The following is a 115,343-nucleotide window of genomic DNA, read 5'->3' on the forward strand; positions in this document are numbered from 1 at the left end:
GGGCGGTATGGCCATGGTTTTCCACCGTAGCGGTCAAGATCACGTCCACGTCCGCCTGGCCAATGGCCGGCCGCGTCACCTTGCCCCGCAGCGTGTTGACCTTGATCACGCCTTCGTTATTGCTGCTCCAGGTGACATCCGTATCCCGGTCAGGGCCCCAGTCCAGCTGCAGGTCATAGGTGATCTTTTGCGGATCTACCGCCTCCTGCGTTCCCATATCCAGTATTTTGAACTGCTCGTTCAGCCAGTCTACGGTATCCTGCACGGCCTGCTGCGCCGCCTCGTCCTCTGCCTGGGTATAGGCCGGCACCGTCAAGTCAAATACCACCTGCTTCGGTTGGGCTGTCCCCGGCGCGCCCGCCCAGGCATTGATCGAGACCGTAGCGGTCAGCTTTACTTTCGCATCCGGCTGGCCGTAGTTGGGGCGGGTCACGGAGGCATGGTTCCCGGTGATCTTAATCGCGCCGTCTTCCGGTTCGGCTTTCCACTTAATATCCGTGGAGTACGAGTCGCCGTAAGAGGATAGTTGAAGGTCGGTCAGAATATGGTCCTGATCCACGTTGTCCTTTTTGATATCGTCAAAACTGAGGGCAGCTGCGTCCTCGTCCACCAGCTCCTGCGCCGTCTTCTGGTGCGGCGGCACCTGAACCGATACCGTGTAGGGGAAATTTGCCCCCGCCACCGCGATATTGATGTCAATATCCGCCTTCACCCGGCTATCGCCATAGGTGATCGCACCGTCCGCGGCGATTTGGCTGTGCTTTGAAGCATCGGTCAGCGTCAGCGTTGCGCCAGGCTGGATCGCATCCGCCAGGGTCTGCATCGTCGTTACAATATTGGTATCCGTACCCTCTGTTACGCGTAAGTAGCTATAAGAACCGGTCTTAAGCCCGGCACGGATCTGGTCGGCCGCGGCCTGCGCCTCTTCTTGGGTGTAAGGGGGCACGGTAATGGTAAAGCGCCGCGTGTCGCTCTGGCCCCCCAGCGACAGGGTAGCCTCAAGGGTCACGGTTTCGGCCGCCTGTCCCACGTCCGGCCGCACGACTTTGCCGGTATCCGAGATTACCGCGGGCTTATCGCTGCGCCAGGTAATAGCCGTCCGGCCGCTCTCCCCGCTTTCCGGCAATGTCAGCGCCCCGGTCGCCTCATCGGGCAGGGTCAGGGCCGCCTTATCCTGGGCGATCACCTGCCGTGCCGCATCCGCGTCCACCGGCGTCACCGTTACCGTGGCATAGGGGCGGGCAATATCATATTTACCATAGACCGAGTTATACCGCGAGGCGGAGATCACATAGGTTCCCGCCGCGTCAAAGGTCAGGGTAGCCTGTCCATTCACATCGGTCCGCTTTCCGCTGTCCGTCAGTGCAAACCCGCCATTGGCATCCTGCGCATCGCACAGGATGGAGGCCCCAGCTATCGGGCTTAAGTCCCCAGCGGTAAAATCATAGATCGACTTGCCCTCCAGCGTCACGGTCAGGGGTTGGCCTACCTGGCAGGTCAGCGCCTGCTGGGTAAAGCGGGTGTGGTAGGTATTGACGCTGCCCCATACCCCTCCCCACACGCCGTAGACCACGATCTGATCCCCAGGCTGCACGGGATAATCCGCAAGCGTATATCCATTTATCCCATCGGGCTTGATGGGCGTTTTGCCATTGACCGTGAACATCCAGTAGGTCTGCTCCTGCCCATCCGCAGAGCCGGTGGAACCTAAAATGGTATTGAGGTTGCCGCCGCTTTGGCCGATCACCGTATCGATCGTATCGGCGTCCACGCCATAATCGTCAAAGGCGTATTGCCCTAAAAAGTGCATCGGCGTCACATATCCGGGGTCCTCAATGTCGTCAAACCCGTAATCCGCCAGCGTCTTTTGTCCATCCACGGTATATTCCGTGGGGGTAAGCAGGGTCGCCTCCGCATACTCAATGCGCAGCGTAGCCGTTACGCTGCCGCTTTGCGCCCCCGCAACGGTGGTAAAAGAACTGGTGATGACCAGCGCCAGCGTCAACACCCATAGCAGTAATTTATTCGCCCGTCTCATAAACTCCCTCTCTTTCTAATGGCACGAAACAAAAATCCCCGTCCAAAATGTGGACGGGGGTGGCTTTTTTGCGCATAGCACAACCAAAAGCAGTCCCCCTCTCCGAAAGACGTCTTGCTTTACGCCAAAGGCAGGTCTTCCGACTCTGAGTTCATCTGGGTCCCTCGGGGCGCCTTCCCAGCCCATTAGGCCAGTGGCCGCGCGGCAATGCGCGCGTTGCCCGTCCATCCCTCAATACGGCAGCGGGAGCTGTACCGGATTCGCACCGGTTTCCCTATTAATCCCTTTTTTCTTCAAAAAGCGAACCTTTAAGCGTTTCAATTATTCAGTTTCAGCACCAGTATAGCATGGTTTGGGCCCTGTCACAATGCCCATGCCGATAAAAAAGCCCGCAGGCCAGGCCTGCGGGCTTTTTTTGATCCTTTTATTCCTGTTTTAGCTCATAAGTCACCGGCAAGTCGTATCCCTGGCGCGAGAGGATGTCGATCAGCATCACCCCACCCGCGTCAACTGCCGAGGGCACGAACTCATAGGCCACCGTATCACACAGCTTGGTGTTTTTGGCCTCGTCCACATCGTACACATACAGCGCGCAGGGGTAAGCCTCGTCGCCGCTGTTATCGGCCAGGTAATAGAGCTTCGTGCCGTCGCTGGACCACTTGTAATCCAGCACCAGCAGCCCCTCTACAATGGTCTTGATATTGCCGTCCCGCAGGTCCATCAGGCGGATATCCACCGCGCCCGTGCTCTCCTCGGCCAGCATATCGCTCACTGCCATCAGCGTACCGTCGCCGTTGATCCGCATGGTGACCCCCGAGGTCAATACCTGGCGTCTGCCGTCGCCTGGGTTCATCTTATAGATGGTATTGCTCTCAGGGTCCGAGAAGTACAGCATGCCGCCCCTGTAATAAACCGGCCCGTCGCCGCCCGGCAGCTCCTCCAGCGCGGAGGCGCGCTCGCCCTTGGGCTTGCTAAAGTCGATCTGCTTGAGCTGGTAATGCCCGCTGGTCTCCCCGCCGATATCGCTCATGCCGTAGATACGGGTGGAGCTGTCGTCCCAGGCAAAGTCCGAGGCGATCAGGCCAAAACCCTCTTCCGAGCAGTTGGTCAGCTCCTGCGATTCCATATCATAAACGTACAGCACATTCATCTCGTCCATCATATCCACAAAGGCCACTTTTTTCCCATCCGGGGACAGGTTGGCCTGCAAGATGGAGGTAAAGCCCGCGTCGATCAGGCGCGTCTGCTCGCCATTTTGCTCGATCCACAGCTCATCGCACAGGGTCAGCTGCCCGTTTTTCAGGCTGGTCCGCTCGCGGGGCTTGGCGTACAGGCTGATAGCGCCGTCGCCGCTTTGGTACAAAAGCCGGCCACGCGCGGCGATGACGGAGGCCTTTACCGCATCTCCCTCGCTGCGCACCACGCTGCGCTCATTCAAGCGCGCTAGCTCCGCCTCGGTATTATAAGTGGGCAGCCCGCCCGCGCCGATCTCCACGGCTTCCACCGTCGTTCCGGCAAGGGTCTGACTCAGTTCTGTGGCCGCGCTCTGAGCCTGCGCCATTGTCGCATAAGACTGGCTGAGCAATACCCGGTTTTCATAATCCGCGCAGATCGTGGGGTTCAACCCGTATTTCGCCATGGTTTCCTGGCCAATATCGTTGCCATATCCGTCTACCGATACGTGATAGCTGGTGGTCTGGGGCACTTCGTCCGCAGCGCGCAGGCGAATGATGATCTGATCCTTCTTTTCCTGCACGCGGAAGGCCATGCCCTGAGACAGGTTGAACACCATGGTCCGTTCCTGCTCGTAGACCGGGCGGTTCAGGATCATGCTTTGCACTAGCGCCCCCGCCTCGCCGGAGATGGACTGGCTGTTGTAAATATAGTTCACCCCGTCAAATTCCACACATAGCCGGTCCGGATCCTGCAGATAGGAAACCACGTAATCCGGCACGCCGCGCACCTCGGTGACCTCCTCGTTATACAGGTCGCCGCCCTTGACAAAGAAGAAGGTGATCACCGTATCTTCCCCATCCTGGGTCACGTCCACGCTGCTCAGGGTGGTATCCCGCGTCCCGCGTCCGCCCTGAAACTGCTGGTCATACCGGTAATATCCGCTCACGGCGGACTGGGGCGGATCGTTGGGTTTGGATGGCATCATCCCTCCGATCAGGATCCAGGCGACCGCCGCCAGCAGTAATACGATCGCCCCGCCGATGGAAGCCATCGTGATAATCTGCTTTTTGGTAAATTTTTTGCGATGTTTAGGATGCATTCTTACCTCCCACAAGTCTTTTCCTGGGATTTAACGGGCGCGCAGCGCCAGCGCCGCCCGGTTGAACTCGTCAAGCAGGGCGGGCATGTCCACATGCGGGATGCGCCCATCCTCCATCAGGATGCGGCCCTCCACCATCGTCATCTTCACATCCGCGCTATGGCCCGCGTAGACGACGTGGTTGACCATTTCTCCCCGAGGGTAATACCACGGGCCCTGCGTATCCACTAAAATCAGGTCCGCCTTCTTGCCCACTTCCAGTGAGCCGGTCTCGTCCTCCAGGCCCAGCGCCCTGGCCCCGTCGATGGTGGCCATGCGCAGCGCCTTTTTCGCGGGGATCGCCTTGGGGTCTCCCGAGAACCCCTTGTGCATCAGGGCGCAAAGCGCCATCTCTTCCCACATATCCAGGTTATTGTTGCTGGATGCGCCATCCGTGCCCAAAGCCACGTTTATGCCCCCGCGCAACAGCGCCGGCACCGGGGCAAAGCCGCTGGCCAGCTTCATATTGCTGCCCGGGTTGTGCGCCACATGCGCGCCCCGCGCGGCGAGGGTCTCCAGATCCCCGCTGTCGATAGCCACGCAATGGGCCAAAACCGTCTTATCCGTAATCAGGCCCAGCTTGTCAAAATACCGGATGGGCGATAGTCCGTCGTGGCGCTCCATGCACTCGCGCACTTCCTTGGCCGTTTCGCTGGCGTGCACGTGGACGCCCACGCCCAGTTCCTGCGCCGCATCCCTGCAGGCCAGCAGAAATTCCTCCGAGCAGGTGTACTCCGCGTGCGGCGAGATCATGGTGGTGATCCGCCCCTGGGCCGCGCCCTGGAAGCGCTGGCAGATCTCCTTCGCCTTTGCGATCTTTTGCATATTGCCGCCATCCCCCGCCATACCCTGGCAAAGCACCGCGCGCAGGCCGCTTTTTTCCACCGCCACAGCGATGGTATCGGCAAAGTCGTACATATCTAAAAAGCAGGTGGTGCCGCTAAGCAGCATTTCTGCCGCGCCTACCATTGCCCCTAAGTATACATCTTCCGCCGTTAGTTTGTCCTCCAGCGGAATGATATTGCCAAAGAGCCAATCCTGCAAATTCAAATCGTTGGCATAGCCGCGAAACAGGGTCATGGGCAGATGCGTGTGGGCATTGACAAAGCCCGGCATCAGCAGGTTGCCCTTCGCGTCGATGGTGCGTCCGGGCGAATAGTCCTGCGGCGCGCCCTCCGCCCCGCCGATATAGGCGATGCGGCCATCTTTCACGCAGAGCGTTGCGTCGCTTAATTCCCGGTCCTCCCCGTCCACCGTCAGGATGGCCGCGTGGTCAAAACGGATATCCATATTAAGCCTCCCAGCCCGAGATGTATTCCTGCTGCTCCGGGGATAGCGCGTCGATCCCGCAGCCTAGGGCCTGCAGTTTCAGCTGCGCCACATACCGGTCGATCTCCTGGGGCACCTCGTACACCCGCCTCTCCTTGAGCGCGTCATGGTGCTGGGCCACATAGCGGGCGCAAAGCGCCTGCAGGGCAAAGCTCATATCCATGATCTCTGCCGGGTGCCCGTCCCCTGCCGCCAGGTTGACCAGACGCCCCTCGGCCAGCAGGTTCAAAACCCGCCCGTCGGGCGTGCGGAAGCCTTCGATGCCGGGTTTGCGGGCAAAGCCCTCCCCACATAGCGCGCGCAGATCCCCCTTGTTGATCTCCACGTCAAAATGTCCGGCGTTGGCCAGCAGCACGCCGCTTTTCATCACTTCCATATGCTCCCGGCGTATCACGTCCCGGCAGCCGGTAACGGTGATGAATATGTCGCCGATCTTGGCCGCCTCGGCCATGGGCATCACCTCGTATCCGTCCATCACCGCTTCGATTGCCTTGACCGGGTCTACCTCGGTAATGACTACCCGCGCCCCCAGCCCCTTGGCCTTAAAGGATACGCCTTTACCGCACCAGCCATAGCCCGCCACCACCACGGTCTTGCCCGCGACGATGAGGTTGGTGGTGCGCATGATGCCATCCCACACCGATTGGCCGGTGCCGTAGCGGTTATCAAAAAAGTGCTTGCACTGCGCATCGTTTACCGAGATCATGGGGAAGGCCAAAAGCCCCTCCCGCACGCGGGCCTTTAAGCGCATCACGCCCGTGGTGGTCTCCTCGCAGCCGCCCCAGATGCCGCCCTGCAGTTCCTTGCGCGCACCGTGCAGCAGGTGCACAAAATCGCCCCCGTCGTCCACGATGACCTGCGGCCGGATGTCCAGCGCGGCGTTTAGGTGCCCCCAATACTCCTGCTCGCTGGCCCCGTGCCAAGCAAATACCTCTACCCCGCTTTGCGCCAGCGCCGCGGCCACATCGTCCTGCGTGGAGAGGGGGTTGCAGCCCGTAGCGGCCACCTGCGCCCCGCCCGCAGCCAGCACCTGGCAAAGATAGGCCGTTTTGGCCTCCATATGGACGGATACCGCTATGCGCATCCCCTTAAAGGGCTGCTCTTTTTCAAACGTTTCCCGGATCGCGCCCAGAAGCGGCATATAGTCCTTGACCCAATCGATCTTGGCCTGTCCGCTGGGGGCGAGCGCCGCGTCCCGAATCATACTCATTTCGTTTCTCCCTTTACCTTTCGCTTAAAGTACAAAAACTGGTATCCTTTAATTGTACATGAAAGGGCGGCCAACTGCAAGGAGCCCTCTATTTCGCAATATCCCCCACGCCGTTGAGGATGTAGCGCGGCCGGTAGGGGAAGCGCTCCATGCTCTGGCGGCTGGTCACGCCGCTGAGCACCAGCACCGTCTCCATATTGGATTCGATGCCCGCTACGATATCGGTATCCATCCGGTCCCCGATGATGGCCGTCTGCGAGCGGGAAACGCCCAGCCGGTCCCGGGCGATGCGCATCATCAGCGGGTTGGGCTTGCCGATGTAATAGGCCGTGCGCCCCGTGGCCAGCTCGATAGGCGCCATCAGCGCCCGGCAGGCCGGGATAATGCCGTTTTCAGAGGGGCCCGTCAAATCCGTATTGGTGCCGATCAGCTTGGCCCCGCCAAACACCAGCTGCACCGCCTTTTCGATCTTTTCATAGCCATAAGAGCGCGTTTCGCCCACCACCACGTAATCGGGATTCACATCGTTCATCGAAAGGCCGGCCTCGTACAGGGCGTTGATCAGCCCCGCCTCGCCGATGGCGTACACCGTCCCGCCCGGGCACTGCTGCGCCAGAAATGCGGCCGTGGCCAGGGCGCTGGTGTAAAAGTGGCTCTCATCCACCTCCAGCCCCATGCGGCCCAGCTTTTGCTGCAATTCTCTGGGGGCGCGCTCGGAGCTATTGGTCAAAAAGATAAACTGCTTGTGGTTCTCCTCCAGCCAGCTGATGAACTCGTGCACGCCGGGCAGCAGATTATTTCCATGGTAGATTACGCCGTCCATGTCACAAATAAAGGCCTGTTTTTGTTTCAATTCTGTTAAATCCATCATTTTTTCCTCCAAGTAATACAAATTTCAGCCCTGTAATATCATGCGCGGTCAAATGGTTACGATGAAATGCCTCGCCCGCGCTCGGAGTGGCGCGTATGAATACCCAGACCTGCAGCTCTATCGCACGGTTTGCCCTCGTATCCGTCATTCAGAGCGAGGGCCCCAGCCCGAGCGAAGAATCTCAAGCGTTACCGCTTGACAATGCTTTTCCCACGCCGCTAAGCAAAAGCTTAGCCTAGTGCTTTTCGGGCGATCCTTCGCCCGCGGTATGGGAGTTGGCATCTTTTCCGCGCGGACAATCAAAGCCAAGCATCTGCCTCTTGGGGCCGGGCATTTAATCCCTTGACGGCGTATTGCCCAGGCATCACGCCGCCATCGGCATAAATCGCGATAGGGCGTTGGGCCAGCGGGGCATCTGCTTTTTCCATTTGCTTGAGCGCCTGTACCGTCTGCACCGGCAGGCGCAGCGCCACGCAGGCGCAATCCCTGTGGGCGGCCAGCCGCGCGGCAGCGGCGCAGGCCCGCTCCAGCAGCCAGGCGTGCGCGTCGATCTGGCCCGTGCCGCTGCAAGCCGGGCATTCCTGCCCCAGCGCCTCATCCAGGCCATAGCCCAGCCGCTGGCGGCGCAGTTCCACCAGCCCCAGCCGGGTAAAGCCCAGCACCTGCACCCGGTTCCGGTCCGGCGCAAAGGCCTCCCGCAGCACGGCAAGCACTTGCTCCCGCGCAGGTTCCCGAGCCATATCGATAAAGTCGATCACCGCCATGCCGCCCATATCCCGCAGCCGCAGTTGGCGGGCCGCCTCAGCGGCCGCCTCCAGATTGGTCCGCAGGATCGTATCCTCAAAATCGCCCTTTCCGGTAAACTTGCCGGTATTGACATCGATCACCGTCATGGCCTGGGTGCGCTCGATCAGCAAAAATCCGCCGCTTTTAAGCCATACCCGGCGATGCTGCAGCTCCCGCAGGGGCTTGTCCAGCCCCCGGGCCTCCAGCAGGCTGCCCGGCTCGTCAAAGCGCTGCACCTGCGGCCAGCATTCCGGCAACAAGCGGCGGATAAACGCCAGCGCTGCCGCAAGGCCGCCGCCCTGCCCCTGCACCGTCAAGTGCGCGACATCTTCCATATGGTCCCGCACCACCCGCAGGGGCAGCGCATTTTCCCCGCCCAGCAGGCCGGGCATATGGCGCTCTGCCTGCCCGGCCAAAATCTCGTTCCACTGTGCCAGCAGCGCCTCGCACTCGCGGCGCAGCTGTGCCTCGGTGCAGTCCGCAGCCGCCGTCCGCACGATGGCCCCCATCCCTTCTGGCAGCATACCGCGCACCAGGGCTTTGAGCGCTTCGCGCCGCTCATCCCCGCCAATACGGCGGGAAACCCCCACCGCGTCCTCCATGGGCGTGAGCACCAGCGCCACGCCCGGGAGGGTGATCCGCTCGGTCAGCCGCAGACCCTTATCCCCGCCGGGGCAGCTTTCCACCTGCACCAGCACCCACTGGCCGGCGCGCAAGCGCTTTTGTATCGGCGTGCGCACATGCCCCGCCAGCTGCTGGACATGTAAAAAAGCCTTTTGCGGCAGGCCGATGTCCACAAAGGCCGCCTGCAACCCGCTCAGCACGTTTTCCACGCGGCCGCTATAGATCTCCCCAACGCGTCCGGCGGTTTTGCTGTGCTCTGCATAGACCGCAGCCAGCTTCCCTTCCTCTAAAACCACCGCCCGGGTCAAAAAACGGCCCTGTTCGATCAGGATCTCCCTCATGCTTCCTCCAACGCCAGCAGGCTGACAGGCTGATTCGCCCGGCAGGCCCAAAGCGCCAGGCGGTTGACGGGATAATCCTCAATGCGGTACGGCACGCCAGCCTGCGCGCACAGGGCCTGCATCACGGTCTCGGGCTTTAGATTGGCGGCAGAGCCGGTCTTAAGCCGCATATTCAGGGCCCTTTGCTCCGCATTAAATTGAAGGCTGACCACCATCGGCCGGATATCCAGCTCCTTTTCGCCCTTCTTGGTCTCCCGCCAGGCCATCACCTGCTCCCGCGCCAAAAGCGCCTGGGCTTGCACCGCCCAATCCACGGGGCTTCCCTTGGGCAGCTCCACGCAATAATCGGACAGGGCGACCTGCGCCATCAGCGCCGGATAAGAATCCTCCACCTTGGCGCCGCCCAGTATCTCCAACCCCGCGGGCGCGGCGGCGCGCAGCGCCGCTACAAAGGCCTGGGCATCCCATGCCTCGCTGCCCTCGGCCAGCCCCACATCCATATACTCATCATCGCTTGTGTTGCCCACCGCCACCGCGGAGGCAAAACTAAGCACCATGTGCGGGTTAAAGCCCGCCGAATAGGCCACCGGCACCCCGCTACGGCGCAGCGCCCGCTGCATGGCCCGCATCAGGTCCAGGTGGCCGATATAGCGCACTTTCTCGCCCTTGGCAAAGCGCACAATCATCCTCATTTTACCGCACCTCCGCACACCTTTTGTAACCCGCAGCCGTGGCAGCCGCCCCGGCAGTCCGGCGTGGTCTGCGCGGCGAGGGCCCTTTCCCGCTCGCGCTTAAAAAAGTCATCGTTCACCCCGCAGGAGAGGTGGGCCCAGGGCATCACCTCGTCCAAAGCGCGCGGCCTTGCAGCATAAAAGTTTACGTTAACGCCGCAGGCCTCAAAGGCCTGCATCCACCCCTCGTAGTTGAACTGATCCGACCAGCCGTCAAAGATGCAGCCCAGGCGGTAGGCCTTCTCCAGGGCGTCGGCCAGCCTGCGGTCTCCCCGGGCGAATACGGCCTCCAGCACGCTGAGCCGCGAATCGTGCCAGCTGAACTCCACCCCGCGTATGGGGCGCAGGGCGTCTTTCAGCAGGGCGCGCTTGCGGTCAAACTCCGCCATGGTATTTTGCCCTTCCCACTGGAAGGGGGTAAAGGGCTTGGGCACAAAGTTGGATACGCTGACCGTTACCCGCAGTCCCTTGGCCCGTTTCTCCTTGGGGACGGCGTAATAGGCGTTTTTCACCTTTTGCGCCAGCTCTACAATGCCCATCAGGTCCTCATCGGTCTCGGTGGGCAGCCCGCACATGAAATACAGCTTGACCGCGTTCCACCCGCCGTTAAAAGCCTTTTCCACCGTGCCCATCAGGTCCTGCTCGGTGATGTTTTTGTTGATCACGTCCCGCAGCCGCTGGGTTCCGGCCTCGGGTGCAAAGGTCAACCCGCTCTTGCGCACCTTTTGGATCTCCTGCATAAACTGCTCCTCAAAGGAGTCCAGCCGCAGCGAGGGCAGCGAGAGGGAGACCCGCTTGTCCGCAAAGGCGTCGTTCAATTCTTTAGCAAGCTCCGGCAGGCGGGAATAATCCCCCGTGCTCAGCGAAGTCAGGGAGATCTCCTCATAGCCCGTGGAAGCCTCCAGCGCGCAGGCCTGCTCGGTCAATACCTCGGGGCTCTTCTCGCGCACCGGGCGGTAGATCATCCCCGCCTGGCAAAAGCGGCAGCCCCGGGTGCAGCCCCGGAAAACCTCCAGCATAATCCGGTCGTGCACCGGCTCAAGATAGGGGACGATCCCCTTTTCCGGAAAGGGCGCAGCATCCAGATCGGTCAAAAAGCGCTTTTCGATCTTCGGGGGAATACCAGCCTCCCTGGGGGTGATGCTGCGGATGCGCCCATCCGCCTCATATTCCACGGCATAAAACGCCGGCACATACACCCCTGCAAGCCCGGCCGCCTGGCGCAAAAACGCGCCGCGCGCCTGCCCTGAAGCCTTCCAGGCCTCATAAACGTCCAACAGCTCGTCCAGCACTTCTTCCCCCTCGCCCAACACCACAATATCCGCAAAGGGGGCGATGGGCTCCGGGTTATAAGCGCAGGGCCCGCCCAGAACCACAAAGGGGGCGCCCTCCCCCCGGTCGCAAGCGCGCAGCGGGATGCCGCCCAGATCCAACATCAGCAATACGTTGGTATAGCTCAGCTCATACTGCAGGGAAAACCCTACCATATCAAATTCGCCAAGCGGCGTGCCGGTCTCCAACGTGCAAAGCGGGATATGGTTTTCCCGCATCTTTTGCAGCATGTCCACCCAGGGCGCAAAGGCCCGCTCGCAATAGGCGCTCTCCCGCCGGTTGATAGCGTCGTACAATATCCGCATCCCCAGGTGGGACATACCCACCTCGTACGTATCCGGAAAGCAAAAGGCAAAACGCGTCTTGATCCCCTCCAGGGGTTTGACGACCTCGTTCAGTTCCCCGCCGGTATACCGGCCGGGCCGCGATACCTGCGGCAAAATTTCAGACAATTCTTTTTGCAAAGCGCTGCCCCTATCTATCGTAATTTTGCTTTAAAAGCACCTTAAGATTATCACGTTTGGGGCCTGCGGGTCAATTCTTGGCGTACATCTGGTAGATCCGCGCCACGGCGATATGCCCCATCCCCTCGGATAGCGCAAGGCCGATCTCCCGCTCTCCCAGCACGCCTCGCGCAGCGTTTTGCCGGTCTAAAATCAATATTTGGTAATAGCGGCTGGGCGCCATGCGATTGAGCACGTCCTGCAAAGGGGTATCTCCCCGGACGGCAATGGTCTGTACCGGCAGAAAGCCCTGTTGCTGCAGCGCCAGTTCCTTATAATTCATATCCCGCATCCAAAGATATGGCGTGGCCTTCCCCTCGGCTAGCGCACATAAAAAGATATAGGGCGCGGCCAGCAGGTAGCTTAAGCCCGCAGCCTGCCCGCCTTGAAGCAGCACGATCCCCATGGCCCCCAATCCAAGGGAGAGCACCTTGCCCAGGCTGACCACCAGGTGGGTGGCCTTTTTCAGCCCCAGCGCCCGGGCGAGCAGGGCGCGCATGGCCCGGCCGCCATCCAGCGGCATGGCGGGGATCAGGTTGATAAAGGCGATAGACAGGTTCACATTAGCCAAAAACTGCAGCTGAGGGCCGTAGTTTTTCAGCCCATAAAAGAGGGCCACGCAAGAGAAAGCCAGCGCCAGGCTGCAAACCGGCCCTGCCAGGGCAATGGTGGCCTCCGCCTGCGGACGCACCGGCAGGTTGGCCTCCAGCCGCGCCACACCGCCCATGGGCATCAGCTCGATCTCCGCTACCCGGCAATGGAAGGCCAGCGCCACCGCCACGTGGCTAAGCTCGTGCAGCGTCAGCATGGTAAACAGCGCCAGCACAAACCCGCCCTGCCCCAGCAAAACGGTGGGGATCAGCCAGAGGATAAAAAAGGGGCTTATCAGCAAGTCGATATTGCCGATACGCCCCAGCCGGATCTTGCCTCGTTTCAGCATGGTTATACCCCGCCCGCGTCCTGCGTCTTCTCCGTATCGTCGATATGGGGCAGCGGGTCAAAGGCGCGGCCCTGATAGCGCAATTCAAAGTGCAGCACGGCCTGCTCCCCTGTCTTTGCAATGGTGGCGATCTTCTGGTGCTGGGTCACCGCGTCCCCCTCTTTAACGGCGATATCTGTGAGCTGGTAATACACGGTCTCCAGCTCGTCGCCATGGTCGATCTTGACGTATGCGCCCCGGGTGGCGTCCTGCCCCAGCTCCGTCACCGTACCATCGGCAGCGGCCAGCACATCCCCGGTATCCTGCCCCGCGATGTCCAGCCCCTCGTTGCGCCCCTCAATAAAGCGCGCCGTGATCTTTCCCGCCGCAGGCGCGGCCAGGGTGGGCACATCCTCGGGCAGGGCTGCGCTCTCCATCCCCGAGAATACCGAAACGGCATCCGGGAAGATATTCTCCACAAACCGCAGCTGGCCAATGGTCTCATCCAGTTTGAGCGGTGCCTCAATGGTCTGCTTAAAGGTGCTCATGGCCTGGCGGCTCCAGGGCTGGTCGATGGCTTTGGCCACCAGCACCACCAGCACCACAGCCGCGCATACGCCCACCTTGATCATGATCTTATTGAGCTGGCGGTCCTCCTCGCTCTTTTCGCCGCCCCGCGGGCTGCCGCGCCGGGCGGATACCGCCGTTACCCGGCCACGCGCCGGCCCTTTTTTCCCCTTGCGGCCGCTAGAGCGGGTATAGCCCCGATAATCCCGCCGCTGTGCGCCGTAATACCCGCTCACCCCCGTGTACTGCATCCGCGGCCGTTCTATCTCCGGGGCTGGCTGGGCCTGCGGCTCCCGGGGTTCCGCGCCCTCTTCCGGCGCCTCGTCTACCCTGGCGGGCGCCAACCAGTCCGGCAGTGCGCCGTCCTCTACCGTGATCCCCCGCATGGCGATGGCCTTGGGCGGCGCCTCGCCGGGCCCCGCCCCCTCATCGATCGTCATTTCCTGCGGGTCTCCCGTGCGCTCTAAAAAGCGGTCGATCTCGCTTTGCACGTCCTCCCCCTCCGGGCTGGGATCGCTCTGTAATGGATATACCTCAAAAGCGGTGGTGTTCAACCGCGTCAGGTTGCCCTTCCCCTCTTGCATATGCTCTTCCTCCTTATTACCTGGGTTCACTTCATCCTATGTGAGCCCAGGGGGGAACATGCAAAAGAAAAGGCCGTTGGTCCCCGTAAAGAGAACAAACGGCCTGCAGCCTTGCGTTATGGTTTTGTATGCCCCTAAAGCTGGGTAAAGGGCGATTCCATGGGCGGATTCACCAGCTCCCGCCAATCCAGGTCCCCCCGCTCCAGCGCCATGAGCATGGCCTCGGCCGAGGCCATATTGGTAGCCAGCGGGATATCGTGCACGTCGCACAGCCGCAAAAGGGCCGAAACATCCGGCTCGTGGGGCTGGGCCGTCAACGGGTCGCGCAGAAAGATAATCAGATCCAGCCGGTTATAGGCCACCAGCGAACCGATCTGTTGGTCGCCCCCCATAGGGCCGGATAAAAAGCAGTGCACCGGAAGGCCGGTCGCCTCGGATACCAGGCTGCCCGTGGTGCCTGTGGCGCAAAGCGCGTGCTTTTTAAGGATGTCACAATAGGCGATGGCGAAATTCACCATGTCAGGCTTCTTCTTGTCGTGCGCTATCAATGCGATGTTCATGGTTCTCCCCCCCAATTTCAGGCGGCCGGTTTCGCCGCAGCCAAACATTCATCACTAACCCTAATAATATCATAATTGAAAACACACTGGAACCCCCATAACTCATTAAAGGTAAAGGAATTCCGGTTATGGGCATCACGCCCAGGGTCATTCCAATGTTTTCAAAGATGTGGAAGAACAGCATGGACACCACGCCCACCACGATCAGCGAACAAAAACGGTCCTGCAATTTATAGGCCATGTAGATCAGGCGGAAGATCAGCAAAAAGTAAAGCCCCAGCAGCACCATGGCCCCCACAAAACCAAAGGTCTCGCATACCACCGAAAAGATAAAGTCCGTATGCTTTTCCGGCACGTAATTGAGCTGGCTCATCGCCCCGGTGTTGAACATCCCCTTGCCAAACATCTGCCCTGAGCCGATGGCGATCTTGGACTGGGTCACGTGATAGGCGCTGGAGCCGGTATCCGAGGCAAGCCCCAGGTAGACCAGCACCCGCTGCTTTTGCACATCGTTTAAAATGAACATCCATAGCACCGGCACCGCCGCAATGCCGCTGCCGGCGATAATGGCGATCAGCCGACCCCGCAGCCCGCCCAGGAACATCATCCCCGCAAAGATCGACAGGAACACCAGCGCCGTACCAAAGTCCGGCTGGGCCAGGATCAGGGCAAACGGCAGCAGAAAATAGCCCAGTATGGGCAGCAGCTGTTTAAAGGAGTGGATCCCACCGTCGCAGGCGGCGATCTTTTTGGCTAAAAAGATAATGATGGCGATCTTGGCGATCTCGGAAGGTTGGAACATCCGACTGCCCAGCTTGAACCAGGATACCGCGCCCCGGCTGGCTGTAGAGAAGATAAACAGCGCCGCTAGCAGCGCCACGTTGGCCCAATAGATCCAATCGGCAAAGCGCTTATACACCTTATAGTCGATGGTCATGGTCAAGATCAGCAGCACAAAGCCCAATACGAACCATAGCAGTTGCAGCCGCACGTAGTAGACGTTCATCATCTTAAGCCACTCCCAAAAGTTCACCCCGTCCGGCGGGATGGTGGGCGTGGCCGTAGCGCTGGCAATGCCGATGAGGCTGTAGATCCCCAGCGCCACGATGAGCAGCGGCAGCATCCAATCGATATTTCTGTACCAGGCCCTGTTGGGCCGTTTGGGCAACTTAAATCTCAATGTTCCTTATCTCCTTCAGATCATACGCTTTTTGCAGCAGGCGCATTGGCCCCCGCCAAATGGAGCTTTAACACCGGCACGCTGGCCTGCAGCGTGCTCATCACAAGCTCGCCGTCCCGGTCCCGCTTAAGCTCCAGGCGGAACTGTTCTTCGTCCACATCCATGTACTTTTGCAGCGCGGCCACCACGTCCATCCGCACAGAGCCCAAAAAGGCCTCTGAATTATCGCAGCGGTCCTGCGCGACCACGGCCATCAGCCGCTCGCGCGCCACATTGCCGCTTTTTTTGTCGCGCCGCAGGAATGCAAATAAATTCATAAGCGCGCCCCCTATCTCGCCTGGCGCAGCCGCCCGGGCCAGAAACGCCGCCAGCCCTGGGGGCCTTCCAGGTTCATCATGGGGACCTGCGCCCCGCCGATGCGCCGCACGATATTGCGGTAAGCCTGCCCGGCAGGGGCGTGCTTGTCCAGCACCACCGGCTGGCCCATATTGGTCGAGCGGATGATCTGCTCGTCATCCGGCACCAGCCCCAAAAGCGGCACGCCCAGCACGTCCAGCACGTCGTCCGCGCGCATCATCTCGCCCCGGCGCACCATCTCCGGGCGGATGCGGTTGATCACCAGCTCCTGCGAGGTAATACCGTTGGCGTTAAGCAGGCCGATGATCCGGTCCGCATCCCGGATAGAGGATACCTCCGGCATGGTCACCACCACGGCCTTGTCCGCCCCGGCGATGGCGTTGTAAAACCCCTGTTCGATGCCCGCCGGGCAATCGATCAGCACATAATCGTTCTGTTCGCGCAGCGCCTCGATCACCTTTTTCATCTGCTCCGGGGTGACGGCGGTCTTGTCCCGGGTCTGCGCCGCGGGCAGCAGCTGCAGGTTTTGAAAGCGCCTGTCCCGGATCAGCGCCTGCTCCAGTTTGCAGGTTTGATCCACCACATCCACCAGGTCGAAGATAATGCGGTTTTCAAGTCCCATCACCACATCCAGGTTCCGAAGGCCGATATCCGTGTCCACCAAAGCGACGCTGTGGCCTTCCCGCGCCAGGCCGGTGCCGATATTGGCCACCGCAGTCGTCTTGCCTACGCCGCCCTTGCCCGACGTCACCACCAGTACTTTCCCCATTTGAAGTTCCCCCTTCATCTCTTGTCTTTTGTCTTATCTCTTTATATCTATCTAATCCGTTAAGGGTTCGATCACGATCTTTCCGGCCAATAGCCTGGCCTTTTCCGGATAGCCGGCTTTTTCCAACCCCTCCTCTGGCGGCAGGTTGACCACCTTGGCGATGGCCAGCAGCGTAGGCTGCAGGCTCAGCGCGGCGATCACCGCGCGCTCATCTCCGGCATAACCCGCATGGGCCTTGCCGCGCAGCGCGCCCATGACCACGATGCTGCCATCGGCGATCAGCTCCGCCCCCGGGTTTACATCCCCTACGATCACCACATGCCCGCTGGCCCGTATGCGCTGGCCGCTGCGGATCAATCCGTGGATAAACTGGGTCTTGTCGGTAGGCACCGGCAAAATTTTGATGCCGCTATTCCCCGGGGAATCCGCCATCTGCGCCGCGCTTGGCCCGGGTTCCTCCGTCTTGTCCGCCGGCGGGGGCTGCTGGCTTGTCGGCTCCTCCTGGCATGCAGCTTCTTTTTCATCCTCAAAGGATAGGGATAAAATGCCAAACTCCCGATACATCCAGGCCGCCAGCCTTTCCCTTTGGGCCTCGTCCATTGCCGCGCCGCACAGGGCCACGCCCTGGCCGCCCTTATAAAAGGCGGGGTGGCGGGCCATGCGCGCCTTGATGGCCTGGCGTATCTCCTCAAACCCGGCTTCCCTGGCCACTGTGATGCGCAGCACTTCGCCCCGCCCCTGCCAGGAATGGATGATCTCGTCCATCGCCGCCTCCTTACTGCCCCATGCTGCCCGGCGTGGGCAAATTCTCTTCAGACTGGGCCTCTTTACTCTCCATGTAATAGGTGACGATCTCCTTCATCGTATAAGAACTCAGCGCACCCGATAGGCCGTTGGGGATAAATACCACCACGGCGATCTCCGGTTCGTCATAGGGCGCAAAGCCGACGAACCAGGAGTTGTTCTCAATATCCAGCGTAGAGACCTGCGCCGTACCGGTCTTGCCGCCGATCTGGTCGCGGTACTTATAGCCATCAAAGTATTTTGCCGCAGTACCCTGATCCTCGGGCGAGACCACCTCTCTCATTCCCTCTTTAATCGCTTCCAGATACTGCGCGGGGATCTCCAGATCCTCCACCAGCTTAGGCTGCATCTCTTCTACCGTGCGTCCCTCGCTGTCCTCGATCCGCTTGATCAGCGAGGCGTCATACACCTTGCCGCCGTTTACCAGCGCGGAAACATACCGCACCACCGCAATAGGGGTCAGCGTGGTCATACTCTGGCCGATGCCCGCCACAATGGTCTGGTTGGGCGTCCACTGCAGCTCCGTCATCAGGTTGAGCAGTTCCAGATCCATGCTGTTGGCGCGGATCACTCCCTCCGGGAAATGCAGATTATCCCGCAGCATGGTCTTGATCTGGGAGACCTGGTTGTCCGCCTTGGTGGCTACCAGGTCCATCATACTCTTCAAATTGGCCTGAAGGTTGTTTTCCTCCAGTTCGATGCCGTTTTCCTCGGCGATATTGGTGACAAAAGCCTTGATCTGCCGGTTGACCAGAATGGGGATGGAGCTTTGCTGCTCGTCCAGCGGCTTTGAAGCGTCGTACAATACCGTCTGGTTGGCGACCTGACCTGTGGCCTCGCCGGGCAGCTCGATATTGGTCTTGCTGGTCAGCCCCAGCTTGTCCGCCCACTTATTGATCCCGTCGATCTCCAGACGGGAGGCCGTTTCAAAGAAGTAATAGTTGCACGAGTCCCTCAGGGCCGTGGTAATGTTCTCGTTCTGGTGCTGGCTGAAGTTAGGCTTGACCCAGCAGGCCGGCGCCTTACCGGTAACGGTGTATTTATCGTAGGGGCCCAAGTCGTCCATGGTCTCGGTCAGGGTGATCTTGCCCTCCATCAGGCCGGCCAGGCCGGTCACCATCTTAAAAATAGAACCCGGCGTGCTCTTGGCGTTGATGGCTTTGTTGAAAAGCGGGTTGCCCGTCTGCTCCTGCAGGGCCTTATAGTCCTCCGAGCTGATGCCGCCGATAAACGCGTTCGGGTCATAAGAGGGGTAATTGGCCAGGGCTAGGACGCGTCCGGTGGACACCTCCATTACAATAGCCGTGCCCATTTCTGCGTATTGCAGCGGCGAGCCGCGTTGGGCCACTACCTCGTCGTATTTCGTGGGATTGGCCTCGTATTTGGCCTTTTGCTGGGCCACGACCTCCTCGATATTGGCCTTAAGCGCATCCTCCACCTTTTTCTGCAGGGCGGCGTCGATGGTCAGCACCACATTGTTGCCATCGGTGGGCGCTTCATAATCCAGCTCCCGGGTGACCTTGCCCTGGCTGTTGACCTCCACAACCCGCTGGCCCTGGTGCTCTGCACTGCTGCCGGTCAGGTAGGTCTCCATGCTGGATTCTACCCCCGTGATGCCCACCTGGTCCTCGGTGCCGTATTTCTGTTCGGCATATTGCTCTAGCAAAGTATCGGTGATCTTGCCCGTGTAGCCCAATACGTTGCCCGCCATCTCCCCGCGGGGGTAGACCCGTACCGTGCTCTCGCTGGTGGAGATACCCTCCAGCTCGATGGCGCGCGCCTCTATCTGTGAGACCGTTGCTAGGTTCACGTTGGAGGCGATCTTCACCGGTACATAGCTTAGGTAACTAGTCAGCTGCGCTTCCTGCCAGATGGAGAGCAGCTTGCGCGCCTCCTCATAGGGCATCTCTTCCGGGATCTGGTAGCGCTGGCGCAGGTAGGTGTAGATCTCCTCCGCCGTCTTTTTTGAATCGGGTATATACATGTTGCTGCGCCAGTTTTTCTCGCGCTTTTGCGCGGCCTCCTCGGAAATATCCCCCCACTGGAAGGCAAAGCCCGCCTCTGGCGTATACTGTATGGCAAAGGTATCGATCACTTCATATCCGTTTTGCTCGATAATATCGATGGCCGCCATCAGCGAATTGGTATAGGCCAGGTTATCCGCCGCCTTGTTGCGGGTGGGGTCGCGCATAAACTCTACATCATAGCTCTTTTGGTTATAGGCCAAAGGCAGCCCGTTGGTATCTAAAATCTTGCCGCGCTCCCCCTTCAGGGTGATGGTGCGCTGCTTGCCGCTCTGGGATTGGGCGTAGTACGCCTCCCCCTGACGCAGTTGCAGGTCCGCCATGGAGCCGCCCAGCACGCAGAATAACAGCGCCAGGGCCACAGCAAAGATTGTAAAACGTATTTTCGCATTCATCGTATTCGCGTTTCAAGCCTCCTTAAACCCAAGTATGCGCGTCAGCCGCGCTTGCGGCCATAAAACCGCGTGGCCTGCCAGGTATGCTTTTTATGGGTGCGCATCTTTTTAAACCAAAAGATCGTAAACCAGGCCAGGCTGACGGCTGCATGGTACAGCGTGCCCGGCAGAACAGCCTGGGTAAAGACCCGCGCCATGGGTACGCCTACGCCCGAAAAATAAGCCACCACCAATGTGAATACCTGGCGCAGGAAATAGCACAGCACACTGACCCCCGCGGCTTTCAGGATGGCCGTAAACCCGCCTTCCATCCGGTTATGAAACCCACCGGCGAGAATCGCCACCGCCGTATAAAGCAGCGCATAAGGCCCGATGGACCCGGCCAGCAGCGCGTCCAGCATCAGCCCGCCTACCGCACCGCACACCACCGCCTCAAACCAGCCATACTGCAGTGCGATAAATACGGTCACCAGCAAAAACGCATCCGGCTGTGCGCCTGATATTTGCAGCTGTGGAAACAGCATCGCCTGCAGGGCGATGCCCAGCAGCGTCAGGCAGATCAGTTTAACGTATCTCAAATCCCAAGGTCCTCCAACATCAGGCTATTCGTCGATGGTGATCCCCGCGGACTCCGGCCGGGTGAGCACCACCAGTACGTCTTCCGCCCGGCTGATATCCGCACTGGGTTTGACCAGCGCGTATCGCTCGTCCCCCTCCGTGCGGGCTACCTCTACCACCTCGCCGACCACCAGGCCCCGGGGCAGCAGTCCATCCAGTTGGGTGGTCACGATGCGGTCGCCCGGCACCAGGTCGCTGTCGTCCTGCAAGTACAGCAGCCTGCAATAGCTCTCCTCGCTGCCCAGCAGCATCTGCCCTTTCAGCACGCCGTTATCCCGGGTGCGCTCCACCATCACGCTCAGGGCGCTGCGCCCATCCAGTATGGTCAACACCTGCGAATGGGTATCGCTTACCGAGATCACGCGCCCCAGCAACCCATCGCCCGTGATCACCGCCATGTTCTTTTCCACGCCATCCTGGCTGCCCCGGTTGATCACCACCGTAGCGTACCAGCTCTCCGGCGATTTAGCGATAATGCTGGCCTGCATAAACTCCATATCATCAATGCTATCGGCCGCCCGCTCCAGACCGCGCAGGCGCTGGTTCTCCTGTTTAAGCTCCTCAAGCTGCTGGCGCAGGGTAGCGATCTCGTCGTTTTCAGCCTTCATCCTCTGGTTCTCCCGCAGCAGGGTATTGTTCTCATCCATCATGGTGAACCAGTCCCGCACCTGGCCTTCCACATAGGCGTAGGCCTCCTGCAGCGGGGCGATCGTCCGCCCCACCACCTGGCCGATGGGGCCGTTACGTATCCCAGGCACCGCCATTGCGCCGATCAGGGCCACGATGATGCCCGCCGTGACCAGCCAGGGCCATTTTTTGCGTTTGCGCACAGGCCCGTTTGCTCTAGTTTTTCTCTGCCGCATAGCGCCCTCCCCGCTCGGCCCCGCACGCTTTGGCCCAGTCCTTCAACCAATCCCGCAGCAGCGCCAGCGGCAGCCCTACGACATTGTCATAATTTCCTTCAATTTGGGCGATATAGGGCGATCCCAGCCCCTGGATGCCATACGCCCCCGCCTTATCCTTGCACCACGGTTCACCGCCGGTGTCGGTTTTCCATCTTCCTTTCTCATCCATCCATCCGGCTGCCATCATTTCTTCTTTATACCGTATTGGGTAGTCAGACTTATCCATCGGCTCGCCCGTAGCCACGTAAGATGCGATCTCGTCCTGCGTCATCGGGGCAAAACACACCTTTGTGCAGGCAGCGCCCGTCTTTTTCCAACCCGTAGCCGTATCGATCAGGCACATGCCGGTGTAAACCTCGTGCGCCCGCCCCTGCAGGTGTAAAAGCATCTGCGCGGCCTCTTGGGTATCGCGCGGCTTACCCAGCACCTGATCCCCTAATACGACGATGGTATCCGCGCCCAGCACCAGCGCGCCCTTTTCCACCCGGGCGGCGATGTCAAACGCCTTGTCCGCCGCCAGCTTTGCGGCACCCTGCCCTGCGGGCAGCGAGGCGTCGATATTCCCTTCCGCATCGCTTGGCAGCACCTCAAATTCGGGCACCAAACGTCCCAGCAGCTCCCTGCGTCGCGGCGAGGCCGAAGCCAGCACCCAGCGCCTATCTAAATGCTCTTGCATTGACCAATCAAACCCCTTTGATGATGAGCCGTATACAGCCGGCCCCTATGTATATTCCATAATACGGATTATTATACCATAAACTGCTAGGTTAAGGTATTGCGCATTTTGTCTTGTTTTGTCAACCAGGCATCCCGTGCGATATTCGCCGTAACGCCCAAGCCGCGGCACATTGAAAGGGGCCGGCTATGTTTAGCCGGCCCCGAGTTTGGCGGTTTGCCGCCAAAAATTTACGAAAAGTTTTCTTTTATCCCCACTAGACCAGTTCGATGGCCTTTTTGGGGCATTTGCTTACGCAAACGCCGCACCCCTTGCACTCAGAGGGGATGACCACATGCTTTTGCTTGACCTCGCCCTCGATGGCGCCAAAGGCGCAGTTGCGCTTGCAGATGGTGCAGCCGATGCACTTATCCGCATCGATCCTGGCCTGCCTGCGCTTTTCAAGGTTCGCGCTGATGGCGTGCGTGGGGCATACCTCGCGGCAGACCATGCAGCTGGTGCACTTGGCGTAATCGATCACCGGCAGGTTGTTTTCAATATGGATGGCATCAAACTTACAGTTTTTCTCGCATTTGCCGCAGGCGATGCAGCCGATCACGCAGTTTTCCCGCACCGCACGGCCCTTTTCGATGGCCCTGCAGGCCACCATGGTCAGCTTGGAGGCGGGGATCAGCTGGATGATGTCCTTCGGGCAGGCCGCAACACAGTTGCCGCAGGCCACGCACTTTTCTTCATCCACCTGGGCGATCCCGCCCTCGCCAATATGGATCGCGTCAAAGGGGCAGGCCTTTACACAGCTGCCCAGCCCCAAACATCCGTATTTGCAGGCCTTGTCGCCCCCGGAGACCAGCGCCGCAGCGTTACATTCGGCCAAGCCTTCATATAAATACTTCTTTTTCGCCTTGTCAAAGGTACCCTGGCAGGCCACGCGGGCCACCATCCGTTCGGTCTCTTCCACCTCAACGCCCATCACCTGGGAGATGATCTGCGCCACCTTTGAGCCGCCCACCGGGCAGCCGTTTACCGGCGCCCTGCCCTCGGCCACAGCCGCGGCATACGCATCGCAGCCGGCAAAGCCGCACCCGCCGCAGTTCGCCCCAGGCAGGCTCTCGCGGATCTGCTCAGCCGCCGGGTTGACCTCAACGGCAAACTTTTTGGAGGCGACCGCCAGCCCAGCGCCAAACAACAAGCCCAGCGCGCCCAAAACCAGCGCCGGCATCAAAATTTCCATTACCATAAAGCCGCGCCTCCTTACTTAATCAGTCCCTGGAAGCCCAGGAAAGCGATCGACATCAGCCCCGCCGTCACCAGCGCTACGGGGAAACCCTGAAAGGGCTTGGGGATGGCGGAAAGCTCCAGCCGCTCCCGGATGCCCGCAAACAGCACGATGGCCAGCGTAAACCCGAGGGCCCCGCCCACGCCGTTAATCAGCGTCTCAAACAGGTTATACCCTTCGGTAATGTTGATGATAGCCACGCCCAGCACCGCACAGTTGGTGGTGATCAGCGGCAGGTATACCCCCAGGGATTTATACAGCGTGGGGCTGACCTTTTGGATCACCATCTCCACCAGCTGCACCAGCGCCGCAATAACCAGGATAAAGGCAATGGTCTGCATGTATTCGATCTGGGCCGGAACCAGGATGCAGTACTGCACCAGGTAAGTGATCACCGAGGCCATAGCCATAACAAAGGTAACCGCCAGGCCCATGCCCACCGCCGTTTCCACCTTTTTGGAGACCCCCAGGAAGGGGCAGCACCCCAAAAAGCGGGAGAGCACAAAGTTCTGTACCAGAATGGAGCTTAGCAGCATCAGGAATATTTTCGCAACATAATCCATCGCTTACACACGCTCCTTTCTCTGCTCGAGCTTGGCGGTGATCTTATTGATCAGCGCCAGGATCAGCCCCAGGGTGATAAACCCGCCCGGAGCCAGGATCATGATCAGCTCCGGCTCGTAGCCCGCGCCCATGATCGTCAGCCCAAACAGGGTGCCGTTGCCGATGAGCTCGCGGATCGAGGCCACCAGCGTCAGCGCCAGGGTAAACCCAAGGCCAATGCCCAAACCATCCAAAATCGAATCCACCGGCGTATTCTTTGAGGCAAAGGCCTCCGCCCGGGCCAGGATGATGCAGTTGACCACGATCAACGGGATAAAGATGCCCAGCGCCTCATAAAGGCTGGGGATAAACGCCTTCATCACCATCTCTACGATGGATACGAACGTGGCGATGATCACCACATAGGCCGGAATACGCACCTTGGAAGGGATAAAATCCTTGAGCAGGGCGACCACAAAGTTTGAGCAGATCAATACAAAGGTGGCCGCCAAGCCCATGCCCACGCCGTTTACCGCCGCCGTGGTCACCGCCAGCGTGGGGCACATGCCCAGCACCAGGCGGAAGGTGGGGTTCTCGTTAAAGATTCCGTTGAGGAGGATTTTTTTTGCCTTGCCCATTTATTTCCCCTCCTTGCTCAAAAACTGCTGGTAAAAGCTCATCGCATCGTTCACGCCCGTGGCAACGGCCCTGGAGGTGATGGTCGCCCCGGTCAGCGCCTGGATCTCATTGTCGCCGCTGGCCGATTTGCTGACCTCCAGCGGGAACTGATCCTTATCCACAAACAGGTTTCTAAACTCCTCCTTCGTGGCGTTGGCGCCCAGGCCCGGGGTCTCGCTGTTGGTCCCTACGGTCAGCCCGGTCACCTTCCCTTCAAAGGATATGCCCACCGTCAGCTCTATCTCGCCGCCATAGCCCTTGGGGGCGATCTTAAAGGTATAGCCCATCTGTTCATCACCCTGATAAGCGGCGTAGATTTCCAGGGGCTTTAGCGTTTCAATCTGCGCGCCCCCCATTGCCTCGTCCACATCCACCGGTTCAAACCGGTCGCACGCCTCAAACACCGCCTGGCGCGCCTTGTCGTTTTTCTCCCGGTCCTGCTGGGCGATGGGATCCTTTGTCACATAATTGGTCACGCCCAGCGCCAGCGCCGCCACCAAAGTGATCGCCAGCAGCCGCCAGGCCAGTTTCCAGATATCACGCACGTTTGGCCACCTCCCCGAAGATATGCGGCCGCGTATATTTATCGATCAGCGGCGCCGCCACGTTCATCAGCAGGATTGCAAAGGATACCCCTTCCGGGTAGCCTCCCCATAGCCGGATCACTGCCGTAAGCAAGCCGCATCCCAGGGCGTAGATGATCTGCCCCTTGGGCGTGACCGGCGAGGAAGCGTAATCCGTAGCCATGAAAAATGCGCCCAGGATCAGGCCGCCCCCGAAGATCTGATAGAGCACAGGGCCGGTAAACCAGCCCTCCGGCCAGAAAATCCAGGTAAAGATCGCGGTCGTGGCAATATAGATGATGGGAATGCGCCAGGAGATCACCCGCCGGCAAAGCAGGTAGACCGCGCCGATCAAAAGGGCCAGGGCGGAGGTCTCTCCAAGGCACCCGGGGATGTTGCCGATAAACATATCCCATACCGAAGGCAGCGCGCCCTCGGCGCCCTTTAAGATGGCCAGCGGCGTAGCGCCGGTAAACGCGTCCACCGACATAAAGGCCGTCGGCGTCCAGGTCGTCATATGCGCCGTGCGGGAGACCAGCAAAAACGCGCGCCCCGCCAGCGCCGGGTTCATAAAGTTATGGCCCAGCCCGCCAAAGAGCTGCTTGACGATGCCGATGGCAAAGACCGACCCGATCACCGCCATCCACAGCGGCGCGCCCGAGGGCAGGTTGAACGCCAGCAGGATGCCGGTCACCACCGCGCTCCAGTCGTTCACCGTCACCTTTTTGCCGGATAGTTTCTGGATCAGCGCCTCCGTGCCTACGGCACTTAGGACCGATACGATGATCAGCGCCAGCGCGTTCCAGCCAAAAAACCAGCAGGCCGCGACCATTGCCGGCATCAGGGCGATGACCACGTCAAACATCACCCCGGAGATCGACGCGCAATCCCGCACATGGGGTGAAGAAGTTGCCCGTAAAAGATTCATGCTATCCTCTCCCCCCTTCCGCTTTTTTGCGGTTTGCGATGATCTGCCGCTTGGCCGTGCGGATGGCCTGTACCAAATAGCGCTTGGAGGGGCATACATAGCTGCAGCTGCCGCACTCCATGCAGTCCAGCGCATGGTAGCTTTCGCACATGTCGATATTGCCCGCCTGCTGATAAGCGCTGAGCATCAGCGGCATCAAATGGATGGGGCAGGCCTCCACACACCGCCCGCAGCGGATACAGGGGCCTTCCTCGCCGTCCGTCTTTTCCTCCGGCAGCACCAGGATACCCGAGGTGCCCTTGACCACCGGCACCCCCAGGTCGTACTGGGCGATACCCATCATCGGCCCGCCGGAGATCACCTTGCCCGGCTCGCCGGTAAAACCGCCGCAGTGCTCGATCAAAAACTCAAACGAGGTGCCGATGCGGCAAGAGAGGTTGCGCGGCTCCTTCACCCCGTAGCCCGTGATGGAGACCACCCGCTCCACCAGCGGCATCCCGTCTGAAAGCATCCGCCCAATAGCGCCGGCGCTGCCCACGTTCTGCACCACAACGCCCGCCTCCATCGGCAGCCCGCCCGAGGGCACTTCGCGCCCCAAGATAGCGCTGATCAGCTGCTTTTCGCCGCCCTGGGGGTATTTGACCTTCAGCGGGGTCACCTCCACGCCCGGCACGTCCCGCACCGCTTTTTGCATGGTATCGATGGCGTCGGGCTTGTTGACCTCGATGCCGATATAGGCCCGCGTGACTTGCAACGCCTTCATCAGCGCGCGCACGCCCAGCACCACTTCCATAGGCCGCTCCACCATCAGCCGGTGGTCCGCCGTCAAAAACGGCTCGCACTCCGCGCCGTTGATCAGCAGCGTATCCACATGCTTGCCCTCGGGCACCTTCAGCTTCACATGGGTGGGAAAGGCCGCGCCCCCCATCCCGACGATGCCCGCCTCCATGATGCGCTGGCAGATCTGCTCAGGCTCCAGCTCGTCCAGGCTGACAGGCCCGGGAAGGCCCGGCCAACGGGTATCCAGCCCGTCGTTTTCAATCACTACGCACATCGCCTTGGCCCCACTGGCGCAGGGCCTGGGCTCGATAGCCGCCACCCGTCCCGATACGCTGGCGTGTACCGGCACGCTGACAAAACCGCCCGCCTCGCCGATCTTCTGCCCCATGGCCACAACATCCCCCACCTGCACGCAGACCTTGGCCGGCGCGCCGATGTTCTGCGCCATCGGGATCACCACCACGCCTGGGACCGGCGCCGCCTCGATGGGCTTGTGGTCCGTCAGGTTTTTACCGTGGTGCTGATGATGTAGCGGATGGATGCCGCCGCGAAAGGTCTTCGCCGCAATCCCCATTTTAAATCCCTCCAAGCAATCTTTAAAAACCGCTTTCTCTCACTAAAGCACGAGATTTATTATAACATACTACAAAATCCGTCACAATTGCCAATTGCATATAAAGATGCTATAAAGTTCCTTTTTATACGCTCATCCTATGGTATATACCGGCGGTTTATTCGATGACGACGCCCTTTGTCAGGATAATATTGGCATACAGGGCCCCCTCCCCCGTAGAGATGACGGCATACGCATCCCGTGCCCGGGCGTAAAAATCAAAGCGCTCCACCTGCTCAAAAGCGGCCTCGCCCTCCCGCCTGGCGATGATCTGCTGGTACTCTTTCCAGATCGGCGCGTCCTCCCCGTCCGCCGTGGCCATAACGGCCACCGGCTTTTCCACATAGGTGTCTAGCGGGAAAAAGGTCATGATGGCGTCCAGCAGCTCCGCCGCGCCGTGCCCGTCGCAGCGCACCAGGCGCTTGGCGCAGGCCGCAGCTGGAAAGTTGCCATCCCCGATCACCAGCGTATCCCCATGTCCCATCTCCATCATGATCTTGAGCAGGTCTGGATTCAAGATCGAAGGTATCCCCTTTAACATTACATGCCACCCTTTCTATTTCTCCGCGCCCTTGCCGTTCAAAATCTTGCGGACGCTTTCCCATTCTTCTTTTAAAATGCCATAAGCATACGTATCCTGCCAAATGGGCTTTTGTTTCTCATCTACGCGAAAATAGACGTTTTGCAAAAGTAACCCTTCCCGGCGCATGCCCAGTCGCTCCAATAACCGCCAAGACGCCGTATTTTCCGGATTGCAAAAGGCCTGGATGCGATGCGCGTTTAAATGCTCAAAAGCGTACTGTATAAGCGCTCCTGCGCTCTCCGTGGCATATCCCTGCCCCCAGGTTGCGCGGTTAAACACATAACCCAGTTCCCAGGTCTCAAAATCGCCCAAGGCTAAATACAGGTTCCCGATCAAGCGCCCCTCTTTCAGACAGACCGCCCAAAAGCGCTGATCTTGCGCCCGGCGTTCTGCCTCAGCTGCAGCCTCTTCCCATGAAAAAGGCGGGTAGGGTTCAAAATGTACCACCTGCGGGTCGCTTAAATAGGCATAAAGCGCCTCTTTGTCTTCTTTTCGGAAGCGGCGCAGTACACAGCGCGCCGTCTCAAGCATCATCTAAGTCTCCTTTTCCTTTGCTACCCTTCTAACCCCAAAATCCCCATCGCCTCGTCGATATGGGTAATGCGGCAGTCGGCAGCGGAGATGTCCTGCTCGCCCGAGTGAGGGTTATAAAAACCAATGCAGTGCATGCCCGCGGCCTTGGCCGCCGTCACGCCGTTGTAGGAATCCTCGATCACCCAACATCCCTCGAGCTTGCAGCCCAGGCGCTGGGCGGCCAGCAAAAAGATATCCGGCGCGGGTTTGGAAGCGGGCACCTCGTCGCCGGTTGCGATCAGCGTAAAATACTCCCGCAGCGCCAGTTTGTCCAGCACCTTGTCGATGATCGACAAACTGGATGAGGAGGCTACCGCCATGGGGATCCCCTTTGCCTTAAGCGCACGCACCAGCGGCAGGATGCCCGCGATAGGCACTGCCAGGGGCGAAGTATCCATTAGCTTAAAAAGCGCCTCCAGCTGGTAGGCCCGCACCTTTTCCTGCTCCCAGGCGATGGGATAAAGCTCCCGCAGCCGCTGCCACACCTCCGCGTTGCCCCGGCCCGTGGTCCATCCCAATGCCTGCGGCGTAAGCTCTACCCCGCTGGAAGCCTTGATCGCCTCGATCAGCGCCTGCATTTGCAGCGGCTCGCTGTCGATGATGACGCCGTCCATGTCGAAAATAACCGCCTCTACCATTTTCAAACCCCTATCTGTCTAATTTTGTCGAAATTTATCGCATTGTAATGCGTTACTAAAAAAATCAACCGCCTGCCATTCAGCGCGGTGCCGCAGGCCCTGGGAAAAATCTTTTGTATAGCCTCTAAAGCGCGCTTCACCTAGCGGTTCGCAAAACATACGCCAAGCAGTTTTCAGGGATTTCCCGCTGCTCTCAGAATGCTATAAGGCGCGCGCATGCCCCTGCCCGCGCCTTGCGCCGTGTGGTAATCACTCCCCTAGCATCTTTTGCAGGCGCATATAGTCCTCCTGCGCCAGTTCCACTTCCATGACAAAGCCCTGCTCCTGCGCTTCGTCCTTGAGAACCCGCCCCTGCCGGTGTAAAAAGGCGTGCACATCGCCCTTTGTGTAGGGCAGCAGCCCTTCCCAAAGCTTATAGCGGCTGCGCAGCGCCGCGTCGATCTTTTGCAGCAGCAGGTCGATCCCCATATCGGTTTTTGCGGAGATGGCCGCATCCACCGGTTCGCGCAGGTCCAGTTCCCGGCGCAGTTCGGCCTTGTTGACCACGGTCAGCGTCGGCCGGCCCATCGCCCCCAGCTCCCGCAGCACCTGGCCGACGACCTCGTAGTGCTTTTGCGCCTCTCCGCTCGCCCCGTCCACCACGTGTATTAGCAGGTCCGCCTTGCGCACCTCCTCCAGCGTTGAACGGAACGCATCCACCAGGTCGTGGGGCAGTTTATCGATAAAACCTACGGTATCCACCAGCAGCGCCTCCCGGCCGCTGGGTAACTCGATCCGCCGGGAAAGCGGGTCCAGCGTTGCAAACAGCTTATCCTCCACAAAGGCTTCGCTGCCGGAAAGACGGTTTAGCAGCGTGGATTTACCCGCATTGGTGTATCCCACCAGCGCCACCACCGGCACGCTGTTCTGTTCGCGCCGCGCCCGGCGCAGTTCCCGCTGCCGGGCCACCTTTTCGATCTCCTGCTCCAGCTCGAAGATCCTGCGGCGGATGCGCCGCCGGTCCACTTCCAGCTTGGTCTCGCCCGGGCCTCGGGTACCGATGCCGCCGCCCAGCCGCGAGAGCACCTGGCCCATGCCCATCAGCCGGGGCAGCAGGTATTTCATCTGCGCCAGTTCCACCTGCAGCTTGCCCTCCCGGGAATTGGCACGCTGGGCAAATATATCCAATATCAGCCCCGTCCGGTCGATCACCTTTACACCCCAGGCCTGCTCCAGATTGCGGGTCTGCGCGCCGGTCAATTCTTCGTCAAAGATCACGATATCGATCTTCAGCGCCTGGATCTGCAACGCCAGTTCGCTGACTTTGCCGGAGCCCAAAAAGGTGGCGCTGTCCGGCGTCTCCCGGTTTTGTACCGCCGCGGCGATCACCTTTGCGCCCGCCGTATCCGCCAGGCGCGCCAGCTCTTCTAAAGGCTGCCCGCCGTTTCCGGCCTCCAGGCCCACCAGCAGCGCCCGCTCCGCCTCATCGGCTACCGCTCCGGTCTGGCGCTCCTGTTCCAGGCGGCGCTCCGCCTCGCCGATCAGCTCCAAAAGCTCGCCATGGGGCAGGTGATGCGCCCGCAGCGGCCCTTCCATCATGCACTTGTCCTTGCCCGCAAGGTAGGCCACGCACATCGTCAGCGGTACGTCCTCCCGGTCCGGCACGGCCAAGGCGGCCATGGCGTCCAGGCGCAGGCTCTGCAGGCTGCTTAAGTCCACCGCAGAAAGGTGCGGGTCTCCGCCCGGATGGGTATGGATGCAGCGCACCCCGCTAAGGCGCTGCTCCCCCCGGCGGGTCTGCAGCTGCGGCAGAGTCACCCTGTCGTTATCGCCCAGCGAAATATCGGCAACCATCCCCCGACGGGTAATAAAGACCGACACCTCCCGGTTCAGCTTCCGGGTCACTTCCGCCATTTTATCCACGATTTCCCGGGGAATAAACAGATCCCGCCGGGGTTCCAGTTCATATAAAGCTTCCAGTTCGTCCAGGATGCTTTGGCGCACCCCGCTAATGTTACCAGCGATCATAAATGTTTTTCAATTCCGTCCTTTTAAAAAAATAGTATATCCGGCGCGCGCACCGTGCCCGTGCGGGTGTAAGCGTCCGCAAAGCCGAAGGGCTGGCCGTTCATATCCCGGAAATTCGCCCGCTGCGCCTCCTCCAGCGTTTTAAAGCGCACCTCCATACGGCAGGGCGAAGGGCAGGTCAGCGTCTTCATCTCCGCCAGGCGCGCATATGCGCGCTGCACGCCTTTATAGATTGCCTCACAAGCCCGCTTTGGATGCAGGCTGACGGCACGATGGAAAGCCATGGCTTTTTTGGTGGCCACGCTTTCGATCCAGGGCATCCATTCTTCGGCCTGGCGCACGCCCGCCTCGTCGCTGGAAACGAAGATCACCGGCACGCCTACCTGTCCGGCCAGCATCGCGTCGATCTGCATCTCCCCCACCAGCCGCCCATCAATCGTCACGGCCTGGTAAAGCGTGGAAGCATACGTATGGGCGATGGCGGCCGCAGGGGTAGAATCCATGGCATGATAGCCGACCAGCAGCACCCCGTCATAGCTTTCGTCCAGCATGGGCCAGCGCCCCGCCACGCAAACGCCAAGGGCGATATCGCACCGCTCGTCAATGGCATCGTAGTCTAGGTTCACGCCTTCGCCGTGGTTGTCCCAGATCACCACCTGATCCGCGCCCGCGTCAAACAGCGCCCGGGCGGCAGCATTGGCCTCCCGCACCGCCTGTTTGCAGGCAAACGCATAATTGGGTGAAGTGCTCAGCGTATCGCCCACCGTGCTGACGGCACAGGCAACGCCCTCCAAATCCACCGCGATCATAAATTTCATTGTTGCTCCCCCGCTTTCTTTTCTCTTTTATATGAATAAAGGCCTGCACAAGGCAAGCCTGTTATTCTGGTCTGTTTACGCCTGCATATCGCCCACCGAATAGGCGATGTTGGTGCCGTGGTCGGCCACGCGCTCCAGGTTGGTGATCACATCCATAAACAGCATGCCGCTTTGCGGGGTGCAAAGGGACTTATTCAGCCGCTGAATGTGGCGCTCTTTCAATTCATCCTCTTCTTCGTCGATGATCTCCTCGATATGGGCCACCTGGCTGGTCAGCGTCGTATCGTGGTCGTTAAAAATTCTAAGGGCGATGCGCAGCAGCTCCTGCACGTGGTTGTTCATGGTTTCCAGCTCGTCCAGCGCGGCGTCGGATATCTTGATATCCCCTTCGATACGGCTGGTGGCATACTCGGTCAGGTTCTCGGCGTGGTCGCCGATACGCTCCAAGTCATTAATGGTATGGAACAGGATACCGTTGAGCTTCATATCCGCTTCCGGCAGGTCCAGCTGGTTGGCCTTGACCAGATAGTGGGTGATCTCATGATTTAAATAGTTGATCACCTGCTCGTGCTGCTGCACGTAATTGACCTGTTCGGCGTTCTTGTGCAAGAACGCGTCCATGGCGCGATTGATGTTGTCCACCGCCAGATCCGCCATGCGGTTGACCTCTTTGAGGATCTGGGGCACCACCAGCGCCGGCGTGGTCAAGATACGGTCGTCCAGGTATTTGAGCCGGCGCTCTTCCATCTGCGGGTCTTCGCCCGGGACGATCTTCATGGAGAGTTTGACCAGCAGGTTGCTCATGGGCAGGAAGATGATCACGCCCAGCACGTTAAACAGCGTATGCGCGTTGGCGATCTGGCGGGAAACATCTCCCGGAGAGAGCGCCTGTATCCCGTCGATAATCGCCGGGAAGCACTGGATCAGCGCAAATACGATGACGCTGGAGAATACGTTGAACATCAGATGGATGATCGCGGCGCGGTGCGCGGTCTTGCTGGTGCCCACGCTGGCCAGCATGGCCGTTACACAGGTGCCGATATTCTGCCCCAGAATGATCAGATAGGCCGCGTCCAGGTCGATCAGCCCCTGCATGGCCAGCGCCTGCAAGATACCAACGGAGGCGGAAGAACTCTGGATGATGGCCGTAAAAGCGATACCGGCCAAAATGCCCAGCACCGGGTTTTTAAAGGCCACCAGCATATTTACAAATTCCGGCACATCCTTGAGCGGCTCCATGGAAGTGCTCATCATATCCAGACCGATAAACAGGATGCCGAAGCCGGCGATCACTTCGCCGATGTGCCTAGTAAAGTTCTTTTTGGTGAACATCACGATGGCCACGCCCGCGAAGATCGCTACCGGCGCCAGCGCCGTCAGTTTAAAAGCGATAATCTGGCCGGTAACCGTGGTACCGATGTTCGCGCCCAGGATCACGCCCGTGGCTTGGAACAGGTTCATCAGCCCCGCGTTAACAAAGCCAACGGTCATGACCGTTGTCGCGCTGGAACTTTGGATCAGCATGGTGAACACCATACCTACCAGCATGCCCAAGAAACGGTTGGTCGTCAATACGTTGAGCATGTTGCGCAGGCGGTTCCCCGCCGCGCGCTCCAGGCCGTCGGACATCATCTTCATGCCGTACAGGAAGAGGCCGAGGCCCCCGGCGAGCGTAGCGATATTCCAAAAATCCATCGTTTTCCTCCCGTGTATCGCTTTTTTAAATTTTTCTACACATCTCTAGCCAAAATCCATTGTAAAGGATTTTTAATGCAAAATCAATTTAAAATGACGCTTTAACGGGCAAATTTACCAAGATTCGACAGTCCTGAGAAATGATTTTGTCGCATCGCCTCGTAAACGACGATGGCTACGGAGTTGGACAGATTGAGCGAGCGCGCCGCCTCCACCATGGGGATGCGGATACAATCCTCCAGATGCTGGCACAAAAGCGCCTCGGGAAGCCCTCGGGTCTCCTTGCCGAAAACCAGAAAGTCTCCGTCCCGATACTGCACATCCGCATAGGTCTGGGGGGATTTGGTGCTGGCGTAATAAAGCTGTTGCGGCCGGCAGGAAGCTACCAGCTCCTCCAGGCTCTCCCAACGGTGCACCTGGGTCAGAGGCCAGTAATCCAGCCCCGCGCGTTTCAGATAACGGTCCTCCAGCGAGAAGCCCAGCTTGCCTACCAGGTGCAGCTCGCTGCCCGTAGCCGCGCAGGTGCGGGCGATATTGCCGGTATTCTGCGGGATCTCCGGCTCCACCAAGACGATATGAAATGCCATTTTTTATACTCCCATCTCTTCTAAAACCTAAGGCTGTAAATACATCATCTGCCCGGCCACGATAGCGGCACCCGCCAGCAGAACCATGCCCGCGATCACCGCGATGCGGCGGGCTTTTGGCACGCGCTCACCGTATAAGCCCAGGGCCAATGCGGCCAGAAAGCCGCCCAGCAGGCCGCCGATATGCGCAAAGTTATCGATGCCGGTGCGGATAAACCCATAGAACAGGTTAAAGCCGATGATCAGTAGCACCTGCATGCCGAACATCGCGTTAAAGGCGATCTTATCCTTTTTACGGAAGTACAGCAGCGCGCCGAACAACCCGAAGATCGCCCCGGATGCGCCTACTGCAAGATAGGGCGAAAACACGTAGCTGCACAGGTTGCCGAACACCCCTGCGATCAGATAGATCGCAAGATACTTCGCCCGTCCATACATCGCCTCAAGCACCCTGCCCCATACCACCAGCGCATACAGGTTGAAAGCCAGATGATCCAGCCCGCCGTGCAAAAAAACCGGCGAAAGCAGCCGCCAATATTCCCCCGCCGCGATCCACGCGTTCACCTTAGCCCCCATCAGGGCCAAAATAAAGGTGTTGCTGTCCGCCCCCAGGAGCATCTCCAGCAGGTAGACGGCGGCACAGATCGCGGCCAGGGTATATGTAACGACCGGCTTGCGCCGGGAAACCGCCGGCCGGGCCGGTGTGTTTACTTCATCCATACCCAATAAAATCCTTATCGATTATTTTACTTTAAAAGCGGCGCTACAAAGCCCTCAATGCGGCGCAGCGCCTCTTTGAGCTGCTCCATGGAGGTGGCATAGCTGCAGCGGATAAAGCCCTCGCCCTGGGCGCCAAAGGCGCTGCCCGGTACCGCGGCCACCTTTTTCTCCCGCAGCAGGCGCTCGCAAAATTCGTCGCTGCTCAGTCCCATCCCTTTGATGGAGGGGAACGCGTAGAAGGCGCCCTCCGGCTCATAACAGGGCAGGCCCATATCGTTAAAACCGTTGACCACTACGCGCCGGCGCAGGTCGTAGGCGTCGTGCATGCGCTTAACGTCCGCATAATCCGTGGCGCGGCCCTGCTTTAAGGCCTCTACCCCGGCCGCCTGGGCCATGGTGCTGGCGCAAAGGATGGAGTACTGGTGGATCTTGCACATGGCTGCCACCAGGTCCCGGTGCCCGCAAAGGTAGCCCAGACGCCACCCGGTCATGGCAAAGGCCTTTGAAAAGCCGTTGATCACGATGGTACGCTCATACATGGAGGGAAGCTGCGCAATGCTGACGTGCTTGCCCGAATAGGTCAGCTCCGCATAGATCTCATCGGAGATCACGGCGATATTCGTCCCTTCCAGCGCGCCGGCCAGCGCCTCCAAACTTTGCCGGTCCATGATCCCGCCGGTGGGGTTGGAGGGGAAGGGCAGGATCAGCGCTTTGGTCCGCTGGGTGATCCGGGGCAGGATCAGCTCCGGCGTGAGCTTAAAGCCGTTATCCGCACTCATGGGGATAGATACCGGCACGGCGTTGGCAAAGACCACGCCCGGGGCATAGGATACATAACCCGGATCCGGGATCAATACCTCGTCCCCCGGGTCCAGCAGGGCGCGCAGCGCAAGGTCTATGGCCTCGCTGGCGCCAATGGTCACCAGTATCTGGTCGGCCGGGTCGTACGCCAGGTCAAAGCGCCCCTCCAGATACCGTGCGATCTCCCTGCGCAGCTCCAGCGTGCCCCAGTTGGAGGTATAGCCCGTCATCCCCTTTTCCAGCGAGCGCATGCCCGCCTGGCGGATATTCCAGGGGGTGACAAAGTCCGGCTCGCCCACGCCCAGAGAGATGGCGTCCTTCATCTCGGCGACGATATCAAAAAACTTACGGATGCCGCTTTTGGGCACCGTAGCCATCCGCTTTGCGATCAAATCGTTCGGATTCACGGGGAGACCACCAGCCTTTGATCGTCCATCTCCGGCTCCATCGCCACATCCTCCACCTTATACTTTTTCAGCACAAAGTGCGTCGCGGTGGAAAGCACCCCTTCCATGGTGGCCAAGCGCTCGTTTACAAACTGCGCCACCTCCCGGAGAGACTTGCCCTCCACCTGCACCAGCAGGTCGTATCCGCCGGAGACCAGGTAGAGCGAGCGCACCTCCGGATAGTGATAAATACGCTCGGCCAGCGTATCAAAACCCACCCCGTCGTGCAGCGTGACCTTGATCTCGATCAGCGCATCCACGCGGTTGCTGTCAAACTTCTCCCAGTTGATCAGCGTTGAATATTTAACGATGATGCCCTCTTTTTCCATGCGCGCAATGGCGCTGCGCACCTGCTCGGGCTCATGGTGCAAAAGTTTGGCGATCTCCTCGGCCGTCATGCGGGAATCGTTGGCCAACAGGGCCAGGATATCGCTGTTCATCTGTTCCGTCGTCATCTATCAATCACCCTTTCTTGATGCTGTTTGGCTAAACGCTTTTTGCTATTCTAGCACTTCCCATTCCCCCGCGTCAAACCTCCATGCCGGGGACCTGGTCAGCCTGCAGGCCAAAGGCGGCGCGCAGCCGGTCAAGCGAGGGGACGTACCCCAAAAGCCCGTTCACCTTTCCCTTAATGGTATAAGCGCCAAGGTCCGCCGGGATATACACCGTTTCCCCCACTTCCAGATCCATCTCGCCCTCTTCAAAGCAGAGCTTGCCAGTTCCTTCCAACAGGGTCAGGGCGTAAAAGCGCGTTCCGTCAGTCTCCATCTCCAGCGCGCTCTCCACTTCCAGCTTCTCCAGCGCAAAGGCCTTGCAGGCCGCAAGCAGCGTGCGGGTGGCGCCTTCCGTCTGGAGCGTGGGCCCGCCCGCCCCTACACGAGGTGCGGCGCCGGTTTTGACCGATTGCAGCGCCTGGGAGATATGCAGCTCACGCGTGCTCCCGTCCGGATTTTTACGGTCCCAATCATATACCCGGTAGACCGTATCCGAGCTTTGCTGGATCTCATATACCAAAATCCCTTCGCCCAGCGCATGCACTAATCCTGCCGGTACGAACAACACGTCGCCTGGCTTAACGGGAATCCATTCCAATACGTCCTGCACCTGTCCCCGCTCGATGGCCCGGCGGAAATCCTCTGCCCCGGTGCCGGGCTTTAGCCCGTAGACCAGCTGCGCATCCGGCTTGCAGTCTACTACATACCACGCCTCGGTCTTAGCCGCGCCGCCCAGCGCTCTGGCCGCCGCCTCGTCCGGATGCACCTGCACCGAAAGCTTGCCCTGGGCATCCAGAAACTTCACCAACAGCGGCAATTCCACGCCCTTTTGGGCTGCCTCGCTGCCCACTGCTTTTTTGCCAAACCGGGTGAGCACCGTCCCCAGGCGCATGCCGGTAAACTCCCCCTCGCTGACCCGTGAGGGGCCCTGCTCCAGCGTGGACAGCTCCCAGCTCTCGCCGATCTTTTCCCCCTCAGGCAGGGGTTTGTTCAGTTTTTCGCGCAGCGCCTGGCCGCCCCAGGGCGCCGCCTTTAACGACGCTGCCACTTTTAACGGTCGATTCATCATTAGCCTCCTGCAAATCCCCTATTCGATGGAAAACGGGCTATACGGTTAAGTACGATAGCCCGTTTAAATGCTCTATTGGTCTGTCAGCCCCCGGCCCGCTACTCCTGCCCCTCGCCAGCAGGTTGCTCCGGCGTCGGGTCCGGTTCAGGGTCGGTCGATGGCGTCGGCTGGGCCGGTGTACTGGGAGAGGGCTCGGCTGACTGCGAAGGCGTAGGCGTTGCCGCAGGGGCGTTGGGCCCCACGCGGTACTCGCCCTGTACGGCCGGATACCGGTCCGTATGCAGCAGCACGGTATCGACCTTATTGCCGTCCTTATCGTAGTACACCTTGTAGCCCTTGGCGATGGTGCCCGTGCGGCGCTGGATGACCTGTACGCGCTCGCCGGGTTTAAGCGAATTATCAACCGTCGTCTTATCGGCCGGCGGATCGATCGAGCCCACCACTTCGCCCACGGTCTTAATGGTTACGCCATCGGCCAGCGGCGCGCCGTAAATGTAAATGGTCAACTGCTGGTTGGCAAAACTGTAGGCCAGGTAGACCGGCGTATCCTTGTTGTTCTTAAATTTAAAGTCCGCCCCGCCGTAGTTTACGGTGGCATCCAGCCCAGCCGGTACGTATGTGGATTTGATCGAATGGTGATACCGCTCGGTCACCTCCAGGTCCGCCATTAATACGGCGTTATACAGGGTACTGGAGACCTGGCAGACGCCGCCGCCCGGCTCATCTACAAACTGGTTGCCATTTTTAATGGCCGGCGCAGCCTTGTAGCCCTTGGCGGTAGACCGCTCGCCCGTCGAATTATTAAAGGAAAACTCCTCGCCCGGCTGCAGCACGCGCCCCTGGAAAGAATCGCAGGCCAGGCGGATATTGGTGTTGCGGTTGCTGTTAGAGGTCGTCGTGGTCTGGTATTTGCTGACCAGCTGCGTCTGCTCTTTCAGCTGGGCCACGGTCACCGCGGGCTGTACATCCTGCAGCGTCACTGCAATGCTGCCCTCTTTTTGCTCCTGGCTCAGCATGGTCTTGAGCTGAGAAGCGATCTCCTCCCGGTTGGGCTCCTTGCCTGGGGTGCCTTCCTGGTACTCAAACTTCACTTCCTGATCCGGGTGGAAGGCCGTCACCTTGGCATCCTGCGCCGCAACGCCGATGCCGTTTAAGGCCTCGTCCAGCATTGCGTCCAGCTGCGCCTCATCGCTCAGTTCCATCGGCACGGTAATGTCGTACCCCTTGGCCAGCTCCTCGATCTTTTGCAGGCGCGCTTCCCGCTCCCCATCCTTGCCCAGGGAGACCGCCTCGTCCAGGGCCGAGGCCGTATCAAAGGTCAGCCCCGCCTTGGTAAAGTCTAAGGCTATATCCTGCCCGTCATGGTTGAGCTTGATCGCAATATCCGCCAATGTCTGGGTGTTGGCCTGATCGACCTTGGCCTGCGCTTCCTCGCGGGTCAGCCCGCCCACGTCCACGCCGTTGATGTGGATGCCCGGGTAAATCGTCGTCTGGGCCAGCAGCTCATCCTGGCGCGCCGCCTGCTGGCTGCTCCACCAGGCATAAACGCCCACCGCAGCGGCGATCACCACCACCGCAGCGACGATAATCGCAATCAACCTGGCGTTTGACTTTTTCTTTTTTGGCGGCTGGCCGCCGGCTTTGGGGCGCACCTCAAAAAGCTCGGGCTCTTCCCGGCTCTCTGCGCGCTGGGCCGGCCTGCGGGCCTGCTGCTCGGGCTGCTCAAATACCTCTTCTGGCAACACGCCGCCCACATCGTCCCCATCTTGCTGCGCATAGTCCCCGCCTGCAGGGATATCCGTCTCCTGCTCCGGCTGCGCAGCGTAGGGCTCTCCGGCCGGATTCAATATCCGGTCTTCCTCATTTCTATCACGGTTCATTAATGGTACTCCTCCCCGTAAACCTCAATTCCCACACTAGATATGCCTATCATACCCTATTGGTATAATTCGGTAAACCAAGGACAGACAAATTTAACCAAAACGTAAAAACTTTTTACACCCTGCTTACAAATGCGTCCCGCACTTACGCCTGCTCGTCCAACTGGTTCATAAAATAGGAAAGGGCATAAAGGCTATCGCTTAAGCTTACGTTCTCCACTACCACGTTATTCGGCGCCGCCACATCGATAGGGGCAAAATTCCAAATAGCGCGCACGCCGCACGCGGTCAGCCGGTCGGCCGTTTGCTGGGCAAATTCCCCCGGCGTGGCTACCACCGCGATATTTACCTTTTCCGCCGCAAGGTAGCTCTCTAACTCTTGAATATCGCTGACCTGCAGGCGCCCCACCGTCTTTCCGATCAGGCGCGGGTTATTATCAAAGATGGCATGCACATAAAATCCCTCCCGCGGGAACCCTTCGTAGCATGCCAGCGCCTGGCCGATATTGCCCGCGCCGATAATGATCATATGCTTTTGCTGGCCCAGCTCCAAAATATCGGCGATCGCGCTTTTCAGCCCCTTGACCGAGTACCCGTAGCCCTGTTGGCCAAAACCGCCAAAGCAGTTCAGGTCGTGCCGGATCTGCGAGGCCGTAAGGCTCATCAGCCGGCTGAGCTGGCCGGAGGATATCCGCAGCACCCCCTCCCGCTCCAGCTGCGAAAGCTGGCGGTAATAGCGCGGCAGGCGGCGGATTACGGCGTCTGAAACCCTTTGCTTTTCCATATATACCACCTAAATTGATAAACTTTTAACATATTTTACAATTATAGCATCTCAATTCTGCTTCGGCAAGTCTACCGCGTCTTGATATTTGCAAATAGCGGGCGCTTTCGGTACAATAATAGAGATTGTCTTATAGTAGGGATCGGGGAGGTTCTATGATTCTATTATCCGCACAAAATATAGATAAGGCCTTTGGCGCGCAGGCGATATTAAAGGGCACCTCTCTGGTGGTGCAGGACCGCCAGATCATCGGCCTGGTCGGCCCCAACGGCGCGGGTAAATCGACGCTGCTGCGCATTTTGGCGGGCGAATCTCAGGCTGATAGCGGTGAAATCTTTTATAAAAAGGAGCTGCGCCTGGGCTACCTGCCCCAAAACAGCGTTCCGCCCCAGGGGGGCACGGTCTGGTCCATTCTGGAGAGCGTGTTTGACCCGGTAAAGGAAATGGAAGGACGCCTGCGCGCTATGGAGCAGCAGATGGGGGCGCTGCACGGGGACGAAAAGGCTTTTGCGCAGTTGAGCGAGCAGTATAACGCACTGCTCCAGCGTTTTGAGCAAGCCGATGGTTACCGCTACCCCAGCCTGATCCAGGGGGTGCTCATCGGCCTGGGGTTCGATCCGGAGCGGTTTGACCAAAACGCCGCTACCCTTTCCGGCGGCCAGCTCACGCGTCTGGCGCTGGCGCGCGTGCTTTTGCAAAAATATGAGCTTCTGATTTTGGATGAGCCCACCAACCATCTGGACCTGGCGGCTACGACCTGGCTGGAGGATTATCTAAAGGGCTACGGCGGCGCGCTTTTGATCGTCTCGCACGACCGCTACCTGTTGGACGCCCTATGTACCGGCATTGCCGAAATGCAAAATGGCGCTATCCGCCAATACGAGGGCAACTATAGCCAATATGCGGCCAAGAGCGAAGCGCTGCATCGCCAGCAGGAAAAGGAATATGAAATGCAGCAGCGCGAGATCGCCCGCCAGAAGGCGATCATCGAGCGCTACCGCCAGTTTAACCGCGAAAAAAGCATCCGCGCGGCCGAAAGCCGGGAGCGGCTGCTCAACCGTATCGAATTGATCGAAAAGCCCACCAATGACGATGAGATCCACTTCTCCTTCGACATCCGCAAAAAGCCGGGCAACGATATTTTGCTGGCGGAGGGCTTGGCCAAGGGCTTTGGTCATCCTCTGTTCAGCGATGTCAACCTCCACATCCGCTCTGGAGACCGGATCGCCCTGATCGGCCCCAACGGCGCCGGGAAATCTACGCTGTTTAAGATCCTCATCGGGCAATTACAGCCGGATCAGGGCCATTTCCGTTTGGGATCCGGCGTGGAGATCGGCTATTACGACCAGCAGCAGGCGGACCTGAACCTGCAAAAGACCGCGATCGAGGAGATATGGGACACTTTCCCCAAGCTTAACGAAACGCAGATTCGCAACGCGCTGGCTGCCTTTCTCTTTCGGGGGGACGAGGTCTTCCAAACTATCGATACCCTCTCCGGCGGCGAGCGCGCCCGCTTGGCCCTGCTCAAGCTGATGTTGCATAAGGACAACTTTCTGCTGCTGGACGAGCCTACCAACCATCTGGATATGGCCTCCCGCGAGGTGTTGGAGCAGGCCCTGCTGGATTATCCCGGTACGATCCTGGCCGTTTCGCACGACCGGTACTTTGTCAATCATATCGCCACCAAGGTCTGGGCGCTGGAAGAGGGCGGCCTTCGGGAAACGCTGGGCAACTATCAGGACTATCTGGCGCAAAAGGCCAAGGAGACACAGCCGCAGCTGGAACAGGCCCCTGCCATCACCAAGACCGAACAGCAGAATCAGCGCCGCCGGGAGCGGGCTGAGCGGGAGGCGCGCAAAAAGCGGCAGGCGGCTATCCGGGAGATCGAGCGAGAGATCGAAGAAATGGAGACGGAACTGACCCAGCTGGAAGAGGAAATGGCCCAGCCCGGCGCTTTCGCAGATGGCGAGGCGGCAAAGGCGCTTTCGCTTCGCTACAATGCCCTGAAAGAAAAGATCGAGCACCGTTATCAGGATTGGGAGGCCGCCCAGGCAGAAGATGCGTGACCCTTCATAGCGTTTTAGCGCCGCAAACGGTTGTTTGCGGCGCTTCTCCATCCCCCTAGCCACATCTGTAAGCGTCAGGTTCCGTATATATACCGCCAGCCTCATCATCCTATCGCCGCTCATTATTTAACGGCTGCTGCGGAGAGGCTCGCCCTGTTTTGCGGATCGCCAAGGGCAGAAATTTATACAACCACATCAAAAGGGATGGACGCATGCGTCCATCCCTTTCACACATTTATTAAGCGCCTTTGCCGTACAGGCCGCTTTTTACTTGCCTGTGCGCGCCTTGCGGCCAACGACGACCACAGCCATAGCCGATACAGCCATCAAGCCCATCAGCAGCGCCGCGCTGAAATTATCCCCCGTCTTGGGGCTGCCCGCCGTATTGGTGGGCGCCTCAGCCGGAGCGTCAGCGATGAACTCCGCACTCAGCTCCACTCCGCCGCCTTCCGGCATCACAAAGCTGTACACGCCATCCTTGCCCGTCAGCTCCTCACCGTTAAGCAGCACCTTGCCCAGCGTATAGCCCGCTTTGGGCAGTGCTGTTACCGTCACGGTCTCGCCGGCCTTGGCGGTCTCTTTATCGCTTACCAGCATACCGCCTTCGCTCTGGGCAATTTTAACGATGTAGTTGGTGTCTGCACCAATCAAAGAGGCGATAAACTCACCGCCCGGGCTGCCGAAATAACCCGCATCGTCCCCACCTTCCAGCTTCCAAACGGTAACCTCAGGTTTAAGCAAAACAGAATCCGCCCAACTGATCCACCGCTGCCTTGCAAATTTGTTGAACTCATCGGCAATGGCCTTTTTCAAAGCCGCCGCCTGTACTGCGTCCAGATTGTCCAAGGTCTCGCTGTCGTTATCAATGTCGTATTCATGGCCCAAAACATTTGCCAGCAGCGGCATGATTTTTTCGTTTTTAAACGTTTCGACCTCTGCAATCACTTCGTCTATCGACATATCCTGGCCTACATATCCGTACAAGAAAGACATTTTAGCGTTGAGCAGACCATTCAAAAATTCCCGCACGGTTCCATCGGGAATCTCTAAAATATAAAGGTCTTCTGCCTGAGTTTGGTACTCCTCCGGCACTGTGTCAAAGGGGTCATCCAAGTGGATAGCATTGCCGTCTTTACCGCTTTGTGCCAATGCGCTGCCGCCCTTAACCGTGCCCATTATGGTCAGCTTGCCAGCTTTGGCATCGGTATTGTCAGGATTGGTTTTATCTAAAGTAAGGACAATCGCGCCCTGGCCGGCCACACCCTTATCTCCGCTGGTGTCTCCGCCCTTTACATCCCCACCAACCGTTACATTGGCCTTCGGAGCCATTACTACACCGTTGCCGCCTCGGCTCAGGTCATCTCCTTCCGCCTCGACTTCCGGATCTGCCTTGACATCCCCGCCCTTAACATCGCCGCCAACCGTTACCGTGGACTGACCCTCTGCCACAACGCCATCGCCCGCATAGGCAAAGGTCCCAGCCGCATCGCCGCCGGTCACATTACCCGTGACATTCACGTTGGCATTAGCCTGTGCATTCACGCCTGTTCCACCATCCGAATAACCGTCCGGCGCAGTCATATTAGCTGTACTTTCGTTACCATTACCGCCGGAAACATTGCCATCTACCACAACAGTACTGTTTCCGCGGGCATCAACGCCTAAGCCCGCGCCATTCTGATCGGCGGTTCCATCCAGCACATCAGACGCTTGAACATCTCCTGTCACCTTAACAGACGCATCATCCTCCGTTATGATTCCAACCTGTCCTCCCGTAACATTGCCGGTAACCTCGACATTACCACTTTCGGCAGCCCCCACACCAGCGCCATTCGCACTTACATCGCCATTAATCTTCACGGAAGATTCGCCCGTAGAAACCGCACCAGCCATGCCTCCGCTCACATCGCCCTGCACCTCAACAGCAGCGCTTTCCTTCGCGACAACACCCATATCGCCGCCATCTACCGTGCCATTGATGCTCGCTTTGGAATTCCCCTCGGCCATAACGCCGCCGCCTAAGCTTCCCTCGGATTTTACATCGCCGTTGACCGTTACCTGCACATCGTCCGTTACGTGGAGCGCTTGGGCTTGACTATCCCTTTGAACTTCCGCGTTGATCTCTACTTCGCCCGCGCCTACCAAACGCACATCTTTCAGGATATATTCCTCGCCATTGATCACGTAAGTTTGGCCCTCGCCAGCCTGTAAAGCTCCCAGCGTAGCGATATCCCCCGTCAGGATGATCGTCACATCCGCGTCCGTATCGGCAAAAGCCGCCTGCAGTTTGTCCCACGAGTCTACGTCTTCATGCGTGGCCGCAAATGCCGTCGCCGGGATGAGCATCGTCATCAACACGGCGATGACCAGGGCCACCAGTTTCCGTTTTTTCATACCTAAAATCCCCCTCATTTTTTTGTCCCCTGTGCATTTTTTCTTTATCTCATTATAGCGCCGGAGCAGGCGCAAAATAAGCCCTGTACAGATAGGATATGTAAGCGTTTCTGTTCTGTTTTCTATTCAATAAAATAGGGCGTAGGCTATTAAACACAAGCTATCATAATAATTAAGTATAATCGCCGTCGAAATAAGAAGATATTGTTTATAAACAGTATAAGATAAATTCACGCCACAGGCAAGCGATTCGTCCAAAACAAGCCATATTTCCGTCACTTTTGCACAAAATTTTCGCAAATAAAAAGGCCCCTTTCGGGGCCTTGCACACACGAGGTCATAATACCGCGTAGATCAATATGCCTGCCGCGGCGCTGATGACGATCATGATCACCGGGTCGACCTTGAACTTGACCATGGCGATCAGCGAAACCACACAGAGCGCAACCGCCTTCCAATCCACCGCCTGGAGGATATTTTGCAGGGTAAGCGTCACTTCTGGGATAAAGAGCGCCGTCTGAGCGATGGTCACGATGGAGGTGGCGATCAGCGCCATGACGACCGGGCGGATGCCGTAAAGGACATAGCGTACCCCCGGCACGTGCTGGAAGTTGAAAAAGAACTTGGCGATGATCAGCACGATGATGACCGAGGGCAGCGTAACGCCGACCGTACAGCAGATAGCGCCTACCACGCCGGAAACGCGCATCCCCACAAATGTGGCCGCGTTGATGGCAAAGGGGCCGGGCGTCATCTGCGAGATGGCCACCACGTCCGCCACTTCCTGCACCGTCAGCCATCCGTTGGCTACGATCAGCTTTTGGATCAGCGGGATCATGGCATAGCCGCCGCCGATGCTGAACGCGCCGATCTGGAAAAAGTTCCAAACTAAGAGCAGCAGCGTCATTTTTTCGCCTCCCCTTCAGCCTTTTTACCCCTGCGGGCCCGCACCATACCGGCGATAAATCCGACCACGCCGCCCACGAGGATCAGGTAGATCGCATTGATATCCAGCCAGAGCACGGCCACACAGGTGACCAGCGCCAGCACCCAGCACAGCCAATCCACCAAAGCCGGCTTGCCCAGCTTGATCACGGCGGAGATCATCATCGCCACCACGCAAGCGCGTATGCCCTGCATCGCCGCGGCAACGTAGGTATTGGCGATAAAAGCCTGATAAAAAAGAGAGATGATCGCCAGGATGATCAGCGAAGGCAGGGATGCCCCCAGGGTGGAAAGCAGCGCCCCCGGCACCCCCGCTAAGCGATAGCCGATAAAGATCGAGGCGTTGACCGCGATGGCCCCCGGAACGGACTGGGAGATCGCCACGATGTCGATCATCTCGTTTTCGTTGATCCAATGCCGCTTTTCCACGTATTCCTTTTGCATCATCGGGACGATCGCATAGCCGCCGCCAAAGGTAAACGCGCCCAGCTTGAACATCGCCAGAAACAGCGTCAACAGCAGCTTTTTATCCCGCTTTGGCAACTGGTTTTCCATTTCTTTTTCCAAACTCCCATCTCCCAACGTTAATTATTCATCCACCCGCAGCCACTTGCCCAGGAAATCGTAGCTTTTTGCGCCGCTGATGGAATGTCCAGCGTCGAAAATATCGATATCCAGCTTATCCCGCGCGCCCAAAAGGCTGTAGGCGCGCGTCAGCTGATCAAAGCAGGTCTGTACCCCTTCCAAGGGGAATAGATCATCCTGCCGCCCGGCCTCCAGCATCAGCGGACGGGGGGCCAGCAGACCCAGAATATCATACATTTCCCCGCGGGTATATAGATCCGGCACAAAATTGTCGATGCAGTGGTACACGCTTAAAATCGAATGGCGGAAGGTGCAGCCCGAGCAGCTAATCACGTTGGCGCGCAGCCGTCCGTCGATGGCCGCGGCATACATCAGCGTGGTCCCGCCGCCGGAAATTCCCATGGAGCCGATGCGCGCCGCATCCACAAAGGGCAGCGTTTCCAGATAATCCAGGCTGCGCATCACGTCCCGCGCCCGCAGGCCCGCCATGGTCTTGCCCATCATTAAAAGGTTGGTACTCATCCGGTAGCAGCTGCATTCGTCTGGGCCCTTTTCGATGTCCGCTTTGAGCCTGCGCAGTCCAAAGCCCAACATCTCCGGAACCAGCACCACAAAGCCTCTTTTGCATAGCGCCACGGCAAAATCCTTTTGGTACCCCTCGCCGATGGCGCGCATCTCCCCTTCCGGCGTCAGGCCGGCGATCTCGGTCATCCCCGCGCCGTGCCCGGCCACGCAGACCACCGCAGGCATCTGCTCCTGGGCCGAATCCGGCACCAGCAGGTAGGCGGGTATACGCATGCCATCCTCCCCAGAGTAGCTGACCAGGATCTGGCGGTAGCCATCCCGCTGCGCCTCGTCATGTGTCTGGCTCTCCAGCGGGCCGTATTGCTGTGGAAAGCCCCGCAGATCCCCCACCAAGGTACGGATAAAATCCGCCCGCCAGGAGATCCAGTGCGCCTTATTGCCCAGCGGCATGGCGAACGGGTGCGGCCGCCGCTCATAACATGTTTCAAAGTAACGATCCATCTCCAGATCCATCATATGCTTTGCCTCCTTAATCGCTGTTCGGTCCGCTTAGTATTTCGACCCTGTAACCGCCGCATACATCGGCGATCCAGACGGCCGGTAAAGCATCCTGCCGCTGCTGCGCCTTCATCACCAGCTGCAGCGGCACATAGGGCTTGCCGACCAGGCGCAGTGCGCACCCGAGTATTTCCAGCCGCCCCGAGCTATCCAGCATGCCGATGCCCCAACCGTCCACCAGCGGCAGCTCGGGCACCAGGTTCGTCTCCTGGGCAAAGCCCTCCAGGCCCGCGATCTCGTAACGCAGCAGGTCTACCGTCCACACCCCGTCTTTCAGGACGGATTCAATGCGCACACGCGGCTGCTGATCCGGCAGCGGGTCTGCGCCCTGCCCGTGATGGATGCAAAAGCCCGCGCCCAGGGCCCACAACCTGCGGCGCACCACGTGCAGCGAAAAGGCGTTGCAATCCATCCCCAAAAAGCGGCGGCCCAGTCTGTGCGCCACGGCCAGCGCCGTGCCGGAGCCCGCGAACAGATCGCAAACGATGTCCCCCGGCTGGGTCGTAACGGCGATCAGCCGCTCGATCAAAGCCTCGGGCTTTTGGGTGTCATAGCCCGTGCGCTCAGGGTCCTTTTGCTGCAGCGCGGCGATATCCTCCCATACGTCGTCCGGATAAACCGGCTCATCTTCATAATAAATGTACTTTTTCCCGCCGGATTTGATGGAGTAAAACACCCGGCCCTGCTCATCCACCTCTTTGCGCATGTGGTTGCGCCGCTGCCGCCCTCGCGGCGTGCCTAGAGGCTGGATATCGAAAAAATGTTGTAGACCTTTTCGATAAAAAAGGATATTATCATGTTTGCGGGAGAAAAAGTTTTTGGCACGGCCGCCGCTTTTGTAGTGCCAGATGATCTCGTTTAAAAAGTGGTCCGCACCAAAGATCTCATCGAGCATCATCCGCAGCGGTACGCCCACCTGGCCATCCGTATGCAAAAAGATGACGCCCGTATCGCTCAAAAGTTCATAGGCCAGCTCCAGCGCCCGGCGCATCAGCGCCAAAAACGCCTCCCGATCCTCCAGGCTCTCCCGATCCACCGGGTAATTTAAGGTAAAAGCCCGGTCGCCCTTCCAGCCTCTGGAGCCGATGCGCTGGGTATACTCCGCACGCTGGGGCGCCGGCAGGGGCGGGTCCATGTAGATCGCCTGCACCTTGCCCCGGTATTGTTCAAGGATATGCGGCGGCAACCCGCATTGCAGGTCGCCAAAGATGAAATCGCCATCCGTCCCCCGGCCGATCTTTTCGATTTTAAGTTTGCCCTGCGCGTTTGTCGCCAAATCTCTTCGCCTCCTATTGTTAAAACTGACCCGTAAAGGAGCCATGTTCTCATGACCAAGCCCGATCTTGAAACGCTGAAACAGGCCCGCCAGCTGGTGCAGGCCGTTACGCCCCTGCAGGGGGATTGCGGCCTTGTCTGCGGCGGACGCTGCTGCCAGCCCGGCGGCGAGGATGCGCCGCTTGGCATGGTGCTCTTTCCCGGGGAGGAGCAGCTGCTTTCCGCCTGCCCGGGATACGAATTTTCGCAGGCCAACTGGCGCCTGGGCGATGCGCCGGCCACCCTTGTCGCCTGCGCCGGGCATTGCCGCCGGGAAACGCGCCCGCTTGCCTGCCGCATCTTTCCCCTGGCGATTTATTTAGATGAAGCAATGCACTTAAAGCTCATACTGGACCCCGCCGCCAGGTTCGTCTGCCCGCTGTGCGCCAGCGGTCTTGGCGGGCTGCAAACGGCCTTTCGCCAGGCGGTGGCCGCTTGCGCCAAGCGCCTGGTGCAGGACCCCGTGCAACGGGATTTTATCTATGCCCTATCCCGCAGGATGGACCAGCTGCGCCAGGACCCCTTTTACCGTTTGGCCCCCTGATGGGTCTGCCGCTCTTGCCCATTATTATACTGCATCAAACGTTTTTTTTCATCTTTTTTCTGCATCCAATCCTTCACGGTTGCAATCCGGTTCTATCGCCGCTATAATAAAGGCTACTATCCCAGAGAAGGGGGACAAGCACATGAAGCTGTGGATCATTTTTCGAAAAAAGCATAAGATCGCCCGGGATTATATTTTGGAAAGCGATGAAAACGACGCGCAGTGGAAGGAAGCCCTGGGCCGCTTTCTCTCCGAGAACGATTATGCGCGCCCGGTATTTTTAAGCAAGCACGACCATGAAATGGCGCAGTTCTTCCGCACGGTTTTTAGTAAAAACGATTTTATCGAGCCCTTTGATTTTGACGCGATGGAGGTGGAATTCGTCCGGGATAAAAAGAAAGAGGACGAACGGTAAAACCAGCCATTGCCCCAGCGGTACATAACCTTTTATCGGCCTGGATATAATAGTTTCAAATCGATAAAAGGAGTGAAAGCAATGGATTTTGTATCGCTGCTCTTGGTCATCATTGGTGCGATAAACTGGCTGCTGATCGGTTTATTCCAATTTGACCTGGTTGCGTTCCTATTCGGCGGGCAGGGAGCCCTCGTCAGCCGGATCATCTATTCGCTGGTCGGCCTGGCCGGGCTTTGGAGCATCAGCTTCTTTTTCCGCCACCGCCACCATGTAGACTGATCACAGATCGCAAAAATCCCTTAAGCAATATCGCAAGACGAGTTACAAAAGCGCACGAAATTCGTGCGCTTTTGTAGTATATGCGACTCATCCACAATACAAATGCAAAAATGTTGATTGAAATTTATATGTTTTTCAAATTTTCCTTGCATGGCAATTTTTGCAAATGTATAATACTTTTGTACAGTATGCCTGACTCAGTCATCATGCGTATGCCCTCGATCCCATTTTGTTGATTTTTGCCGAGCTGCTGTAACGAAATTTTGAGAGGATCGATTCACCAATGAAACGAGGCAAACTATTGGCTCTCCTGGTCGCCCTGGTGTTACTCGTTCTCATGCCCACCACGGCCTTTGCGGCTACGCATGAGAATGTGGATACCTGGGAAAAGCTCCAGGCCGCTTTCGCAGACACGGATGCGGACGTAACCATCATCCTGACGGGTGATATTACTGCTTTAAGCGATCTGGAAGCAAAGCTTGGGCAAACTTTCGTGATCAACGGACAGGCCTATACCCTTAAGGATGTTTCCCTGTACGGCGCCGGCTCGGTAGAGATCAACGCCGCGCTGTCCAACGAGAATAATGACGATGCTTTAAAGGCTGGTGGGCAGGTTCAGGTCACCGTCAACGGCGATGTTACTTCTGACTATGACGGTATCAGCGCTAACGGAGAGGCCGGGGTGACCGTCAACGGCAATATCACGGTAGAGGAAGACGGCATTGAAGCCCGGGAGAGTTCGAATGTTACAGTGAACGGTAACATCGCGGGCGAAAGCGATGGCGTACGTGCTTTTGACGAAAGTACCGTAAATGTTACGGGCGACGTGACCGGCAAGGAAGACCAAGGGATCGAAGCGGAAGGCACTGCTGAGGTGACCGTGTCCGGCAATGTCACCGGCAGCGTTGAAGCTTCTGGTGAGTCCACCGTGCACGTAACGGGCGACGTGACCGGTACCAGCGGCGATCCTGACGAGGTAGATATGACGGATCCTACGGATTATTCTGACGGCAGCACTGGCGTTTACGCTGAGGGCAGCGCGCAGGTCACGGTGGATGGCAACGTCACCGGCGGCGATGCCTTTGGCACCTATGGCTATGCGGGTGACGGTGTTGAGGCCCGTGATGAATCCAACGTTACGGTCGGCGGCAATGTCACCGGCGGCAACGTTACGGCCGACCCTTCTGTGGAAGCAGCTCAACCGAGTCCTGCTCCGTCTGCAGCCCCCAGTGCGGATGCCGAGGAATATTATTACAACAGTATCGCCGGTGATGGCGTGGTGATGGACGCAACCGCTAACGTTACGGTAGGCGGAGATGTGACCGGCGGCGCCACCAATGGCGACCACGGACAAGCTGGCGAGGGCGTGGTTATCCTGTCCCTGAATAAAAATTATGTTTCTGGTGATGGGCAAGGGCCTGATAATGTGCAAGAAGAGGCACAGCCCGGCAAGCTGGTCGTATACGGTACGGTCAGCGGCGGCAATGCGCTGGCCGATAACGGGCAGGACGGCGCCGGTATTTATTGGGATGATTACTATGACGGTTATGGTGGGCCGATCAGCGGAGCGCCGGACGACTTCCACCTGCCCACCGAAATTCCGGAAAATATTCCGGTGGGTTTGGTAGTAACTGTCATCGGTGATATTTTTGAAAATTACTATTACTCCTATGGCTTTACTTTTGAGCAGTATGACAGCGCTTTCTCCGCTTTTGAGAAGGATGTGCTTCTGCCTTTGATCAACGCGGCTACCGGCGGCCAGGCCGATAATCTGGACGACGCGTTGGATGCAGTGGAAAACCTGGATGCGGAGGCGGCCGCTGCGCTGAATCTGCAGTTGGTCAACGCCTATAATGAGCATCTTGATAATGTAGCGAGCAAGCAAATCGGCGACAATATGGTATTGCCCGAGGTTACTGTCTGGCAGGTCAAATCCGGCGGTGAGCAGGCTCCTCTGTTCGATTCCAGCTTTACCGATGAGATGACCGATCTGCTGGGTGCGGATACCAACTATATCGTACGCGTGGCAGATTGCGAGAACGGCCAGCTGATCGCCGATAAGGCTACCGCCAAGGCTGGCGAGACGGTCACCCTGATCCCGAAGGCAAATGATGGTTATGTACTCGATCAGGTCCTGGTCAACGGCGTGGCGCTGGAGGCGGTGGACGGCGTGTACTCCTTCATCATGCCGGAGGGCGGCGGGATCGAGGTTTCGGCTATCTTTGTGGCCGAAGCACCGGCGGAGGCTCCCACCAATACGGCCGGCAGCCCCAAGACGGGGGATGGCTTCCAGGCAGCGCTGCTGCTGGGTCTGATGGCTGTTTCCGCAGCCGCGATCCTGGTGGTTCGCCGCAAGGCGCAGGCCAAATAACCGCAACGGTTTGCAAAGCGGGGCGCAGTTAGCGTCCCGCTTTTTTATTGTACTACAGACATTTACTTTATCCCGCTATCGCATCTATAATGGAAACAACAGGAGGTGGCAAAAATGGAGGTTTTCAAGCGCGTGGGCGATGTGGATCGGTACCTGATCCGCCTGGATCAAGGCGATGATGTGCTGGGGAGCATCAATCAGGTGATATGGGAAAACGGTATCCGGGACGGGGCCGTGGTCTCGGGCATCGGCACGGTATCCCATGCGGTTTTGCACATGGTCACGACTACGGGTTACCCGCCGGTGGAAAAATATCCCGTTTGGGAGGATACGGCGCTGGAAGTGTGCGCCATCCAAGGTATGATCGCCGATGGCGTCCCCCATCTGCACGCCGTTTTTTCGGATGCGGAAAAGGCGGTCGGCGGGCATTTGGAGCCGGGCTGCATCACCCTTTACCTGTGCGAGATCGTGCTGGAGGCCTGGAAAAGCCCGGCGCTTACCCGGCTTAAAAACGATAAAGGGATCAATGAATTGCACGAAAAATAAAGGGTGTATTGCTCTTTAAGTACAGTTTAAGGAGGGCCCCCATGACCAAAGGCGATATAAAGGCTCAGGTACTTGAATGCATTGAGAAGCGAAAGCCCTGTTATTTCAACATGAAATATGAGACTAAATCCTATCTCTACTATCCTTTACTTATGAACGATCGTTTCTTTTTGGGTGCTGTGGAAAATGATTTTGAATTAGACGGCTATACCATACGACGTTTCCGCGACGTAACTGCGGTCAAAATAAGAGATTCGCTTTGTAATTTAATCGATATTCAAGAAGGACTCATTGATCAAATCGTGATACCCGCACTTGACCTAACAAGTTGGGAAAGTATTTTCCACTCGCTGAAAAAAATGGCGATCAATATCATCATAGAAGACGAAAGGGATCCGGACGACCGGGAGTATGCAGACGCCGGATTCTATATCGGGCATATTGAAAAGGTTTGTAGAAGTCATCTTTGGTTCCGACACTTTAATGCGGACGGAATTTGGCAGGATGAGGCGTATAAAATCATGTATTCTGAAGTCACGAGCGTCTCCTTCCACACGCGATATATCGATGTTTTTTCTAAATACCTTCCGCCATTGCCCGAAAATATCAAAGGATAAATAGACAACTATAAGCAAGACCCTTCGCATCCTGCGAAGGGTCTTGCTTTTCAACAGTTCTATATGGTTTTTTCCGCCACGATGGCTACCCATTCGTCTTTGACCAGTTGTTCTTTAACCGTTAGCCCCGCTGCGCGGATGGCCTCGCACACTTCCACCGCCCGGTCTTTAATGATGCCTGAGGCGATCAGGCAGCCGCCCGGGGCCAGCTTGTCCGGCACGATATGGGTAAGCCCGATGATCACATCCGCAATGATATTGGCCACCACGATGGGGTAGCCCTCCCCCACCTCTTGGATCAGCGCTTTATCCTGCAAAATATTCCCGATCTTGACCGTATACCGATCCTTGCCGATCCCGTTCATGGCCGCATTCTCGTAGGCGATATCCTCCGCGATGGGGTCGATATCCACGGCAGTGGCGTGCCCGGCCCCCAGCAGCAGCGCGGCGATGGAGAGAATACCGCTGCCGCAGCCCAGGTCCAGTACCTGCATGCCGGGCTTCACCCGCTTTTCCAGGGCCATCAAGCAAAGCTGGGTGGTCTGGTGCGTGCCGGTGCCAAAGACCATGCCCGGGTTCATCTCCAAAACAATGCGCCCCTCGTCATCCGCCACCGTTTCCCACTCGGGCTTGATCAGCAGGCGCTTGCCGATCGGCAGGGGCTTATAATACTTCTTCCAGTTATTGGCCCAATCTTCCTCGTGCACCTTTTGCACTTCCACCATCAGTTCGCCTAAGTCCACGCCCACGTCCTGCCCCTGCAGCCAGGCCATGCGGCTGCGCACCTTTTGCAGTGTCTGCTCCCCATCCGCGCTATCCGGCGCGTAAATGCGCACGCAAGGCCTCCCATCGCCCTGCTGTAAAGCCCTGGGGTCGGCAAAATCCCACTGTTCGGATACCTCTTGCAAAAATTCACCGATCTGCTCGGCCCCTTCCAGCAATTCAACCTGATCGATCCCCACGGCGCTCAGCGCGGCGCAGACCAGGTCCATCCCCCGGGCCGTTGTAAAGACCGAGATCCTAAGCCAATCCATTACCCTTTTTCCTCCTCACTTGCGATTCCTACCTATTTTAGCATAAAAACGCCGCCCTGCGTGTTTTTTACGGCAAAAGCGGGCGGCGGATGTATATTTTTCCAACCTTTACAAAAGCTTGACATTGTCAAGAAACGTTCTTGACAGAAAGCCTTTATTGTAAAAACCGTGAAACAGAGATAGGAGGAAAAACAAATGAGCATGAAAAAAATTGCGGCGCTTGTGGCCGCCGCGGCAATGTTCGCCACCTTGGGTCTGACGGGTTGCGCTTCCAATAACGACGCATCTTCCAGCGCTTCCGCCTCGTCGTCGGCTTCCGGCTCCGCCTCTTCCGGGGCATCGAGCAACGTCACCCTAAACGTGATCGGTTCCACCTCGGTCGAGCCGCTGATGACCGCTATCGGCGACAAATACACCAGCGAGACCGGCGTTAAAGTGCAGGTGCAGGGCAACGGTTCTTCCGCCGGCATCAAAGCGGCGCAGGATGGCTCTGCGGACATCGGCATGAGCTCGCGCGAACTGAAGCAGGAAGAGCTGGATTCCGGCCTCGAAACCCAGACCCTGGCCCTTGACGGCATCGCGGTGATCGTCAACACCAAAAATCCGGTCAAGAACCTGACGGTCGACCAGATCTCCAAGATCTTCAAAGGCGAGATCACCAACTGGAAGGACGTTGGCGGCAACGATCAGGAGATTCTGCTGGCCATCCGCGAGGCGGGCAGCGGCACGCGCGACGCCTTTGAAGAGCTTTGCAACCTGACCGAGAAGCAGAATGATAAGACCGTATCCGTGGTGGACGAGAGCAAGGCCATCGTTTCGGATTCTACCAACGCTCTGGCGCAGAACGTTTCCTCTAAAGAAAATGCCATCGGCTACATCTCCTTAGGTTCGCTGGACGCCAGCGCCGTAACGGCTCTGGAAGTGGACGGCGTGGCCTGCACTGAGGAGAACGTACAGGCAGGCACCTACAAGATCTCCCGCCCGCTGCTGCTGGTCACCAAGGGTGCGCCCAGCGCGGATGCCCAGGCACTGATCGACTATGCCATGAGCGAAGAAGGCCAGAAGGTCGTAACTGACAAGGGCTTCATCCTGGCAAAATAAGCCTCAAGAAAGGTACGAAAAATATGCGCGGCCGAAAGTTTAATCAAAAAGCGGTACCGGCGGTGGCGGAAGGTTTCTTCCGCCTTTGCGCATGGATATCCCTCATTGCGCTAGCCGTCATCGTCATCTTCCTCATCATCCAGGGGTTGCCCGCGTTCCAGGAGCTGGGCCTTGGCCCCATCCTCTTTGGCGATACCTGGAAACCCAGCGCCGACCTGTACGGCATCGCCCCCATGATCGTGGCCTCCTTCCTATGCACCGCGGGCGCGGTGTTGATCGGCAGCCTGATCGGCATCTTCACCGCCATGTTTCTGGCCCAGGTAGCCCCGGCCCGGCTGGCCAAGCTCGTCCGTCCGCTGACCAACCTGCTGGCCGGCATCCCCTCGGTGGTCTTCGGCTTTTTCGGCATGGTCGTGCTGGTGCCCCTGATCAGCCAGGTCTTCGGCGGCACGGGCAACAGTGCCCTGGCCGTTATCATCATCCTGGCCGTGATGATCCTTCCTACGGTCATCAGCATTGGCGAAACGGCGCTGCGTGCCGTCCCCAAGGAGTACCAGGAGGGCAGTCTGGCCCTTGGCGCCTCCCCCATGCAAACGCTGATGCGGGTCACCCTTCCGGCGGCCAAAAGCGGTATTTTGACCGCTATCGTGCTGGCGGTGGGCCGGGCCATCGGCGAGACCATGGCCGTTATCCTGGTGGCGGGCAACCGGGCCTTTTTCCCCACCTCGCTGCTGGACCCCGTCCGGCCGATGACGGCGAATATCGCCCTGGAGCTGAGCTATGCCTCCGGGCTGCACGAGCAGGCGCTGTATGCCACCGGCCTTGTGCTTTTAGCCTTCATCGTCATCATCAATCTGGTCGCCCATCGGCTGGCGCACGGAAAGAAGGATAAATCATGAGCACGCAAGTCAAGGACTCCCTGGTCAAGTTCATCATCTGGGCCTGCGCCATCATCACGATCTTATTTCTGGTGCTGCTGCTGGTCTACGTCATCTCCCGTGGCCTGCCCGCCATCAACTGGGAATTTTTAAGTACGGATTACAAGCCCGGTCTGGACCTAAACGGCATCGCCCCCATCATCGGCGGCTCGCTGCTGCTGATCGGCCTGACGCTGCTGTTTGCGGTGCCCATCGGCGTGTTTGCCGCCATCTACATGGCGGAATACGCCAAGGGCGGGCGGGGGCTTGCCACCATCCGCTTTGGCGTCGAGAGCCTGGCGGGCATCCCCTCCATCCTGTACGGCCTGTTTGGCTATACCTTTTTCGTCACCTTCCTGGGCTTTAAGATGTCCCTGCTCTCCGGCGCGCTGACCTTAAGCATCATGATTCTGCCGCTGATCATCCGCACCACGGAGGAGAGCCTGCGCACCGTGCCCATCAGTTACCGGGAGGGCAGCCTGGCGCTGGGGGCCAATAAGCTGAGCACCCTTTTCAAGGTGGTGCTGCCCTCGGCCATCCCCGGCATTTTGGCCGCGGTGATCCTGGCCATGGGGCGGGTGATGGGCGAATCCGCCGCCGTTTACTACACGGCCGGCACGGTAGCCCAGGTGCCGGCCGGTTTAGGCGAGTCCACCCGTTCCATGGCCGTACACCTTTACCTGCTGGCGAAAGAGGGGCTCTCTCAGGATGAGGCCTTTGCCACAGCCACGGTGCTGGTGGTGGTCATCGCCCTGCTCAACGCCCTGGCCTCCTTTGTGGCCTCGGCACTGCGCAAGCGGCTGACCGGCGAGCCGGTGTTCCGGCGCCGCAAGAAAGAAGTTTAAGGAGGCATCGCCATGAACGAGCAGACAGGCAGCAATTTTGCCATCATGGAAGCTACAAATCTGGATTTTTATTACGGGCAGGTGCATGCGCTGAAAAACGTGAATCTGGCCATCCGCGCCCACGAGGTCACGGCGCTGATCGGGCCTTCGGGCTGCGGCAAATCCACCTTTTTAAAAACCCTCAACCGCATGAACGATCTGATCGAGGATGTGCGCATCCAGGGCAAGGTCACCTTTGAGGGCGAGGATATTTACGCCAAGGGCACGGACGTGGCCCTGCTGCGCAAGCGGGTGGGCATGGTGTTCCAAAAGCCCAACCCCTTCCCCATGTCGATTTACGACAATATCGCCTACGGCCCGCGCATCCACGGCATTAAGGATCGCAAGCGTCTGGACGCCATCGTGGAAAAGAGCCTGAAGGGCGCCGCCCTGTGGGACGAGGTGCACGACCGCCTGCGCAAAAACGCACTCTCCCTTTCCGGCGGGCAGCAGCAGCGCCTGTGCATCGCCCGCGTGCTGGCCGTGGAGCCCGAGGTGCTGCTGATGGATGAGCCCACCAGCGCCCTTGACCCCATCTCGACCCAGAAGATTGAGGATCTGATCGTCGAGCTCAAGGAGAAATACACCATCGTCATCGTGACCCATAACATGCAGCAGGCCGGCCGCATCAGCGATAAGACCGCGTTCTTCCTCAAGGGCGAGATCATCGAGTCCGGCGAAACGGACGCGATCTTCCAGACCCCGCAGGATCAGCGCACCGAAGATTACATCACCGGCCGTTTTGGCTGATTTTTCAGCGATTTTGTAGAATAAAGAAGGAGTTTAACCATGGTCCGTTTAACTTTAACCCATGATTTAGATCAACTCCACCAGGACTTGGTGGAAATGGCCACCCGCGCAGAAACCGCTATCGAGGAATCCATCCAGGCGCTAAACCGGCAGGATGCGGCGCTGGCTCGCTCCGTCATCGCCGGGGACGACGTGGTGGATGAATTGGAGCGCGCCATCGAGCACCGGTGCCTGAACATTCTGGCCCGGCACCAGCCGCTGGCGCGGGATCTGCGCGCCGTCAGCGCCGCGCTTAAGGTCATCACCGATTTAGAGCGCATCTCGGACGGGGCCACGGATATCGGCGAGATCGTGCTGCGCCTGGCCGGGCAGGCGTATATCAAGCCTCTGGTGGATATTCCCCGCATGGCGGAGCTGGCCACCTCCATGGTGCGGGATTCCATCTCCGCTTATATCCAAAAGGACCAGCACCTGGCCATGGCGGTCACCCTGCGGGACGACGAGATGGACGCCGCCTTTGAGCGAATCTTGATGGAACTGACCCACATGATGCGCGAGCATCCCGAGAGCGTGGCCCAGGCGGTGGATTTCCTGTTTATCGCCAAGTATTTGGAGCGCATGGGCGACCATGCCACCAACATCGCCGAGTGGGTGATCTACCTGGTCACCGGCGTGCATCCCCAGGATAAGGAGCTGCACGAGGCCGCCCAGCAGGAGCTGCCCACCGGGGAACAATAAACCGGGCTTAAAGGAGCGTTGCTATGAAAGAATGGATCGCCGTGGTGGAAGATGAGGGCGCAATCGCCCGGCTTTTGCAGATCAATCTGGAAGCGGCGGGTTACCAGGTCGCCGTTTTTCAAAGCGGCGAGGATTTTCTCCCCCGCCTCAAGGCGGATTGGCCGGATCTGCTGGTGCTGGACTGGATGCTGCCGGGCATAGATGGCCTGACGGTCTGCCGCCGCGTCCGGGAGACGCCCGCCTGCAGCACGCTGCCCATATTGATGTTGACTGCAAAAAGCGAGGAGTTCGACCGGGTGCTGGGGCTGGAGATCGGCGCGGACGATTATATGACCAAGCCCTTTAGCCTGCGCGAGCTGCTGGCGCGAGTCAAGGCGCTGCTGCGCCGGGCGCATATGCAGCCCGCCTCGATGGATCAATGGCTGACATACGGGCTGCTCTCGGTCAACCTCTCCCAGCATCAGGCCTACTGCTCAGACGGGCGGCTGGACCTTTCCCCCAAGGAGTTTGACCTGCTGCGCCAGTTTTTAGAGCATCCCACCTGGGCCCAGTCCCGGGATCAGCTGCTGGAAAAGATCTGGGGGTTTGACTTTACAGGCGGCACCCGCACGGTAGATATGCATATCGCCAACCTGCGCAAAAAGATCGTGGAGGCCTGCGGGGAGGATTGCATCCAGACCGTGCGCGGGGTAGGTTACCGGCTGCGCGGCGAATAACGGCGTAAAAAAGAGGGATCACCATGCGCAAAAAACTGTTTATTATGACGATGGCCATCGTGCTCATCGTCACCTTATTTTCCGGGGTTTTCATTTCCTTAAGCGTGATGCGGCTGGACCGGGACGCCGCTGCCACCCGCATGAGCGATCAGGCGCGCCTGATCGCCTACGAGGCCGGCAGCCTTGACGCAGACGCCCTGCCCGAAAGGATCGAAAACTGGGCGGCCCAGCTCAACGCGGCGGACGGCAACCCGGATATCCCCTATCGCATCACAGTCATCGACCGGACCGGCGCGGTGCTGGCCGATTCTGACGCGGTGGCCGGGGAGATGGAAAACCATTTGACCCGGCCCGAGGTGCAGCAGGCCCTGCAAAGCGGCCAGGGCGCCGACCTGCGCTTTAGCGAGACCGTGCGCCACACCTTTTTGTACGTGGCCACCGCCACGCCGGACGGTTCGCGCATCGTGCGCCTGGCGATCCTGATGGATGAGCTGCGCCGCACGGAAAACGCCATTCTGCTTTGGACGGCGCTCAGCTGCCTGCTGGGGCTGGTGGTAGCGGTGCTGCTGAGCATCCCTTTAGGCTCGCACTTTATCGCCCCCATCATCCGGCTGCGCAAGGCCACCCGCGCCATAGCCGACGGGGAATACGGCCACCGCGCCCCTGCAGAGGCGGACGAGATCGGCCTGCTGGCGCAGGATTTTAACGGGATGGCGGCGCAGCTGCAGCAGGTGATCGAGCACGAGCGGCTGCAAAACGCCCAGCTGGACTCGATCCTGCAAAGCACGCCCGCCGGCATCATCGCCATCGACCAGGCCGGCGGCATCTTGCTGATCAACCGGGAGGCGCAGCGCATCTTTTCTCTTCATCAGCTGCCGCCGCTCCACGCCCCGTTAAACGATTGGGTGCGCCGTCCCGAAGTGGCCCAGATGATGCACGAAACCCTCTCCCAGGGCCGCCCCGATTCACAGGAGTATGAGATCGGCGAAAAGGCATTGGCGCTTTACACCGCCCCCATCTTTACCCAGGAAGGGGCCCCCGCCACCGGCGCCGTGCTGGTATGCGAGGATATTACCGCGCTCAAAAAGCTGGAGCAGATGCGCACGGAGTTCGTATCCAACGTTACCCACGAGCTCAAGACCCCGCTTACCTCCATCCGCGCAACGATCGAGACCTTGCGCACTATCCGCCCCATGGACGAGCAGCTGCAAGAGGAGATGCTGGAGATCATGGACCTGCAAAGCGAGCGGCTGCAGGCATTGATCGACGACCTGCTCTCCCTGGCCGAGATCGAGCACGACAAAGAGATCGGCGAGGAAACCTGCGACCTGGGCGAGCAGGCCAGCCAGGCCATCGCTCTGCTGCGCAGCCAGGCAGAGAGCCGCGCGGTTTCCCTCTCCCTCACCCTTGAAGGGCAGGCCATCGTGCAGGCCCCCTCCGGGCGCATCCGGCGGCTGGTGATCAATCTGGTGGATAACGCCATCAAGTATAACCGGGAGGGCGGCGCCGTGCACGTGCAGGTCGCCGTGCTGGGCGGCCGTGCGCGCCTTACGGTCAGCGATACGGGCATCGGCATCGCCCCCGAACATCAGAGCCGCATTTTCGAGCGGTTCTACCGGGTGGATAAGGGCCGCTCCCGCGAGATGGGCGGCACCGGTCTGGGCCTTTCCATCGTCAAGCATCTGGTATCGCTCTACGGCGGGGATATTTACTTTAACAGCGTTCAGGGCGAGGGGACGACCTTTACCGTGGAATTGCCGCTGGCCGGCAACCGGTAAGCGCACTGCAATCTGTTTGAAGCCGAGCAAAAGGCCGGGCGATTTGATCGCCCGGCCTTTTGATGATGCCGTTTACTTCGGGTCGTAACAGCCGTGATCCTTGGCCCGGTGGTCGTTCATCACGCTATCGTACAGACGCCAGCCGCCCGAGAGATTATAGCAGTCATACCCCATCCCGGCCAGCATCCGGCAGGCGATATAGCTGCGCAGGCCGCTGTGGCAGTGTACGTATACGGGTTTCGCCGTATCCAGCTCCCCTTGCGCCCGCTCCCGCAGCTCATCCACCGGGATGTGCATAAACCCTTCAATAAAGCCGCGCTTGCGCTCAGAGGCCGTGCGCACGTCCAACAGCTGCACGCTGCCATCCCGCGGCAGATCCGCCACATCGTGCCAGAAGAAGTTTTTCACTTTGCCACTTAGGGTATTCTCGATCACATAGCCCACAAAGTTCACCGGGTCCTTGGCCGAGCCAAAGGGCGGGGCGTAGCAAAGCTCCAGCTCCGTCAAGTCATAGGCCGTCATCCCCGCGCGGATAGCGGTGGCCAGCACGTCGCACCGCTTATCCACCCCGTCAAAGCCCACGATCTGCGCGCCCAGGATGCGCCCGGTGCCCTTTTCGTACAGGGTCTTGATGCTCATGCCGTGCCCGCCGGGATAATAAGCGGCATGGGAGGCCGAAAAGGTATAGACCTTGTCGTAATTTAACCCCGCGGCCCGGGCCGATCTCTCGTTGACCCCGGTCATGGCCACGGTCATATCAAATAATTTGAGTACCGAGGAGCCTTGGGTGCCCTTGTAACGGCTCTCCAGCCCGCAGATATTGTCCGCGGCGATGCGGCCCTGCTTGTTGGCCGGGCCGGCCAGGGGCACGTAGCCCTTTTCCCTGGTGACGAAGTTGACGATCTCGATGGCGTCGCCCACGGCGTAAATATCCTCTATGCTGGTGCGCATCCGGTCGTCCACCAAGATAGCGCCCCGGGCATTGCAGGCCAGGCCCGCTTCCTTCGCCAGCGCCGTATCCGGCCGCACCCCCACAGAGAGGATGACCAGCTCCGCCTCCACGCTGCCGCCGGTAAGGGCTACCTCAAGGCCGCCCTGCGCTTTGGGTGCAATCCCCTCCACGCCCGCGCCCAGGATCAGGTTCAGGCCTTTTTTACGGGCGTAGGTGTGCACATCGCAGGCCATATCGTAATCCAATGGGGCGATCACGTGGTCCGCCATCTCCGCAACCGTTACCTGCAGCCCCAGCGCCATCAAGTTCTCGGCCAATTCCAGGCCGATGTAGCCCGCGCCCACGATGCAGGCGGTCTTGGGCTGATGCTTCTCCACATAATTTTTGATCTTTTCGGTGTCCGGGATGTTGCGCAGCGTAAACACGCCCTCAAGATCCGTACCCGGGATGGGCGGCACCGCCGGCGCCGCGCCCGGCGAGAGGATGAGCTTATCATACGCTTCCTCATATTCCCCCTGGGCGGTGCGCACGCTTACCTTTTTCTGCTCCGGGTGGACGGCGGTCACCTCGCTGTTTACCCGCACATCCACGTTAAAACGGGCCTTAAAGCTGGCGGGGGTCTGCAGCGTCAAATCGCCCTTTTCCGCGATCTCCCCGCCGATATAGTAGGGCAGGCCGCAGTTGGCAAAGGATACATACTCTCCCCGTTCAAATACGATGATCTGCGCCTTTTCATCCAGCCTGCGCAGCCGCGCGGCAGCGGAAGCCCCGCCGGCCACACCGCCTACGATCAATACTTTCATCACATGACTCTCCTTCCTATTCTTAAGCGGAAAACCGCTGTTTAGCTCACAGTTGGGGCGCGCGCCAGGTATAGTGCAGCGCGGGCGATAAAGGATCCTCCCCCGGCGCCACGGTCTTGTAGGCCGCATTGATCCCCTTATCAAAAAAGGTATTGTCAAAAAAGTCCAGCATCACGCCCGCATCCTGCGCGGTAAAGCCGTGCCCGCCCTCCCGGTAGTGGATGGCGTTTTTACCGCCCGCACCCAAAAAGCGGTAGACCTCTTCCGCCGCGCGCCAGGTGACATACGTGCCGTAGGGGTTAGCGTAAATATCGTCTAGCGCCTCAGTGGTGATGGTGGGCCGGGGCGCCACCAGCGCCCGGGCGATATGCAGGTCAAAGGGCAGGTAGTCCTCCCGGCCCAGGCCGCGCGTCCCCTGCTGGTCGCCATAGGCTGCGCCCAGCTCCTCCAGGAACCAGAACCAGAATTTCGACGGACGGATCATATCCCCCAGGCTCTCGTATAACCCCGTCCCTTCGCCCATGCGCCCGCCCATAAAGCGGAAGCATCCGCCGCCTCCGCAGCCCGAGGCGCTGATGGCGCAGATGGCAAAGCGCTCGTCATTGGCCGCGGCGCACAGCGCCACCTTGCCCGCCCGGGAGCAGCCCGTGGTCACCAGCTTTTGCGCGTCCACATAATCGGTGGTGCAAAGGTAATCCGCCACCCGGCTCTGCCCCCAGGCCCACATGGCGATGGCCTTCCAGGTGTAGCCCGGATAGGCTTTTGCCAGCGGGCAGGCGGCAAACGCCTCCTTCGTGATGGCCCGGTTTTCCATGCCGCTGTCCGGCGCCAGGTCAAAACAACTGTACTCGGCCAGTACATAGCCCCTGGCAACGGCCTTCTCCTCGTCGGGAAAGGGCGTCTGCCGGTCAAACGCCGTGCGGATAATGGCTGGAAAACGCCCCGGCCGGTTGGGCCGCAGGATCTTGGCCTGCAGCGCGACCTCCCCTTGCGGGCCGCAGGTGATGCGCACCGTCTGCCGCAGGGCCGCGCCGCCAAAAGTCGCCTGCATTTCCACGACCTCGCCCTTCGTATTGCCCGGCGGCGGCGGTATGGTTCCATAGAGCATATCCTGCAGCATCTTTTTCCAGTATGCCCGCTGGGCCGGCCACTCCTCCGGCCGGTTCAGGCGGGTGCCGTCTGGCCGGATAAAGGGATCCGGCAGCTGCGCGCAGGGCGCTTTTAGCGCATATTGCGCCATCCATCTTTCTTTCATCCTCATTCCCCCTCCGTTTATCCTGCTGGGCTTATATGGCCCTGGCAAAGGGCCGGCCCTAATCTGTTACTAAGATTATAACACTTTTTGCCGATTATGCAATCGTCCTTTCAAATTGCAAAGACATAATTTCCCAATTAATATGGCGCCAGCGTGGCGCTGCCTTATGGCGTTCAAATTCACCTGCGACACCGTTAGATTCTTTCTGCATGAATACGATATGCATCTTGCTTTTCCCCCTAATCCTTGGATATAATGAAACGGAAAGGTTTGGTGATAACATGAGTCAGAATCCACTCATCCTGATCTGTGACGATGATCCCGTGGTACATGAATCCCTGGGTATCTACATGGATGCAGAAGGGTATTCGCATATTTCTGCCTACGACGGCGAGGAAGGCCTGCGCATGGTACACGAGGAGCATCCGGACCTGATGGTTTTGGATCTGATGATGCCCAAGCGCAGCGGTATTGACGTTTGCCGCGAGATCCGCACCTCCAGCCAGCTGCCCATCATTATGTTGACGGCGCGCAGCGAGGAGGTCGACCGAATCCTGGGGCTGGAACTGGGCGCGGATGATTACATCGTCAAGCCCTTTAGCCCCCGCGAGGTATTGGCCCGCATCAAAGCAGTGCTGCGGCGCATCGGCGAAAATGGCAAGCGTGCCGCCACTGAGATATTGACCTTTGGCCCGCTGGAGATCAACTTGCAGCAGTATCAGATCAAGCTGAACGATCAGGTCATCCCCAGCACGCCCAAAGAGGTGGAGATCCTCCATCTGCTGGCCTCGCAGCCCGGGCGGGTGTTCTCGCGCGAGCAGATCCTCTCCCAGGTTTGGGGGTACGATTACTTCGGCGATACCCGCACGGTGGATACCCATATCAAGCGCATCCGCCAAAAGCTGCCCCAGAACAACGTCTTTAGCATTTTGACGGTGTACGGCGTGGGCTATAAATTTGAGGTTCTCGCATGATACGCAGCGTTTTTTTAAAACGAATCTTAGGTCTGGTGCTGGCGACGATACTCGTTTCCTTTACATTGACAGCTTCGTTTTATTTCTTCGCCGCAGGAAACATATTTACACAAATTAAAGCGCGGGAGTTTAAACCCCGCGCTCAAATTATTGCCCAAATGACGGTGGAATACCTGGACGGGCAGTTCAGCTACACGGTGTTTGACCGGATGCTGCGCTCAAACGATGCGGGGTGGGACGCGCGCATCTGGGTGGTGGATAGCAGCGGGCAGCTGATCATCTCCTCCCAGCCGGACTTAAGCCAGGTCTTTGCCGAGCGGTTCTTATCCGCCATGTCCTCCGAGGTGGAGCAGACCCTCTCGGGAGAGGACATCCTCTTTACCGGCAACCCCGCCGGCTTTTCCGAGAGCATGCTGGCCATCGGCATCCCCGTTCGGGATGAGAGCGACCAGGTGATCGGCGCGGTGCTGCTGGCCAAGTCCATGGACGAGATCCAGTCCGCCATGGGGGATCTGAGCAAGGCGCTGATCATGAGCACGCTGCTGGTGCTGTTTTTCATGGTGCCGGTCACCTACCTATTCTCCCTGCACCTGGCCAAACCCATCTATCAGATGCGGGATGTGGCCCTGGCCATGGCGGGGGGCGACTTTTCCGCCCGGGCGGATACCGTTAAAAAAGGCGAACTGGGCGAGCTGGGTGCCTCGCTGAACCACATGGCTAGCGAGCTTGGCAGTAACCTGCGCGCCATGACGGTGGAGCGCAACCGGCTGATGCAGATTTTAAACGGCCTGGTGGAGGGCATCGTCGCCGTGGACAACACCGGCAGGGTGACCCATTCCAACGCCGCGCTGCTGGGGCTGTTCCATAACGAACGGCGCACCACCCCCATCCCCCGCCATCTGCTGATTCCGCTGGACTCAGTATGGCGAGATATCACCGCCGTGATCCGGGATAACCAGACCATTGAGCGCAATATCACCTATCAGGATATCATCATCCACTTTAGCGCCTCTCCCTTGGCCGATGAGGGCAACCGGGTGGCCGGCGCGGTGGGTGTTTTTCGGGATGTGACCGCCCACGAACGCCTGGAGCAGACCCGGCGGGATTACGTGGCCAATGTTTCCCACGAGCTGCGAACACCGCTGACCTCCCTGCGCGGGCTGGTAGAGCCGCTCAAAGAGGGGCTGGTCAAAAACGAGGCAGATAAGCAGCGCTACCTGGATATTATCCTGCGCGAAACGCTGCGCTTGAACCGGCTGGTCAATGACTTATTGGAGTTGAGCCGCCTGCAGTCGGGCACGGCGGCCATGAGCCGGAATATTTTTGATCCTTATAACGCCATTGCGGATGCTACCGAGCAGTTTATCAGCCAGGCCGAAGATAAGCAGATCGCCCTGGAGCTGGAGCTGCCCGACCCCATGCCCAAGGTTTTTGGCAATCCGGACCGGGTCGAACAGATTTTGGTCATCCTCATTGACAACGCCATGAAGTACACCCCCACCGGCGGTACGGTCTGCGTGCGGGCGGTGGAAAAGCCGGAATGGCTGGAGGTTTCCGTCAGCGATACCGGCGTGGGCATCAGCACGCAGGATCTGCCCCACGTGTTCGAGCGGTTTTATAAGGTCAATAAGGCCCGGGGCAAGACCGGGACCGGGCTGGGCCTGGCCATCGCCTACGAGGTTATGAGCGGGCTGGGCGAAAAGATATGGGCCGATAGCGAGCCGGGAAAGGGCAGCCGTTTTGCCTTTACCCTGCACTATACGCAAGAGCAGCCCCCGGAAGCATAATAAAGGTTAAGTTCAAAGCGCCCGCCGGAGATTTCCGGCGGGCGCTTTTGGTTTTGCTACCGTCTGCGCTAAGCCCTATGTTTTTTAGTATAACCTTAATGCGCCAGCCATATTTCCTTCACCTTCTCCCCTTATGATAGGTGCAAATAAGAGGAGAAAGAAGGGCCCATCGTGTTTTCAGATTCACACCGACAGGTTCTGGTTTTTGTTACCGATCAGTTTTGTTGCGAGGCGTTGATCCACCGCGGGCACCAGCTCGCCCTGAAAAACCACACCAGCCTGGCCGTCGTATCCATCCAGCCGAAAAGCCGCCCCGCCAAGGGCAATGCGCAGGCTCTGCGTTACCTGCGCCAGGTTTCCCAGGGGTACCGGACCGATATGGCGATCTGCTACCATGACGACCCCATTGCCTGCGCCTGTGCCTATGTGGACCGGGCCGATCCGCTGGTGATCGTGACCGGCGCGCCCAGGGGCTCGCGCTTTACTCAGGCGCTTGCGGCCCGGTATCCCGCCGTCCCGCTGATTGCCGTGCAGGCGCCGCCGCTGTCGCGCGCGTTCGCGCAGCGTCCCTTTGCCCACCAGCGCTTGGGCCAGGTCGTTCGCGCCCTGTCCTAAAGCGTTCTACCCTCTCTAACAAAGGCCGTCTCTCTGCGGGGACGGCCCTTGTTTTCATGTTTGCGATATGGTACGATACCCCCGTGGCGCGTCTTGCCGGCCACAAAACCGTAAAAAGGGGGATACGCTATGCGGCGGAACGATTGGCTGCTGGCCGGGGCGACGGTGCTGACCGCCCTTGGCCTGATGCTTGCCTTTTTTCTCTATCCCCAGCCAACCGGCCAATGGGTAACCGTCGCCGTAGAAGGGCGCATTTTCGCCCAGTATCCTCTGGCGCAGGACGCCACCTATCGCATTGAAACCGCGCAGGGGTATAATCTGTTGCAGATTGAAAACCGCCAGGTAAAAATCGTACAGGCCGACTGCCCGGATGGCTCCTGTACCCACCAGCAGCCCCTAGGCGAAAACGGGGGCGGCAGCATCGTCTGCCTGCCACACCATCTGGTGGTAACATTAGATACGCAAAAGGAGGGCGGGATCGATGCGCTGGTCCAGTAAAAAGAGCGCCCCGCCCCGCCCCTATTTTACCGCCCGGCGGATCGCCACGCTCTCGCTGCTGCTCTCCCTCTCCCTCATTTTTGGGTATGTGGAACGGCTCTTCCCGCTGGATGCCGCCATTCCGGGGATCAAGCTGGGGCTTGGAAACCTGGCGGTCGTGCTGGCGCTGTACCTGCTGGATGCGCCCAGCGCTGCGCTGCTCTCCCTGCTGCGGGTGGGGCTTGGCGGGCTGCTATTTGGCAATATCGCCTCCCTGGCCTTCAGCTTCTCGGGCGCGGTGCTCAGCCTGATCTGCATGCTGGCGCTCAAGCGTACGGACTGGTTCAGCCTGGCAGGCGTTTCCATGGCGGGCGGGGTCTGTCACAACGTCGGGCAGCTGGGGATGGCGGCGTTTTTCACCCAGGTGCCGCAGGTCTGGTATTATCTGCCGGTTTTAATGCTGACCGGCCTTGCCACGGGCTTGCTCAACGGGCTGATCGGCCTGGGCATCCAAAAACGTCTATCCCGCATCACGCTGAGTTAGCGGCCGCCCCAAGGGGCGGCTTTTTTATGGCCCTGCAGGCGTTGATTTGAGAATTCGCCCAAAAGCCGCTATAATAAAGACATTCAAGCGAAAGTTGGGGAGTTTTGTCATGTTGATTGCAGATCTGCACATCCACTCAAAATACTCCCGGGCCACCAGCCGGGATTGCACGCCGGAATTTTTGGACCTGTGGGCGCGGCGCAAGGGCATCGGCCTGCTCGGCACGGGGGATTTTACCCACCCCGCCTGGCGGCAGGCGTTAAAGGAAAAGCTGGTCGCCGCCGAGGAGGGGTTTTACCGCCTGCGGGATGAACTGATCCAGCCCGATGCCACGCCGGGCGCCGTCCAACCCCGCTTTGTGGTGACCGGTGAGATCAGCTCGATTTATAAAAAGAACGGCAAGACGCGCAAGGTGCACAACGTCATCATCCTGCCCGGTTTAGAGGAGGCCGAACTGCTCAGCCAAAAACTGGAGGCCATCGGCAACATCCATTCGGACGGGCGGCCGATCCTGGGCCTGGACAGCCGCGACCTTTTGGAGATCACGCTGGAATCCTGTCCGCGGGCCATCTTCATCCCCGCCCATATCTGGACGCCGCACTTTTCCCTGTTTGGCGCCTTCTCCGGTTTTGATACGATTGAAGAATGCTTTGAAGACCTGACCGGCCATATCCACGCGCTGGAGACCGGCCTTTCCTCCGATCCGGCAATGAACGGGCGCGTCCGCGCGCTTGACCGCTTTGCGCTGGTATCCAATTCGGATGCCCACTCCCCCGCCAAGCTGGGGCGCGAGGCCAATCTGCTAAATATCGACATGACTTACAGCGCCCTGTACGCTGCGCTTCAAGGCGAAAACCCCCAGGGGCTGGCCGGCACCATCGAATTCTTCCCCGAGGAGGGCAAGTATCACCTGGATGGGCACCGGGCCTGCAAGCTCTGCCTCACCCCGGCGGAAACCCAGCGCTACGGCGGGCGCTGCCCCGTCTGCGGCAAAAAGCTGACGATCGGCGTCCAGCATCGGGTGGAACAGCTGGCCGATCGGCCTGAAGGCTATTGCCGTCCCGACGCACGCCCTTATGAAAGCCTGGTCCCCCTGCCGGAGGTGATCGCCGCCTCCACCGGCCTTTCCGCCGGTTCAGTGAAGGTCGCCCGGCAGTATCAGGCCATCTTGCAGGCTCTGGGGCCGGAGTTCTACATCCTGCGCGAAGCCTCCATCCAGCAGATCGTCCAGGCCGCCGGCCCCTGCGTAGCGGAGGGTATCCGCCGGCTGCGCCGCGGCGAGGTGCGCCGCAAGGCGGGTTATGATGGCGAATACGGCGTGATCGGGCTGCTGGACCCCTCCGAGATCGAGACCTTAAACGGCCAGCTCACGCTGCTAGAGGGCTGGGCGCCCCCGGCGGCACAGCCCGCCCAAAAGGCGCCGCTTCCCCCTGTCCCGCCGGCAGAGCAGGCCGCGCCAGTTGAGCGCGAAGCCCCTTTGGCGGACGCTGCCCTTGGCGACGGGGACCCGCTGCTGGCAGGGCTGAATCCCGAGCAGCAGGAGGCCGTCACCTCCACTGCGCCGGCCCTTGCGGTCATCGCCGGGCCGGGTACGGGCAAGACCAAAACCCTGGTCTCCCGCATCGCCTATCTGATCTCCGTTCGCAAAGTCAAGCCCTCCGAGATCACGGCCGTCACCTTTACCAACAAAGCCGCCGCTGAGATGCGCCAGCGCCTGGAACAGGCCCTGGGCGGAAAGCGTGCCCTGCGTGGCATGTCCATCGGCACCTTTCACGCGCTATGTCTGGAATATCTGCGCGAGACCGGCGGGGTCACCCTGTTGGATGAGGATGGCGCGCGCCGCCATGCCGCGGCGGTCATTCAGGCGCGCAACCTGCGCCTGACGCCGGAGGCCTTTTTGCGCGCGGTCTCCATCCGCAAAAACGGCGGCGAGGGCGATGGCATTTCCGACGAGGCCTTTGCCCTATATTGTGACCGTCTGAAAAAGAGCGGCGCCGCGGATTTTGACGATCTGCTGGCCGATACCCTGGCCGCCTGGCAGCAGGGGCTGCCCGATGCGCGCCGGAAAAACCGTTTCCGCTATTTGTTGGTGGACGAGTTTCAGGATATCAACCCCATCCAGTACCGCCTGATCCGCGCTTGGGCGCAGGAGGGCGAAAGCCTGTTTGCCATTGGCGACCCGGATCAGTCCATCTATGGTTTCCGCGGGGCGGACGCCGCCTGCTTTGAACGCCTGCAGGAAGATTGGCCTGCGCTTTGCACCATCCACCTGCGGCAAAATTACCGCTCCACCCCGCAGGTGCTACGCGTGGCCCTGCCGCTGATCTCCCACAATCCCGGCCAGGCAAGGGCGCTTCTGCCTCACCGGCCGGATGGCGCGCCGGTAGGCCGCGTGGTGGTTAAGACGGACCTTAGCGAGGGCATCTTTATCGCCAAGCAGATCGGCCAGATGGTCGGCGGACTGGATATGTTGGAATCCGGCGCCCTTGCCGCCCCGGCGGACCGGGCGCAGGGCTATGGCTTTTCGGATTTCGCCATCCTTTACCGCACGCACCGCCAGGCGGAAATGCTGGAAAAATGCCTGCGCCAAGAGGGCATCCCCTATGTGGTTTCCGGCCGGGAGGACGACCTGTCTAGCGAGGACGTGTGCGGCGTGCTGGGCTTTTTCCGCTTCCTGGCCGATCCGCAGGATGCCCTCTCCCTCACCCGGGCGCTCAAGGTCCTTTTTGGCTGCCCGGAGGCATTATCTGAGAGCTTTGCCGCGCTATGGGAGGGCGCAGGGCACCAGATGCTCACCCCTGCGCTGTTGGAGGCGCGGGCCGCAGCCTACCTGGGCGCGGCCCACGTCGGCCCATTGATCGAGGCGGCGGGCGCCTTTTTACCCCGTATGAAAAAGGAGAAGCCCCGCAAGCTGATCGAAGAGCTTTGCTCCGCCTGCGCGCTGAAAAAGACGCCCGCGCTGGAGCACCTGTTGGGGCGGGCGGTGTTCCATACGGATATGGCGGCGTTTCTGGATAACCTGGCCCTGGGGCAGGAGGCGGACCTGGAGCGCAGTACGGGGCACGCCTATGCCGCCGGCGCTGTACGGCTGATGACGCTGCACGGCGCCAAGGGGCTGGAATTCCCCGTGGTCTTTCTGTGCGGCGTTAAAAAGGGCATGATTCCGCTGGAGACGCCCTATAGGCCCGCGGATATGGAAGAGGAACGCCGTCTGTTTTACGTGGGCATCACCCGCGCGAAAGACAGCCTGTACCTTTGCACCGGCCCGGAGGCTTCCGCCTTTATGCAGGAGATCCCCGCGGCCGACCTGAAGCCCATCCGCGCCAACCCCAACGCCGCGCAGGGCGCGCAGCTCAGCCTGTTTGGAAAGGTTTAGAGCACAAGATAAAAAGGATGACAAGCCATCGCTTGCCATCCTTTTTTATTGCCCGCGCTCTTTTCACAGCAGGGTAGCGGTATAACAAAACTGTGTTATTTCTGTCGATACCGCCGCATCAGCGCCGAGCTCCAGGAGAGCAGCTGCCCATAGCACGCCGCCCAGCGCTCCGGTTCCAGCTCGTTTCGCCGCTTGTAGGCCGCAAATATCTGCGCGCGTTCCCCGCTTACCCGTTCCTCCATCTGCCCGGCATTGCGCGGATAGAACCCCGTTTCCAGATAAAGCTCGGCCTGCAGGATAAAAAAGGCCGCCTTATACAGCCCGGGCAGCGCTTCGCCCGGTTCCTCATGGACAAAGGCGTGCGCCAAAGCGTGGTAGAGGGCGGCCGCGCCGTTTTGTATGGCTGTGGCCACATCCGCCCGGTCAATTGGGGGCACCAGCGGCTCCAGCTCGCCGTAAATAGGGCGGGTATCCCGGCAGAACTGAAATAGATCATACCGCGGCCAGGCCAGCAGCTCTTCGCGGCCGGCGATAAATCCGCAGCTGCGCTCCCGCAGCGGCATCTCCTCCAGCAGCGCCCGGTAACGCTCCAGGTCCTCAAGGCCCACCTCATCCAAGATCACCACCAGGTCGATATCGCTGCCCGCCCCCGCCTCGCCCCGGGCAAAGCTGCCCTGCAGCCCGATAAAGGCCACCCGCTCCCCAAAGGTCTGCAAAAGCCGCGCCTGCATCTGCGCTAACCAGCTGCTTATCTCCATTTCATTCCACTCCTTTCTTTGTCGCGTTTTGCCAGCATACCATACCGCTGGCCCTTTGCGCAAGCCTTCATAAAAAAGGCCGCCGGATCGAATTCCGGCGGCCGCTTTCGTCCCGCTTTATCTCATTCTATAACGCATCCCCCTAAAGGAAGACAAATTCGTTGTCTGTTCTCCCTCTTTTACACAAGGGTATAATGCCCGCGCTTTGACCCCAAACCTAACGCGGCGTTTTTTTATTGGGTTGAAGCGCCCGTTCACCGTTCTTCGAGCACCTTGCCCCGGCCGGATTGTTTGCGATATTGCAGCGGCGTCAAGCCCGTGTGCTTTTGAAAAATCTTAATAAAATAGCTTTGGGAGGCGAAGTTGAGAAACCGGCTGATCTCGGCAAAGCTGTAGCTGGAAAAGCGCAGCAGCTTTTTGGCCTCCTCCACCCGTTCCATCTGGATATAATCCACTACCGAAATGCCTACTTCCTCTTTAAAGATATGCGACAGGTAGCGCGGGCTTAAATGGACATAGGCCGCCAGATCCTTTAACGTAATATCAAAGTGCAGGTGGTGGTAGATATACCGCTGCGCCCGGGCCACCTGTTGGGAGAGCGCGCGCCCTTTTTTGCGGCCGGCCACGCACTCGGCAAAATCCAGCGCCATCTTATCGGCCATCGCCACCAATTCCTGTATCTCCTCACAGCTCTCGGCCCGGTGCACGTAGCGCTTGCTGATCGGCGTTATTTCCTCCATATCTAGCCCGCTGGCCACCGTGGCCCGCGTAAAGGCCACGCTTGCGGCGATCACCAGATTTTTGGCCCGCCGCAGCGGGTCCTCCCAAGGGTAATCCGGCGGGTCCAGCGCCGCGACCGCCGCGCCGTTGCCGCTGTCGATCAAAGCTTTTAGCCGCTGGATATCCCCGTCACGGATGCACTCTTCAATGTGCATCACATTGATCAGGTACGTCCGCCCCATCTGCCTTTCCGTGTCCGGCAAAATAGCCAGTTCCTGCAAATCCTCCCGCCCCGGCACCAGCCATTCTTGCTCGTCTTTCTGGATCTCATCGAGCTTGAGCGGCTGCTCAAAAATAGCAAAATAAACCGCCCGCACCAGGTAGGTAAAGGCCGTTACATCCACCTGCGGCATCTGGCTGAGCAGTTCAAATAACAGGCGTACATCCTCCCCGCCAAAAACGGGTTCAATGTCCGCCAGATCGGCCAAGTTTGTGCGGCTGAGCAGGCCCGGGCCGATAAACACATAATATGTCTTTTCCAGTTCAAAAGCCATGCAGGCGTAAAGCAGCTGGGCGTTAAAAGCCCCCATCACCGGCCCGCGGGCCACCCGCTCTACCAACTTTTGCTGCAGGGATGGCGAAAGCTTCAAGTTCTGCATCAGGCTCGTTCGTGGATAGGCCATGACCAACTGTTCAGGCCCTTCCATGATGTGGATGGGCACGCGACTGATCCCGTAAAGCAGTTTACACGCCTCCGAAATTGCCTCCCATTGCTTTGCAGCTCTCAATCGTTATCCTCCTCCTTTTTACCTACGGACAGTATAGCATATTTTCCTGGCAAAATCGCCATCTGTACCCGGCTTTTATTCAATTCTCCCGGGATAAAATAGCGCCTTTGGCTGCAAACTATCATCATAGCAAAATATGTAAGGAGGCACCACCAATGAACCCATTTGAGCTTAAACCCCGTTCGCTCGAATCCTGCATTCGAGACTGGAGCGGCATGTATCCCAAACCCTACGACAAGCGCCAGACCGATCCCTATACCAAGACCCGCATCATCTTGATGAACGGCACCGAATTTGAGGCCGTGTATTTCTCCCATAACTTTTCGCGCAAATGCCCCAATAATGACCTTCGCCGGGAGCTGGCCCTGCTGCGGCGCATCGAGCAGCAGCAGCAAAAGACCATCAGCATGCTCAAGCCCGCGGACGAGACCATTTTGGAGCAGACCATCGGCTACGAGCAGCTGGCTGTAGACCTGACGGCCCGCATGGCGCAGTGCGAAAAGGATAAAAACGTGCGCGCCGCGCTGGACTTTGCCCTGCTGGAGGATTTTGACCACCTTTACCGCTACGCGGACCTGATGGATATGGAGACCGGCGAAAAGGCCGAAAACCTGGTGGGCCGCTATACCGAGATCATGCCCGGCAGGCCCACCATCGCCCACCACCGCCACCCTTATGATGAGATCAAGCCCTATATCCACGACGCTACGGCCGACCCGCTGACCAAGCTGCACGCCTCCATCATCACCGCGGCCGAGCAGCAGACCATGAACTATTACATGAACGTGGGCTGCTTTTACCCCACCGAGATGGGCCGTAAGCTGTATATGGAGATCGGCCTGGTGGAAGAGCAGCACGTATCCCAATACGGCAGCCTGATCGATACCACGACCACCCTATTGGAGTGCCTGGTCATGCACGAATATACCGAATGTTATCTTTATTATTCCTGCTACCAGGATGAAACGGACCCGGCCGTCAAGGCCATCTGGGAGCAGTTCTTTGAGATGGAGGTCGCCCATCTGCATAAGGCCGCGGAACTTTTGGCCAAGTATGAGAACAAAGAGGCCTGCCAGCTGATCCCGCAGGGCGAATTCCCCGAGCTGCTGAACCTGGGCAGCAATATTGATTACGTGCGCCATGTGCTCTCCACCGTGAATATGACGGCGGATAAAGAGGGTTATTGCCCGGTAGATAAGCTGCCCTCCGATTCGGACTTTATGCGTTACCAGCAGTGGGTGAATGAAAATGTGGACGGTGTGCCCAGCCATCAGGTGATCGAGCAGTACATCGCCCTAAAGGGAGAGGATTACCGGTTTGAAACCGCGCCCAACCCCATCGACGCTTTGCAGGACCGCACCCAGGACAACACTACCGTGGGGCGCAAATAGCGCGCTAAAACCCATAAACCGCATCTTTAAGCTACAAGCAAGGGACAGCAAAATCGCGTTTGTCCCTTGCTTTCTTGTTATAAAAGGCGTAGACTGGTGTTCAATGGCATCCAATTCTATATGAGCAAACCTGCGGAAACGTAGGGACGCAAAGCCACAGGGCCTTCTTCTGTCGTATCAGAAATGGCAGCCGGTTGCGAACGACGCAAGCAGATCAGCACATTGCGCTTTTTTACCTGCCCGGTCCCACCCGGGCAGTTTTTTTATCCATTTCTGCCTCCATCAAATTAGCACCTTATGAGGCGCCCAAGTGACAAGCGATACACACATCCAACAACATCCACGAAGGGAGACCGTATCCATGAAACATCCAACTGCCAAGCGCATCGGCGCGCTGCTCCTTACCCTGGCGCTGGTCTTTTCCCTGCCGGGCCTGATGGGTCTGGCACAGGGAGATGCACCCCAACCCACGGTGTTTGAGGGGGACATTTTTATCACCTCCGGCTATGGCGGCGGCCTTAGCATTGATGGTTTTACCCGGGAATATATCGCCTCTTTAAACGATGCGCAAAAGGCGGATATCGCGGTATCCATCCCCGCAACGTACAAAGGGAAACCGGTTACGGCATTGGGCGAAAAGGCCTTTGCCACCTTTATCCCCAAGTATGATTATTATGATAGCACGGTAAACTTTACCTCGCTGGACCTGTCCGGCGCCCAAAATCTTACCGCCATCAGCAATTACGCCTTTTACTCCTCCCGGGGGGCAAACGGCTTTACCGGCGTGCTAAGGCTGCCGCCCAACGTGCAGTCTATCGGTTCGTGCGCGTTTCAAAACTGTGCCGGCTTTTCCGGCGACCTGACCTTGCCAGACAGCCTTACCGCCCTAAGCAACTCCAGCTTTGATGGTTGCAGCGGCTTAAACGGTGCCTTGCGCCTGTCAACCAACCCTAGCTTTACCGCGATCCCCCAGCAGGCCTTTAACAATTGCGGCTTTACCGGCACGCTGACCCTGCCGGCCAACATTACCTCCATCGGTCCAAAGGCGTTTAGCAATACCCGCTTTAGCGGCGCCCTAAACTTGCCTGATACCATCCATGCGATCAAAAGCGCCGCATTTAGCGACTGCACCGGCTTTACCGGTGTCCCCAGGCTTCCATCGGGCCTGGCCGTTTTGGAGAGCCAGACCTTTCAGGGCTGCTCCGGGCTGAGCGGCGCGCTGGTTCTGCCGGACACGCTGACCTCCATCGGCTCGCAGTGCTTTTACGGCACCGCTCTTGAAACCGTGTATCTGCCGGATAACCCGGATACGGTACTGGTCAACGGCGGCTCCGCCTTTAATTCCTGCGGCAAGCTCACCGCCCTGGTCAGCCCCGCGGCGCTGTACGAAAACTACAAGGCCAAGGTCACCGCCTCAACCCCTAAAAAGCTGCTGGCTTACCCGGTCACCGTCACCTTTGAGGGGACCGGCGCCGCTATCGAGCGGCTGTACAACTTACCGCTGAACTATGTCCGCAATGCGCAGGGCGTCTGGAGCGCAGACTCCGGCTATGCCCTGCCGGAGGTGACCTCCAGCACCCAGCCGGGATTTGACCATGTATGGAGCTTTACCGATACCGGCCTCCCCACCCAAGCCGGGGTGAGCCCTGCAAGTAAAGTTACGGGCAGCGTGCTGCACGCCGTCAACATCTATAGCGCCCCGGTCATTACCCAGGGTGAGCCCACCCTGCACAAGGAATACGATGGCACGCAGAGCCTGCTCTCCATCACCGCAACCCATCCGTTAGCCGACCAGCTGCTGATCTACTACGATTGGCATAAAGTCAACCATTACCAGGGCGGACGCGTGCAGTGGAGCACCAGCAACACCTACGCCGTGCAGGAGATTGAAGACAGCGCCGGCGGCGAGGATTCCTGGTATCAGGTCACCGTGTACGCCTATGACCGGGCTACCCAAAAACAGTTTTTCAAAAGCGGCGAGTACTATTTTGACGTTGAGATCACCCACCGGACCCCCACCGTCAACCCCAGCTGCGAAACCACCGTCTTTATCGGGGATGGGCTGCCCGACCTTTCGCTCTCCCCCGGGGACAGCCAGGGCACCATCGCCTGGGACCCTGAACAGACGCCCGCCCTGGGGCAGGCCGCTTACAGTTGGACCTTTACCCCTGCCGACCCGGCGCACGACCTGACCGTTACCGGCGCCGTTACGCTGCAATTTATCGATACGCAGCCCATCTCCGTTACCGTACAGGGCAACGGTGCGGTCACCCCTGCCGGAGCAGCGGTGGATGCCCCCATCGGCCAGGACATGACCTTTACTTTTACGCCCCAAGCGGGCCATAAGGTAGCGGGCATCACCGTGGATGGCGCCGCCCAGCCCGCCGCCAGCGGCTACACGTTCTACAACGTGCGCAAGCCCCACGCCCTAACGGTGGAATTTGCCCCCCTCGCCGCCGATGACGCGGAGGATATGATCGCCTCGCTTCCGTCCATCGCAGATGCGCAGACGCCTCAGGAGGCCGCCCAGGCGGCCGACGCCATATTGGCCGCTAAAGAGCATTATGAGGCGATGCCTGCCGGGCAGGACAGCATATCCCCCGCGGCGCGCACGGCACTGCATGAGGCGCTGGCCACCCTGCCCCAGGTGCAGGTTTCCGTCCATCTGGACCCCGCCGTACAAGCGGACCGCGTATCCATCGCCAATCCCAGCGATCTGCTATCGGCCATGACGCAGCAGGAGGCGCAGGCGCTGCGAGATGGCAGCATCGAAAAATTCGAGCTGGTGCTGGCGCTGGGCCCGGCAGCCCCCTCTGCGCAAGAGGCGCAGGCGCTGATCCAGGCGCTGAAGGACCAGCAGCCCGGCAGGCAGTATGGCATTACCCTGGAAAAGCAGATCACCAGCGGGGGCGTTACGCAGGGGCAGGTATTGTCCGCCCTGCCCGCGCCTATCCATCTGGCTTTTCCCATCCCGGAGGAACTGAAAGCCCCCGTCCCGCTCCACCGCAGCTATTGCGTACTGCGCGCCCATACAAACGCGGATGGCGCTGTGCAGATCGATCAGCTAAGCGACTCCACCCCTTTAGCGCCCGATGTGATCACCATCGCTACCGACCGCTTTTCCACCTATATGCTGGCCTACCAGGATGCCCCGGAGCGCTACGCCGTCACTTTTGAGACCGATGGCGCCGGCACCGTCCCCGCACAAACGCTGGCCTATGGTGAAAAAGCCGCCCTACCTGCCCAGCCGGAAAAAGCCGGTTTCCGCTTTATCGGCTGGTTTGCCGCCGGTGCGGACTCTCCCTGGGACTTTGATACGCCCATTACTGGCCCTATAACGCTGTGCGCGCGCTTTATTCCCATTCCGGCAGAGGCCACAGCCTCGCCCGGCGCCGGCTCTCCCCAGGCCACGGGCGGGACCTGTGGCCAAACCACGCCTGCCACCGGAGATAGCGCGCCTTATCTGCTCTTTATCGCCTTGTGCCTTGGCAGCGCGCTGATCCTCTCCATTGCGCTGGGCTTGCGCTACCGGCGCGGCCGTTAGCGGCCCTCAAGATCCAACCTCTTAAGCCCCGAAAACGGCCTTTGCCCGTTCGGGGCTTTTCGTTATTCTGCGCGAAATTGCGCAGCCCGAATTGTATAAATGAGCAATTCGCAAACAATTTGCCTCTTAACTTGCGTCCGCGTTTGGCTTTAGCTACAATAAAAGCAAATCCATGCGTTTATAAAGATAGACAATGTAAAAGGGGGATACCCACTATGCAGATCGTCGATCTGGCCACCAACCACCTGACCAACCCGCTTGGCTATGCGCTGGGCGGAGCGCCGCGCTTTTCCTGGATGGTGGAGGGCGCCAAGGGACGGGCGCAAAAGAGCGCGCGCATCGAAGTCGCCCTGGATGAGGCATTTACAACGCTGCTTTACGATACCGGCTTTGATCCTTCGCTGAGCAGTATCTGCACCCCGCTGCCCCAGCTTGCGCTGGCCCCGCGCACCCGGTACTACTGGCGGGTAAGCGTACTTAGCGATGCGGACGAGCGGGCGACCAGCGCACCGGCCTGGTTTGAAACCGCCAAGCTGGATGAGCCCTGGCAGGCCCGCTGGATATCCCCCGTCCAACAGGAAAAGCGCCATCCCATCCTGTTTCGGGATTTTAAAGTGGAAAAGCCCATCCGCCAAGCTCGGGCCTACGTATGCGGGCTGGGGCTTTATACCCTGACCTTAAGCGGCGTGCCCGCCAGCGAGGATTGCCTGACCCCAGGCCTTTGCGCCTACGATAAATGGCTGCCCTACCAGAGCTATGACGTGACCGGACTGATCGTCCCGGGCGAAAACCGCATCCAGATCCAGCTGGGCAACGGCTGGTACAAGGGGCGCTATGGGCTGGACATCACGCGGGAGTACCACTACGGCGAGGATTTTGCCGCCATCTGCGAGCTGATCCTGACCTATGAGGACGGCACCGAGCAGGTGATCGCCAGCGATACGCGCTGGCAAAGCCTGCGCTCCTGCATCTTGGATTCCAGCATTTTCGACGGTGAGCGGCGGGACGATACCCTTTTGCCCGGGGAGGCCTGCGCCGTGCGCGAAATAGCGCTGGATAAGGGGTTGCTCCAGCCCCGGCGCAACCCGCCGGTGCGCATTATGCAAACGCTCTCCCCAGTGGCCGTTATCCGCACCCCCGCCGGGGAAACCGTGCTGGATATGGGGCAAAACATGGTGGGCTGGCTGGAGTTTACCTGCCGGGCGACCAAGGGCAGCGAATTCTACCTGCAGTTCGGCGAGGTATTGCAGGATGGTAATTTTTACCGGGATAACATGCGCACCGCCCTTTGCGAATACCATTATGTATCCGACGGGAAGCAAAAGGCCGTGCGGCCTAGCTTTACCTTTTACGGCTTCCGCTATGTCAAGCTGACAAAGTGGCCCCAGGATGTGACCCTTTCGGACTTCCGTGGCCTAGTGCTGTATACCGCCCTGCCCGCTACGGGCAGCCTGCTTACCGCAAATGAGAAGGTGAACCGGCTCATCCAAAACACCCTATGGGGCCAGCGCGGCAATTTTGTGGATAACCCTTCCGATTGCCCCCAGCGGGATGAGCGCATGGGCTGGACCGGGGACGCGCAGATCTTTTTTGATACCGCTGCCTACAACATGGACGTCTACCCGTTTTACAGCAAATACTGCTACGACCTGGCCCGGGAGCAGGCGGCGCTGGAGGGCTGCGTGCCCGTGGTCATCCCCAAGCACGACGTGACCCAGAAGGGGGCCTGCGCCTGGGGAGATGCGGCCACCATCATTCCCTGGCGGCTGTATGTGCGCTATGGCGATGTACAGCTTTTGCAAGAGCAGTATCCCAGCATGAAAGCCTGGGTGGATTATATCCGCACCCGAGACCGGGAAACCGGCGATACCCGGCTTTGGCAGGGGGATTTCCATTACGGCGACTGGCTCTCCTTAGACGTGGAGGACCCGGTGGAAGAACGCTTTGGCGGCACGGATCACGTGTATCTGGCCAGCTGTTACTATTACTACTCCGCCACGCTGGTCTCCAAAGCCGCGCAGGTGCTGGGGCTTGCCGCGCAGGCCCAAAGTTACGCCGCCCTGGCCGGGGAGGTGCGCGCCGCTATCCTGAACACGTACTGCACCCCCACCGGTCGCCTGGCCGTCAACACCCAGACCGCCTATGTGCTGGCGCTGTATATGGATATCCTCCCGCCCGAATGGCGCGGGCAGGCCGCCTATGACCTGACGCAAAAGCTCAAGCAGGCCGATTATCACCTGCGTACCGGCTTTATCGGCACCCCCTACCTTTGCAGGGTACTGACCGATATCGGCCGGAACGATATCGCCTACCGCCTGTTGCTGCAGGAGGATTTCCCCAGCTGGCTGTATCAGGTCAACATGGGGGCCACCACCATCTGGGAGCGTTGGAACTCCATCCTGCCCGACGGCAGCATCAGCGATACCGGCATGAACTCGCTCAACCATTATTCCTATGGCTCCATCGTGCAGTGGCTGTATCAATACGCCGCCGGTATCGTCCCCCTGGAGGACGCCCCCGGCATGGGCCGCTTTGCCATTGCCCCCCATCCAGACCCCGCCATTGGCTGGATGCAGGCCCGGTATAAGGCCCCATCGGGGGAGATTGCCGTGGCCTGGGCCTATGACGAGGGCGGCCAGTTCAGCCTGGAGGTGAGCGTGCCCTTTGGCGCGCAGGCGACGCTCACCCTGCCGGAAGGGGCGGACAGCGCGCCAAAGGTGCTGCACGCTGGGCAATACCGCTGGCAGTACCCCGCTCTAAGCGCACAAAAGCTGCCGCTGGACCTGGACACGCCGGTTTTGGAGATCTACCGCCATCCCCGCGCCGTCAAGGTGTTGGAGGCGACCTTCCCGGAGCTGACGGGCATGATGCTCTTTGACATGTTTGCGGGCCAGCGCAGTTTAAACGACCTCATACGCGACCAGTTCATCGCGCCGGACGATCCGCGGCTAAACGGCCTGCCTCAGGCGCTCTCCGCGGTGGCGGATGAGAAGGTGGCCCGGCAAAAGCGCACACGCTAAGATCAAATGGCGGCCAGTTTTATTTCACAGGATAAGGAGAAGTTATGGAGAAAATCATTCAAACGCCCCGACTGACCCTGCGCCCTATACGCGAAACGGATTTTGAAACGACTTACGCCTATACAGGCGACCTTGAGGGGACAAAATATATGGTCTTTTTGCCCCACAAGACCCCGGATGAGGCGCGTAAGTTCCTTCGGGAAGCGGCGCAGGAATGGGCAAAACCCCATCCCGGGTATTTTGAGTTTGCCGTGCTGCTGCAGGGCAAGCACATCGGCGGGGTCGCCCTCACCCCTTGCGAGGAGGAAGGCACCGGCGAGCTGGGCTGGATCCTCCAGCGGGCGCATTGGGGCAAGGGCTACGCCACCGAGGCAGCGCAGGCGCTGGTAGGCTTTGCCCGGGAGATCGGGCTTCAAAAGCTGATCGCCCACTGCGACCACCGCAATACCGGCTCCTACCGGGTGATGGAGCACCTGGGCATGGCGCTGGAAAAGACCGGCGTGCGCCCTTATCAGGAAGCCGGGGCGCCCGTGGCCGAATATCAGTATGCCTTAACGCTCTAGCCGGATAGTGCAAAAGCCCTGTCAGAAAACCGGCGGGGCTTTTTTCATCCCCCGGCGTCCACCGCCATTCAAGAAGGATGGTACGCAATTTGTCCGCGGCGCAAAAACCGCTCGCGGAAGGATTGTGGAATACGCTTGACTTAGAGTGCACTTGAAGTGTTATGATAACGGTCTAACATGATGTAAGGGGAGAGAAACATGATTTATCGCGAATTGGGCCGTACCGGCCTTAAAGTCAGCCAGATCGGGTTAGGATGCGAAGGGTTTGCCGGCAAGGACGAGGCACAGGCCAGGGCGATGTTCGACCTGGCGCTGGCCCACGGGGTCAACTGCATGGATCTTTACAGCCCGGACCCGGAACTGCGCAGCCTGATCGGCCGCCTGCTGCGGGGCAGGCGCGAAGGATTTGTGATGCAGGCCCATCTTTGCACCATCTGGGAGGACGGACAATACCGCGCCACGCGCCAGCTGGACGAGGTGCGCGCCTCATTTGAGGACTTGCTCGCCCGCCTGGAGACCGACCGGGTCGAGATCGGCATGATCCACTATGTCGATTCCATGGCTACCTGGCAAGCGCTTGCGGATGGGGGGATCATGGCCTATGCACAGGCGCAAAAGCGGGCCGGGCGCATCGGGCATATCGGCATTAGCAGCCACAACCCCGCGGTGGCGCTGGAGGCCGTGCGCAGCGGGCTGATCGAGGTGCTGATGTTCAGCATCAATCCCTGTTACGATCTGCTGCCCGCAGATGAGGACTGTGAGCGGCTGTGGGCGGAGGAAAGCTATCAGGGCGAGCTGATCAACATCGACCCGGAGCGCGCCCAGCTTTACGAGACCTGTCAACGTCTAGGCGTGGGCATCACTGTCATGAAGGCCTTTGGCGGCGGCGATCTGTTGGGGGCGGATTCTCCCGCCGGCAGGGCGCTGACCGTCAACCAATGCATCCATTACGCCCTGACCCGCCCGGGCGTATCCAGCGTGATGGCCGGCGTACACAGCACAGAGGAGTTGACCGCCAGCCTAGCCTACGAAAGCGCCCCGGAAAGCGCGCGGGATTACGCCGCAGCCTTGGCCAGCTTCCCTAAGATCAGCTGGCAGGGGCACTGTATGTACTGCGGCCACTGCGCGCCCTGTCCCAAGGGCATCGATGTGGCCAGCGTCACCAAGTTCTTCCATCTGGCGCGGGCGCAGGGCGGCATCCCCGAAACGGTGCGCGAGCACTACGCCGCCCTATCCCATACCGCGGGCGAATGCATCCGCTGCGGCGCCTGCGAGGCCCGCTGCCCCTTTGGGGTGGCCATCCGCGAAAACATGGCCCAGGCCCAAGCGCTGTTTGGCGCATAAGGGTATAAACAGCAAAGCCCTCCCCTAAACCAGGGGAGGGCTTTTTTTGGGGCTTTGTCCTCGTTTAAAGGTCGTCCGCATCCTGAACGGGTTTGACCAGCGGCTCTACAGGCCGTCCGGTATACATGCCCAGCGGGTCGCTCTTAGCCGAATAGGCGGGGCTCATGGCCTCGACCACGCTCGCCACCTTCGGGCTTAAACGGTTTTTCTCCCTTTTCACGCGTGCATCACCTCATGCTACATTATGCCCGAGCCGCGGCAATGCTTATTCCCTTTATCCGGTTGACCGAACTGGCAAATTTTATCCGCCGCGCTGATCGCGTCGTTGCCCTTCCGATTCACCCGCAAAATTTCGCCGGCTTGCGCCATTTGCCGCCATACGGTTGACAGGCCCGGCTTTCGCGGCATATAATTAGAATGCTAATAGTTGTATTTCTAATTGTTTAAAACATTCATTCCAAAGGAGTATTATGAAAACGCCGTTTTATCTGTTGCTGCTCAAAACCCACAACGCCCAGCGTATGCGCATCCGTCCCCATATGGAGGGGCTGGGTCTCTCGCCCGGGCAGCCCAAAATGCTCAGCTTTTTACGCATGCACCCGGGCTGCATGCAGCGCGAGCTGGCCGAGGGGTGCGATATCGAGCCGGCCACCGTATCCCGTCTGCTGGAAAATATGGAGCGTGCCGGTCTGATCACCCGCCAGCCTTCCCCGGACAGCAAGCGCGCGGTCTGCGTTTCCATCACGGAAAAGGGCATTGCCGCACAGCAGGCCATGGCCACCGGCTGGCGTAAGGTCGAGAGCGAGGCCCTGTCGGGCTTTACACCGGAGGAAAAGGAACAGTTTACCCAATACCTTTGCCGGATGTATGGCAACCTCACCGGCAAGGACATCGAATAAAGGAGCGTGGGATTATGGAAAATACCAATGCCCAGCAGGCACAATTCGTTAAAATGACCCAGACCCCCATTCCCCGCCTGATCGCCGGGCTGGCGGTGCCCACCATCATCAGCATGCTGGTCACCTCCATCTACAATATGGCCGATACCTTTTTCGTCTCCCAGCTGGGCACCAGCGCGGCTGGCGCGGTGGGCATCGTCTTTTCCATCATGGCCATTATCCAGGCGGTGGGCTTTACCCTGGGGATGGGCGCCGGCGCTACCTCCAGCCGGCTTTTAGGGCAGCAGCAAAACGCGCGTGCCAACGCCGTTGCCTCTACCGCCTTTTTCACCGCACTGGCTTTTGGCCTGCTGCTTACGGTCTTTGGCCTGCTCTTTATCGATGGGTTGATGCGCCTGTTGGGGGCCACCGGTACCATTCTGCCCTACGCGCGGGATTACGCGCGCTATATCCTGCTGGGCGCGCCGGTCATGGCCTGCTCTTTTGTGCTTAACAACGTGCTGCGCGCCCAGGGCCGCGCTACGCTGGCCATGGTGGGCATTGGCTTAGGAGGCGTGCTCAATATCGGGCTGGATCCCTTCTTCATCTATACGCTCAATCTTGGCATCTCCGGCGCAGCCATCGCCACACTGATCAGCCAGTGCGTCAGCTTTGGCATCCTGTTTAGCTTCTACCTGCGCGGAAAGTCGATCATTAAGATCTCCGCCCGCGCCATCGCACGCGATGCGGGCACCTATGGCCTGATCCTCAAAACGGGCATGCCTTCTTTCTGCCGGCAGGGGCTGGCCAGCATGTCCACCGTGGCGCTCAATGTCAACGCGGCGGTGTACGGGGATGCGGCTGTGGCCGCCATGAGCGTGGTCGGCCGCATTTTCATGTTCATCCTCTCCGCTATGATCGGCTTTGGCCAGGGCTTTCAGCCGGTGGTGGGCTATAATTACGGCGCCAAGGAATATGGGCGCGTGCGCCAGGCCTTCTGGTTTACCTTTAAGGTGGGAATGGTTCTGCTGGGCGTGATGGCAGTAGCCGGCTTTTTCGTAGCCCCTCAGGCGATGGCCCTATTCCGTCGGGACGATATGGAAGTCATCGCTATCGGCGCGTTTGCCATGCAGGCCCAGTGCCTGGCCCTGCCGCTCCAGCCGCTGATCGTGTGCTGCAATATGACCTTTCAATCCGTGGGCAAGTCCTGGCAGGCTACCTTCCTGGCCGCAGCGCGCCAGGGGATCTTCTTCCTGCCGCTGATCGTACTGCTGCCCCAATTTATGGGATTGACCGGCGTACAGCTCACCCAGCCCTTGGCGGATGTCCTGAGCTTTGGCGTAGCCGCCGTGTTGGCTGTGCGATTTTTCAAAGAATTGAAGGTGCTGGAAGGCGATGTGGGGGCCAGCCATGGCGCGCACGCCCTGCAATCCCGCTGAGTGCAAGACCGATACTTAAAGGGCAGACCCTTGCGGATCTGCCCTCTTTTTTATACCACAGCCGTTCTTTACGCCTCCCGCGCCATGCCCTCCAGCAGTACCGCCAGGCTCTCCATCGATAAAAATCCCTCTTCCCAGCTCGCGTCCGCAAAGCGCTGCAGGTTCTCCTCGCAGTACTCGATCTCCTTGGAGTAGCGCTTGGCGAGGCGCACTTGATCCGCCTTACAAAAGGCGTGCGCGGCATGCCAATGCGCAATATCCAGCCAGGCGATCAGCAAAACGCTTGCCGCCATCAACTTGATCTTGCCTAAAACGTCGCCGTCGTAAACAGCTTTGAGCATATAGCGGTATACAAAATAGACCGCCAGGTGTTCGTATTCCGTCGCGCAGGCCCGATGTGCCTGCAAAAATCCCTTTCGCTCCGCCAGCAGTGTGGAAAGGCTGGTGCGCAGCTGTCCCAGCTGATCCGGCCAGCCTGAATCGATTGGCTCAAGCGTCTGGTAAAATGCAAGCAGTTCCCCAAGGATGCGGCGCTCCGTGCCCTCTGCCGCCGGCCGCGTTTGGCCTTGCGCCTTATCCATAAAAACCCCCGGGGCCGCCTGGCGCGCTTCCACCCACGCACGGATCCGCTCCGGGGCCGCTTCCTCCTCCAGATGTGCCTGCAGCTGCTCCGCAAATACGAGCGCGGCCGTCAGTCTATCCCAAATAGAAAAACGGCGATCCTGCAACAGCGCAAAGAGCATGTTCCGCGCCGCAAGCAGCGCGTTTAGCAGCGGCTCATCTTCAAAATCCAGGTCTGCCGGCTCGTCAGTTTCCGTTTGGATAAAGGTTATTGGCCCGTCGTTTTGAAGGATCAGTTTCGCCGCCTCTTCACAGCAAAGCCCTACGCCGCTCTCCTTTATATCGCCAAACCACTCGTGGAAGCGGGGATGCTGGGTGCATATCTCACAAAGGGCGCTCTCCCCCAGGTTCAGGATAATCTCACAAAGGTTCCGTTCGTTTAAAAAAGGGCAGCGCTCCCCCTGGAGCAAAAAGTGCGGCGCTTCGCCCTGGGCAATGCTGCCGCGCAGCCGCTGCCCAAACGCACCCTCCTGAACCATATAATCTGCATAGGCGCGTTCGTCAATGTCGATCTCCCACCCAATGCAGCAATTGTCCTCGCACCCAGACGCGCTGCACCGGAATGCGGGATAATAATCGGGATAAGTCAGCTTCATGTACTTATTTCACATCCTGGTTTTTCGTCGTGCCTGTAAAGTTTCTAAAATAAAATACCGCAACCCACAATAGTAAGTTGCGATATTCTTGCGGCCATTCGCCGCTGGTGGAGGCGAGGGGAGTCGAACCCCTGTCCGAAAGCGATTTAACCAGACTTTCTCCGAGCGCAGCCGATTATTTGATTTCCCGGGCAGCGGCCCCTAGTCGGCAAGGTGCCGCGCCGGTAGCTTCATTTATCCGGCCCGCCGCAAAGCTTAGGCGGGTTCGTTCCCTGCTTTAATGGCACCCGTACCCCTAGCCGCAGGAAGCTAAGGACGGATGTACACGGTGATTAAGCCGCGTAAGCTAATTTTTGATTGTTGGCGTTTATTACGCTTTACCCGGTTTTTAACGCGGTTCCAGGAGGCCCGCGGCTCGCTTATCCAATCTCCTCTGCCCCCGTCGAAGCCAAATACGCCCCCACGGTCAAGGCGGGCTCAGCCGCCTTTTTGAGCATTTCTAAACGCCCGCTCAATATCGCGTTTGGCATCGCGCTTGGCGATATCCTGGCGTTTATCGTAGTTCTTTTTACCCCGCGCCAGCCCCAGCTCCATCTTGACCAGCCCGTGGCTCAAATACAGTTGTAAGGGGATCAGCGCATAACCCTGTTGCTGCACCGCGCCGATCAGCTTGCGGATCTCGTTCTTGTGCAGCAGCAGCCGCCGCTGGCGCAACGGATCCCGGTTAAAGATATTCCCCTTTTCATAAGGGCTTACGTGCATATGGTGTACCCAAACCTCGCCGTCCACGATCTGCGCATAACTATCCCGCAGGTTCACCTGCCCCAGCCGGATGGATTTGACCTCCGTTCCCACCAGTTCGATGCCCGTTTCATAAGTCTCCTCGATAAAATAGTCATGCCGCGCTTTTTTGTTCTGCGCTACGATCTTAACGCCGCCCTTGGGAGCCATTGCCGCTTGTTTCACCCCTAACCTTTCCGCAGTTTCTCTATTATATGCAAAGCCCCGCCATCTGTCAAGATTCCTTGGCATCCAGCCAACCCGGCGCGGGACCAAAGTCGATCCGGCGCAGGTCCACATCCACCGCGTCCACCCGCACCCTGGCCGGGTCGCCCAGCCGCAGGGATTTGCGCGTCCGCTCGCCGATCAAGGCATAGCGCTTTTCGTCAAATACGTAATAGTCGTTGTCCAGCGCGCTTACATGCACCAGCCCTTCAACCGTGTTGGGCAGCTGCACGTATACCCCATACTGGGTCACGCCCGAGATCACGCCGTCGTATTCCTCGCCCACATGATCCATCATGTACTCGGCCTTTTTCAGGTCGTCCACCGCGCGCTCGGCCTCCATGGCGCTGCGCTCGGCCTGCGAGGTCTGCTGGGCAATGCCCGGCATGGCTTTTTCCAGCTGTTTTACGCGCTTTTCATCCAGTTTGCCGTGCAGCCATTCCTTTAAGATCCGATGGATCTCCAAGTCAGGATAGCGGCGGATGGGCGAAGTAAAGTGGCAGTAATCCGGCGCGGCCAGGCCAAAATGGCCCAGCGGCAGCTCCAGGTATTTGGCCTTTTGCATAGAGCGCAGCATCACCTGGTTTATCACATTCTCCTCCGGCGTACCCTCAATCTGCTCGAGCAGCTCCTGCAATTGTTTGGGGGTGACCTTGCCCTTCACCTTCAGCGTATATCCAAAGGCGTTTACAAACTGGGCAAACTCCTTCATCTTGTCCTTATCCGGGTCCTCATGCACCCGATAGAGGAAGGGCAGCTCCGCATGCCGGGCGCAAAGCGCCACCGAGCGGTTGGCCGCCAGCATAAATTCCTCGATCATCCGTTCGGAGATCCCGCGCTCGCGCAGCACCACATCTACCGCGCGGCCCTTTTCGTTGAGGATGATCTTGGCCTCGGGCACGTCAAAATCCAGGCCGCCGTTGCGCTCTCGCCGCGCCAGCAGCAGATCCATCAGCTCCCGCATCGTGCCTAAATCTTCCAGGATAGGGGCATACGCCCTGCACATCTCCTCATCCCCGGCGAAGATCTTATTGACCCCGTCATAGGTCATACGGTATTTATTGTTGATCACGCTCTCTACGATCTGCGCATCCTGCACCTCGCCGTTTTCGTCGATCTCCATGATGCACGAGAGCGTCAGCCGGTCCACATCCGGATTGAGCGAGCATATGCCGTTGGAAAGCTCCGGCGGCAGCATGGGGATCACCCGGTCCGCAAAATAGACGCTGGTACCCCGCAGCAACGCCTCCTGGTCCAACAGAGAGCTCTCCTGCACGTAATGGCTCACATCGGCGATATGCACGCCCAGCTGATAGCGGCCGTTCTCCAGGCGCTTGATGGAGATGGCGTCGTCCAGATCCTTGGAGTCCGCCCCGTCGATGGTCATGACCGTCCAATCCCTAAAATCCTTGCGGCCCTGCTTGGCCGCCTCCGGCACCTCCTGCGGGATGGCACGGGCCGCGTCCAGCACGCCCTGCGGGAATACCTCGGGCAGCCCGGCCTGGCGGATGATCGAGAGCACATCGCACCCCGGGTCGTCCTTATTGCCCAGCACCTCCACGACCTTGCCCTCCGCCGCGCGGTTGCCGCTGGGCCATTTGATGATCTCCACGACCACCTTATCCTCATGCTTGGCGCCGCCGTACAGTTCATGGCTGATATGGATATCCTGTCCCAGGCGGGGATCGTCCGGGATCACAAAGGCACTTTTCCAGGGCCGGTCAAAAAGGCCTACCACGCGGCTGTTGGCGCGGGACAGGATCTGCACCACCTCGCCCTCGCCCGAGCGACCGTTTTGCGGCTGGCGGATGATGCGGCACAGCACCCGGTCCTTATGCATGGCGCTCTTCATCCCATTGGCCGGGATAAACAGGTCGTCGGCCTCCTCGTCATCCGGGATCAAAAAGCCGAAGCCCTTGGCATTACCCTGGATGCGTCCGGCCAGCAGGCCGATCATCGCCGGGGTAGCGTAGCGCCCGTTCTGCGTGAGCACCAGTTTCCCTTGGCCCACCATCTCCAGCACCGCCTCTTTCACCCCGCCGGCCTCTCCGCCCTGCGCCTTGACAAAGGCCTGCAGTTGAGAAAGCTCCGCCGGGCCGCATTTGGGGCGGTCAAAATAAGATAATATGTTTTCCATCATTTCTTGCATTTCCATCATTTTTCCTCCTCTATCCTCCTAAGCGGGGCACCTGCACCCGCCGCCAACCCATATGCTTAGCATCGCCCAAGGGCGACGATCTTACACAAAAAGACGGCAGCCGAAAAAACGGGCTGCCGTCTTGACGCATACATCACTTACTTCTGCAAAAATACCATCACGGCGGAGATCACTAAAAACGCCGCGGCCGCGATCTTTGTCAGAAAGACCATTCGTCCTTCAAAAGACTTTGACTTGTTTTTGCCAAAAAAAGTTTCCGCACCGCCGGCGATGGAACCCAGTCCCGCCGTCTTTGCAGGTTGCAGCAATATGACCAGAACCAGAAACAGGCCCAAAATCACCAATATGATCTGACCGATAAGAATCAGCGTATCCAAAGCCTATCCATCCTCCCGCATAGTCGATAACGGATTAATTCTAGCATAGTTCCCCGTAAATTGCAAGCGGCAATCCGCCTTTAGGGCCGCCATTGTGCCTGCAAAATTTCCAGCACCGCGTAAAGTTCATCGCAGATAAAATCTGCCGCACATTCCGCCTGCCGGTGTACCAGTATGGCCGCCATACCGGCCGCCTTTCCGCCGCCGATATCCGCCACCGGATTATCGCCGATCATAACGCACCGCTGCGCGCCCCGCGCTGCACTGAGGGCTGCCGCAAATATCTCGGGCCGGGGCTTTTCGTATCCCAGGTTTGAGGAGACGATCGCGTCCTCATAAAGCCCGCGCAGGCCCAGTCCATCCGCCACCGCCGCAAGCTCGGGGAAGTTGTTGGTCAAAAGATAACTTTTAAAGCCCAATGCCTTGCACCGGCGCAGTACCGGCAGCGCATCTTCATACAGGGTATAGGTACCGGTGGCCAGTATCTCTGCCTTAAATTGCGCGTTGAGCGCTCCCCAACTATCTTCCGGCAGGCCCAACTGCCCGTATAGACCCGCAAAGCCGGCAAACAGCCTGGCCCACCACTTTGCGCCGGTCGCCTGTGCGTAGGATATTTCCGGCGCGTACCAGGTGCAGCTGCGCCGCAGCGTCTCCCACACCATCGCCTCGGGCGCGCATGCGCCGTGATCCTGCAGCGCATGGGATAAGGCGTTAAAAAAAGTGTCCTCTCCATGGATCAGCGTACCGTCAAAATCCCAAAACAAAGCCGTATTTGGCATATGTGCGCTCCCCCTATTCAGGATATAGAACCGGGCCCGCCATACTGGCGGGCCCCTTCCTTACCGGCATACTTTATGCTTTACAGGCTATCCACCTCTACCCACGCGCCGCGCTGGGCCGATAGATCCACCGCCTCCATGACCTGCGCGCACTTGAGCCCGTCGTTAAAGTCGGGCGAAGCCGGTTTGTCGTTTGCAATGGCCTGCACAAATTCAAACACTTCGTGCACCATGGTATGCTCATAGCCATACACATGCCCCGCCGGCCACCAGGCGTACACATAGGGATGCGTCCCCTCCGTCACCGAAATCGTGGTAAAGCCCTGGAAGCCCTCCTCCGCCTCGGCGTTATAGTACTGCAGCTCGCAGATGCGCTCCAGATTAAATTTGATGGAGCCCTTGGAGCCGTTGATCTCAAAGGACATATCGTTGCGATGGCCCGCCGCGAACCGGGTCGCCTCGATGGAGAGCAGCGCGCCGTTTTTAAATTCGCCCAAAAAGTGCGTGGCGTCGTCTACATCCACCGTCTCCCGGGGCGAATTGGCCTGCGCCGTAGCGGAAACGCCGGTCATACTGGCGGCGATGGGCCGCTCCGTAATAAAGGTCTTTTCCATGCCCACCACCCGGTCGATCTCGCCCACCAGGTAGCGCGCACAGTCGATCACATGGGCGCCCAAATCGCCCAGCGAACCCGAGCCGGCCACGGATTTATCCAGCCGCCAAACCTTGGGATAGTCGGGCGAGATGATATAATCCTGTAGATAAGAGCCGCGGAAGTGGAAGATCTTGCCCAGGCGGCCGGATTCGATCATCTGCTTAGCCAGCACAATGGCCGGGGCAAAGCGGTAATTAAAGCCTACCTGGTGCTTGATGCCCGCTTTATTGGCGGCCTCTACGATCTCCCGCGCATCCGCGGTGGAAAAGGCCAGCGGTTTTTCGCACAAAATGTGCTTGCCCTCATTGGCCGCGGCGATGGCCATCTCCTTATGCAGGTAGCTGGGCGAGTTGATATCCACCACATCCACATCCGGCCGGGCGATCATCTTTCGCCAGTCGGTCTCATAATCCTGCCAGCCGAACTTATCCATGGCGGCCTTGACGCCCGCCTCGTCCCGTCCGCAGATCACCTTGCGGTTTACCTGCATATCCGCATCAAAAAACATGTTCACCCGGGCGTAGGCATTGCTGTGCGCCTTGCCCATAAACTTGTAGCCAATCATGCCTACATTCAATTCACGCATCGCTTTTTCCCCCAACAATCTTATATTTATAAATGGGCAGCAGGCGCACCGGCCCGCTGCCCATCAAGGCCTTTAGGCCCAGAACATCTCCGTGGTCCCCTGGAACGCCATCACCTCTTTGAGGAAGCTGACGGCCTTCTCCAACCCCTCCGTGGGCGAGAGCAGGCTGTCCTCATGCTCGATGGACATCACATCGTCATAGCCCACCATGCGCAGGTTGGAGACGATGTCTTTCCAGGTTTGATAATCGTGCCCGTACCCTACCGAGCGGAAGATCCAGCTGCGGTTGATCTCGTCGGCATAGTGCTTGGTATCCAGCACGCCGTTCACGCCGGTATTGATCTCATCCACCTTGGTATCCTTGGCGTGGAAGAAGTAGATGGCGTCGCCCAGCTTACGGATGGCCGCCGGGATATTCACGCCCTGCCAGAACAGGTGGCTGGGATCCAGATTCGCGCCGATCACCGGGCCCACCGCCTCCCGCAGCTTGAGCAGGGATTCTACATTGTACACGCAAAAGCCCGGATGCATCTCCAGGGCGATGCGGTTGACGCCGTAAGACTGGGCAATGGGGCACATCTTGTTCCAGTAGGGGATCAGCACCTGATTCCACTGGTAATCCAGAATCTCCTGGAAGTCATCCGGCCAGGGGCAGGTCACCCAGTTGGGATACTCGTCCTTGGGGCCGCCGCCCGGGCAGCCGGAAAAGCCCACCACCCGGTCGATACCCAGCTCGCCCGCCAGCTTTAAGGTATTGTCCAGGTCGCTCTGGAATTTCGCTGCGATATCGGGATTGGGATGCACGTAATTGCCGTGGGTCGACAGCGCGCAGATTTCGATCTCGTAGTCCTTGATCAACTGCTTAAAGGCCTTGAGCTTACCCGCGTCTGCCAGCAGCTCTGCCGGCTTGCAGTGGGCATTGCCGGGGTAACCGCCCGTCCCAAGCTCGATAGTGTGCACGTCCATGGCGGTCAGGTATTTCAGTACCTCTTCCAGCGGACGGTCGCCCAGCAGTACGGTCAAAACGCTCAGTTTCATGCAAAACTCCCCCTTACACATTGTTTATATTCATTATGATTATTATAACGCATCCCGGCCCACGTTGAATAGAGGGAATGGTAAAGTATTCCACAGAAAAAGCAATGATTATGTTGCGGATATGGCTAAAGCCTCCTGGCGGCGGCATTTCCCGGGTGATCGCTCATTGACGGAATAAAAAAGCGATACAGCAGCCGCTGTATCGCTTTTTCTTTATCTACTATCCGTTTTTTGCCGCTCTATTTAGCAATCATACTCGTGCCGGTCATTTCCTCCGGTACGGGCAGGCCCATCAGCGTCAGCAGCGTGGGCGCCAGGTCGGCCAGGCGGCCGCCTTCGCGCAGCACCGCGTCCTTGCGGCTGGGGTCCACCAGAATAAAAGGCACCGGGTTAGTGGTATGCGCCGTAAAGGGCTGTCCATTAGACGGATCCACCATGATATCGGCGTTGCCGTGGTCAGCCGTTACGATGGCGCAACCGCCGGTAGCCAGCACCGCATCCAAAACCTTGCCCAGGCAGGTATCCACCGCCTCCACCGCGGCCACCGCAGCGCTCATCACGCCGGTATGGCCCACCATGTCGGGGTTGGCAAAGTTGAGGATCATCACATCGTACTTGCCGCTTTCGATGCGCTTTACCGCCTCATCGGCTACCTCGTAGGCGCTCATCTCCGGCTTTAAGTCGTAGGTCGCCACCTTGGGCGAGGGGATCAGCGCCCGGTCTTCGTTCTCGTTGGGGGCTTCCACGCCGCCGTTAAAGAAGAAGGTCACATGCGCGTATTTCTCCGTTTCGGCGATGCGCAGCTGCGTCTTGCCGTTTTTGGCAATGTACTCGCCAAAGGTATTGGTCAGGGTCTGGGGCTTAAAGGCCACCTCCAGCATACCGGCAAACGTCGCGTCATACTGGGTCATGGATACGAAATCCACCCCTAAAAAGCCGCTCTTGCGCTCAAAACCCGCGAATTCCGGGTCGATAAAGGCGCGGGTGATCTCGCGGGCGCGATCCGGGCGGAAGTTGAAGAAGATGATGCCGTCGCCCTTTTCTACCTGGGCCACCGGCTTGCCATTCTCCTCAATCACGCAGGGCACCACAAACTCATCCACCACGTCGCTGGCGTAGGAGTTAGCCATCGCCTCTACGGCGCTGTGTGCCTTATCCCCCTGGCCCAGCGTCATGGCGTCATACGCCTTTTCCACCCGCTCCCAGCGGTTATCCCGGTCCATGGCATAATAGCGCCCCATTACAGTGGCGATCTTGCCAAAGCCCAGCTGCGCCATCTTCTCTTCCAACTGCTCGATATAGCCCTTGCCGCTGGAAGGGGGCACGTCGCGCCCATCCATAAAGCAATGTACATAGGCCTGCTCCAGCCCGGCGCGCTTGGCCAGCTCGATCAGGGCGTACAGGTGCTCGTTATGGCTGTGCACGCCGCCATCGGAAATCAGGCCCATCAGGTGCAGTTTGCCGCCATTTTGCTTGACCTTAGCGATCAAATCCAGGAACTCGGCCTTCTCAAAGAAATCGCCGTCCGCAATGGATTTGGTGATGCGGGTCAGCTCCTGATAGACGATGCGCCCCGCGCCGATATTGAGGTGACCCACTTCCGAGTTACCCATCTGGCCATCGGGCAGACCCACGTCCATGCCGCTGGCGCCGATGGTGGTATGCGGGTATTCCTCCAGCAGCCGGTCGATATTCGGGGTCTTGGCCTGGGCGATGGCGTTATTCTGCGCGCACTCCCGATAGCCAAAACCGTCCAAAATCACCAGAGCCGTCATTTTCTTTCCCATGGTTCCTCCTTAATAGTTGACCACCTTGGAGAAGTCTACCGCCTTGAGGCTGGCCCCGCCGATCAGGCCGCCGTCGATCTCGGGCATGCCCATCAGCTCCGTGGCATTGCCGGGGTTCATGCTGCCGCCGTACTGAATGCGCACAGCGCCCGCGGCCTCGCCGCCAAAGTCCTCTTCCACCGCCTTGCGGATGATGCCGATCACCTCGTTGGCGTCCGCAGAGGTAGCGGTGCGGCCGGTGCCAATGGCCCATACCGGCTCATAAGCGATGACCACATCTTTCACCTGCTCAGCCGTCAGGCCCTTGAGGGCAGCCTTGGTCTGGGTGCGTACCAGGTCGGCCGTTACGCCGGCTTCGCGCTGCTCCAGGGTCTCACCCACGCAGATGATGGGGATCAGGTTGTGCGCCACCGCCGCCAGGGTCTTTTTGTTGACGGTCTCATCGGTCTCGGCAAAGTACTGCCGGCGCTCGCTGTGGCCCAGGATGACATAATCCATGCCCATGGCAACCAGCATCTTGGGCGAGATCTCGCCGGTAAAGGCGCCCTTCTCTTCCCAGTGCATGTTCTGCGCGCCGATCTTGATATTGGTACCGGCGATCAGCTTTTTAACGGTCTCCAGGCAAACATAGGTGGGGCAAACCACCACGTCGCACTTGGCGTCCTTTACCAGGGGGATCAGCTCCTCGATCAGGGCCTTCGCCTCAGCGGGCGTATTGTTCATTTTCCAGTTGCCGGCAATAATAGGTTTGCGCATGTTGTATTTCCTCCTCAAAATTCAAAGCGTTTGCTTCTCCCGCCGCTGGCAGGAGTAAACCATAAATCTGCCCGGCGCAAGGCAAAACCTTGGGCCGGGCAAATTTTGCTATCGTTTTTTCTTACTTATCGTTCAGCGCCGCAACGCCGGGCAGCTCCAGGCCCTCCAGGAATTCCAGGGAAGCGCCGCCGCCGGTGGAGATATGGGTCATCTTATCGGCATAGCCCATCTGCTCTACAGCCGCCGCAGAATCGCCGCCGCCGATGATGGTGATGGCGTTGCTGTCCGCCATGGCCTGCGCAACAGCGCGGGTGCCGGCCGCAAAGTTCTCAAACTCGAACACGCCCATGGGGCCGTTCCAGATCACGGTCTTGGCATTTTTGATCTCATCCGCAAAGAGTTTGCAGGTCTCAGGCCCAATGTCCAGGCCCTCCCAATCGGCCGGGATGCCATCTACCGGGAAGGTCTTGCGGGGGGTGTCGTTGGCAAACTCCTGGCCCGCCACCACATCCAGCGGCAGCAGCAGCTTAACGCCCTTGGCTTTGGCCTTGTCCATCAGCTCTTTGGCCAGGCCTACGCGCTCGGCATCCAGCAGGGATTTACCCACTTCATAGCCCAGAGCCTTCTGGAAGGTATAGGCCATGCCGCCGCCAATCAGCAGCACGTCTACCTTCTCCAGCAGGTTGTTGATCACGCCGATCTTATCGGAAACCTTCGCGCCGCCCAAAATGGCAACGAAAGGACGCTCCGGATTATCCAGGGCCTTGCCCATTACGGAAAGCTCCTTGCCGATCAGGTAACCGGCAACGGCGGGCAGGTAGCTGGCTACGCCCGCGGTAGAGGCATGGGCGCGGTGCGCCGTGCCGAAAGCGTCATTCACATACAGCTCCGCCATGCTGGCCAGCTCTTTGCTGAACGCCTCGTCGTTCTTTTCCTCTTCTTTGTGGAAGCGCACGTTCTCCAGCAGCATAGCCTGGCCATCCTGCAAAGCGGCGGCCTTGGCTTTGGCATCCTCGCCCACCACGTCGCTGGCCATAACCACTTCCTGCCCCAGCAGCTCGCTCAAGCGCTTGGCGACGGGGGCCAGGGAGAACTTCATATTAAACTCGCCCTTGGGCCGGCCCAGATGAGAGCACAGAATCACGCGGGCATTATTCTTGAGCAGATATTTGATCGTCGGCAACGCGGCCTGGATGCGGGTCTCGTCCGAGATAACACCGTCTTTCATCGGCACGTTAAAGTCACACCGAACCAGGACTTTCTTGCCGGAGACCTGGACGTCTTCAATCGTCTTTTTGTTCATTTTAGGCACTCCTTTTTAATTGATCTATGCTGATGGGCGCGTGAGAAACTTTGCCCACACCAACCGGAAACAGCTTGTCCATTTCGCGCTTTTAAATCCAGTAGTTTTATAAAAGCGAGGGACTCAATTCCGTTCCACCTATCCTTATTCACTGTACATGAAAATGGGAAAAAAATCAAGCCGCTTGTGCAGGGTTCGTGCCCCAATGGCCTCCGCAAAAATTGCAAAATAAAGCCGCTGGTATTAGCAGCGGCAATAGGTGGCAAATTTATGCCCATATAATTTGAATCCCGGGCGCTAGGCCTAAGCCAAACGCCCGGGAGCAAATTTTTAACCTTTTACGGCGCCGGCCGTCAAGCCAGCTACCAGGTAGCGCTGCATGAAGATGAAGAAGATCAGGATCGGGATGATGGTGACGATGGACGCCGCCGTCAACAGGCCCCACTCCTTCGTATTCTCCTGCACGAACATCTGCAAGCCGATGGGCAGCGTGCGCAACTCCTTCGGTTTGAGGAACAAGCTCGCCAAAACGTACTCGTTCCAGCAGTAGTTAAATGCGAAGATTGCAACGGAACCGACACCAGGGCTGGATACCGGCAATACAACCTTGACCAAGCTCTGGAATTTGGACGCGCCGTCGATCAGCGCCGCCTCTTCCATGTCGATCGGGATCGAATCGAAGAAGCCCTGAATCATCCAGATGTTCAACGGCAACGAGAACGTTAGGTACGCAATCATCAAGCCCTCATGCGTATTGTTCAAGTTGAGCGAGTTGAAGATGATGAACAGCGGGATGAGCATCAGTACGATCGGGAACATCTGCAGAACCAGCAGCAGGTACACGAACCAGTTGAGCGGCTTGAAGACTTTCCGATAACGGCTCAGCGAGTAACCGGCGAAAATGGAAACGACGGTCGACAGCGCCATAACGATAACAGAAACCTTAAAGCTGTTCAAGAAGTAGATGTAGAACTGCGCCTTACCAAACAGCACCGAGTTGTACCAATCCAGCGTCCAACCTTCCGGCGAGGAAGGGAACAGGGATACGGAGTACATATCCGCGTTCGTTTTAAAGGACATACCCAGAGTAGACAGCAGCGGTACGCTGGTGATCAGGATCAAAAAGATGATCAGCAGATAGATCGGGATCTTTTTCAGCTGCTTTTTGGTCGCATAAGGATCAGCTACGATGACCTGCCCATTAGGCAGCGTAACTTGGTTTTTCGATTTGGCCATCTTCTCTCACCTCTCTTAGACATCTGTCTGGAAACGCTTGATGTAGAACACAGAGAATATCAGCATGATAATCATATTGATACTGGACTGTGCCGAAGCGTAACCAAGTTTCATCTGATAGAAGGCTTTGAAATAGGCCAATACAGAGATAACATACGTCGAACCGTTAGGTCCGCCCTGCGTCAACAGCCAAATGCCTTCGAAGGAGTTCATGTTCCAGATGGTCATCAGGGTCGTGGATACCATCGTAACCGAGCTGAGCATCGGAACCGTGATTTTGGTGAATTGCTTCCACGTGCTAGCGCCGTCGATGCGAGCAGCCTCGTACAGATCCTCAGGAATGCCCTGCAAGCCTGCGAGCATCATGATCATCATGAACGGGTAGCTCTTCCACACACTCGTGAAGATAACCGTGGTTTGAGCTGCGGCCGGCGTGCTGAAGAACTGGATCGGTTCGGGGAACAGATGCAGCTGGCGCACCAGCAGGTTGTTGACAAAACCCAGCTGCGGGTTCAACGCAAACAACCAAGAGTTAACAGCTACAACACCGGGGATAACCCACGGGATGAGCAGGAACGAGCGCCAAATGGCGCGGCCCTTGATCTCGCCGTTCAACAGAACAGCAGCCAGCAGACCGAAGATGTAGCTGAACAGCACTACGCAAAATACGTACCACAACGTGAATATCATCGCGCCCCAGAACTCGCCGTCCTGGAACAGTTCGATGTAGTTCTCGAATCCAATGTAATTGTAGCCCTGGCGAATACCCGTGATCGAGGCATCCGTAAAGCTCAGAACAAATCCATTGAATACGGGATAGACACGTATCAGCATCAACAAGATGAATGCCGGCAAGACGAGACCATAAGCAAATAGCGCATCAGATTTACGAAACATGCCTTCTCTCTCCTAACTGGATGGTCTGACCACTCCTTGGCCTTGTAATGATCTTGCAACAGTCTGCGCCGGCCGCTTGAAAACCGGCTATATACTGTGCAAAACCCCGCTTGTCGGTTTGCGGCCCGGTCCGTTACCGTACCGGCCCCCGCCCCTTTGTGCCCAAACACCCCGTTTGGACGGAACCATATCCCTTGCGGTTTGACCCGCCGGGTTTGAAGAACCGCTGCAAATGCCCCGCGCCACGCGCCTGTGCCCCCGTCGGGCCCCAGCCGGCCGCTGCGAAAAAACGCCACAGTCCGCTGAAACCTTTCAAAAACACCCGCGCCCTTTGCAAGCCATCTACAAATCCCTTCCGGACGCCAGGACCGCTATAGGCCCCGCGATCTTTCCGGGCCCCCGCATAGCGGGGCACCTCTTCCCTCCCGGGATAACCCGCCAATTTCCCCGCGCCTCGCGCATTGTGTTCGCGCCTCTTCCGTCAAACGCCATCCCACCCGTTAAGGATGCGACAGCCTCTAGCGGAAAAAGCCCTCCCCCAAGGCGCCAGCCCCGGTTCGTTTGGCGTTCGGACTTACCAGCGGCTCATCTTTCAGCTCCGCGAAAACAGCGGCTAAACCGCCTCGCTGAAAGAGGCCTCGCCCGGATAAGGGCTTCCACAAAGAACCGTGTTGCCCTCCCCCAGACCTGCAGTCTGTATCCTCTCCGTATCGGGACTTCGCTCTCGACGGCCAGAACAGAGGGTTCCTCTTCCCGCCTTAAAAGCTTCATCCTGATCCGCAGAAACGCGTATAGCCGCTCCACAGCCTCAGGCCTGGTCTGCCTTTTGAAGGATACCCCATGGGGCGCCCTCCGGCAACTTCGTACTTAACTGTTATAACCTACCCATCCCCAAAGGGAACCGCGCATAACAGATTGGTACTTTTAAGCAACCTGCCCGCCCCCGATAGAGAGAAAGCCGGCTGCAACTGCTGAAACGGTTTAAATAAAAAGAGTGCAGGTGCACGCTTCCAAAATAAACCTATCCCAACAGGTTTGGATGTTATAAATATAACAAAGCGGAACCCCGCGGATAAACCAGATGTTTTTACAAATAGGTTAGTTATATTGCGGTTTAGGGTTCAAATTATTGATTTCACGCGGATAAATCAACATATTGTTCCCTTTTTCCAATAAAAATACGGAACCGGTGTTCACCACGCCTCCCCTGCGGCCGCTGCATTTTGTATGCAGGCCCGGGGCTTATGACGATACCCACAATATCTAGTGCGTCATAACGGGCATCACTTCAATATCTGTAGCTAGTATAGCAAAAAGGCGCCTAAAATTGTTCCTACTTTTTTACCATTTAGTTTCAATATTTTCGCCCTCGCCCGCTTAGGGGGGCCACCGCCTGTTATATATATAAATGGCCACCCTTTTACTAGGTCTTCGCTCCTAGGGCGGATACACCTTTGCCCTGCCTTGATCTATCTATAGTCGCCGTCCTGTTTAAATATACCGCGGGCCGCCCGTTGCTTTGCGCTTTACGGTATACCGGCGCGGATAAAAAAGGGGGGAGCCTTTCTCTCTCTCCCCCCATCCATTGCCTTTTATAGGATGCTTGGCGTTAAAACCTTTAGCGTTTATTGATCCATCTCCGCGATCAGGCCGGCCAGTTCATCATTGAGCTTGTTGAGCAGTTCTTTCCACTGTGCCTCATCCTGCGTCAAGGCGGATTGGATCAGCTGCTTATCATAGCCCTGCCCCTCGACCACCGCGGCGGAAGGCGTCCCATTTTGCATGGGATAGACCGTCTGCACGGAATCGGGGATGATATACTCGGTAAAGGGTTGTTTGACGACCGGCGTCTTGAGCACTTCCAGCGTATCCAGGAAGCTCTGCCGGGTAGGGAACGAACCCATGCCGCCCTTTTCCCACAGATCCGCGTTATTTTCAGACCACCATTTGAGGAACTTCATACCCTCTTCTTTCTGCTCCGTTTGCTCAAACATCATATAGCCGTTGATAAAGATGCAGTTTTTCTGCAACCCGGAAGGGCTCTCCAGCGGATGCAGCACCAGCACCTGATCCCGGCTCACATCCCCCGTGGTGGAATTGACGATCCAGTCCGAGGCGCCATAGATCGCGCCCAGCCTGCCCGAGCCGAAGAGTTTTTGCGCATCGTCCCCGGTATAGTTCTCAATCCCCTCCGGCAGGATGCCTTCCTGCTTCATCCGGTTAAAGAACCGCATGGTCTCCAGATTGCTCTCGCTGTTTAGCGCGGCGTTGCCCTCCTCATCATAGGTAAAGCCGCCATTGTTGATGGCCCACTGCGTAAACGAACCCCCGGCGTTATTGGTCACGCCAAAGGCAAAGCCGTAAATTCCCTTTTCCTTATCGGTAAACGCCTTGCACATCTGGATAAACTCATCCCAGGTCTTCGGCTCCTGCAGGCCCTTTTCCTCCAGCCAATCCTTACGGATGAAGATGCACCGGGGCGAGAAGTTATAGGGGATGCCCACCTGGCGCCCCTGCCAGGTAAAGTACTCCACAAAGCCTTCCGGAAAATCGCCCAGCGCGCCCTCTTTTTCCCACTCGTCCAAGATCCATTGCAGATCGGCCGATTCGCCTTTCGGCGCGAACTGGAAGGGCATGTACCCGCCGCCGGTGGCCACATCCGGCGCGCCGTTGGACGCGACGGCTGTGGAATAGGTCTCGAACCAATTGCTCCAAGGCAGGTTAGTATACTTTATCGTCACATGCGGTGCGGCCTCTTTATACTTTGCGATGATCTCCTCGGCCACCACCGGATACTTTTCCGCCGGTCCCCAGGCCATATCCCAAAATTCCAGCGTGACCGGCTCATTTGCCGCGCTCTGGGTCTCGCTGGGCGGGGTTGAGGCGGTCTGCTGCTCTGCCGGGCCGCAGCCGGGCAGTGCAAACGCCAACGCTGCGCATAGTGCCGTGCAAACGATTCTCGTTATACCGCGTTTTTGCATGGTTATTTCCCCCCTATTTAATTTTCTCTCATTTTACTGTGTCAGAGTTTCAGCGTCCCGCACACCGGGCGGAGCCTTTTCTTAGAATTTCATTTTGAGATCTGTCTTGCGTAAATGCATATGTATTGATTCTCCGGGGGTAGAAGTGCGATTGGCGTCAGTAGTTCATCGGCCTGGCGAAGGATGGCACCCCTCCTTTCCCGCCACAATTACAGGCTATGCAAAAAACAGCGCAATGGCAAGGATATGTTTTTTACAATTATTCCAGTTTGTTGACTTTCGCGCCATTATCCATCCACACCAATGCATCGCACAATGAATGGGGGCACAGCCTGTGCTGTGCCCCCGCATATTTGTCCAGTCTATTCATCAGTCGTTTTCGGCGATCAATTTTTCCAGCTCCTTTTGCAGCCTTTGCAGCAGCGGCTTCCAATCCTCCTCTTCCTGCGTAAGCGCCGCCTGCATCAGCTGGGAACCGTACTTTTCCCCCTCCGCCATGGAGGCTGAGGGCGTGCCATTTTGCATAGGGTAAACGGTCTGTATCGAGTTGGGGATGATATACTCCACAAAGGGCGCCTTGGTCAATGGCTCTTTCAAGGTATCGATCCCCTTTAAAAAGCTGGTGCGCACCGGAAAGGCGCTTACCCCGCCCTCGCTCCACAAGCTGGCGTTGTTTTCCGAGAACCATTTCAGAAAAGCCATCGCCTCATCTCGGTGCTCGGATTGCTGAAAGACCATGTAGCCGTTGAAGTAGAGCGCGTTTTTCTGGATGCCGGCCGGACTTTTCAGCGGATGCAGTACCGTCAGCTGGTCTGCGGTAAATTTGCCGGAATCCACTATCGCCTCTACCCAATCCGGCCCGCCATAAACCGCGCCAACCTTGCCTGCAATAAACAACTTTTGCGCGTCATCTCCGGTAAAGTGCTCAATGCCTTCGGGCAGCACGTCCGCCTTTTTCAGCTCCGAAAAAAACTTCATCGTCAAAAGGTTGTTATCGCTGTCGATATTGGCGTTCCCCTTACGGTCAAACCCCATGCCGCCGTTGTTCACCGCCCAGTTGGTAAAGGAGCCCGCGCCGCCGCTGGTCACCCCAAAGGCATAGCCGTAAGTGCCCTGCTCCGGGTCGCGGAAGGCCTTGCACATCTCCATAAAGTCCACCCAGGTTTCCGGCTCTGCCAATCCCTTGTCCTCCAGCCAGTCCTTGCGCACCAGGATCGCGCGCGGGTCGATATTAAAGGGGATGCCCACCTGCTTATCGCGGTAGCGGTAATATTCGATAAACCCCTCGGGGAAGTCGTCCAGCGTGCCCTCTTTTTCCCAGGCGCGGATGATCCACTGCAGATCGGCTGATTCGTTGCTGGGCGCAAACTGAAAGGGCATGTACCCGCCGCCGATGGCCACATCCGGCGCGCTGCCGGAGGCGGCCGCAGTGGAATAGACCTCGAACCAGTTGGCCCAAGGTAGATTGGTGTATTTAAATGTAATGTTTGGATGCAGCGTTTGATATTGCGCCAGAATCTTTTCAACAGCCGGCTGATACCGCTCTGCTGTGCCCCAGGCCATATCCCAAAACACCAGTTCTATGGGCTCCTCCGTGCTGGAGGCGCCGCCCTGCACTTGGGCGGGATCGGACGGCTGCTGGCAGCCAATAAGGGAAAAAGCCATGGCCACCACTAAAATTAGGCAGCACAAAAGGGTAGAGTGCCTGTGCATTACGTGTTGTCTCCTACTCATCCGATTAATTACCATCTTAACAGCTGTCAACCGGGATTCATACCCCGCATTTTGACATATTCGTACAATATATTCACATCTGCCGCCTATAATGTTGAACCTTTGTCTTACATCCATCCACATTATTTCTTGACAAAAAAGGCGCCGGGTCTCCCCGGCGCCGAAGCTTAAAGCAAATGGGCACAAAGCCTAACGCGTGCCCACCGCGCATTACTGGTCCATGCTCTGGATGGTGCCCTCCAACTCAGCCTGCAGTTTTTTAAGCAGCGTCTGCCAGCTTTTTTCCTCCTGCGTCAGGGCGGATTGCATCATCTGCATATCATACTTTTGCCCCTCCACCATCGAGGCCGAGGGCGTGCCGCTCTGCATGGGGTAAACGGTCTGCACCGAATTGGGGATGATGTACTCCACAAACGGCTTTTTGGAAACCGGCTTTTGAAAGACGCTTAAGGAATTCATAAAGCTGGTGCGGGCCGGAAATGCGCTCATCCCGCCCTCTTCCCACAGAAGCTGGTTATTTTCGGACCACCACTTGATGAAGTTCAGCCCCTCTTGTTTCAGGCTGGATTGTTCAAACATCATGTAGCCGTTAAAATACAACGCGTTTTTCTGGATGCCCGAAGGGCTGGTGAGCGGATGCAGGATGGTGAGCTGGTCCTCCGTCAGGCCGCTGGAGCTCATGATGATCTCGGCCCAATCGCTCCCGCCGTACACCGCGCCCACCTTGCCCGCGCCAAACAGCTTTTGCGCATCGCTGCCCGAATAATTCTCGATACCCTCAGGGAGCACGCCCGCCTTTTTCAGGTCGCTGAAAAACTGCATGGTCTGCAGGTTGCGTTCGGTATCCACAGCGGCGTTGCCCTCCCGGTCAAAACTCAGCCCGCCGTTATTGACGGCCCAGTTGGTAAACGAGCCCGCCGAATCCACCGCTACGCCGTAAGCAAAGCCGTATGTGCCCTTTTCCTTGTCGGTAAAGGCCTTGCACATCTCCAAAAATTCGTCCCAGTTGGTGGGTTCAGCCAGGCCCTTTTCCTCCAGCCAATCCTTACGCACCAGGATCCCCCGGGGGTCTACGTTAAAGCAGATGCCTACCTGTTTATCCTTGAACCGGTAGTACTCCATAAAACCTTCCGGGAAGTCCTCCAGCGTCCCTTCCTTCTCCCACTGGTCCACGATCCATTGCAGGTCTGCCGCCTCATCGCTGGTGGCGAACTGGAAAGGCATATAGCCGCCGCCTGTGGCCACATCCGGCGCGCCATTGGAAGCCACGGCCGTAGAATAAGCCTCAAACCAGTTGCTCCAGGGCAGGTTGGTATAGTTGATGGTGACGTGCGGCGCCACCTCCTTATAGTTTGCGATGATCTGCTCGGCCGCCGGCACATACCGGTCCGCCGTGCCCCAGGCCATATCCCAAAACGTCAGGGTAACGGGCTGTTTGCTCTCCCCGCCACCGGTGGGCTGCGTTTGCCCCTCATCAGGCTGCTGGCAACCTACCGCCGATACCATCAGCGCTGCGGCCAGCAAAAGGCAAATGCTAAGCGAGCGAAATTTTTCCACGCGATTACCTCCTTTAAAATGCCAATACGTTTTCGCGCTTAGTATTTGCCTTAATCTTTTGTTTATGCCCGCTTTCTCGCGCTATGATTGCCCGTGCCGATTAAAATAAAAAAAGGAAGAGCGTTTCGCTCTTCCAAATATTTTAAGATTCAATCTTGTCTATCCGTTCTATTACTGTCCCGGCTTGCCGAAAGGCAGCGCGCCATCGTCCTCGATCTGCTCCACCGGCTCAAACATGCTGCCGGAGCTGGAACTGGCGCTGGCATCCGCCCCAGAGCTGGCACTCGCATCCGAGCTGGCCGCAGCACTGGTACTCGCGCTGGGCGCAGTAGACGCGGTAGAATCCCCACCGCCACCGCAACCGACGACTGCCAGGGATAACGCCATGAACACCACTAAGCACAATATAACAGCAACCATTTTCTTCATACCGTAAGCCCCCCTAAAGATTTGATATAATGAATATATCAAAAGAAACTACACTGTAAAACCAGTTTTTTTTACTTTGAAGTGTAAAAAATTTGACTATTTGCCTTATTTGCGTCCCATTTATTCATTTTTTCCGTAAGTTAACCACACTTGTCCGCTATTATACACTTCGTCTCAGCGTATGGCGCACGCTGTAGATTACGCCATTTTTAAAGGTCAGACCCGCTGCCCTTTCCTCCTGGCAGGGCAAAAGCGGCCCGGTCGTGATGAACTTCATCCCCTGGCGGACTGCATCCTGCACAAGGTTAATCAGCATCGCGTCTCGCAGGCCCGTCCCTACATATTCAGGCCGAAAAATACTCAGCAGCAGCTCAAGGCTGCGCACCTCCCGGCGGAAGGCCTCAAACTTGCGCTTGTTCCAGGGCCGGTGGCGCCCCTCCACGGCCCGCAGCGCGGCAGCCATATCCGGCAGGGCGATGGTCGCGCCGGCAAGCGCGCCCGCCCGGTCTACATAAAGGTGGATAAAGCGCAGATCCGCATAACGCAGCCAGCTCTCCTCCAGCCGGGCGCGCACCAGCGCCTCGGGCAGCAGCCTGCCCTGGGCCCGTGCCAGCTGGCTGGCGATGAGTTTAAACAGCGGCTCCACCCAGGCGGAGAGCTGCTCGCCGCTTTCCAGCGGCAAAAGCCTGACCCCCTGGCGGCGCAGTAAAAATTCGGCGTAACGCGTCTCCCGGCTGCAAAGCGCATCCGGCAGGGCCACCCGGTATTCCTTCTGGGTAAAAATCTTGGTAAAGCCCAGCCCTTCCAAATGTTGGAGAAAGTATTCGGGCTGCTGCAGGGCAAAGGCAGAGCCATCATGCATCTGTCCCAGCGCCATGGCCCCCTGGGGCTCCAGCTCCAGCGCGCCCCGCGGGCCGCAAAGCGAAGCGTAGCCCCTTTGCGACGCCTCCTGGCAGGCGCTCTCAATCAAGGCGGCGCTAACCTTAGTATCGTCGATAAAATCCAGGCGGTAGATGACGGCCTCCGTCCCCACCCCTGCGGCGGGGAAAAACAGCGCCATCCGCCCGCACACCTCTTTTCCCACCAGCGCCAGGTAGAGCCGCATCTGTCCCAGCGCCTCCGGCGGGGTCAACAGCTGCTGTTCGATCGCCTGGGCGGCCGGCACAAAAAAGGTTTCCCCTTCGTATAACTGCTGGGGAAAATCCATAAATTTTTTCAGCTCCGCATTGTTTTCAACGCACTTTACCCGAATCAAACCGCCCGCTCCTTTTCCTCCAGCTCTTGTTATCTTTATGCCTACGCCTGTTTTGCCCGCAGCGCCGTCAGCTGATCGATGGTATAATCCACGCACGCCATGACGATGGGTGCGCACACGTTATTGCGCCCATCCGCGTCCTTAAAGGCCTGGGCAGCCGCCTCGCCCTCATCCCGGCAGGTGATGGCGCCGCACTTTTCGCTGCCGAAATTCTGGCGCATATAATCTGAAAGCTCCTGGGCAAAGGTATAGAGCGCAGCGGTGCTGCCGTCCTTCGCCTCATCCCGCCCCAGCAATAGCCCCGCGGCGATCAGGCACCCGGTCATGGCGCCGCAGGTCAGCCCCTGCCCGCCGATGCCGCCCCCAAAGGCCGAGGCCGCGCGGGAGAGGGCCGTATCCTGGCCAAAGTAGCGCAGCACAGCCTTGCAGGACGCCTCCGCGCAGTTCAGCTTTTCTCCGGCAAATTTCTCCCGGGTATAATCCGTATCCGCCTTATGGCGATAGCTCATCTCGATCTTTTTCATAAAAGTCCCCTCCTTTACGCGGGTTTAGCCCGCTAGGCACTATTATAACATAGGGAAAGGCGCCTGCAAGGCGCTTTGCGCATTTTTACAAATAAGCAAATCCGCCCGTATTGGGGGCAGCATCAAAAGACGCTCCTGGCCGCTACGCACGCCTTGATCACCGCTAAGCGGCTATAAAAAAGCCGCGGCAAAATGCTTCTGCCGCGGCTTTTGGCTGCCATTTTACAGCGCCGTTTCCTGCCACACCTCGCCGGAGAGGTCCTTCCACAAAAACCGGCTGTTTTCCAGCACCATATACCCATGGCGGCTGCCCTCCTTGGGGATGGAAACCGAGCCCGGGTTAAGGTAGGTGTATCCCTGCGTTTGCCGGCAGACCGGCACGTGGGTATGCCCGTGCAGCAGAATATCCCCCTGGCCCAGCAGCGGCGGGGTCTGCTCGTTATAGTGGTGGCCGTGCGTGGCGAAGATCATCTTTCCGCCCTCGTACAAAATGCAGTAATCCGCCAGGATGGGGAATTCCAGCACCATCTGGTCCACTTCGGTATCGCAGTTGCCCCGCACGCAGAGCAGCTTGTCCTTATGGGCGTTGAGCAGGGCGATCACCCTTTTAGGGTCATAATCCCGGGGCAGATCGTTGCGCGGGCCATGGTAAAGCAGGTCCCCCAGCAGCAACAGCCTGTCCGGCTGCTCGCGTGCCATAGCCTCAAACAGCTGCTCGCAATAATAGGCCGAACCGTGAATATCCGAAGCGATCATCAACTTCATCATTATCAACTCCTTTGGGTTTTTACAGCGCAAAGGGGCGCGCCCGCTCCAGCATGCGGTTCAATAGCGGCAGGTAGATCCCCTCGTCCCCCGTGGTGATCAGCCGCGTCTGTCCGCCCGCGTTGCGGGGATTGCGCAGCCCCGCCTCCTCCAGCACCTCTTTTAAATGCCGCACGGCGCCCTCGTTGCCATCTACCACCTTAGCCCCCGGAAAGGCCGCCGCCACCGCCGGGCGGATCAGGATATAATGGGTGCAGCCCAGCACCACCGCCGCAGCCTGGCGGGCCCTATCCGGCGCGTGGTGCAAAAGATACTCTACGATCTGCGCCTCTCCCCGCTCGCCCTCGATCAACTCCACCAGCCCCGGGCAGCCGATAGGGATAATATCCGCCTCCCGCCCGGTGCGCTGCACCAGCGCCTTAAACTTTTGCTGGCGCACCGTAGCCGCGGTCGCCAATACAGCTACCTGCCCGGCCCCAGCCGCCTCCAGCGCGGGCAGCACCGCCGGCTCCATGCCGATCACCGGTACTGGCAGCTGCGCGCGCAGCACCTGGACCGCCGCGCTGGTCGCCGTATTACAGGCCACCAGCAGCGCCTTGACGCCCATATGCATCAGTCGCCCGGCGATCTCCAGGCTGCGCTGGCGAATATCCGCCTCGTCCCGGTCCCCATAAGGGCCGTATGCGTTATCCCCTAAAAAAATGGTATCCTCTCCGGGCAGCGTTTTTTGCAGCTGCGCCAGGACCGTAAGCCCGCCCACGCCGGAATCGAACACGCCGATGGGCCGGGCGCATCGTTCATCACAAAGCACCGCCTTGTCCTCCTTATCCAGTTCCCTTAAAATCTATTTTGGCACTGGAAAGGGGCCCCTGTCAACCCTGGCGCTGGGCGTTTAGTACGTTGCTCATGGCCTCTGAAAGCAGGTCCGCCGCCGCCAGCGTTTCCTCCAGGGTGTTTTTGTTATGCCCCACCTCCACCAGCAGCGCTTTGTTGGATACATGCTGGTTATAGCGACTGGTGGATTTGCGGATGGGTTTGGCCACGCCCGGGGCGATCCGGTTCAGCTCGTCTGTGATCTGCTGGGCCAAGGCGTAGTTCTTCTCCCAATCCGGCTTGACGGAAAAACCCGCCCCCGTCTGCCCCTCTCCGGTGCCGACCACGAACTGAATCTGCGCGATGGGCTGTCCGTTATACTCCGCGGCCCGCTCGCCGGTAATGTAAGCATCCCGGTGCACGTCTAAAAACATCTCCAAGCTGGGGTGGGCCGCCTTCTGGTTCTCCATGGTCTGCAGCGAGCGCACATAGGCCGTGCCGTGCTTGGGCGGCTCATGGTTGGTGGTATCGTGGATGATATTGAGCCCCGTGCGCGCTACGATGCCGTTTATGATCTGCTCGCCCACCCGCACCACGTTATAATTGTTATCGGTGGTGCGGTATTCCCCATCTCCATCGGCATAGGTATTGGCCTCTGTCTTGGTATAGGCTTCGGTGGTATGGGTATGGTAGACCAGCATGTAAGGCTCGCCCTCGCCCTGCGCTGGGGCCTGGGCGGGCTGTTGGGGCTCTTCCTGCTCGGTGGCGATCTCTACCACAATGCCGTGTTCGGCGCTGTCGTCCGCGTTCTGGCCGTCCCCCTGCCCGCTTTGGGCGGAAGTGGTAAGGGCCAGCTGAGTATCGTCCCCCTTGGCCGCGGCGGCCTGCGCCGGGCCAAAATTGAGCTGGGGCATGCAAAGGGTGAGAAAGCTGGCTGGGTCCTCCGTCAACCCCAAGAGGTTGCGCAAGCAGCCCGCCAGGTTAGAGGCGGGCGTGATGACGTTTTGCTCCCGTTTCTGTTCCGCCCGGGCGGCCTGCTGGCTACGGGTGTAAAAAAAAGAACGCAGCAAGCGCTGTGCCCCCGTCTGCCGCGTTTCAAGCGTTTCCTCCTCCAGGGCCTGTCCGCCCGGACCGCCGCCCTCGGGCGGGGCGGCCATGGCTGTGACCACCCCCGAGGCCGGCTGTCCGCTGGGCTGGCTCTGGTGATCCGTGCTGCCCTTCCACAGGCCCGCCAGCAGCACCAGCACCAGGATCGCCAGGGCCACTACAGCCAGATAATACAGGATTTGTGTGATCTTCCAGACCTTGATGCGAATCATGCTCCCCACCCCTTAAATCGCGTGCGTTAACCGCTTTGTGATTTATGTATATGCCCTCAGGGCGGGGGATTATGCCAAGCCTTGCGATTAAAAAGGGAAGGCGCGTATCTCCTCAACGCTCAGGTTTTTGTGCAGCGCCAGGTTCAGCCCCAGCGCCAGCACGCTCGCGGCCTGCGCCACCAGCTCGTCAATATTTTTTGGGGTGACCACCATATCCCCCGCGCCGGCCGCCTGGCGCAGCAGGGCCAGCAGGTCGTCTCGGGATACGGCGCGGGTAAACGCGCCAAATTCCCCGCCGCCCTCCTCCTTTAGCGCGTCCAGCATCTGCTGGAAGGCGTCCTGGGCGATGGTGGAGGCATACACCACCGTGGGCACGCCCAGGGCCAGCACCGGGCAGCCCAGCGCTTTGGCGTTCAGGGCCGAACGCATATTGCCAAGGCCGCTGCCGGGCTGGATGCCGGTATCGCTCAACTGCAGGGTATTGCCTACCCGCGCGGCGCTGCGGGCCGCCAGGGCGTCGATGCAGATCACCACCCCGGGTTTGATGCGCTTGACCACCCCGCGCACCACCTCGGCGGTCTCAAGCCCGGTCACCCCCAGCACGCCGGGGGCATAGGCCGCCACCGGCCTCAGCCGCTCATCCACCGCCTCGGGCATATATTCGATCAGGTGCCGGGTCACCATCACCATTTCCAGCGCTTTGGGGCCCAGTGCGTCCGGCGTGGCCCGGGCGTTGCCCAGCCCCACCACCAGCGCGGTGCCAAAGTCCTCCGGCAGCAGTTTTTTGATCTCCTGCGCCAGCGCTTTGGCCAGATGCTCCCGCCGGTCCATATCGCTAAAAGCCTCGTCTGTGGCATCCAGCGTTACATAGCGGCCCATGGCCTTGCCCAACGTGCGCGCGGCGGCCGGGGTATTCACCTGCACTTGATAGACCTCCACGCCCTCATCCTCACGGCTGAAGGTCTCCACCCCCTGTAAGGCGCCCATGGCCGCACTGGCCTCCCGCGCCAGGTCCGTCCGTATATTTTTTTGCATATCAACGCCCCCAATCAACCTATTCCCTTGCAGTTTAGGCCTTTTGCGGCGGGTTTATCCGGTTTTTTACAAAAAAGCCTTGCTTAAAATGTCCAAGCATGGTAAAATTTTATCGCTGAAGTCATAAGGGGGTGAACCATATGCCGAATATTAAATCAGCCAAAAAGCGCGTTAAAGTGATGGAGACGAAGAATATGCAAAACCGCATGGTGATGTCCAGCCTTCGCACGTCCATTAAGAAATTTGAAGCTGCCGTCGCCGCTGGCGAAGCCGACAGCGCCAAGTCCCTGTACCAATCCGCTTCCAGCGCGCTGGATAAAGCGGTCATCAAAGGCACGATCCATAAGAACACCGCGAACCGTCAGAAATCGCGCTTGGCTAAAGATATCGCTCGGATTGCTGAATAAGTAAGCGTAAGAATAGAGAACGTCCGTTTTGCGGTACGTTCTTTTTTCATGCCCGGTTTATAGGCAAATACCGCCCCGGTCTTTTTACCGTGTGGCGGTATTATATCTTGATAGCCTCTACCCTGAAATTTTCTTTTGAAAATATTCGCTGCAGGCAAATATCAACTACAGGTACAGCCTTCATTCTGATCAAAAGTTTCACAATTCAAACCTCTCCCCTATCTATGCAGGAAATGGCGCTTGGAGCTGCGTAGGATACAGCCCTTTTGTCGCCGCCATGCTCATTACCCCGTTTAACAGGCTAAAAAAATAGGCTTACATTTTAGTGATGTAAGCCCGAAGGATGAGAGGTATGTAATGAAGCAAATATCGAATCATTCAGGCAGTAATATTCATTATAGTTGCTTACTATTACAACAAAATAATGGGGAAGCGGGAAACCCGCTTCCCCAATGTGTCTCGTCAAAGATTTTACGTTATAGGGTAGTTAGTCCTGCTCGTCGATAATCTGCTGGAATTCCGTATTCAGTTTTTCCAGCGTATCCTTCATGCCAGCCTCGTCCATGGTCAAAGCCGCCTGCATGATCTGCATGTCGTACTTCTGGCCCTCGGCCATAGAGGCGCTGGGTACACCGGCCTGCAGCGGGTAGCACAGGCTGATAGAGTTGCTCAGTACATTCTTGATAACATCCTGACGATAGTCTTTCTGGAACTCATCCAGCTCGTCCATGAAGCTCAAGCGCGCCGGATAGCCATCCTGGCCGCCGCTGACCCACAGATCCTGGCTGTTCTCAGAGTACCATTTCAGGAACTTCATGGCCTCTTCCTTGTTCTCAGACTGCTCGAATACCATGTAGCCGTTAATGCACAGCTGCTGTTTCTGAACGCCGGAGGGCGATTTCAGCGGAGGCAGTACGCAAACCTGATCCGTGGTGAAACCATCATTCGTTACGGCATTCTTGTAATCGCCGCAGGATTTGATGCAGATACCAGCCTTGCCCGCATTAAAGAGCTTGGTGGCGTCCTCACCCGCGTAACCCTCAATACCATCGGGTAGGCAGCCCTCGTCCTTCAGGGTACGGAATAACTTCATCACCTGCAAGTTGCGCTCGTTGTTAATATTGGCCGTGCCATCTTCATTATAAAGCATGCCGCCATTACCGGTTGCCATGGACATAAACGGACCGGCAGCGTTCGTGGTAACACCAAAGACCACACCGTAGATTTCGGTGCTCTTATCGGTAAAGGCCTTAGCTACCTCAATAAACTCATCATAAGTGGTAGGCATGGACAGGCCCTTTTCCTCCAACCAGTCCTGACGGATATACATCGTGCGCGGGTCATAGTTGAAGGGGACGCCGACTACCTTATCGTTATAGACATAGTAGTCCAGCATGCCCTCGAGGAAATCATCGGTCGTGCCTTCCTTCTCCCACTCTTCGATGATCCAGCTTAAATCAGCAGCCTCGTTGTTTACCGCGAACTGGAAGGGCATAAAACCGCCGCCGATGG

Annotated in this window: 101 protein-coding genes, 1 other RNA gene and 2 riboswitches (2 of these 104 only partly in view); of the genes, 28 read left to right on the top strand and 74 right to left on the bottom strand. The window is 58.6% G+C overall.

Features of this window, described 5'->3' with window-relative positions:
* The 38 genes from H8699_RS06815 to H8699_RS07005 form a co-directional block, all read right to left on the bottom strand.
* On the bottom strand, positions 1-2,038 hold the 5' end (the start) of the coding sequence (locus H8699_RS06815; RefSeq protein WP_249285021.1) for an immunoglobulin-like domain-containing protein. It extends 2,297 nt beyond the left edge of the window; the window shows 2,038 of its 4,335 coding nt (coding positions 1-2,038); its start codon is at positions 2,036-2,038; its stop codon lies off the left edge, out of view.
* A 112-nt stretch (positions 2,039-2,150) separates the two neighbouring features.
* A riboswitch (cobalamin riboswitch) is annotated at positions 2,151-2,364 on the bottom strand.
* 98 nt (positions 2,365-2,462) lie between these two features.
* Positions 2,463-4,313, bottom strand: coding sequence for a TolB family protein (locus H8699_RS06820; RefSeq protein WP_249285022.1), 1,851 nt, complete (start codon positions 4,311-4,313; stop codon positions 2,463-2,465).
* Between the two features lie 30 nt (positions 4,314-4,343).
* Positions 4,344-5,642, bottom strand: coding sequence for an amidohydrolase (locus H8699_RS06825; protein WP_249285023.1), 1,299 nt, complete (start codon positions 5,640-5,642; stop codon positions 4,344-4,346).
* A gap of 1 nt (position 5,643) precedes the next feature.
* Positions 5,644-6,891, bottom strand: a complete 1,248-nt coding sequence (locus H8699_RS06830) for an adenosylhomocysteinase (protein ID WP_249285024.1) — start codon at positions 6,889-6,891, stop codon at positions 5,644-5,646.
* An 88-nt stretch (positions 6,892-6,979) separates the two neighbouring features.
* The gene (locus tag H8699_RS06835; protein ID WP_249285120.1) at positions 6,980-7,759 is read right to left on the bottom strand and encodes an HAD-IIA family hydrolase; all 780 of its coding nucleotides are present in this window, start codon (positions 7,757-7,759) and stop codon (positions 6,980-6,982) included.
* 302 nt (positions 7,760-8,061) lie between these two features.
* Positions 8,062-9,513: an Rne/Rng family ribonuclease gene (locus H8699_RS06840; RefSeq protein WP_249285025.1), complete on the bottom strand. Its 1,452-nt coding sequence runs from the start codon at positions 9,511-9,513 to the stop codon at positions 8,062-8,064.
* Positions 9,510-10,205: a TIGR03936 family radical SAM-associated protein gene (locus tag H8699_RS06845; protein ID WP_249285026.1), complete on the bottom strand. Its 696-nt coding sequence runs from the start codon at positions 10,203-10,205 to the stop codon at positions 9,510-9,512. Before H8699_RS06845 ends, H8699_RS06840 begins: the two co-directional genes overlap by 4 nt.
* Positions 10,202-12,040: a TIGR03960 family B12-binding radical SAM protein gene (locus H8699_RS06850; protein WP_249285027.1), complete on the bottom strand. Its 1,839-nt coding sequence runs from the start codon at positions 12,038-12,040 to the stop codon at positions 10,202-10,204. Before H8699_RS06850 ends, H8699_RS06845 begins: the two co-directional genes overlap by 4 nt.
* A 70-nt stretch (positions 12,041-12,110) precedes the next feature.
* Positions 12,111-13,019 (bottom strand): M50 family metallopeptidase, encoded by a 909-nt coding sequence (locus tag H8699_RS06855; protein ID WP_249285028.1) that lies wholly within the window; start codon positions 13,017-13,019, stop codon positions 12,111-12,113.
* Positions 13,020-13,021: 2 nt separating this feature from the next.
* Entirely contained in the window at positions 13,022-14,149 is a 1,128-nt protein-coding gene (locus H8699_RS06860; protein WP_249285029.1) for a M23 family metallopeptidase, read from the bottom strand.
* Between the two features lie 134 nt (positions 14,150-14,283).
* A complete protein-coding gene (gene mgsA, locus H8699_RS06865; protein WP_138296217.1) occupies positions 14,284-14,709 on the bottom strand; it encodes a methylglyoxal synthase in 426 nt (141 codons plus the stop codon).
* Positions 14,669-15,889, bottom strand: a complete 1,221-nt coding sequence (rodA, locus tag H8699_RS06870) for a rod shape-determining protein RodA (protein ID WP_249285030.1) — start codon at positions 15,887-15,889, stop codon at positions 14,669-14,671. Before rodA ends, mgsA begins: the two co-directional genes overlap by 41 nt.
* Positions 15,890-15,909: 20 nt before the next feature.
* Complete coding sequence (gene minE / locus H8699_RS06875; protein WP_138296219.1) at positions 15,910-16,206, bottom strand: cell division topological specificity factor MinE; 297 nt, start codon at positions 16,204-16,206, stop codon at positions 15,910-15,912.
* 11 nt (positions 16,207-16,217) lie between these two features.
* Positions 16,218-17,015, bottom strand: coding sequence for a septum site-determining protein MinD (minD, locus tag H8699_RS06880; RefSeq protein WP_147517639.1), 798 nt, complete (start codon positions 17,013-17,015; stop codon positions 16,218-16,220).
* Between the two features lie 51 nt (positions 17,016-17,066).
* A complete protein-coding gene (minC, locus tag H8699_RS06885) occupies positions 17,067-17,780 on the bottom strand; it encodes a septum site-determining protein MinC (RefSeq protein WP_249285031.1) in 714 nt (237 codons plus the stop codon).
* Positions 17,781-17,790: 10 nt separating this feature from the next.
* A complete protein-coding gene (locus tag H8699_RS06890) occupies positions 17,791-20,238 on the bottom strand; it encodes a penicillin-binding transpeptidase domain-containing protein (protein ID WP_249285032.1) in 2,448 nt (815 codons plus the stop codon).
* A gap of 41 nt (positions 20,239-20,279) precedes the next feature.
* Entirely contained in the window at positions 20,280-20,816 is a 537-nt protein-coding gene (gene mreD, locus H8699_RS06895; protein ID WP_249285033.1) for a rod shape-determining protein MreD, read from the bottom strand.
* Between the two features lie 24 nt (positions 20,817-20,840).
* Positions 20,841-21,719, bottom strand: a complete 879-nt coding sequence (gene mreC, locus H8699_RS06900) for a rod shape-determining protein MreC (protein ID WP_249285034.1) — start codon at positions 21,717-21,719, stop codon at positions 20,841-20,843.
* Positions 21,700-22,437: a Maf family protein gene (locus H8699_RS12445; RefSeq protein ID WP_283244163.1), complete on the bottom strand. Its 738-nt coding sequence runs from the start codon at positions 22,435-22,437 to the stop codon at positions 21,700-21,702. The genes mreC and H8699_RS12445 overlap by 20 nt, the downstream gene beginning before the upstream one ends.
* Before the next feature lie 256 nt (positions 22,438-22,693).
* Complete coding sequence (locus H8699_RS06915; protein ID WP_330605198.1) at positions 22,694-23,674, bottom strand: RnfABCDGE type electron transport complex subunit B; 981 nt, start codon at positions 23,672-23,674, stop codon at positions 22,694-22,696.
* Positions 23,675-23,688: 14 nt separating this feature from the next.
* A complete protein-coding gene (gene rsxA, locus H8699_RS06920; RefSeq protein WP_138296226.1) occupies positions 23,689-24,276 on the bottom strand; it encodes an electron transport complex subunit RsxA in 588 nt (195 codons plus the stop codon).
* A gap of 3 nt (positions 24,277-24,279) precedes the next feature.
* Positions 24,280-24,894, bottom strand: a complete 615-nt coding sequence (rsxE, locus tag H8699_RS06925) for an electron transport complex subunit RsxE (protein WP_138296227.1) — start codon at positions 24,892-24,894, stop codon at positions 24,280-24,282.
* Positions 24,895-25,479 (bottom strand): RnfABCDGE type electron transport complex subunit G, encoded by a 585-nt coding sequence (locus H8699_RS06930; protein ID WP_138296228.1) that lies wholly within the window; start codon positions 25,477-25,479, stop codon positions 24,895-24,897.
* The gene (locus H8699_RS06935; RefSeq protein ID WP_249285035.1) at positions 25,472-26,425 is read right to left on the bottom strand and encodes an RnfABCDGE type electron transport complex subunit D; all 954 of its coding nucleotides are present in this window, start codon (positions 26,423-26,425) and stop codon (positions 25,472-25,474) included. Before H8699_RS06935 ends, H8699_RS06930 begins: the two co-directional genes overlap by 8 nt.
* Position 26,426: 1 nt before the next feature.
* The gene (gene rsxC / locus H8699_RS06940) at positions 26,427-27,779 is read right to left on the bottom strand and encodes an electron transport complex subunit RsxC (protein WP_283244164.1); all 1,353 of its coding nucleotides are present in this window, start codon (positions 27,777-27,779) and stop codon (positions 26,427-26,429) included.
* A 157-nt stretch (positions 27,780-27,936) separates the two neighbouring features.
* Entirely contained in the window at positions 27,937-28,359 is a 423-nt protein-coding gene (locus H8699_RS06945) for an RbsD/FucU family protein (RefSeq protein WP_249285036.1), read from the bottom strand.
* Positions 28,360-28,374: 15 nt separating this feature from the next.
* Positions 28,375-28,932 carry a GNAT family N-acetyltransferase gene (locus H8699_RS06950; RefSeq protein ID WP_249285123.1) on the bottom strand — a complete coding sequence of 186 codons (558 nt, stop codon included), beginning with the start codon at positions 28,930-28,932 and terminating at the stop codon, positions 28,375-28,377.
* 23 nt (positions 28,933-28,955) lie between these two features.
* The gene (locus H8699_RS06955) at positions 28,956-29,612 is read right to left on the bottom strand and encodes an HAD family hydrolase (protein WP_249285037.1); all 657 of its coding nucleotides are present in this window, start codon (positions 29,610-29,612) and stop codon (positions 28,956-28,958) included.
* Between the two features lie 249 nt (positions 29,613-29,861).
* Positions 29,862-31,619 (bottom strand): GTPase HflX, encoded by a 1,758-nt coding sequence (gene hflX, locus H8699_RS06960; RefSeq protein ID WP_249285038.1) that lies wholly within the window; start codon positions 31,617-31,619, stop codon positions 29,862-29,864.
* 23 nt (positions 31,620-31,642) lie between these two features.
* Entirely contained in the window at positions 31,643-32,437 is a 795-nt protein-coding gene (locus tag H8699_RS06965) for a M55 family metallopeptidase (RefSeq protein ID WP_249285039.1), read from the bottom strand.
* A gap of 75 nt (positions 32,438-32,512) precedes the next feature.
* Positions 32,513-34,132, bottom strand: coding sequence for a Na/Pi cotransporter family protein (locus tag H8699_RS06970; RefSeq protein ID WP_138296235.1), 1,620 nt, complete (start codon positions 34,130-34,132; stop codon positions 32,513-32,515).
* A gap of 101 nt (positions 34,133-34,233) precedes the next feature.
* Positions 34,234-34,719, bottom strand: coding sequence for a tRNA (uridine(34)/cytosine(34)/5-carboxymethylaminomethyluridine(34)-2'-O)-methyltransferase TrmL (gene trmL, locus H8699_RS06975; protein ID WP_249285040.1), 486 nt, complete (start codon positions 34,717-34,719; stop codon positions 34,234-34,236).
* Positions 34,720-34,746: 27 nt separating this feature from the next.
* Positions 34,747-35,439 (bottom strand): rhomboid family intramembrane serine protease, encoded by a 693-nt coding sequence (locus tag H8699_RS06980; protein WP_249285041.1) that lies wholly within the window; start codon positions 35,437-35,439, stop codon positions 34,747-34,749.
* 26 nt (positions 35,440-35,465) lie between these two features.
* Positions 35,466-36,647, bottom strand: coding sequence for an aminotransferase class I/II-fold pyridoxal phosphate-dependent enzyme (locus H8699_RS06985; RefSeq protein ID WP_330605201.1), 1,182 nt, complete (start codon positions 36,645-36,647; stop codon positions 35,466-35,468).
* Positions 36,644-37,141 carry an Lrp/AsnC family transcriptional regulator gene (locus H8699_RS06990; RefSeq protein ID WP_138296238.1) on the bottom strand — a complete coding sequence of 166 codons (498 nt, stop codon included), beginning with the start codon at positions 37,139-37,141 and terminating at the stop codon, positions 36,644-36,646. Before H8699_RS06990 ends, H8699_RS06985 begins: the two co-directional genes overlap by 4 nt.
* A 73-nt stretch (positions 37,142-37,214) precedes the next feature.
* The gene (locus H8699_RS06995) at positions 37,215-38,246 is read right to left on the bottom strand and encodes a type I phosphomannose isomerase catalytic subunit (protein ID WP_249285042.1); all 1,032 of its coding nucleotides are present in this window, start codon (positions 38,244-38,246) and stop codon (positions 37,215-37,217) included.
* A 101-nt stretch (positions 38,247-38,347) separates the two neighbouring features.
* On the bottom strand, positions 38,348-40,129 hold the full coding sequence (locus H8699_RS07000; RefSeq protein WP_249285043.1) for a VanW family protein: 1,782 nt from the start codon (positions 40,127-40,129) through the stop codon (positions 38,348-38,350).
* A 145-nt stretch (positions 40,130-40,274) separates the two neighbouring features.
* Positions 40,275-40,913 (bottom strand): redox-sensing transcriptional repressor Rex, encoded by a 639-nt coding sequence (locus H8699_RS07005; protein ID WP_249285044.1) that lies wholly within the window; start codon positions 40,911-40,913, stop codon positions 40,275-40,277.
* A 155-nt stretch (positions 40,914-41,068) separates the two neighbouring features.
* On the opposite strand from H8699_RS07005, the gene H8699_RS07010 reads away from it, so the two are divergent.
* Complete coding sequence (locus tag H8699_RS07010) at positions 41,069-42,979, top strand: ABC-F family ATP-binding cassette domain-containing protein (RefSeq protein WP_249285045.1); 1,911 nt, start codon at positions 41,069-41,071, stop codon at positions 42,977-42,979.
* 267 nt (positions 42,980-43,246) lie between these two features.
* Here the strand turns inward: H8699_RS07010 and H8699_RS07015 are convergent, their stop codons facing one another.
* The 5 genes from H8699_RS07015 to H8699_RS07035 all read right to left on the bottom strand — a co-directional run bounded on the left by H8699_RS07015 (position 43,247) and on the right by H8699_RS07035 (position 49,262).
* Positions 43,247-45,373 (bottom strand): InlB B-repeat-containing protein, encoded by a 2,127-nt coding sequence (locus tag H8699_RS07015; protein WP_249285046.1) that lies wholly within the window; start codon positions 45,371-45,373, stop codon positions 43,247-43,249.
* 337 nt (positions 45,374-45,710) lie between these two features.
* The gene (locus tag H8699_RS07020; protein ID WP_249285047.1) at positions 45,711-46,280 is read right to left on the bottom strand and encodes a chromate transporter; all 570 of its coding nucleotides are present in this window, start codon (positions 46,278-46,280) and stop codon (positions 45,711-45,713) included.
* Positions 46,277-46,885 carry a chromate transporter gene (locus tag H8699_RS07025; protein ID WP_249285048.1) on the bottom strand — a complete coding sequence of 203 codons (609 nt, stop codon included), beginning with the start codon at positions 46,883-46,885 and terminating at the stop codon, positions 46,277-46,279. The genes H8699_RS07020 and H8699_RS07025 overlap by 4 nt, the downstream gene beginning before the upstream one ends.
* Positions 46,886-46,906: 21 nt before the next feature.
* The gene (locus tag H8699_RS07030; protein WP_249285049.1) at positions 46,907-47,944 is read right to left on the bottom strand and encodes a dienelactone hydrolase family protein; all 1,038 of its coding nucleotides are present in this window, start codon (positions 47,942-47,944) and stop codon (positions 46,907-46,909) included.
* Between the two features lie 13 nt (positions 47,945-47,957).
* Positions 47,958-49,262, bottom strand: a complete 1,305-nt coding sequence (locus H8699_RS07035; RefSeq protein ID WP_249285050.1) for a DNA methyltransferase — start codon at positions 49,260-49,262, stop codon at positions 47,958-47,960.
* Between the two features lie 51 nt (positions 49,263-49,313).
* Between H8699_RS07035 and H8699_RS07040 the strand changes: the two genes are divergently transcribed.
* The 6 genes from H8699_RS07040 to H8699_RS07065 all read left to right on the top strand — a co-directional run bounded on the left by H8699_RS07040 (position 49,314) and on the right by H8699_RS07065 (position 54,072).
* Positions 49,314-49,844: a hypothetical protein gene (locus tag H8699_RS07040; protein WP_249285051.1), complete on the top strand. Its 531-nt coding sequence runs from the start codon at positions 49,314-49,316 to the stop codon at positions 49,842-49,844.
* Between the two features lie 142 nt (positions 49,845-49,986).
* Positions 49,987-50,259, top strand: a complete 273-nt coding sequence (locus H8699_RS07045) for a hypothetical protein (RefSeq protein ID WP_249285052.1) — start codon at positions 49,987-49,989, stop codon at positions 50,257-50,259.
* Between the two features lie 81 nt (positions 50,260-50,340).
* Positions 50,341-50,538, top strand: a complete 198-nt coding sequence (locus H8699_RS07050) for a DUF378 domain-containing protein (RefSeq protein WP_138296249.1) — start codon at positions 50,341-50,343, stop codon at positions 50,536-50,538.
* Between the two features lie 283 nt (positions 50,539-50,821).
* A complete protein-coding gene (locus H8699_RS07055) occupies positions 50,822-52,909 on the top strand; it encodes an LPXTG cell wall anchor domain-containing protein (RefSeq protein ID WP_249285053.1) in 2,088 nt (695 codons plus the stop codon).
* Between the two features lie 114 nt (positions 52,910-53,023).
* Positions 53,024-53,455 (top strand): PPC domain-containing DNA-binding protein, encoded by a 432-nt coding sequence (locus H8699_RS07060; protein WP_249285054.1) that lies wholly within the window; start codon positions 53,024-53,026, stop codon positions 53,453-53,455.
* A gap of 41 nt (positions 53,456-53,496) precedes the next feature.
* Positions 53,497-54,072 (top strand): hypothetical protein, encoded by a 576-nt coding sequence (locus tag H8699_RS07065; protein ID WP_249285055.1) that lies wholly within the window; start codon positions 53,497-53,499, stop codon positions 54,070-54,072.
* 59 nt (positions 54,073-54,131) lie between these two features.
* On the opposite strand, the gene prmA is transcribed toward H8699_RS07065, so the two are convergent.
* Entirely contained in the window at positions 54,132-55,106 is a 975-nt protein-coding gene (gene prmA / locus H8699_RS07070) for a 50S ribosomal protein L11 methyltransferase (protein ID WP_249285056.1), read from the bottom strand.
* Between the two features lie 195 nt (positions 55,107-55,301).
* On the opposite strand from prmA, the gene H8699_RS07075 reads away from it, so the two are divergent.
* From H8699_RS07075 to H8699_RS07105, 7 genes are read left to right on the top strand one after another with little or no spacing between them, the layout of a single operon-like run.
* On the top strand, positions 55,302-56,207 hold the full coding sequence (locus tag H8699_RS07075) for a phosphate ABC transporter substrate-binding protein (RefSeq protein WP_249285057.1): 906 nt from the start codon (positions 55,302-55,304) through the stop codon (positions 56,205-56,207).
* A 23-nt stretch (positions 56,208-56,230) separates the two neighbouring features.
* Complete coding sequence (pstC, locus tag H8699_RS07080) at positions 56,231-57,106, top strand: phosphate ABC transporter permease subunit PstC (RefSeq protein WP_249285058.1); 876 nt, start codon at positions 56,231-56,233, stop codon at positions 57,104-57,106.
* On the top strand, positions 57,103-57,969 hold the full coding sequence (pstA, locus tag H8699_RS07085) for a phosphate ABC transporter permease PstA (RefSeq protein ID WP_249285059.1): 867 nt from the start codon (positions 57,103-57,105) through the stop codon (positions 57,967-57,969). The genes pstC and pstA overlap by 4 nt, the downstream gene beginning before the upstream one ends.
* 12 nt (positions 57,970-57,981) lie before the next feature.
* Positions 57,982-58,758, top strand: a complete 777-nt coding sequence (gene pstB, locus H8699_RS07090; protein WP_249285060.1) for a phosphate ABC transporter ATP-binding protein PstB — start codon at positions 57,982-57,984, stop codon at positions 58,756-58,758.
* 39 nt (positions 58,759-58,797) lie between these two features.
* Positions 58,798-59,496, top strand: coding sequence for a phosphate signaling complex protein PhoU (gene phoU, locus H8699_RS07095; protein WP_249285061.1), 699 nt, complete (start codon positions 58,798-58,800; stop codon positions 59,494-59,496).
* Positions 59,497-59,519: 23 nt separating this feature from the next.
* Complete coding sequence (locus tag H8699_RS07100; RefSeq protein WP_249285062.1) at positions 59,520-60,212, top strand: response regulator; 693 nt, start codon at positions 59,520-59,522, stop codon at positions 60,210-60,212.
* A 23-nt stretch (positions 60,213-60,235) separates the two neighbouring features.
* The gene (locus H8699_RS07105) at positions 60,236-61,990 is read left to right on the top strand and encodes an ATP-binding protein (RefSeq protein ID WP_249285063.1); all 1,755 of its coding nucleotides are present in this window, start codon (positions 60,236-60,238) and stop codon (positions 61,988-61,990) included.
* Positions 61,991-62,062: 72 nt separating this feature from the next.
* Here the strand turns inward: H8699_RS07105 and H8699_RS07110 are convergent, their stop codons facing one another.
* The 3 genes from H8699_RS07110 to H8699_RS12450 all read right to left on the bottom strand — a co-directional run bounded on the left by H8699_RS07110 (position 62,063) and on the right by H8699_RS12450 (position 65,226).
* Positions 62,063-63,745, bottom strand: coding sequence for an FAD-dependent oxidoreductase (locus H8699_RS07110; protein ID WP_249285064.1), 1,683 nt, complete (start codon positions 63,743-63,745; stop codon positions 62,063-62,065).
* Between the two features lie 46 nt (positions 63,746-63,791).
* Entirely contained in the window at positions 63,792-65,000 is a 1,209-nt protein-coding gene (locus H8699_RS07115) for a glucuronyl esterase domain-containing protein (RefSeq protein ID WP_249285065.1), read from the bottom strand.
* A gap of 94 nt (positions 65,001-65,094) precedes the next feature.
* Positions 65,095-65,226, bottom strand: a complete 132-nt coding sequence (locus tag H8699_RS12450; RefSeq protein WP_283244165.1) for a hypothetical protein — start codon at positions 65,224-65,226, stop codon at positions 65,095-65,097.
* Positions 65,227-65,281: 55 nt separating this feature from the next.
* Between H8699_RS12450 and H8699_RS07120 the strand changes: the two genes are divergently transcribed.
* The 6 genes from H8699_RS07120 to H8699_RS07145 all read left to right on the top strand — a co-directional run bounded on the left by H8699_RS07120 (position 65,282) and on the right by H8699_RS07145 (position 72,773).
* Positions 65,282-65,974 carry a response regulator transcription factor gene (locus H8699_RS07120; protein WP_138296262.1) on the top strand — a complete coding sequence of 231 codons (693 nt, stop codon included), beginning with the start codon at positions 65,282-65,284 and terminating at the stop codon, positions 65,972-65,974.
* Positions 65,971-67,761: an ATP-binding protein gene (locus tag H8699_RS07125; protein ID WP_249285066.1), complete on the top strand. Its 1,791-nt coding sequence runs from the start codon at positions 65,971-65,973 to the stop codon at positions 67,759-67,761. The genes H8699_RS07120 and H8699_RS07125 overlap by 4 nt, the downstream gene beginning before the upstream one ends.
* Positions 67,762-67,932: 171 nt before the next feature.
* Positions 67,933-68,376 (top strand): hypothetical protein, encoded by a 444-nt coding sequence (locus H8699_RS07130; protein WP_138296264.1) that lies wholly within the window; start codon positions 67,933-67,935, stop codon positions 68,374-68,376.
* Positions 68,377-68,505: 129 nt separating this feature from the next.
* Positions 68,506-68,874, top strand: a complete 369-nt coding sequence (locus H8699_RS07135; protein WP_249285067.1) for a NusG domain II-containing protein — start codon at positions 68,506-68,508, stop codon at positions 68,872-68,874.
* A complete protein-coding gene (locus tag H8699_RS07140; RefSeq protein WP_249285068.1) occupies positions 68,858-69,397 on the top strand; it encodes a Gx transporter family protein in 540 nt (179 codons plus the stop codon). Before H8699_RS07135 ends, H8699_RS07140 begins: the two co-directional genes overlap by 17 nt.
* Before the next feature lie 109 nt (positions 69,398-69,506).
* Complete coding sequence (locus H8699_RS07145) at positions 69,507-72,773, top strand: UvrD-helicase domain-containing protein (RefSeq protein WP_249285069.1); 3,267 nt, start codon at positions 69,507-69,509, stop codon at positions 72,771-72,773.
* A 95-nt stretch (positions 72,774-72,868) separates the two neighbouring features.
* Here the strand turns inward: H8699_RS07145 and H8699_RS07150 are convergent, their stop codons facing one another.
* Both H8699_RS07150 and H8699_RS07155 read right to left on the bottom strand, forming a co-directional pair.
* Positions 72,869-73,531 carry a nucleotidyltransferase domain-containing protein gene (locus H8699_RS07150; protein ID WP_249285070.1) on the bottom strand — a complete coding sequence of 221 codons (663 nt, stop codon included), beginning with the start codon at positions 73,529-73,531 and terminating at the stop codon, positions 72,869-72,871.
* Between the two features lie 254 nt (positions 73,532-73,785).
* Positions 73,786-75,039, bottom strand: a complete 1,254-nt coding sequence (locus tag H8699_RS07155) for a helix-turn-helix domain-containing protein (RefSeq protein ID WP_249285071.1) — start codon at positions 75,037-75,039, stop codon at positions 73,786-73,788.
* A gap of 155 nt (positions 75,040-75,194) precedes the next feature.
* Between H8699_RS07155 and H8699_RS07160 the strand changes: the two genes are divergently transcribed.
* The 5 genes from H8699_RS07160 to H8699_RS07180 all read left to right on the top strand — a co-directional run bounded on the left by H8699_RS07160 (position 75,195) and on the right by H8699_RS07180 (position 84,901).
* Positions 75,195-76,430: a hypothetical protein gene (locus H8699_RS07160; protein ID WP_249285072.1), complete on the top strand. Its 1,236-nt coding sequence runs from the start codon at positions 75,195-75,197 to the stop codon at positions 76,428-76,430.
* A 113-nt stretch (positions 76,431-76,543) separates the two neighbouring features.
* Positions 76,544-76,632, top strand: a riboswitch (cyclic di-GMP riboswitch).
* A 159-nt stretch (positions 76,633-76,791) separates the two neighbouring features.
* On the top strand, positions 76,792-79,974 hold the full coding sequence (locus tag H8699_RS07165) for a leucine-rich repeat protein (protein ID WP_249285073.1): 3,183 nt from the start codon (positions 76,792-76,794) through the stop codon (positions 79,972-79,974).
* 215 nt (positions 79,975-80,189) lie between these two features.
* On the top strand, positions 80,190-82,994 hold the full coding sequence (locus H8699_RS07170; RefSeq protein WP_249285074.1) for an alpha-L-rhamnosidase: 2,805 nt from the start codon (positions 80,190-80,192) through the stop codon (positions 82,992-82,994).
* Between the two features lie 44 nt (positions 82,995-83,038).
* Complete coding sequence (locus tag H8699_RS07175) at positions 83,039-83,557, top strand: GNAT family N-acetyltransferase (RefSeq protein ID WP_249285075.1); 519 nt, start codon at positions 83,039-83,041, stop codon at positions 83,555-83,557.
* 198 nt (positions 83,558-83,755) lie between these two features.
* Entirely contained in the window at positions 83,756-84,901 is a 1,146-nt protein-coding gene (locus H8699_RS07180; RefSeq protein ID WP_249285076.1) for an aldo/keto reductase, read from the top strand.
* A 64-nt stretch (positions 84,902-84,965) separates the two neighbouring features.
* On the opposite strand, the gene H8699_RS07185 is transcribed toward H8699_RS07180, so the two are convergent.
* Positions 84,966-85,121: a hypothetical protein gene (locus H8699_RS07185; RefSeq protein WP_249285077.1), complete on the bottom strand. Its 156-nt coding sequence runs from the start codon at positions 85,119-85,121 to the stop codon at positions 84,966-84,968.
* A gap of 250 nt (positions 85,122-85,371) precedes the next feature.
* Here H8699_RS07185 and H8699_RS07190 point away from each other — a divergent pair, with 250 nt between their 5' ends.
* Positions 85,372-85,800 carry a MarR family winged helix-turn-helix transcriptional regulator gene (locus H8699_RS07190; protein ID WP_249285078.1) on the top strand — a complete coding sequence of 143 codons (429 nt, stop codon included), beginning with the start codon at positions 85,372-85,374 and terminating at the stop codon, positions 85,798-85,800.
* 14 nt (positions 85,801-85,814) lie between these two features.
* A complete protein-coding gene (locus tag H8699_RS07195) occupies positions 85,815-87,218 on the top strand; it encodes an MATE family efflux transporter (protein ID WP_249285079.1) in 1,404 nt (467 codons plus the stop codon).
* Positions 87,219-87,286: 68 nt separating this feature from the next.
* Here H8699_RS07195 and fliB read toward each other — a convergent pair whose 3' ends face one another.
* The 23 genes from fliB to gpr form a co-directional block, all read right to left on the bottom strand.
* Positions 87,287-88,435, bottom strand: a complete 1,149-nt coding sequence (gene fliB, locus H8699_RS07200) for a flagellin lysine-N-methylase (RefSeq protein ID WP_249285080.1) — start codon at positions 88,433-88,435, stop codon at positions 87,287-87,289.
* Positions 88,436-88,540: 105 nt separating this feature from the next.
* Positions 88,541-88,897, bottom strand: a transfer-messenger RNA (tmRNA) gene (ssrA, locus tag H8699_RS07205).
* Between the two features lie 15 nt (positions 88,898-88,912).
* Positions 88,913-89,386: an SsrA-binding protein SmpB gene (smpB, locus tag H8699_RS07210; RefSeq protein ID WP_249285125.1), complete on the bottom strand. Its 474-nt coding sequence runs from the start codon at positions 89,384-89,386 to the stop codon at positions 88,913-88,915.
* A 64-nt stretch (positions 89,387-89,450) separates the two neighbouring features.
* Positions 89,451-91,598, bottom strand: a complete 2,148-nt coding sequence (gene rnr / locus H8699_RS07215; protein ID WP_249285081.1) for a ribonuclease R — start codon at positions 91,596-91,598, stop codon at positions 89,451-89,453.
* Positions 91,599-91,735: 137 nt separating this feature from the next.
* Entirely contained in the window at positions 91,736-91,975 is a 240-nt protein-coding gene (gene secG / locus H8699_RS07220; protein WP_138296295.1) for a preprotein translocase subunit SecG, read from the bottom strand.
* 80 nt (positions 91,976-92,055) lie between these two features.
* Positions 92,056-92,754, bottom strand: coding sequence for an HAD family hydrolase (locus H8699_RS07225; protein ID WP_249285082.1), 699 nt, complete (start codon positions 92,752-92,754; stop codon positions 92,056-92,058).
* A gap of 80 nt (positions 92,755-92,834) precedes the next feature.
* The gene (locus H8699_RS07230; protein ID WP_249285083.1) at positions 92,835-93,995 is read right to left on the bottom strand and encodes a Gfo/Idh/MocA family protein; all 1,161 of its coding nucleotides are present in this window, start codon (positions 93,993-93,995) and stop codon (positions 92,835-92,837) included.
* Between the two features lie 72 nt (positions 93,996-94,067).
* Positions 94,068-95,033, bottom strand: coding sequence for a sugar phosphate isomerase/epimerase family protein (locus H8699_RS07235; RefSeq protein ID WP_249285084.1), 966 nt, complete (start codon positions 95,031-95,033; stop codon positions 94,068-94,070).
* 239 nt (positions 95,034-95,272) lie between these two features.
* Positions 95,273-96,820: a 2,3-bisphosphoglycerate-independent phosphoglycerate mutase gene (gpmI, locus tag H8699_RS07240; RefSeq protein ID WP_249285085.1), complete on the bottom strand. Its 1,548-nt coding sequence runs from the start codon at positions 96,818-96,820 to the stop codon at positions 95,273-95,275.
* Between the two features lie 9 nt (positions 96,821-96,829).
* A complete protein-coding gene (gene tpiA / locus H8699_RS07245; RefSeq protein WP_249285086.1) occupies positions 96,830-97,576 on the bottom strand; it encodes a triose-phosphate isomerase in 747 nt (248 codons plus the stop codon).
* Positions 97,577-97,697: 121 nt separating this feature from the next.
* Complete coding sequence (locus H8699_RS07250; protein WP_138296301.1) at positions 97,698-98,879, bottom strand: phosphoglycerate kinase; 1,182 nt, start codon at positions 98,877-98,879, stop codon at positions 97,698-97,700.
* 330 nt (positions 98,880-99,209) lie between these two features.
* The gene (locus H8699_RS07255; protein ID WP_138296302.1) at positions 99,210-100,115 is read right to left on the bottom strand and encodes a carbohydrate ABC transporter permease; all 906 of its coding nucleotides are present in this window, start codon (positions 100,113-100,115) and stop codon (positions 99,210-99,212) included.
* 15 nt (positions 100,116-100,130) lie between these two features.
* A complete protein-coding gene (locus H8699_RS07260; protein ID WP_138296303.1) occupies positions 100,131-101,012 on the bottom strand; it encodes a carbohydrate ABC transporter permease in 882 nt (293 codons plus the stop codon).
* Between the two features lie 1,625 nt (positions 101,013-102,637).
* Entirely contained in the window at positions 102,638-103,993 is a 1,356-nt protein-coding gene (locus H8699_RS07265; RefSeq protein ID WP_249285087.1) for an ABC transporter substrate-binding protein, read from the bottom strand.
* 369 nt (positions 103,994-104,362) lie between these two features.
* Positions 104,363-105,706: an ABC transporter substrate-binding protein gene (locus H8699_RS07270; protein WP_249285088.1), complete on the bottom strand. Its 1,344-nt coding sequence runs from the start codon at positions 105,704-105,706 to the stop codon at positions 104,363-104,365.
* 231 nt (positions 105,707-105,937) lie between these two features.
* Positions 105,938-107,284 (bottom strand): ABC transporter substrate-binding protein, encoded by a 1,347-nt coding sequence (locus H8699_RS07275; protein ID WP_249285089.1) that lies wholly within the window; start codon positions 107,282-107,284, stop codon positions 105,938-105,940.
* Between the two features lie 171 nt (positions 107,285-107,455).
* Positions 107,456-107,713, bottom strand: a complete 258-nt coding sequence (locus H8699_RS07280) for a hypothetical protein (RefSeq protein WP_138296307.1) — start codon at positions 107,711-107,713, stop codon at positions 107,456-107,458.
* Between the two features lie 160 nt (positions 107,714-107,873).
* Entirely contained in the window at positions 107,874-108,968 is a 1,095-nt protein-coding gene (locus H8699_RS07285) for a hypothetical protein (RefSeq protein WP_249285090.1), read from the bottom strand.
* Positions 108,969-109,009: 41 nt separating this feature from the next.
* Positions 109,010-109,492, bottom strand: a complete 483-nt coding sequence (locus tag H8699_RS07290) for a C-GCAxxG-C-C family protein (RefSeq protein WP_249285091.1) — start codon at positions 109,490-109,492, stop codon at positions 109,010-109,012.
* Positions 109,493-109,714: 222 nt separating this feature from the next.
* Positions 109,715-110,257 carry a phosphodiesterase gene (gene yfcE, locus H8699_RS07295; protein WP_249285126.1) on the bottom strand — a complete coding sequence of 181 codons (543 nt, stop codon included), beginning with the start codon at positions 110,255-110,257 and terminating at the stop codon, positions 109,715-109,717.
* Between the two features lie 22 nt (positions 110,258-110,279).
* Complete coding sequence (murI, locus tag H8699_RS07300) at positions 110,280-111,068, bottom strand: glutamate racemase (protein WP_249285092.1); 789 nt, start codon at positions 111,066-111,068, stop codon at positions 110,280-110,282.
* A gap of 61 nt (positions 111,069-111,129) precedes the next feature.
* Positions 111,130-112,389, bottom strand: a complete 1,260-nt coding sequence (spoIIP, locus tag H8699_RS07305) for a stage II sporulation protein P (RefSeq protein ID WP_249285093.1) — start codon at positions 112,387-112,389, stop codon at positions 111,130-111,132.
* A gap of 87 nt (positions 112,390-112,476) precedes the next feature.
* Positions 112,477-113,424 (bottom strand): GPR endopeptidase, encoded by a 948-nt coding sequence (gene gpr / locus H8699_RS07310; RefSeq protein WP_249285094.1) that lies wholly within the window; start codon positions 113,422-113,424, stop codon positions 112,477-112,479.
* A 140-nt stretch (positions 113,425-113,564) separates the two neighbouring features.
* Between gpr and rpsT the strand changes: the two genes are divergently transcribed.
* Complete coding sequence (rpsT, locus tag H8699_RS07315) at positions 113,565-113,831, top strand: 30S ribosomal protein S20 (RefSeq protein WP_249285095.1); 267 nt, start codon at positions 113,565-113,567, stop codon at positions 113,829-113,831.
* A gap of 487 nt (positions 113,832-114,318) precedes the next feature.
* On the opposite strand, the gene H8699_RS07320 is transcribed toward rpsT, so the two are convergent.
* Positions 114,319-115,343, bottom strand: the 3' portion of a protein-coding gene (locus tag H8699_RS07320) for an ABC transporter substrate-binding protein (protein ID WP_249285096.1). It continues 343 nt past the right edge of the window; 1,025 of the gene's 1,368 nt are visible here — the last part of the coding sequence; its start codon lies off the right edge, out of view — the gene reads right to left on this strand; its stop codon occupies positions 114,319-114,321.

Source organism: Luoshenia tenuis, from assembly GCF_014384745.1.
Taxonomy (GTDB): Bacteria; Bacillota; Clostridia; order Christensenellales.

What these genes read in the sequence shown, in the direction of transcription:
- H8699_RS07040 (WP_249285051.1), top strand. Translation starts at nt 49,314, where the DNA reads ATGACCAAGCCCGATCTTGAAACGCTGAAACAGGCCCGCCAGCTGGTG.
- H8699_RS07110 (WP_249285064.1), bottom strand. Translation starts at nt 63,745, where the DNA reads ATGAAAGTATTGATCGTAGGCGGTGTGGCCGGCGGGGCTTCCGCTGCC.
- rnr (WP_249285081.1), bottom strand. Translation starts at nt 91,598, where the DNA reads ATGATGGAAATGCAAGAAATGATGGAAAACATATTATCTTATTTTGAC.
- rsxC (WP_283244164.1), bottom strand. Translation starts at nt 27,779, where the DNA reads ATGGGGATTGCGGCGAAGACCTTTCGCGGCGGCATCCATCCGCTACAT.
- H8699_RS07010 (WP_249285045.1), top strand. Translation starts at nt 41,069, where the DNA reads ATGATTCTATTATCCGCACAAAATATAGATAAGGCCTTTGGCGCGCAG.
- H8699_RS07190 (WP_249285078.1), top strand. Translation starts at nt 85,372, where the DNA reads ATGAAAACGCCGTTTTATCTGTTGCTGCTCAAAACCCACAACGCCCAG.
- H8699_RS07140 (WP_249285068.1), top strand. Translation starts at nt 68,858, where the DNA reads ATGCGCTGGTCCAGTAAAAAGAGCGCCCCGCCCCGCCCCTATTTTACC.
- H8699_RS07145 (WP_249285069.1), top strand. Translation starts at nt 69,507, where the DNA reads ATGTTGATTGCAGATCTGCACATCCACTCAAAATACTCCCGGGCCACC.
- H8699_RS07075 (WP_249285057.1), top strand. Translation starts at nt 55,302, where the DNA reads ATGAGCATGAAAAAAATTGCGGCGCTTGTGGCCGCCGCGGCAATGTTC.
- H8699_RS06995 (WP_249285042.1), bottom strand. Translation starts at nt 38,246, where the DNA reads ATGAATCGACCGTTAAAAGTGGCAGCGTCGTTAAAGGCGGCGCCCTGG.
- H8699_RS07065 (WP_249285055.1), top strand. Translation starts at nt 53,497, where the DNA reads ATGACCAAAGGCGATATAAAGGCTCAGGTACTTGAATGCATTGAGAAG.
- mgsA (WP_138296217.1), bottom strand. Translation starts at nt 14,709, where the DNA reads ATGAACATCGCATTGATAGCGCACGACAAGAAGAAGCCTGACATGGTG.
- H8699_RS06830 (WP_249285024.1), bottom strand. Translation starts at nt 6,891, where the DNA reads ATGAGTATGATTCGGGACGCGGCGCTCGCCCCCAGCGGACAGGCCAAG.
- H8699_RS07160 (WP_249285072.1), top strand. Translation starts at nt 75,195, where the DNA reads ATGAACCCATTTGAGCTTAAACCCCGTTCGCTCGAATCCTGCATTCGA.
- rpsT (WP_249285095.1), top strand. Translation starts at nt 113,565, where the DNA reads ATGCCGAATATTAAATCAGCCAAAAAGCGCGTTAAAGTGATGGAGACG.
- H8699_RS06915 (WP_330605198.1), bottom strand. Translation starts at nt 23,674, where the DNA reads ATGGTAATGGAAATTTTGATGCCGGCGCTGGTTTTGGGCGCGCTGGGC.
- H8699_RS06950 (WP_249285123.1), bottom strand. Translation starts at nt 28,932, where the DNA reads ATGCTTGAGACGGCGCGCTGTGTACTGCGCCGCTTCCGAAAAGAAGAC.
- H8699_RS07125 (WP_249285066.1), top strand. Translation starts at nt 65,971, where the DNA reads ATGATACGCAGCGTTTTTTTAAAACGAATCTTAGGTCTGGTGCTGGCG.
- rsxE (WP_138296227.1), bottom strand. Translation starts at nt 24,894, where the DNA reads ATGGGCAAGGCAAAAAAAATCCTCCTCAACGGAATCTTTAACGAGAAC.
- H8699_RS07050 (WP_138296249.1), top strand. Translation starts at nt 50,341, where the DNA reads ATGGATTTTGTATCGCTGCTCTTGGTCATCATTGGTGCGATAAACTGG.
- H8699_RS06990 (WP_138296238.1), bottom strand. Translation starts at nt 37,141, where the DNA reads ATGACGACGGAACAGATGAACAGCGATATCCTGGCCCTGTTGGCCAAC.
- minD (WP_147517639.1), bottom strand. Translation starts at nt 17,015, where the DNA reads ATGGGGAAAGTACTGGTGGTGACGTCGGGCAAGGGCGGCGTAGGCAAG.
- H8699_RS12445 (WP_283244163.1), bottom strand. Translation starts at nt 22,437, where the DNA reads ATGCAAGAGCATTTAGATAGGCGCTGGGTGCTGGCTTCGGCCTCGCCG.
- H8699_RS06970 (WP_138296235.1), bottom strand. Translation starts at nt 34,132, where the DNA reads ATGGATTTTTGGAATATCGCTACGCTCGCCGGGGGCCTCGGCCTCTTC.
- H8699_RS06825 (WP_249285023.1), bottom strand. Translation starts at nt 5,642, where the DNA reads ATGGATATCCGTTTTGACCACGCGGCCATCCTGACGGTGGACGGGGAG.
- H8699_RS07175 (WP_249285075.1), top strand. Translation starts at nt 83,039, where the DNA reads ATGGAGAAAATCATTCAAACGCCCCGACTGACCCTGCGCCCTATACGC.
- H8699_RS06820 (WP_249285022.1), bottom strand. Translation starts at nt 4,313, where the DNA reads ATGCATCCTAAACATCGCAAAAAATTTACCAAAAAGCAGATTATCACG.
- H8699_RS06855 (WP_249285028.1), bottom strand. Translation starts at nt 13,019, where the DNA reads ATGCTGAAACGAGGCAAGATCCGGCTGGGGCGTATCGGCAATATCGAC.
- H8699_RS06860 (WP_249285029.1), bottom strand. Translation starts at nt 14,149, where the DNA reads ATGCAAGAGGGGAAGGGCAACCTGACGCGGTTGAACACCACCGCTTTT.
- H8699_RS12450 (WP_283244165.1), bottom strand. Translation starts at nt 65,226, where the DNA reads ATGCATATCGTATTCATGCAGAAAGAATCTAACGGTGTCGCAGGTGAA.
- H8699_RS07230 (WP_249285083.1), bottom strand. Translation starts at nt 93,995, where the DNA reads ATGCGTGAATTGAATGTAGGCATGATTGGCTACAAGTTTATGGGCAAG.
- rsxA (WP_138296226.1), bottom strand. Translation starts at nt 24,276, where the DNA reads ATGGATTATGTTGCGAAAATATTCCTGATGCTGCTAAGCTCCATTCTG.
- H8699_RS06845 (WP_249285026.1), bottom strand. Translation starts at nt 10,205, where the DNA reads ATGAGGATGATTGTGCGCTTTGCCAAGGGCGAGAAAGTGCGCTATATC.
- H8699_RS07225 (WP_249285082.1), bottom strand. Translation starts at nt 92,754, where the DNA reads ATGCCAAATACGGCTTTGTTTTGGGATTTTGACGGTACGCTGATCCAT.
- H8699_RS07045 (WP_249285052.1), top strand. Translation starts at nt 49,987, where the DNA reads ATGAAGCTGTGGATCATTTTTCGAAAAAAGCATAAGATCGCCCGGGAT.
- gpmI (WP_249285085.1), bottom strand. Translation starts at nt 96,820, where the DNA reads ATGGGAAAGAAAATGACGGCTCTGGTGATTTTGGACGGTTTTGGCTAT.
- H8699_RS07170 (WP_249285074.1), top strand. Translation starts at nt 80,190, where the DNA reads ATGCAGATCGTCGATCTGGCCACCAACCACCTGACCAACCCGCTTGGC.
- H8699_RS07280 (WP_138296307.1), bottom strand. Translation starts at nt 107,713, where the DNA reads ATGAAGAAAATGGTTGCTGTTATATTGTGCTTAGTGGTGTTCATGGCG.
- H8699_RS07260 (WP_138296303.1), bottom strand. Translation starts at nt 101,012, where the DNA reads ATGTTTCGTAAATCTGATGCGCTATTTGCTTATGGTCTCGTCTTGCCG.
- H8699_RS06890 (WP_249285032.1), bottom strand. Translation starts at nt 20,238, where the DNA reads ATGAATGCGAAAATACGTTTTACAATCTTTGCTGTGGCCCTGGCGCTG.
- H8699_RS07000 (WP_249285043.1), bottom strand. Translation starts at nt 40,129, where the DNA reads ATGAACCGTGATAGAAATGAGGAAGACCGGATATTGAATCCGGCCGGA.
- H8699_RS07115 (WP_249285065.1), bottom strand. Translation starts at nt 65,000, where the DNA reads ATGAAAGAAAGATGGATGGCGCAATATGCGCTAAAAGCGCCCTGCGCG.
- H8699_RS06945 (WP_249285036.1), bottom strand. Translation starts at nt 28,359, where the DNA reads ATGTTAAAGGGGATACCTTCGATCTTGAATCCAGACCTGCTCAAGATC.
- H8699_RS07290 (WP_249285091.1), bottom strand. Translation starts at nt 109,492, where the DNA reads ATGAAAAAGATCGAGATGAGCTATCGCCATAAGGCGGATACGGATTAT.
- spoIIP (WP_249285093.1), bottom strand. Translation starts at nt 112,389, where the DNA reads ATGATTCGCATCAAGGTCTGGAAGATCACACAAATCCTGTATTATCTG.
- H8699_RS07265 (WP_249285087.1), bottom strand. Translation starts at nt 103,993, where the DNA reads ATGCAAAAACGCGGTATAACGAGAATCGTTTGCACGGCACTATGCGCA.
- tpiA (WP_249285086.1), bottom strand. Translation starts at nt 97,576, where the DNA reads ATGCGCAAACCTATTATTGCCGGCAACTGGAAAATGAACAATACGCCC.
- H8699_RS07020 (WP_249285047.1), bottom strand. Translation starts at nt 46,280, where the DNA reads ATGACGCTGCTGCTCTTAGTTTGGAACTTTTTCCAGATCGGCGCGTTC.
- H8699_RS07055 (WP_249285053.1), top strand. Translation starts at nt 50,822, where the DNA reads ATGAAACGAGGCAAACTATTGGCTCTCCTGGTCGCCCTGGTGTTACTC.
- hflX (WP_249285038.1), bottom strand. Translation starts at nt 31,619, where the DNA reads ATGATCGCTGGTAACATTAGCGGGGTGCGCCAAAGCATCCTGGACGAA.
- pstC (WP_249285058.1), top strand. Translation starts at nt 56,231, where the DNA reads ATGCGCGGCCGAAAGTTTAATCAAAAAGCGGTACCGGCGGTGGCGGAA.
- H8699_RS06835 (WP_249285120.1), bottom strand. Translation starts at nt 7,759, where the DNA reads ATGGATTTAACAGAATTGAAACAAAAACAGGCCTTTATTTGTGACATG.
- H8699_RS07060 (WP_249285054.1), top strand. Translation starts at nt 53,024, where the DNA reads ATGGAGGTTTTCAAGCGCGTGGGCGATGTGGATCGGTACCTGATCCGC.
- minC (WP_249285031.1), bottom strand. Translation starts at nt 17,780, where the DNA reads ATGGACGAGATCATCCATTCCTGGCAGGGGCGGGGCGAAGTGCTGCGC.
- minE (WP_138296219.1), bottom strand. Translation starts at nt 16,206, where the DNA reads ATGAATTTATTTGCATTCCTGCGGCGCGACAAAAAAAGCGGCAATGTG.
- H8699_RS07005 (WP_249285044.1), bottom strand. Translation starts at nt 40,913, where the DNA reads ATGGAAAAGCAAAGGGTTTCAGACGCCGTAATCCGCCGCCTGCCGCGC.
- H8699_RS07255 (WP_138296302.1), bottom strand. Translation starts at nt 100,115, where the DNA reads ATGGCCAAATCGAAAAACCAAGTTACGCTGCCTAATGGGCAGGTCATC.
- mreC (WP_249285034.1), bottom strand. Translation starts at nt 21,719, where the DNA reads ATGCGGCAGAGAAAAACTAGAGCAAACGGGCCTGTGCGCAAACGCAAA.
- H8699_RS07195 (WP_249285079.1), top strand. Translation starts at nt 85,815, where the DNA reads ATGGAAAATACCAATGCCCAGCAGGCACAATTCGTTAAAATGACCCAG.
- H8699_RS07270 (WP_249285088.1), bottom strand. Translation starts at nt 105,706, where the DNA reads ATGCACAGGCACTCTACCCTTTTGTGCTGCCTAATTTTAGTGGTGGCC.
- pstB (WP_249285060.1), top strand. Translation starts at nt 57,982, where the DNA reads ATGAACGAGCAGACAGGCAGCAATTTTGCCATCATGGAAGCTACAAAT.
- phoU (WP_249285061.1), top strand. Translation starts at nt 58,798, where the DNA reads ATGGTCCGTTTAACTTTAACCCATGATTTAGATCAACTCCACCAGGAC.
- H8699_RS07180 (WP_249285076.1), top strand. Translation starts at nt 83,756, where the DNA reads ATGATTTATCGCGAATTGGGCCGTACCGGCCTTAAAGTCAGCCAGATC.
- H8699_RS06980 (WP_249285041.1), bottom strand. Translation starts at nt 35,439, where the DNA reads ATGGATGAAGTAAACACACCGGCCCGGCCGGCGGTTTCCCGGCGCAAG.
- H8699_RS07015 (WP_249285046.1), bottom strand. Translation starts at nt 45,373, where the DNA reads ATGAAAAAACGGAAACTGGTGGCCCTGGTCATCGCCGTGTTGATGACG.
- H8699_RS07105 (WP_249285063.1), top strand. Translation starts at nt 60,236, where the DNA reads ATGCGCAAAAAACTGTTTATTATGACGATGGCCATCGTGCTCATCGTC.
- fliB (WP_249285080.1), bottom strand. Translation starts at nt 88,435, where the DNA reads ATGAAGCTGACTTATCCCGATTATTATCCCGCATTCCGGTGCAGCGCG.
- H8699_RS06935 (WP_249285035.1), bottom strand. Translation starts at nt 26,425, where the DNA reads ATGAATCTTTTACGGGCAACTTCTTCACCCCATGTGCGGGATTGCGCG.
- H8699_RS07150 (WP_249285070.1), bottom strand. Translation starts at nt 73,531, where the DNA reads ATGGAGATAAGCAGCTGGTTAGCGCAGATGCAGGCGCGGCTTTTGCAG.
- H8699_RS07135 (WP_249285067.1), top strand. Translation starts at nt 68,506, where the DNA reads ATGCGGCGGAACGATTGGCTGCTGGCCGGGGCGACGGTGCTGACCGCC.
- pstA (WP_249285059.1), top strand. Translation starts at nt 57,103, where the DNA reads ATGAGCACGCAAGTCAAGGACTCCCTGGTCAAGTTCATCATCTGGGCC.
- H8699_RS06965 (WP_249285039.1), bottom strand. Translation starts at nt 32,437, where the DNA reads ATGAAATTTATGATCGCGGTGGATTTGGAGGGCGTTGCCTGTGCCGTC.
- H8699_RS07030 (WP_249285049.1), bottom strand. Translation starts at nt 47,944, where the DNA reads ATGATGGATCTGGAGATGGATCGTTACTTTGAAACATGTTATGAGCGG.
- yfcE (WP_249285126.1), bottom strand. Translation starts at nt 110,257, where the DNA reads ATGAAGTTGATGATCGCTTCGGATATTCACGGTTCGGCCTATTATTGC.
- H8699_RS07100 (WP_249285062.1), top strand. Translation starts at nt 59,520, where the DNA reads ATGAAAGAATGGATCGCCGTGGTGGAAGATGAGGGCGCAATCGCCCGG.
- H8699_RS06840 (WP_249285025.1), bottom strand. Translation starts at nt 9,513, where the DNA reads ATGAGGGAGATCCTGATCGAACAGGGCCGTTTTTTGACCCGGGCGGTG.
- smpB (WP_249285125.1), bottom strand. Translation starts at nt 89,386, where the DNA reads ATGGCTCCCAAGGGCGGCGTTAAGATCGTAGCGCAGAACAAAAAAGCG.
- prmA (WP_249285056.1), bottom strand. Translation starts at nt 55,106, where the DNA reads ATGGATTGGCTTAGGATCTCGGTCTTTACAACGGCCCGGGGGATGGAC.
- H8699_RS07120 (WP_138296262.1), top strand. Translation starts at nt 65,282, where the DNA reads ATGAGTCAGAATCCACTCATCCTGATCTGTGACGATGATCCCGTGGTA.
- H8699_RS07235 (WP_249285084.1), bottom strand. Translation starts at nt 95,033, where the DNA reads ATGAAACTGAGCGTTTTGACCGTACTGCTGGGCGACCGTCCGCTGGAA.
- H8699_RS06955 (WP_249285037.1), bottom strand. Translation starts at nt 29,612, where the DNA reads ATGGTAGAGGCGGTTATTTTCGACATGGACGGCGTCATCATCGACAGC.
- gpr (WP_249285094.1), bottom strand. Translation starts at nt 113,424, where the DNA reads ATGCAAAAAAATATACGGACGGACCTGGCGCGGGAGGCCAGTGCGGCC.
- H8699_RS07250 (WP_138296301.1), bottom strand. Translation starts at nt 98,879, where the DNA reads ATGAACAAAAAGACGATTGAAGACGTCCAGGTCTCCGGCAAGAAAGTC.
- trmL (WP_249285040.1), bottom strand. Translation starts at nt 34,719, where the DNA reads ATGGCATTTCATATCGTCTTGGTGGAGCCGGAGATCCCGCAGAATACC.
- H8699_RS07165 (WP_249285073.1), top strand. Translation starts at nt 76,792, where the DNA reads ATGAAACATCCAACTGCCAAGCGCATCGGCGCGCTGCTCCTTACCCTG.